The following is a 115,343-nucleotide window of genomic DNA, read 5'->3' as shown; positions in this document are numbered from 1 at the left end:
AAATTTTACCCGTATCTGTTTTATCTAATACTGGGATGGAACAACTAGAATTAAAAATCGCAGACTTATTTTTCGGCGGACAAACAGGGGAAAAAGATGCCACATACGTATCTAATACCCGCCATATCGCATTACTAGATCAGGCAGCTATAGCGCTGGATGAAGTGATTCGAGGAATCGAAGCTGGAATGCCGGTCGATCTCGTTCAAATGGATATGACACGCTGCTGGGATTTTTTAGGTGAAATCGTCGGTGACAGTGTCCAAGATGAACTGATCACTCAATTGTTCAGTCAATTTTGTTTAGGGAAATAGAGAGGAAGAGTCGATGAATCAATTTAAAGCAGAATCTTATGACGTAATTGTAGTCGGAGCAGGCCATGCCGGTTCAGAAGCAGCCTTAGCATCCGCTCGTATGGGCAGTAAAACACTGCTACTAACAATCAATTTAGATATGGTGGCCTTTATGCCATGTAATCCGTCTGTGGGAGGACCAGCAAAAGGCGTCGTTGTGCGAGAAATCGATGCGTTAGGCGGCGAAATGGGTCACAATATAGACAAAACATACATCCAAATGCGGATGCTAAACACTGGAAAAGGTCCGGCCGTTCGCGCGTTGCGCGCCCAAGCGGATAAACACGCTTACGCAACAGAAATGAAGCACACAATCGAGCGGACGGACAACTTATCATTACGTCAAGGAATCGTTGAACGCTTGATCGTAGAAGATGGTATTTGTAAAGGGGTTATCACAACAACAGGTGCACAATATCAAAGTAAAGCCGTGATTATTACAGCAGGAACAGCTCTTCGCGGAGAAATCATTATCGGTGAACTAAAATATTCTTCAGGACCCAACAATTCATTACCGTCAATTGGTTTAGCGGATCATCTTAAAGAACTTGGACTTGAAATGGATCGTTTCAAAACAGGAACACCACCACGTGTGAAATCTAGTACGATCGATTATTCTGTGACAGAAGAACAGCCTGGTGATGAACAACCAAATCACTTTAGTTTTAGTACACCGGATAGTGCTTATAATTTAGATCAACGTTCTTGTTGGTTGACTTACACAAATGAAGGAACGCATGAAATCATTCAAGACAATCTGCATCGTGCACCGATGTTTACAGGAATCGTCGAAGGAGTTGGCGCTCGTTATTGTCCTTCGATCGAAGATAAAATCGTTCGTTTTTCTGACAAGCCTCGCCATCAACTATTTTTGGAGCCAGAAGGATTGAACACAGAAGAAGTTTACGTTCAAGGACTGTCTACTTCATTACCAGAAGATGTCCAAACGGATATCTTACATTCAATTGCTGGTTTAGAAAAAGCTGAAATGATGCGTACTGGTTATGCGATCGAATATGATGTTGTCGTGCCGCATCAATTACGTCCAACCTTAGAAACTAAAGTTATCGATGGTTTATTTACGGCTGGACAAACAAATGGTACAAGCGGCTACGAAGAAGCAGCAGGACAAGGCCTAATTGCAGGAATCAATGCAGCTTTAAAAGTCCAAGATAAAGAACCTTTCGTGATGAAACGCAGCGATGGTTATATCGGTGTTATGATCGATGATTTAGTGACAAAAGGAACCAATGAACCGTATCGTTTACTAACATCAAGAGCAGAATATCGTTTGATTTTACGCCACGACAATGCAGATTTACGTTTAACAGAGCAAGGGTATGAAATTGGACTAGTCAAAGAAGACCAATACGCAGCTTATCTTGAAAAGAAAAAAGCGGTTGAAGCAGAAATTGCTCGCTTGAATTCAGTCAGAGTGAAGCCTACAGCGGACGTACAAGCGTTTTTAGAAGCGAAAGGTTCTGTTCCGCTGAAAGATGGGGTCCTAGCCGGAGACTTCTTAAAACGCCCAGAAATGAGCTATCATGAAGTGACACAATTTATCCCATCTTCTGAGGTAGAATTAGATGATAAAGTCATTGAGCAAGTTGAAATTCAACTAAAATATGAAGGTTATATAAAAAAAGCTTTGGAAAAAGTCGATAAATTAAAACGTATGGAAGCCAAACGAATTCCAGAAAATATCGATTATGCTGCAATCAATGGTTTGGCTACTGAAGCAAAACAAAAATTGCAAAAAATTCAACCAGAAACGATTGCCCAAGCAAGTCGAATCAGTGGTGTCAATCCAGCTGACGTATCGATTTTGATGGTTTATATCGAACAAGGTAAGATAGCAAAGGTAACTAAAACAAACTAAACAACAAAAAACCACCCTATAGCGAATAGGGTGGTTTCTCTGTTTACTGAGTATCGCTCTCAATACTATCTGTGTCAGCTTGTGTAATAACAAAGTTAATGACTTCTGATTTATCTGGATTGAGGAAAATCACTTGAATTTTAACATCTGGAACTACCGTTTTAGCTCCGTCTATTACGGGTTTTAATCCTTTAACCAATGTTGGTTTTAATGCTTCTGTATCAATATTTGCAACGGGTTCCTGTGCAAATGTGTAGGTGTAAACAATAGTACTGTCTTCACCTTCAGTTATAGAAATATCAGAATACATTCCCTCGTATTGTTTTTTCAAGCTCGGGATTTGTGACTGAGCAGCTTCTATCATAAGCTTCAAACCGCTTGAGTTGTTAGATTTAGACTCAGATGTTTTTTCTACACTCTCGTTAGTAGACAACTCTGAACTTTCTTCCTGACTATTAGTATCAGTACTTGCTGAATTTGACTTATTATTTGTCTGACCGCAACCACTAAGAACTAATACGCCCATAAATAAACAAACCATTCCCAATTTTAACTTTTTCATTCCCATTTCTCCTTTTAAAATAAATTATTTTATATAACACTAGTTAATTTTAACATAATATATATATTGTGCACTGTTTATATTAAATTTTTTCTTATTTTATGTAGGTTCGGCATGACTGTTTTTGTTCAACATAATGCTTCTTCTTTAAAAAGGCTTGATACCAAGCCTTTTTTGTTTCATGTGAAACATTTTTTATTTTTAGAATGTAGACGTAAACGATTTTTGGGAGACTTTTAAAAGTAAGTTAAAAGTTAACACGCTTGATTATAGAGTAAGATCAAAGCATAAATACAAACCAAAATAAAGGAGTAAAACCAATGTATACAATTAAAACAGTCGATGATTTCTGGAAAGTAATCGATGAAATCAGAATAAAAAAAGAACTAAATTGGTCAGATTTAGTTGGAGGAAAAGCAAAATTAGCTGCTAGTCAACGATGGAATCCTCCATTGACGTATATTCTTCAAATACAGAAAAAGCTAGATATAGATATCATGAACACGTTTGTCTATGAGTTAATTGAATCTGAACAATTAGTTGATAAAGATCCGGAGACGCCCAACAAAATGAAGTTGATTCTCCAATGGATTCAAGCTGATAATTGGATGGAGGATGAAGAAATCATTCAAAAGGTTCAAGAAGTTGCTAAGACGATTCTATAAAAAATAAATTAAGGGAGTAAAAAAATGGCTAATATAGAAAATATGATTAAATGGATGACGGACCGTAAAGGAAAAGTCACCTACTCGATGAATGCAAGACTAGGTCCGAACAGCTATGATTGTTCAAGCGCAGTTTATTTCGCTTTGATCAGCGGTGATTTTTTAACCAGTGGAGTGATGGGGAATACAGATACTCTTTTCGCACATTTAGAAAAGGCTGGCTGGACTCAGGTACAAGCAGATGCATCCGGTAATTATCCTGCTAAAAAAGGAGATATTTTTATTTGGGGAAATCGTGGAGCATCAGGAGGAGCAGCAGGTCATACAGGCATTTTTGCAGATGATCAAGACCAAATTATTCATTGTAATTATGGCTACAATGGTATCACAATCAATGATCACGACACGATTTGGAAATTAAATGGCTGTCCAGCAATAACGGTATATCGGTATGGAAAAAATGAAAGCAGTCAGCTGAAACCACAGCCAAATTCCCCAAAACCAAAACCCGTGCCGCAAGAACAACAATCTGGCTTGATTTCAATGTCAGGCACATTTTATCCTGATAGAAAATTAGCGGTTAGCCGTGATACGAATCCAGATGACAATAGTAGTCCAGCACTTGATTATTATTTACCTGGCATGGCCATCAATTATGATTATTATCTTCATAGTAACGGCTATGTTTGGATCAGTTATATCAGTCAAGGGGGCGCCCGTCGTTATATTGCTGTGGGACCAGATGATGGGCAGACAGGCACGACTTGGGGAACGGGTTTCTTTAATTAATCAATAAGATATAATCTGGTAAAGATTGCCTTTCTATAAAAATCAGTAGAATTTTGCTATAATGATGAAAAAGTAACGATAGGTGGAGTGACAAGTAATGAAGACTAATTTTGTAGAGAGTGAATTTGCTCCGTTAAAAAGAGTTGTTTTAGCGCAATCACAATTTTATTTACCAGAAGGGGAAGATGAGTTAGATACAAGCTTTCTATCAGAAGAGAACCTCACTCTTTTCAGTAATAAAGTTGGTGATGTAGGTGATCTTTACCCAGATATGCAAAAAAAATGGGAAAATGAAAAAGAGGAAATGTTTCAACTATTAACATCTTATGGCGTAGAAGTTATTAGACCGAGAATGTTAACAGAATATGAAAAGACGTTAGGCGAAGAGAGTGGACATGGATATGCTAATTTTTTTTCAAGAGATCCGTTTTTCACATTTGGTCATTTCATTATTGAAGGAAATCTGAGATTTGCTCATCGACGGTTGGAAATATTACCGATTCGAGATATTTTAACTGGAGAATCCAAACATTCAGAAGCAGTTTATTTAGCTGCGCCACAACCAGATATTTCCGAAGGATTAGAAAGTGAAGCAGGTCCTTTTCTAGAGGGTGGCGATGTTTTAGTTTATGGGAAAAAAATATTTGTGGGTTACTCTGGATTGGCGAGTAATCTAAATGGAATCAATTGGTTGAAGTCACTTTTAGCTCACTGGGATTATGATGTCATACCAGTACGTTTGCATCCAGACATACTACATTTAGATTGTGCACTGAGCATGGTCAAAGATGGTTTGATGATTTACTGTGAGGAAGCATTTTTAGATGGTTTACCGACAGAGTTAAACAATTGGGATAAGATAAATATTTCTTTAAAAGAAGCGTCCTTATTAATGGCTAATGGTCTCCCAATAAATGAATCTGTGTACGTTACCGATCAATCATTTACAGAATTGATTGCTGCGTTGCAAAGTTATGGGATGAAGGTGGAAACGTTAGATTATGAAATTTCAAGAATATTTGGCGGCTCTTTTCGATGTACGACACAAGCATTATTGAGAACAAGCAACTAACTTTTTGATAAAACCCAACCAAAGATTATAAAAATCTAAAATAAATTCAGATTTTCAACAAACAATCGTAGTAAAGAATCCAATTTTTCAACACAAAATAGTCACAATTTGGAGTTATTATATATTTATACCAAACAACCCTAACAAAACACTTTTTCATTTTTTAACTCCTTTTCCCGCTCTTTCCCCGAAGAGCGGGTATTTGTTGTGAATCACTGCGACTGCCTACAGAGCAGATGATGAACAATACTTGGCGACCAAAGGGAGAGAAGTTACCATACTAGTGAATCACAGTACAACGAATCAAGCCAATCAAATCCTAAAGAAAAAAGCATCAAGCTAGTCGTTGCCAAAGCAGATGATGAACAATACTTGGCGACCAAAGGGAGAGAAGTTACCATACTAGTGAATCACAGTACAACGAATCAAGCCAATCAAATCCTAAAGAAAAAAAGCACCAAGCTAGTCGTTGTCAAAGCAGATGATGAACAATACTTGGCGACCAAAGGGAGAGAAGTTTCCGTACTAGTGAATCACAGTACAACGAATCAAGCCCGTCAAATCCTAAGGAAAGAAGCATCAAGCTAGTCGTTGTCAAAGCAGATGATGAACAATACTTGGCGACCAAAGGGAGAGAAGTTTCCGTATTAGTGAATCCCAACGCAACGTTTTGATCAATCAATTTTTTAAGACAAAAGTACCAAAATAGACTTTACCAAAGTAGTAAATCTTTTAAAATAGAAAAACACCAAAAATCAATCATTCAACATTGAAGTGATTGATTCTTGGTGTTTTTTAATCATTATAGTAATTAAATTCAATTAACTAATATAGTACTAGATAAATAGAAAATCAAAATCTATTTACTATGTTTTCCTTTTTTTCTCTTCCAGAAAAGAAGTGATCCAGCTGCTCCTGTCACAAAGGCGCCCACTCCTTGTCCCATCAGAGACGTTTCGGTTCCGGTATTTGGCAGTTTTCTTCCAGAACGTGTATTGGGAAGTTTCGTTTTTGAAGAATCTGCGATGGTAGTTGTTTTAGTACTGGCAGTCATTGGTAAAACCTTTTCTTCAGCTTTCTTTTTAGGCCCTTCCAACGCTTCAGGAGTATTAGATAGTTTTACTGGCATAGGATTTTCTACTGTTTTAGGTTTTGTTGGCGTAGTAATCTCAATTGGTTTTTCTACTGGAGCTTCTGCAGGATCTGCCGATTCTGGCGCCGTAACTTCTGGAATAACTGGTTTTTCCACTTCAGGTACTTTTTCTAGTTCTTTAGGCTTTTCCAGTGGATCTACGTTAGTAATATCTTCTAGATCATTTAACTCCACAGGAGCGTCAGGTTGAATACTTTCTTCGGCTTCTTCACTATCTAATTCCACATCTGTGATGTCTTCAGAAGTACCTAATTCTATAATTGAATCAGGAGGAGTAGATGCGTGATCCTGTGTTAGTGTTGGTAGATCAATTCCAGTGATACCCGTGAAACTATTTGTTGAAGCTGCAGAAGGTGCAATTGCTGGATTCACTGGTTCTGCTACAGAATCTACTTTTTTAGGAGTGTTGATTCCCTCTGGCTCTACAGGATTTCCGGGCATATCGGGTACTGTTGGAATTACTGGAGCTGTGAGTTCAAGAACTTTCAAAGTACCTAAGGAAATGGTTAAATCTTTAGGTTTAAATCCTGGGATTTTTACTTCTGAGGGCCTGGACTGACCGCTAATGCGCCAATTCATTGCAGAACCGACACCTTGCCCACCTAACCACCCAAGAACTGTTTCTCCAGAATTTGCGTCATATGGATCGTTTTGAAGAGCTGAAAAACTGTTGTTGTAAACGCGATCAGCTTCATCAGCTACTCCAACAGCTCCCAATGCAAGCCTGTTGCTGGTAGTTGGCTTTGTAATAGATTCTCCTGTGATTTTTTCAAAATCATCTATAGCAGTAAGCATATCATCATGTGCTGCGGTCCATCTATCAGATACACCTAGTATATATTCTGCATATTTTTTTAAATGTTCTACAGCATCTGCACCTTGATTTTCGTATGCTGAAACGATTTCGTCCCATTCAGCTGTGGTGTTCATCGAATCTAAATCATCATCAGAATAACCTAGACCACTAAAATCAACATTGACTGTTGCATTTACAATAGATAACCACTTTTCTTGCTGTTTATTAGGATCTCCTATATTTCCAGGCTGCCAACCAGTTAAATATTCTTGAAATTCTTTTTTATAATCAATATTTGCTTGGATGACTGTTTTGAATGCATTAACATTAGTAACAGTTTGCTTCATTACTTTTTCAGCATCATCAATATATGCTATCAATACTTCTTTAAAATCTTCTGGATTATAAACAATTCCTAATCTATCAGTTAAATCTATAGGGGCAATTGAGCTTTGATTGTAGGCATCACTTTTTGCTTGATAGTCCTCAATAAACAACCATGATTCATTCAATGCCTTATCCAGTGCTTGTTTTGCTGTATCATACGTAGTCAGCCATACTGCTAAGTCAGCCGGAATATTATCAAGATTCGCTTCTGTGATTTTATCAGATGGAAAACCTTTAAATACTTGCTCCATACTAGTAACCGCAGCATTAATTTGCTCTTCGGCAGTAACAGCATTTTCATAAGCAGCAAGTGCATCTTCATAAGGTTTTGCAGCTGTACTGAAGCTTTCTTTAGCAAGATCATATTTAGTTTGTAGACTGTTAAAGAGTCTAAGAGCAGCATCATAGTCATCTTTAAGTGTTTTTAGTTTTCCATTTGCACCTTGATATGCAGCATCAGCTAATTTCCACGCATCATTCGCAGTTTTGTATGCTGTATTCACGTCATCGTACTCAGACTTAATTGCTGTAAAGGATTCTGTTAAGCTTTTATATTCTTGTGAAATGGTAATGAACTCAGCTTCATGTACCTTTTGTTCAGCTGTAACTTCAACTAACATGTCCGAAGTTGTGTTATAGGTTTCCAGAGTTTCTTCGTATTTAGTTTTAAGACGAGTATAGTAAGCAGCTAAATCAGCATATTCTTTTTCTCGTAATACAAAAGTTTCTTTTACTTTTGAAATTGCTTCTGCTGCAGCTGTATAAGCTGTTTTCGCAGTTGTGTAAACTACTCCTAGATCAGAAAACTGCTTTTTAACTTCTGCGAAATCAGCCATTGTTTCAGCATATTGTGTTTTTAAATTAGTGTATTGTTTTTGAGTTGTTTCTAATATTTTTCCTAAATCTACAAAAGTTGTTTCTGTCTGTGAAAGCTCTGACTTTAATTGTGCTAATTCATTTTTTAGTGCTTGATATTCTGGGAAAAGCCGATCATATTCTGCGCGAGCTAGTTCATATTTTTGGGTAACAGCTTCATATGTTTTATTTGCCTCAATGTAGTTAGTTTCGGTCGTGCTCAAAATTTCTGATCCAATTGTAAATTTATCTGAGATAGTATCATAGGATGATTTTACTTGATCAAATTGAGCTTTTACTTCATCAGACTCTTTAAGTGTAGTTTTATAAGCTGTTTCTGTTTCAGCATAGACACTCATTACGTGAGTATAGCTAGTACTGATGGTTTGATACTCTTTTTCTACTTGCTGATAATCAATTTTTGCTTGATCACATTGTTTTACAAGGGAATCGTATGTTTGTTTGATAGACTGGTAAGCGTTAGTAATGACTTGGAACGCACTTATTGCAGTCTCATAACTTGTTTTGACCTCTTTGAATAAAGCAGTTAGCGAGTCAGATTGTTCTTTTACTTGCTGATATTCTTTATTCACTTCATTGTAACGATTATTATTTTCAGTGTATGCCGCTAGTGCCGTTGAATATTCCACGGTACCTTCTTCATATTGTTTTAGAAGAGCTTCTGCTGCAGTTCGTTTTTCATTATAAATCTTCAAATCTGTGTCGTAAGCAGCAAGTTTCCCATCATATTCAGATTTTTGTTGATCATATGTGGTTTTAGCTGCTTCATATGTTTTCGTTTTTTGATCAAACGCTGTCTTTTTGGTTTCATAGGTTGTGCGTTCTGCTTCGTATTGACTCGCTAATTCTTTTAATTGCTGTGATAGAGTCTCATAATTAGTCTTTGTTTCTTCGTATTTTTGTTTCGTTGTTTGATAATCGTTTTTGATTTTATTATACTCAGCAAGTTTACTCTTGTAATTATTTATTGAGGTGTTCAATTCGGACAGCCGTTTTTCATAAGCTACTTTATCCGCTAGGTAACTTTCTTTAGCCTTGTTGTACTCTGTCAATAGTACGTTATATTCTTTGAGCACTTGATCATATTCTGTTTTGACTTCAGAGTAGTCATTTTTAGCAGTTTCAAGTTCTGTTTTTAATGTACTGTATGATATAGTTGCCTGATTAAATTCTTTAGCTTTAGCATCATAAGCTGTCTTTTTAGTAGTATAAGTGTTAAGTAGATTCTCATAAGATAGTTTTTGTATGTTATAGTCATTCAATTGGGTATTATAAGTATCTTTTGCCTTATTATAGGCAGTTCGAACTGTTGTGTAAGCTGCCGCGGCTTCGTTGTAGATTTCTTGTTTATTTTCATATGCGATACGTAGGGTTTCGTAGTCTGTTCTTTTTTTCTCCGCATCTTCGTTTAATTCTTCATATTTTGTTCGAGCATCGTGAAATTCATTTTGCATAGTCGTAAATGTTGATTCTGATTGTTCATAAAGTATTTTTTCTGTTTCGTAAGCATTTTTGGCTGTATTATAGTGTTCAATATGTGCTTCATAATTAGACTTGTTTGTTTCATATGTAGCCCTGCTTACTTCATAATTCTTACTAGCTTCTTCAAATTTTGTTAGCTGTGTTTGATAGGTTTCCTTTAATTCATCTAAAGCTGTCTTTAGTTCATCTGCAGTTTTGTAAGTTTTGTCTGCTTCACTTTTCGATGTATTATAATCTTTTAATGCAATGTCGTAACGTTCTTTTATTTGCTCATATTCCTCTTTTGCCTGGGTGTAGTCCTGTAATACAGTCTTATAATCTTTTTCTAAAATCGTTTGAACTGATGAGGATGGTGGTATCTGTTCCAGCGTTGCGGCCAATCCTTGTACAGAATTACTTGCTGCTATGACAAGCGTACTCGAATACAATAAAAATTTAAACGAACCTTTTCTACATGAATCATTCATTAAAGCACACGTACCTTCCTTTTTTTAATAATGTTCATATGGTAAAAATATAAAATCTTAAAGGAACTTATATTTACATAAATGTAATTATACAACAGGTAAAAGTAACTTATTTATCATATTTTTCTGTATCATTCTAATTTTTTGATAAATAACAACGAAGGAGATGCTTTTTTTATGGTAAATAACAAAAAAGAAGTGAATTCATTTAACAGATAAGCATAAGTTTTTTGATAGATAATAATTAAAATACGAATATAAAAACGATATAATATGTATTTACTGAGCTAAATCATTTAATAGATTGTTTCTTTGATTTATGTAATCATTTGAGTTATGGAAATAGGACATTTGCTGTTGAATTAGAGTGAGATATTCTTACTGTAGTTTTACAGTTTGTTATAAAAAGAGCGATAGCTGATAACACGACTAGAAATAGTACCTTCTTTAGTTAGTATCTCGTTTGTGTTTAAAATTCAGATTTTCGTCTAACAAACGTATCAAAGAAACCGCAAATTCAACACAAAATAGTCATAATTTCAAGTTAATATATATTCATACCAGACAAACAACCCTAACAAAACACTTTTTCATTTTTTAACTCCTTTTCCCACTCTTCCCCAAAGAGTGGGTCTTTTTTTTGCTATCAAAGAAGTCTTAATTCCTGCTATTCCCAAAATAAAAAATTGATGTTCATTTTTCGAAAGAACCTTCTTTTAATCCGCAGTAAACTAAAGAGACAAAATGAAGGGATGGGCGATCAATGAACGAAAATAAAATAGCTCAATTTAGAAATGCACACAAAAGAGATAAACCACTGGTTCTACTAAATATCTGGAATGTAGCAAGCGCAAATGAACTGACAAAGAAAAAAATCAACTTGATTCCAACGGGCAGTTACGCAATGTCTGATCATTATGGTTATCAAGATGGTGAAAATATGCCTTTTGATGAGATACTTTGCTATATTCAACACATGGATACGGGGAATAATTACATCACAGCAGATATTGAATCAGGATATGCCGAAAATTTAACAGATCTGGAAAAGAATACTGAAGCGCTCATAAACAGCGGTGTTATCGGGATCAATATTGAAGATAGAAAATCAAATACAGAGACACTTTATTCTACAGAAGAGCAAAGTGAGCGGTTGCTTTGCATCAAACAAAAACTCAACTTCATGAAAAAAGATTTGTTTATCAATGTGAGAACCGATAAGTATTTTATTGGAGATATTGCTAATAATAATCAAGATGAACAAGTACTAAACCAAACGATCGCGCGAATCAAAGCCTATGAAAAAACAGGAATCGATGGTATTTTTGTACCAGGCTTAAAAAATAAAGAACATATCAAGAAAATCACAGGTGAAACGAGTTTACCGATCAACATTATGCTGGATGTTAAAGAAGATTCAGTTGCAGAATATCTAAATATAGGAATTTCAAGAATCAGCTTTGGTCCGTCGATTTATATGCTTTATAATGAACATGAAAATAGTGACTTAGATACATTTTATACGTCGTTACTGGCAGAGATTGTTCAACATGAGAAACAAAATCTTATTGAATTATTCAAAATAAAGTAGATAGGGGAATGCCCAATGATCAGTGAAAAAGAACAAAAACAGTATTATCAAGCGCTGTTGGCGAAAGATTCTTCATATGACGGTATTTTCTTTGTTGGCATCAAATCGACAGGCGTTTTCTGCCATGCAACATGTCCTGCAAGAAAACCGAAGTACGAAAACTGTACATTTTATGAAACGGCAGAAGATGCACTTTTATCTGGCTACAGACCCTGCAAACGTTGTAAACCATTATCCTACCCAAGAGAAATCCCGCCTTTGGTTCAGCAAATAATCGAATTAGTAGAAAAAAATCCAGAAAAACGATGGAAAGATAAAGATTTTGCAGAGTTGGGCATTCACTCGATAACGGCTAGAAGACAATTTAAGAAGGTTTATGGCATGACATTTGTTCAATATGCACGTTCAAGAAGAATGGGAATGGCTTTGAAATCAATCAAAAATGGTGAAAAACGGATCGATACGCAATTGGATATGGGCTATGATTCTTCCAGTGGATTCTATGACGCTTTTTCAAAAATTATGGGTAGAAATCCTAAACATTCAAAAGACATCAAGAGCTTATCTGCTGATTGGATCGATACGATTCTTGGACCAATGATGAGTATTGCGGACGATGAATATTTATATTTACTGGAATTTGTTGATCGACGCGGCTTGGAAAGAGAAATCGAGCGGCTACGTAATCGAATGAATGCTTCAATCGTTCCGGGAAAAACAAAAATCAATAACCAAATCAAAGAGGAATTAGGTTTGTATTTTGAAAAGAAGCTGGGTAAATTTCAGACACCTTATTTGTGTCTAGGTTCTGATTTTCAGAAAAGTGTGTGGCAGGCTTTGACGAAAATCGAACGTGGCGAAACTTCTTCGTATAAAGAATTGGCGGCTGTAATTGGAAATCCTAATGGAATGCGAGCGGTTGGGAATGCTAATGGTGCGAATCAGTTAGCAATCATTATTCCGTGTCATCGTGTGATCCAATCAGATGGTAGTTTAGGTGGATATGGTGGCGGTATTGAGCGGAAAAAATGGTTATTGAAACATGAACGGGAGTACCGTTAAATATAAAATGAAAAGCATGTCTTTTTCCTTTGGCCAGAGGAAAAGGGCATTTTTCAGTAACGGTTGTTATTTTATGTTAATTCAAAAAAATACAAAAAAGCTACTATTCTGAGCTAAAAGATTTATAAAAACGTGTTATTGTAAAGGTGAAGTTAAAATGATATACAATAAAATGAAAGAAAGCGTGGTAATTATTTTGAAAAAAACGTTATTAAATGTATTATTCGTCTGTTTAGGCAGTGCAGCTTTATTTTCTATGGGTGTGCAAGCATCTGCTCAAGGTGTAAGAATCAATGAATCAAATAATCATGTTATGGGAAATAATTTAAAAAAAGCGGAATCTACTAGAAAAAAGAGACAAGTTTCGCTACCTTACACGCAGGAATCTCTTCCGAGAGCGGACTTTATCGATATCTCTTCTTGGAATGGTGAAATATCTGTAGATTCATATAAAAAAATGAATACACAAGGTGTTAAAGGTGTCGTCGTAAAATTGACAGAGTACACAACTTATAAAAATCCTTTTGCGAAGATTCAAATCGAAAATGCAAAAAAAGCAGGATTAACTGTTTCAACGTATCATTATTCTTGGTTTGTAGATGAGCAAAAGGCTGTTGAGGAAGCCAATTACTTTGCGGATTTTGCAGAAGAACTTGGGTTGAATCCTGATACAATAATGGTCAATGATGCAGAAGAAGGGGAAATGATCCCGGCAGACGTAACGATCACATCAACTGCTTTTAAAAATCAATTAAATAAGCGCGGATTCAAGAACGTGATTCATTATAGTATGGCAAGCTGGTTTACGAATAATTGGTTAGAGTTTCCAGTTTTAGGAAAAGAAAATAGTTGGGTTGCTGAGTGGCCGAAAACACCGTCGAATGAAAATTTATTGCATTCCGATACAGCTGCATGGCAATGGAGTTCACAAGTGGAATTTTCAGGTGTGACAGGAGTATTTGACGCGAATGTGGATTATCTTGGTCGATTTATAGATACACTTGAGTTTAAGATTGGGACGGATACGAAGCCTATCCAGTATTATCAAGGGGAAGAAGTTACGTATCAAGGGAAAAAATATACAGTGATTCAAACACATAAGAACTATGGTGATCCGTGTGGCGTACCAGGGATTGCGCAAGCGTTGTTTTCAGAGAAGCGTTAATTGGAATTATGAGTAAAAAGAGTGGACAAACGGCAGAGAAAATCTGAGTATTGTCTGCTCTTTTTATTTTTCCCCTCTGTGTTGGTAGAAGCAATAAATAGTTTAGTTAAAGGACTGACTATTAAATTTTCGCGTTCTGATCATACTTCTTTGAAATAAACATGGGAAAGAAGTTAGAACTGCGGAAACCTATATGTATAATTAGTTGTCTTTTTTTGATACACTAAAGGTAGTAATGGGGGGAAAATAAAATGAAAATAGGGACACAATACAATTCATACAACCAACCAATCAGTTACCCAGTAAACAACTGGTCTACAAGAGATTATCCAACAAAAACAATCCTCGAAGGAACCTATTGTCGATTAGAAAAAATAGATCCAAGCAGACATTTAGAAGACTTATACAATAATGTCTATGGACCAGAAACCAATCCCAAGAACTGGACATACATTCCAATAGTATCATTTGAAAATAAGCAGGATTTTTCAGTATATCTTACATCGATCAGCCATTTACAAGATCCATTTCATTATGCAATTATTGATAAAGCCAGCAAAAAAGCTGTAGGTACTTTGGCTTTGATGCGGATAAATAGAGAACAGGGAACAGTTGAAGTTGGTTTTGTGATTTATTCTGATCAGTTAAAGAAAACCAGAATAGCGACAGAAGCGCAGTACCTTTTGGCTTGTTATGCATTAGATGAGTTAGGTTATCGACGTTATGAATGGAAGTGTGATGCGTTAAATGAACCTTCCCGAAAAGCTGCGTTGCGTTTAGGATTTACTTTTGAAGGGGTTTTTCGGAACGCTATAGTTTATAAAGGGCGCAATCGTGATACTGCGTGGTTTTCTATCATTGAAAGTGAGTGGCCCAAAATAAAGTCTAAATTGGAATCATGGTTGTCTATCTCAAACTTTACTGCAGACGGAGAGCAAAAAAAATCACTGAATGAATGTTGAGCATAAAAATTAGCTTACTTGAAGGGAAAGTAATGAAATGAATAATTCGGAAATTCAATTAACAAACATTTGTAAACCAACGATCTTTATGGATGTGGCTCCAACTTTTTTAACAGATGAAACTATGGATGAGAGAAAGCAAAAAGTATTGGACAATATGAAATTAGAAGGGTTTGATGCACTAGTACTTTATGCAGATAAAGAGCATGGTGGAAATTTTGAGTATTTAACAGGTTTTATTCCACGCTTTGAAGAAGGATTGCTTATTTTAGATGTCAATGGTGATTGTACATTGATTTTGGGAAATGAAAACTTAAAAATGGCAAAAGTTGCTCGAATCGAAAATCAATTAATCCATTCTCCGTTGTTTTCATTACCAAATCAACCGATGGATAATGAAGCAAGACTGGAAGATATTTTTGAAACAATCAATTTATCTAAAAAAAGTAAAATCGGGGTCGTTGGCTGGAAAATGTTTACAACAAATGAATCAGACAACGATACTTATTTTGATCTTCCTTATTTTATTATTCAAGCACTATTAACAAGTAAAGATGAGCAAGCGGTGCTTAAAAATGCTGCGCACCTATTTATTCGAGGAGATAAAGGTGCACGCACGACGAATAATTCAAATGAGATCGCACATTATGAATATGGTGCTAATTTATCATCTAGTTGCATTTTGAATGCAATGGATGCCGTTGAAATCGGTGTAACTGAGGCTGTACTAGGTAATGAATTGACTGCTGAAGGTCAAACCAATACCGTTGTAACGATTGCCGCAACTGGACAGCGTTTTGAATATGGTAATGTGTATCCGACGCATAAACATGTGAAATTAGGCGATCCATTATCTTTAACGACCGCATTCAAAGGTGGTCTATCTAGCCGTACAGGTTTTGTGATAGAAAGTGAGACACAACTTCCAGTAAATCAGCATGATTACTTAGAGAGAGTCGCGAAACCATACTATCAAGCTGTTGTAACATGGCTGGAAACGATAAAAATTGGCATGGCTGGAAAGGAACTTTATCAAGCAATCGAGACTGCTTTTCCTAAAGCAGAGTATCATTGGCATTTAAATCCTGGACATTTAGTATCAGACGAAGAATGGATGTCTTCCCCAATCTACGCTGAGTCAGAAGAGAGATTAAAGAGTGGTATGATTTTACAAATCGATATTATTCCATCTGTAACGGGCTATACAGGAGTAAGTGCCGAGGAGTGTGTGGCTTTGGCTGATACGAATTTACAAAAAGAAATCAAAGAGAATTATCCAGAGCTATGGCAACGAATAACCATAAGAAAAAATTATATCAAAGAAGTATTGAATATTGATCTAAGTGAAGATATTATTCCATTGTCTAACACAGTTGGGTATTTACGACCGTTTTATTTGGCGAAAGACCAAGCATTTCGTCGTGTTTAATCATTATTAAAAATAAGGAACTACTCTTCAGATAGGAGAGTGGTTCCTTATTTTATTTTAAACATGTATTGTTACACGTGAAACATTTGTTCTGTTTCTTGTAAAATGATGTTATCTTTCAAAGCTGCCACCGTTTCAACGGATACATATCCTACAGCTTTTTCAAGAGCATTACTTATTCCACAAGCCATCCCATAACGCAATGTTTCTTCTATAGAAAGACCTAGATCTAAAGCAAATGCAATACCGCCAACTGTTGCGTCCCCGGATCCCGTTGGATTGATGATGTCGAGTGTAGGTATGATAACATCAAAGATCCGCTCGTTATATTTAGCCACTGCACCATCTCCACCACAAGAAACTAAAATAAACGGAATACCCTTCAACAATGGATGATTTAGATGTTCGATCACGTCATTTTTACCATGGATAGGAATATCCAATAACTCTGAAAACTCATGGATATTTGGTTTGATAAAATAAGGCTTGATTGTACCTTTAAGGACATGTTGCAGTTGTTTTCCAGAAAGGTCAGTTAATACTTTTATTTCCGATCCAAGTTGATGATTTAGTTGGTACAAATAATTCTGGTACAGTCGCTCATTTTTGGTGTTTGCAGATCCGCATAACGCAATAATCGGTAGTTCTTTTTGCTGAGATGAAAAATCAATCACAGTCGCTACAATTTTTTGAGCTGTTTCTTCTGTTATTTCAGGACCTAACTCTACAATTTCAGTTTGGTTTTTCTCTTGGTCCATAACCGTGACCGCATTTCTAGATTCACCATTGATTGAGAGGAAGGCGGTTTTAAATGGTTCTTGATCAAGTGCGGTTTGAATCGATTTTCCATTTGTTCCAGCCAAAACCCCCATTGCTATTACGTCTGCACCTAAAATTGCAGCAGTTCTTCCTGCATTGATGCCTTTTCCACCCACAGCTTTGACAGGGTTACTACAACGGTTCATTTCTCCTAAAACAAATGTCTCTGTAAAATAGATAGAATCCATTGATGGATTAAGTGTTACTGTTAAAATCATGGTTATTTCCTCTCTTTCAGATCCCTAGTTAATCTGGGTTCCTGAAAAGAGTAGATCAAACCCAGTTAACTTTTTTTGTTTAATAAATTGCCATAAGATTGATAAAAATTGAATGTTTGCTCGTCGATTTTATCATCGGTGATCACATAGTCTAAATCTGAAAGCTTATAAAAAGTATAGACATCGCTAACATTGAATTTTGTGCTGTCTGCTACAACAATTTTTTTCTTAGCGTTTTTAAAAGCAGCGCGCTGAACGCCACCTTCTAAATAATTTGAGGTCGTTACGTTATTGTTGTAAATACCATTCGTTGCAGCAAAGGCAATATCGATATTGATCGTTTCGAATGTTTGCTCCGCGTGCTCTCCAATAAATTCTTCTGTGATCGGTGTAAAATCCCCCCCCGTTAACAAGATCCGATAGTCAGTGTGCTCAATAATATAGTTGAACGCCAACAAACTATTTGTAACGATCATTAAATTTTGTTTTTTGATAAAAGGCAGTGCATATAGAATGGTCGTTCCTGCACCAACAAAAACAACTTGGTGATCTTGGATCAAAGAGTTCATGATTTTTCCAATATATTCTTTTTGCTCGATATGTAGATTGATTTTTTCATGAGTGGCTAGCTCTTTGTCTTTTCTATCAATTTTTTGTGCACCACCATATAAACGAACGAGTTGATTAGAATCGCTTAGTTCATTAATATCTCTACGAATCGTCATTTCAGAAACTTGTAGTTCTTTTGCTATATCGGATACAGTCATAAACGTACTTTTTTCCAATAATTCTAAAATATGTGCATGTCGCTCTCTTTTTAGCATAAAAGTTCTCCTTTTTGTTCGAAAATGTTCATCTCTTATATTTTATACGTAAAACGAACAAAAAACAATCGAAAGAAAGCGTTGACAAACCTTTGTACAAGATGTATTCTTTTTGTATAAACAAAGTTTAACATACATTTACAAAGTTGAACACAAAAAGTTTAAATATTTAAAAGGGATAGAGGAGGAAGTAAAGTGATGAAGGAGATGTTCCAACCGGACTTAATCGATTTAGATGTAGAAGTTCGTAACGAAGAAGAATTATTTGAACTGGTTGCAAAGCGGTTGCAAGCGGCTGGTTATGTGAAAAATGGATATTTGGAAGGGATTAAGTCTAGGGAAAAAAATTTTCCAACAGGATTGATCACTGAATATCTTAATATTGCATTACCTCATTCTGATACGGAATATATTGAAAGGCCTTTCATATATGTCGCTAGAACAACAAAGCCAATCAAGGTCAAACAAATGGGGGACAATCAAGAAATGGAGGTGAGAGATTTGTTTTTCTTAGGAATCAAAGAACCCTCAAAACAAGTAGGCTTATTGCAGGAATTAATGGTCTTATTCCAAAATGAAGCATTTGTGTCAACGTTAAATGCGACAACAGAAAATGAAGAGTTATTCAACTTATTTATGAAACAATGGGAGGAAGTTAAAAATGGCTAGAAAATTAATTGTAGCATGTGGTAGTGGTGTAGCAACAAGTACTACGGTAGCAGAAAAAATCAAAAGTAAATTTGATACAGATCATATTGATTACCCAGTAGAAGCTGTCGACTATAAGTCGATTTTACAAGAGTTACCAACTGCTAGTATTTATGTTTATATTGCTAAACCCGATGATGAAGTATTGCAAGAAGCTGAAAATTTAGGGGTTACTGTATATGCAGGGGTTCCATTTTTGACTGGCATGGGTGTTGACGAAATTTATGAAGGAATCGTTAACGATACGAGAAAATAAAAACGGGAGCTCAGATTATGACGAATCCGAACTCCACTTAAATAATAATACAAACTAATCATACCAAAAAAACAAATAGATAGGTAGGTAAAAGAGATGGGAATTTTTCAATCTGTGATTGATTATATATTAAATCTTGGTTCAGCAATTTTTGTTCCTTTGATTATCCTGATTATTGGCCTAATAGCTCGTATGCCATTGAAAAAAGCCTTTATGTCGGCGATTACGCTAGGGGTTGCATTTACTGGAATGAGTATGGTAATCGGGTTTATGTCTGATGCGGTCAGTCCAGCATCTGTTGCGATGGCTAAAAATACAGGAATCAGTTTACCAGCACTTGATTTAGGTTGGACAGGTGCAGCGAGTATTACCTGGTCTTGGTCTTATGCATTTGTTTTTTTCGCGGTCGTTTTAGGTGTTAATTTTATTATGCTGTTATTGAACTTAACGAAAACACTGAACGTTGATATGTGGAATGTCTGGGGCAAAGCGTTGACTGCTTATTTAGTTTATTTTATCAGTGGATCGCTCGTTGCTGGTTTTATCGCAGCAGTTGTTCAAGTGGTTTTAGAGTTGAAAATGGGAGATATGTTCCAACGCCATATTCAGGATTTAACAGGTATTCCGTTGGTAACTGTAACACATTTAATGAACATTTCTGCGGTATTGATGTTGCCAGTTAATATTGTGATGGATAAAATTCCATTCTTTAATAAAAAGGCAGATACATCAGCATTAAAAGCGAAAATCGGAATTTTTTCAGAAAATAGTGTGATGGGATTTATTATTGGTATGCTACTTGGTTTCGGCGCGGCATATGGTATTTCTGGTTCGCTGAACTTAGGGATTCAAGTTGCTACAGCAATGGCCTTGTTTCCAATGATTAGTAAGATGTTTATGCAATCACTCTCTCCTTTGGCTGATGCGATGTCAGAGATGATGAAAAAACGGTTTAAGGATCGTGAAGTCTATATAGGATTAGATTGGCCAATTTTAGCTGGACGCTCTGAAATCTGGGTGACGGCGATCATCTTAGTCCCGGTGTTCATTGGATATGCTATGATTTTACCGGGCAATCAAGTATTGCCACTTGCTGGAATCATCAACTATTCGATTGCAGTTGGAGGACTGTTACTGACTGGCGGAAACTTATATCGCATGATTACGTTAGGGATTATCTATACGCCGCTTTATTTGTATGGCGCAACGTATCTTGCACCAGTCTTAACTGGTTTAGCCAAAAAAACTGGCGCAGTCGATTTAAAGGGCGGAAGTATTACTTGGTCATCCATTGAAGGTCCAGAATTTAGAATTTTATTTGCTGAAGCAGCTAATTTGAATAGTATGGCAATTGTTGGATTCATTATCTTTATCGCAATGTTTGTCTGGTTATATAAGTATATGGCAAAAGAGCCTGTTCCAAGTGCACGTTATGATGAAGTGGAAAATTGATTAAAGCCTTGAAGGGACTGGATAAAATGAACCAAAAAGGAAAATGGATGACGCTACTATTTTTAGATAGTTTCCTTTTTATATTAGCGCTATCGATCAATATCGTCCCATTGTATTTACTAGTCATGCTCCTTTCTCTTTTCATTTATAAAAACGGAAATGCAGTGCTTTTTAAAGAATACGATGACAGAAAAAAACAAAAATATGAAGAGTATAAAGTAGTGCAAAATGCGGCCAAAGAAGCGATCCAAACAGGTAAATTATTAAAAAAGAAGAAGGAGCTGTAATAAATCATGGCAGATGGAAGAATTTTATTTGAACGTGAAAGAGAAGATATGGCGAAAATTGTACAACTGATTTTTGAGCGTAAAAACACTAACGTTGCAGGAGGGAATTTTTCATTCAAAACAACGGATGAAAAGGGGAAGGAATATATTATCATGACTCCTACCATGATGTCACAAGCATATCTAGGGCATGTTTCGCCTTCGCAGATTTTAGTGGTAGAACCTCATACGAGGAACGTTATTGCAGGAGAAGGCGGCTTGACCAGGGAGATCAATATGCATGAAGCAGTCTATGATGCCAATCCCTTAATCAAGTCTGTATTGCATGCCCATGCGCCAAACAGTATGTTTTGGGCGACTAGCGGTTTGGATATGCCCAATTTAACAGAAGCAACTCAGAAAGTAGAATATATAGAAGTGCTGGAATTTGAACCGAATTGTTCGGAAGAATTAGCAGAAATTGTCAGTAATCACATTAAAACGATGGAGAGAAAAACATTACCGCATGAATTCTTATTAGACAGTCACGGTGTATTGATCACAACAGGTGGAGAAACGGGAATGGAAGCAATCCATTCAGCTTTAGCAATTTTGGATACGGTGGAATGGAATGCAGAAATTGCCTATAAGCAAACTATTTTCCAAAAATTAGGTATCTTAGATGGATATTATTCTAAAGGAGTTAAAATTGGTACAATCGATGATCTGATCAACCGAGAACCAATCTACAATCAAAAAATTAAAATGACGGCTGACGGAGACTAAATAATGTATAAAATGAAGCAGCTAGTTTAAGACTCTTTTTGGGTTTTAAACTAGCTGTTTTTCTTTTTACTACAAGAAATAAGAGAGGGATTTTTTTCAACAATACTATAGAAAGAAACATTTTATTACAACTGCTATAAATCTTACTAAAAACATTGCAAGAAATCTCTATTTGCGTTAAAGTAAGAAAAGACAACTGTGAAACATTTTCTGTTTCACGCAAGGAAGGAAACATATGACACCAGAAGAATTTAAACAACTATTAAGCCAAAAAGAGATCCATTTATCGGATCATCAAATGGAACAATTTGCCCGTTATTTTGAATTGCTCGTTGAGTGGAATGAAAAAATGAACCTAACTGCGATCACAGAAAAAAAAGAGGTGTACCTAAAACATTTCTATGATTCTATTTCGTTGGCATTCTTTGAAGATTTTTCAACCAATAAATCAATTTGTGATGTAGGTGCAGGAGCTGGATTCCCAAGTATTCCGTTAAAAATCGTTTTTCCAACATTGCAAGTAACGATCGTTGATTCTTTAAATAAACGAATCACGTTTTTAACTGAATTAGTCAATGAGTTGAAGTTGGAAGATGTTTCTTTACATCATGATCGTGCGGAAACGTTTGGTCAAAAAGAAGAGTTTCGTGCTGTATTTGATTACGTTACAGCTCGTGCAGTTGCTCGTTTAAATGTTTTGAGCGAGTTATGTCTACCTTTAGTAAAGAAAGATGGATTTTTCTTAGCTTTAAAAGCTGCCAAAAGTGAAGAAGAAATTATTGGAGCTAAACCGGCAATTGCTATTTTAGGTGGTAAATTTCAAAAAGAAGTTTCATTTGAATTACCAATCACAGAAGACGAGCGACATATCGTTGTGATTCAAAAAAAGAAGGAAACACCTAAAAAATACCCGAGAAAACCTGGATTACCAAATAAACAGCCAATCAAATAAGATGGAGGGACACAAATGGCACGAATAATTTCTGTAGCGAATCAAAAAGGTGGCGTTGGTAAGACAACGACTACTGTGAATCTAGGTGCTTGCCTTGCCTATTACGGCAAAAAAGTGTTGCTGATCGATATTGATGCACAAGGAAACGCAACAAGTGGTATCGGCGTACGTAAACCAGATGTTGCAACAGATGTTTATGATGTATTAGTAAATGAAGAACCAATCAAAAATGTGATTCAACAAACTTCTAGAGAGAATTTAGATATTGTTCCAGCGACGATCCAGCTTGCTGGAGCAGAAATTGAATTGACTTCGATGATGGCCAGAGAATCTCGCTTAAAAGCTGCTATAGAAGAAATAAATGATATCTATGATTTTGTTTTGATTGATTGTCCACCTTCTTTAGGGCATTTAACAATCAACGCATTTACAGCGAGTGATTCGATTTTGATCCCTGTACAATGTGAATACTATGCATTAGAAGGACTAAGCCAACTGTTAAATACGATTCGTCTGGTTCAAAAACATTTTAACCCAGATTTACGTATTGAAGGTGTATTGCTGACAATGTATGATGCACGAACAAATTTAGGCGCTGAAGTCGTAGAAGAAGTTCGCAAATATTTCCGTGAAAAAGTGTATGACACGATCATTCCTAGAAATGTCCGTTTGTCTGAAGCGCCAAGTCATGGGTTGTCGATTATTGATTATGATCCTCGTTCACGTGGTGCCGAAGTGTACCAAGCACTAGCAAAGGAAGTGTTGGATAATGAGTAAAGGAAAAGGTTTAGGTAGAGGTATTGATGCATTGTTTCAAGATTTTGCTAGTTTGGAAGATGTAGATGTTCAAAAAGAAGAAGTACTTGAAATTCCTTTAAATGAACTTCGTCCGAATCCATATCAGCCAAGAAAAACATTTGATGAGGCATCACTTCAAGAATTGGCAAACTCGATTCAACAATCAGGTGTTTTTCAACCGATCATCGTTAGAAAATCGGCTGTCAAAGGCTACGAAATCATTGCAGGTGAAAGACGTTTTCGTGCTTCAAAATTAGCAGATAAAGAAACGATTCCAGCGATTGTCCGTGAATTTGATGAAGAAGCAATGATGCAGGTCGCAGTTTTAGAAAATCTACAGCGGGAAGATTTGAATCCGCTGGAAGAAGCTGAAGCTTATGACATGTTGATGAAAAATTTGAAGCTAACACAAGTAGAAGTTGCAGAACGTCTAGGCAAAAGCCGCCCATACATTGCCAACTACTTACGTTTACTAACATTGCCAACTCAAGTTAAAGAAATGGTGCAAGGCGAAATCTTATCAATGGGGCAAGCAAGAACATTACTTGGTTTAAAAGATAAAGACTTGATTTTAACATTGGCTAAACGAGTGGTAGAAGAGAATTTAACTGTTCGTCAGTTAGAACAAATCGTGAATGACTTAAATGAAAACCAAGGAAAAAAAGCACCGAAGAAAGAAAAGAAAGCAATCAAAGATAAACCATATTATATTCGTGAAAGCGAAGATCGCTTAATGGATAAATTCGGTACGACTGTTGCAATCCAAGAAAAAGAAGGCAAAGGGAAAATTGAGATTGAGTACCTTTCACAATCAGATTTAGCTAGAATTTTAGATATTTTAGAGATTCATTTTGATGAAGCATAATTCATTCGATAAAAAAAGAGTAGGCTTCAAAACTAATGTTTAGTTTTGAAGCCTACTCTTTTTTTATCGTTGAACTACGGGTAGTAATAAAGAAAATGTTATTTACCTAAATTTGTTTTTATAAAAATGATATATGTATAAATTAAATCTATTTTTCTTATTCTTATATAAAATAAGAAAAATCTATAATTGTTTAAATTAAACTATCTGAATAGTGTTAAATAGATACTTATTGTTAAATACCTATACATCAAGTATACAATAAATAATTTGGACATGTCAATGAGTAATAAGCAAAGTATAATATATTAATTTATGTATATTACAGCGTACGAGAGAAAGTATATTAGATATTTAAAAATAAAATGTTGATAAACAGCTATATTATTATATAAATTTTATATCGAAATACAATAGCTTTACTGTGGTTAATAATAAATAGTAATTTGGACTATATTTACTTATTCTTATACGCCGTCAAATGAACCGTCAAATAAATCACGTTAGATATATACGCAACAACGAACGATTCGTTAATATAGTCTCCAAGTGTATCTGTATCCTGAGTTAAAAATCTAAGTCTGTCTCTTTAAAAGTGTAACTAAATTAAAATAATTCTATTTTTACTCTTAACACACCAGCTATTTTTAGCTAAAAAGACTTCAACAAAATATTTGATGTGATCATACTTTTGTTAAAGCTCGTCGAAAAGAGCAACCGCTTTGATTCATTTATTTTGCTAAAATCATCTTTTTTTTGAATATTAAATTATGTATTTAAGTTTGATTCACCGTCATCTAACCGTCACTACTTTATTTAGAATGCTAATAAACAAACATTTTAAGTTCATTTTTCTTATTTTATATAAGAATAGGAAATTCCTATTATCTAATATTTACAGTTTTATGTAGTACATGTTTTAAAAAATATGTATCACTGACATCTATTTCAAAGGAATTTTATCGAATATAAATGGTTGGAATTACTATGTATAAAAAATTAAGAGGAGGATTTTCTATTATGAGGAAAAAAATAATTATATTGACCGACACATTAAGTGCAAATGGATTATTGCAAAATAGTTTGTTGAATATGGATTACGAAATAATGGTTTCAAAAGATATCTTAACTCAGCCGAAAGACAAAGAGTTTTATTTTCTGCAAAATTTTGATCTTATTATTTATCAACAATCAATGTACAGTGGATTGAAAGAATCGTTTTTAGATAATTTAGCATTACTGAATAAGCCGATCGTTGTTTTAACGTTTGAGGCAGAACAGGTCAACAAGTCTAAGTATTCGAACAATGGAAATGTGAGTTTTGTTCGCTATCCAATATCTGTCACTGATTTAGCAAGTAAATTAGCGTCTATTTTTGAGGAATCAGTGAATAGTCAAGGTAACGGTGGCCAAGAAAGAGCGATGAATTCTTCTATAAACAATGAAGGAGCTTCTCAAAATCCATTATCCCATTCAAACATAGCTAAAGTAAAAAAACAATATTCATTTCAATTAAAAGATCGTACATTAATCATTGACAATTGGTTGATTCCATTAACTAAAAAAGAACATCAGGTATTGGAACATTTTATTGAATCTGACCAACGAGTGTTTTCAAGTCAAGCATTATGTGAAGCAATTTGGACAAATGCCAAGCAAAAAAATAAACAAGCACTGTTGAGTAATCTGATTAATCGTATCAAACAAAAGATAATGGATAAAACGTCAATTTTTGAACCATTTATTTTAAATAAAAAAGGCATAGGTTACTATCTGAATCAAGAGTTTGTGGAATTAGATGAACAAAATAATGAAAAAACAAGAGAACTACTGGTAGGTAGCGTATAACTAAAAGGAAAAATCAGAAAGGGAGCGGGAAATTTGGCAATATTTAACAAAAAAAACAAAAAAAAAAAGAACTATGATGATGATTACGAGGAGTACTATGATGAGTATGATGAATACGACGAGTACGATGAATATGATGACGATGAATTCGAAGAAGAGGAGTATGAGCCCCCTAAAAAAAGCCGCCCAGAAACTTCAACTAAAAGAGAGCGTTCGGAAAACATTATGAGAAAACAAGAGAACGAATTACAACAAGAACAAGCAGCTGTAATTGAACATTTGAATAATGAAAATCAACAATTTCAAAAAGAAATGCAACGTCAAAAAACAATGGCTGAACGATTGAAGGCAGAAGTTGAGAATAAGCAACAAGAAATTGATCAACTGACCATGCGTTTGACGAGCTCTTCTAAGTCAAAAGAAAGAATTGTTTCGCTCGAAGAGCAAGTGCGGAATTTAGAAGAACTGAGAGTTCAGTTAGACGAGCAGTTACTAGAAGAGCGCAATAAGAGCGCAGAGACTGAAAAGCAACTACGCCAACAAGACTTAATGAAAAATCAAATTGCAGAAGTTTTGATGGAAGCTAAAGAAAAAGCACAGCAAATTATTGAACGTGCGACGATTGAAGCAGATCGTACAGTAGAAGCTGCCAGACATGAAACTAAAAAAGCAGTTTCAGAAGCCTCAATTGAGTTAAAAATGATCAATCAGGAAGCGGCAAATTATCATACACGTATACTTCGTTTGCAAAGTGAAACAAGTGTGTTGATGGAAGATTTATTAAGTAAATCTAGCCGACTAGCTGATCAGTCATTGGATTAAGGAAAGGGGATTAAGAAGTGGTTTATCAAAATATCATGGTTGACATCTATCAAGCCGCTTCTCCAGCTGTAGGTGAACGTCTTTTTGATGACGATATGTTGCGGGATATCTGTTATATATGCGAAGAGATTTTTCAAAAAAAAAATAAACAAATCCCTTATCCTCAAAAAGAAGTAGAAGAATATTTTGAAGAATTTCATACCATAATTTCTTTTTTTAAACATGTGGAGATTACCTTAGATTTTGTAGATCTTGATTGGTCTGCTTTATTGGATGAATTGATTCATACCTTTCCCCAAATCGCTTGGATAGGTGGTTCTAAAGAGAAAGAAGATAATCGAGTTGTTTACTATATAGATTTTGTTCCTATTGCTTATAGAGATACTGGATTTCCTTTCATGGTCAATTTACTGCAGTCATTAGATCAGCAGTTACTGGGTGATAGTGATGATTTGTTAGAATCGTTCATTTACGAGATCGAAAGGCTGGTAGCTAAGTTTATCAAACCATTTAAGGCAGCGACTTCTGCTCCAATAGAAAAAACTGAGGTTGTAGAATATAGTGATGATAATGAAAATTATTTACTGAAAATGGAAGAAGCTGTCAGTAGAGAAAGATATGCAAAAGAAAGAATGCGGCTTGCAAATAAAAAATTAGAAGTTGTAATCGATCAAATGGAAAGGCAAAATCTATCTCGGGCCATGAAGGAACTGAGTAAAACCAGCGATGATGACAATGAGAACTGGGATCATATACTAAAAGTTGATTTGAGAGAATATTCTCAACTACTACAAAAGGCTAAGTTTTTAGAGCAATCTTGGCTAATGAATAAAGAGTTAGTTACAAAATCAGAAAAGATGACGATTTCTGATAATCAATTGACTTATGAAAGAGAACAAGTAAGAAGCTTTAAAGATGCAGTTTCTACAAACGAAATTTATTTGATTTTAGATGAGTGTAAGTTAATTGAATCAAGAGTAAAGATTAAGAAAAAATCTTGGTTTCGTCAGCCCCATGTCCGAATCATGAAAATGGATTATGACAGTATACTGAATAAAGCAGCTTATTTTGATCTTATACAAGGAGAAAATTATTTACTTGAACAGATTGTGTTAAGCGAGGAGTCAATCGAGGTCGATTGAAATAGCTCTTTGCTTGAAAAATAAAAAGGATTGGGAATAGTCGGCTTTTCCCGTCCGCTATTACATAATGATTGAACTGCTTACAAGCGATATCGAAAATAGAACATTGTTAAAGTGGCAAAATAATCAATGATATAAGGAAAATAACTACCTGTATATTAAAAAGAAAATCAATTGAAGTACTGGGAAAAGAGAGCAATAGTTTGAAAATACTCATTTTTAGCTATTGTTCATTTGGTTTTCAAAGTTACTATACTTGATTCTTTTTTTAATATATACATATGATTTTACTATGCAAGGAGTTTAAAATTCAATGATTAATAAACGAAAACTATTGCACCAGGTTATTGTAATGATAGGATTTTTTCTTTTATCACTGATACTGATCGTTGGTAAATCGGAAATTGGTTGGGCTATTTCAGTAAATCCAATTTTACCGAAGAACCAGCATAATTCTGAAGCAACCTATTACGATCTGAGAGTGACACCAGATCAGGAACAAGATTTAGAATTGGAATTAGTCAATACTTCTGATAAAGAAAAAAAAGTTACTCTACAAATCAATGATGCTACAACAAATGACAGTGGAGATATAGATTATTCTGATCGATCAAAAATCGTCCCAAGAGAAAAAAGTCTAAAAGTCTCTTTAAAAGACATTGCTACGGCTGAGTCAGAGCTAATTATTCCAGCTAAAAAAACAGTAAAAACAATGATTCATTTAAAAATGCCTAAGAATCAGTTTGATGGAATGATATTAGGTGGAATCAAAGTTGTTTCATCAGAAAAAAATAACGAAGCACGCGATTCTAAAAGTAAAGATAAGCAGCATAAAAAGACATATATCGTAGCGGTAAAACTAACCGAAACAGACGCACCTGTTGCAGCAAAATTGAACTTATTGGATGTTGGTTTTTCAAAAGAGTCGAAAAAAAATATTATCAAAGCAGTTATTCAAAATGAACAAGCAGTTAACTTAGAAGATATTGAATTTGTAGGCAAAGCATACAAAGAAAACTCAGATGAAATATATTCTCAAACGAAAGTAACTGGCTATCGGATGGCACCTAATTCGAGCTTTACTTTTATACTTGATGGGGAGCAACAGGGATTTCTAGCTGGAAAATATCACATTGCGTTGACAGCTAAATCTAAAGCAACAAATCAGGAATGGAAATGGGATAAAGAGCTTGAAATCATAGAAGCTGAAGATAAAAAAGTAGGAACGTCTACGATTAAATCAACTAAAGAACATATAATGTTTTACACAATTATTTGCATGATTACATTTGTATTTTTGTTAATACTCCTTTTGTTTTTACTGATTTCAAGAAAGCGTAAAGAAAAGTGCTATGAAGAAGCATTGCATTACAGAAAGCAAAAACGCGACCGAGACAGTAAAAATACGCAACGAAACAGAAAACGTAAGAGAAACAAAATTGAAGGAGCAAAGAAAAAACGTCCTACAGATCAGAATCACTTAGAAAAATAAAATGACAGCAAACACATAGAGGGGATTTTCCCTTTTTTTAGAAATAGAAGAAAGGTTATGGAACTATCCACAACCTTATAAATTGATTCGTAGTTCTAAACAGAATTGTGCATAAAGTGGATTTTATAAGATTTTCGTTCTCTGACTTAAAAAATTTAAGTGTAGAGAAATTTGATAAGATCCTCGTATTAGAAAAGAATTCGGAGCTCTATTAAAAATATTTGCATAGAAAAGTTAGTGTGTTTCCTATCTACTAAAAATATGTACAGTTGGTCATTACGGTTTTTGATAATAAAGTTTATTGATCGGTATTTTTAAATCACAGAAAGTGAATTTATAGTATAGAGATTTTAGGAGTTGGAGAATTATGAATGAAGTAGAACAAAATTCTCAAAAACAGGGAAAAAGAATAATTAAAAAATATATACTCCATCAAAAAGTTAATCCAAGACTTTTAGGTGTAGAGTTGCTCAACAAACACTTAGCTACACCGCATGAAGCATACTTATCATGTAAATTGATTTTTAAAAAAGATGTTCAATCATTGATGGAACTAGAAGAAATTGCAAAAAAGATATATGAGACATGGACTGAAAAAAATAATGAATTACTTATAAAAAAAATCAATATTTTTACGTCGGCTGCGTATATTGTATTAACGTTCACCATAGGTTTTTATGAAGAAGCTCAGGTAAAGCATTTACGTAAATTAAAAGAGCATGCCAAAGAATTGATTGAATCATATGATACCTTAATCAAGCAAGAGAAAGAAGCTGAGTATAAACGAAAAGAAAAAGAGATCTATGAAGTGTTTGACCAGCTAACTAAGAAGATGGATGGTTTAGAAGAGAGACTTACAAAAAATGAAACAATTGTTTTAGATTCTGGTGAGTTACTGAAAACAGAGCTTACAAAAGTCAGCCAAACGATTAAAGAACAAATGGGTCAAGCTGAACAAAGTATAAAAGAAGTTTCAAGTGATTCCCCAAAAAAAGAACTAGGAACTACGAAAATAAAGCAAAAAAAAAGCGTGAGGAAAGAACAACCGCACATACGTAAGTACACTCTTGACCGATCAAAACAACTAAAATCAACTTTAAAAATAAAGAATTGGACATCAAACTATTTTCCCTTAAAAAATATAAATAGAAGAGAACCGATTAAAAAAAATGATTTTAAAGAATATGTTTCTAACCTTGAGCTGGAAGTGCTAACGTGTTTTACAGAAAACAAAGAATTAAAAAAAAAACGCATGGTACCAATAAAGCAATTCTTGATCTTAAAAGCGAAAGTAGAATTTATAGATTATTTATGGATGTTATTGGAACTTGAAGGAAGAGAAGAAATTATTATTGCTGGCAAGTTAAGCTGTAGAAAGCTGATTAAAGAATTAGGTCAGTTTATGGAAACTGTCGAAAAGGTTGCTGTTGGTCCTACAATTTTTAATTATTGGGTGTTTTGCTCACAAGAAATACTGATTAAAATGGAAGGCTATGCTGCATTAAAAGATTTTTTGAGCAGTTCTTTAAGATTAAGCAATAGTACTTTAGTAAAGGAAGCATGATAATCGACGGACTGAATTGAAAAAGGGGTGGTGTACTAGAGACTAGAACAGTTTCAGATGTACGAGACCTCTTTCTTTTTCTCTTTTATATTATACAAATAGTATTTCTATAACAAAAAAAGTGACATTATACTTCCAAAAATTTTCTTTTTTTCTGGAAAATTTGAAACTAAGTAAAAAAAATAATAATGCATAATTGGTTAAGAAAAGTAAACGTATTGTATGATCATAGTTGGTTTTGATTGGAAGTAAAATGAAAAAAGAATTATTTGCATCGGTTTCAAATAAATGGTTTTTAGTTGAAAAAAATAACATATATTATTTAGAAATTTGTAGTAATTCATTTTCTTAAAGCATTGAAAATTAAGTTTTAGAAAGGATCTTAATTATGGCAAGAAGAGGAGAAAATATCTATAAAAGAAAAGACGGTCGTTGGGAAGGCCGATACATAAAAGGTAGACAAAATAATGGGAGAATTCATTATGGTTATATCTATGGATATAAATATTCAGAGGTAAAGCATCAACTTATTTTGAAAAAATACGAAAAACAGACAAACGATAGTAAAAAGCTACTACCTTATGAAGGAAAGTTATTGGATTGGACGAATTATTGGTTAGAGACATTTGTTCGTCCAAAAGTAAAAAGCAGCACATTTGCTAGCTATAAAAATAAAATGGATGTCCATGTATTATCAAGAATTGGTTCAATAAAATTACAGAAGCTGAAGCAATCAGATCTGACTTCTTTACTTGAAAAAATGGATGAAACACTAAAGGCAAGCTCCATTCGGTCAATATTTTCAGTGTTAAAAAATTGTCTAGGTAAGGCAATATCGTTGAATTTATTGACAGAAAATCCTTGTATGGGAGTAGAGCTTCCAAAAACAAAGAAAAAAACAGTACAAGCTTTATCAATTAAAGACCAAGCCAAACTAGTCAAAGAAATCAATACAAATCAGAAATTCTTTTCCATCATGCTTGCTTTGCAAACTGGACTTAGAATTGGAGAAATTTGTGGATTAAAATGGGAAGATATTGATTTTGAAAATAATACGTTAGGTGTTAACAGAACGGTGCTTAGAATTCAAACGGAAGATACTGCTGGAAGAAAGACTGAGATCGTTGAGGTTACACCGAAGAGTAGTAATTCACAACGTAAAATTCCAATCACGAAGACTTTAAGGAAAAATTTATTAGAACTTAAAAAAGTATCAACTAGTGAGTATGTTATTTCAAACAAGCATAAAGCTTTAGAACCACGTACAATTGCGTATCGTTTTCAAATAATACGCAAAAAAATTGGATTAGAAAAATTTTCCTTCCATTCTTTAAGGCATACTTTTGCAACCCGTTGTTTAGAAGCTGGGGGAAACATCGCCACAATAAGTTCGCTATTAGGACATTCATCAACAAAGATGACACTTGATTGTTATACGAATTCATTCTTTACAGAAGAACGTCAACTTGTAGAAAAACTTGAATTTGTTTGATAAAAAAACGAACGATTATCTTTTAAGGGTGCTAATTGGAGACTGATCTTGAGGGAAAAACGTTTAACTCTGAGAATCAAGTAGGTATAGTGCAACATAAACTCATAGCTTGTTATGTTTTACAGCACTAAGAGGGAGTTTACCGTTTATTGGGATTCCTTAAAGTTGTATATGACTCACAGAGTTATAGTTATGCCTCAGACCTAATGTTTTCATAGAGGGTAAGCAGAATTTATCGATTAGAGGAATAAATATCATACAGTAAGTGATCTAGATCAGATACATCTTTTTTCTCGTTATAGTTACTCAAAAAGAAAAAATACTTCCCTCTTTTTTTCAGATAGGAGCAATCTACGTTACTAATAACTAGATCATAAAGCTGATTTGAAGTTAGGGGAGTGGCTTGGGCAAAGGTGGTTAATTCAATGTATTTAATCCACCAATCCATGGATTTTTGTTTACGGAGCAAATCACCTTCGATAAATACCCCAACAGAAATTTTAGTTTTGATGCATTCTTCATAAAAATTTATAGCATGAGCATATTTTGAAATGAGAATGGTATCATGAGTGTCATCCATAAAGAGCACTGGGTATCGTTCTTTTAAGTAATCAATAAAATAATGAATAGTTTCGGAGTGTATCGTATCCACTGACTCTATATAATTTCGTTCCCAGTAATAATCAATATGCCCTTTAAATATTAAATGACGGTAGCCAATAGAGTTTAAATAATAGTAGAGGATTGAACTTTGTGTATCCTTTAAAAAAGTATTTGGGAAGCATTTTTCCATTAAGTTCAGAAATTCCTTATTTAAAGTTCGAATAAAAAAATTACTATAACGTTCAATTAAATCAAGTTCCTTTAAACAGGGAGAATTAACAGAGATGATTTCTTCACCAAACATGAAGAGAAGCAATAAGATCGTTTCATTAGGAAGTAATTTAAAGGAGTAATAAACTAAAAAAGATCCAAGTATTTTATTTACTTTTTTGAATAAGTGGGATCTTTTAAGGGCGCTTATAAATAGTTTTTGGCTGTCAATATCTGTTTTATTACTGAAAAAAGTTTCCTGATCATAGTCGTTTTGTACGCACTTTTGTGCATTTCTCCTTTTTAATAGACTGAAATAGATAATAAGTTTTTTTCGAGCAAAAAAGGGCATTTTGCAGTCAATGATCTGCTGAATATTATTGACTGTTTCGTAAATTCTAGGATCAATATTCGGTACTTTTAATTGTTGTTTAGGATCTGTGACCATATAAAGAGAAACATAAAAAAAACGAATTTGTAATTCAGAACCTAGTAGAACGCCATTTTGGATGGTCAAATCAAATTCGCTTAATAAGCTGTTTAATTCATTGATTTTTCTAAAGTAAGTTGAATAGCTTAATCCAATTTTTTCACATAAACGAGAGCTATCAATCGACCCGTGTAGTAACAATTCTTCCAAAATTTTATATTTGGGTGCATAGACAATCATTTCATTATACAAAGTGTGAAGAGAGTAGTCGGGTTTAGTTTTGAAAGTGATTGTTTGTTTAGTTACTTCAATAGAAAAGCGACTATTTGCTTTTTTTTCGGAGACCATCAATCCTTCGATCAGTTTGGATAAAAAATAATCTCCGATATTTAAATGTTGCATGAGCTCTTTTTTTGTTGCGCTACCCCCAACGTTACTTAGATATATTAGTAAGTCAAGTTGATAAACTTCTACTTTTTCTAGTAAGTCAAATTTTTTCATAGTAAAACTCCTTTAAATATCAGTATAGATAATAGTATCTTGAACAGAAATGTAGATACTGTTTGTGTAGTGATATTTTCATTATTATCCAACATAAATATTACAAATACAATCTTAATTAAATTGAATTATTTTTGATTTTTTGAGAAATAACGGTTTGTATTCCTAGTGTTTCCTTACGAATCATATAAAAAAAGCCAATCAATAAAATAGCTTTGCTTGATTGCCCAAAAAATGGTATTGTATCCTTGTATGTTTATGTCTGATTTTCTGACTATTAACGACTATTGATAGAAGGGATATATCTATTATGTATGATCTTGGTGATATTGTAGAAATGAAAAAGCCCCATGCCTGTCAGGCAAATCGTTGGGAAATTATCCGAATGGGCGCTGATATTAAAATAAAATGTACAAACTGCGGTCATATCGTGATGTTGACACGCCGTGATTTTGAAAAAAAGATGAAGAAAATTTTGGAAAAAAAACTAATAAAGGATAGTGAATGATCAATGGCATTAACAGCTGGAATCGTAGGTTTACCTAACGTAGGGAAATCTACCCTTTTTAACGCAATTACAAAAGCAGGAGCAGAAGCGGCAAATTATCCGTTTGCAACAATTGATCCTAATGTAGGTATGGTTGAAGTACCAGATGAGCGCTTGCTGCGTTTAACAGAGTTAGTGAAACCTAAAAAAACAGTACCCACTACTTTTGAGTTTACAGATATCGCCGGAATCGTAAAAGGTGCAAGCAAAGGTGAAGGGTTAGGAAATCAATTTTTAAGCCATATTCGTCAAGTGGATGCTATTTGTCATGTAGTACGTTGTTTTGATGATGATAATATTACCCACGTTGAAGGACGTGTAGACCCGTTGGCAGATATTGACACGATCAATTTAGAATTAGTATTAGCTGACCTGGACTCTATCACGAAACGCTATACTCGTGTAGCTAAAATAGCTAAGACGAAAGATAAAGATGCGGTAGCTGAATTAGCAGTATTAGATAAACTTAAACCTGTTTTAGAAGAAGGGTTGTCTGCTCGTACGATCGAATTTACCGAAGATGAGCAAAAAATCGTTAAAAGCTTATTTTTACTAACAGCAAAACCTATTTTATATGTGGCAAATGTGTCAGAAGATGAAGTAGCGGATTCAGATAATAATCCATATGTTCAACAAGTTCGTACTTTCGCTGCAAATGAACAAGCAGAGGTAATCGTTGTTTGTGCTCGTGCCGAGGAAGAAATAGCTGAATTAGATGATGAAGATAAAGCCGACTTTTTAGAAGCGTTAGGTATTGAAGAGTCTGGTTTAGATCAATTGATACGTGCAGCATATGACCTTTTAGGCTTAGCAACATATTTTACTGCCGGCGAGCAAGAAGTACGTGCGTGGACTTTCCGTAAAGGGATCAAAGCGCCTCAAGCAGCCGGGATTATCCATACTGATTTTGAACGTGGATTTATTCGTGCAGAGACGGTTTCATTTGATGATTTGAATACGTACGGCAATATGCAAGCCGCAAAAGAAGCAGGAAAAGTTCGTTTAGAAGGAAAAGAATATGTTGTTCAAGATGGCGATGTTATGCTTTTCCGTTTCAACGTATAGGAAAAAATTTGCTAAAAACTGTTTTTCTCCCTAAAAAATGTGTTAGAATACTTTTTAGGTAAAGACTGCCCCGTTGGCCACGGGCGAGGAGGACGCAAAAATGGAATCAGAAGCACTTCGAGATATTGTTTCAGAAAATCGTGAACTTGAACAAAAATTGACAAAGAGAAACGAACAGTACATCTTTGACTTAAAAAAATCATTGGTTGCTGCTAATCTTTCAGAAGAAGCACAGACACTTGCTTTGCACGAAATTCTACCTCATTTAGTAGAAGGTCAAAAAAGTGGGAAAACTGCCCGTCAGCTTTTCGGAACAGTGGCTGAACGTACGGAGTCTATCTTAAATAAACCGGAAGAACTTCCAGAATCAACACCGATCTTGATGTGGTTAGATAATACATTGTTATTATTCGGTGTAATGACGATTATGTTTTCAGTTATGATGATGTGGTCCAAAGGAAAATCACAACCATTGGGATTATTGACATTAGTATTAGCGTCAATGGCTGGTGGATATGCATTCTATCTAATGTATAAATACGTATATCAATATGATCGACCTGGCGTGGACAAATCTAAACGCCCGGGTTGGATCAAAACAGGATTCATTTTAGTTGGTGCCATGCTTTTATGGCTAGTTGTATTTACGGGCTCAGCAATGTTACCAGCTGTTATTAACCCGGTTTTAGATCCAGTTGTAGTTATCATTATTGGTGGGATTGCGTTAGGTACTCGTTATTTGTTAAAGAAAAAGTATAATATGCGTAGTAGCTTGGCACGTTAAAGAATAAAAAAGAGAAAAGTCTTGGACAAAACTAAACGTCGTTTTGTCCAAGACTTTTCTCTTTTTTAGCTAAGTATTAAATTATGGCTAAATTTATTCATAGTTTTAATCTGAAAGGGTTCATGTTTGAAAGAAAAGCGTTGGCACGATACCATAGAGAATAAGAATGAAAGTTTCAATCAATTTTCATTATGAAGAGGTGGCTCAATGAAAACATGGATCAATCAACATAGTCGATTACTAATTTTTTTAAGTTTTTTTATATTAAGTGTACTGTCTTTATATATTGTTTATCTTCAAAATAATCATATCATGATAGGTGACGATTACCATTTTCATCAAAATAGGATCGAAGGATTGGCTTTATCTTTACGTCATGGCCTATTATTGCCAAAAGTAAGTTACTTTTTTATTGGTGGATATGGGTATGCCTCTAGTTTGTTCTATCCAGATTTTTATCTATACTTTCCAGCAATTTTGCGCGTTTTTGGTTTTTCGCTTGCAACCAGTTTTATTATCTTTGCTATTGGGATAAATTTAGGTACATTTATTTTAACCTATATATCAGGAAAGTACATGGGTTTATCCGAAATGAAAAGTTACTTGTTTTCATTATTATATACGCTATCGATTTACCGTCTGCAGGATTTTTTTAATCGTCAGGCTATTGGTGAGCTCTTGGCAATGAGCTTTTTTCCATTAGTTTTAGCAAGTCTCTATTTATTGAAACATGGTAAAGAGAAAAAATGGTTACTGTTGACCGTTGCGATGACAGGAATTGGCTTAGCACATTTTATTTCGATAGAAATTATCAGCATTTTTATCGGCATGTATATTCTTTTAAATCTGAGGAGCTTTTTAAAAAAAGAGGTAATCTTTGCGATTCTAAAAGCCGCTGGGGTGACTATTTTATTACTCGCTTTTTATTTAGTACCAGTTTTTGAACAGATGAAGCATACGACTTTTCAAGTTACATCCAACCCGCTAACGTTGATTTCAGATAGAAGTTATTCTTTTAGCGAATTGTTGGCAAATAGTTTTAAAAATACAGTTTTTCATGCGTCATCTGCGAATATTGGAATTATTTTATTGGCGGGGTTGATTATATATGGAGTAATGCTATTCAAACGAGACGCACAACATCGGGACTTAATCATTTTAGCCCTATTTTTTATGATTATAGTGACGGATCTTTTTCCATGGCACTTTTTTGATCAAACACCACTAAATACGATTCAGTTTCCATGGCGTTTTTTATCGATCGTGACCTTGTTGTTGGCTTATCTCATCGCAAATGATGACATCGGATTATTCAAAAAAATTCCAAGTAGCCAAATAATTCTAATTATGGTTATTTTAATTGGTGTCGGGTTGTATGAGAAGGAAAGTATTGATACCGAAGGAAAACGAATCTTATCACACCACTCATATGATCAAACAAATAGCTATTATATTGGTGCAGGACATGAGTATTTACCAAAAGAAGTTGATTATTCTACTATTAAAAAGAATAAAAAACGTAAAGTACTTTATGACTCAGACCAAATAAACATATCGAATACCGAAATGAACTTTGATTCAGTGGCTTTTGACTATCATACAAAGGGTACACAAGAAACGATGGTTACGATTCCGTTTATCTATTATTATGGTTATCAGGCTAAAATAGTAAGTAATGGAAACGTTAAAACAATACCAGCATCATTAAATAAAGAAAATGGATTAGTTGCTATTCGTTTAGCTGAAAAAGGTCGGGTATCTATTTTTTACCAAACAACTTGGGCGCAAAAAATTTCATTAAGCTTATCGATCATCACCCTCTTAATTTGTATAATTTGGAAATCTAGACCTTGTACTTCAACTGAGCTGAACTTAAAGAAATAACTATAGTTATTCTTTTAATTGGATAACAAAAAAATGAGAGAAAACTCATGTTTAGAGAAAGTGTAAGAAATTTTCTCTAAACAGGGAAATGCGGTTGACTTACCTTTTATTATCTGTTATTTTCTTATATAAAATTAAATAGAGGAGTGGTCTGAAAAATGTCTAACTGGGAAACAAAATTTGCGAAAAAGGGTCTTACATTTGATGATGTTTTATTGATTCCAGCAGAAAGTCATGTTTTGCCAAATGAGGTGGATATGAGTATCCAACTAGCAAAAAATATAAAGTTGAATATTCCTCTAATCAGTGCAAGTATGGATACAGTAACTGATAGTAAAATGGCTATTTCAATGGCTCGTCAAGGTGGCTTAGGCGTTATTCACAAAAATATGAGCATCGCGCAACAAGCAGATGAAGTTCGTAAAGTAAAACGTTCTGAAAGCGGCGTGATTATCGATCCATTTTTCTTAACCCCAACGAATTTAGTGGCAGATGCAGAAAATCTAATGAGCAAGTATCGTATCAGCGGTGTACCTATCGTAGAAACAATGGATAATCGTAAATTGGTTGGTATCATTACGAACCGTGATATGCGTTTTGTAACAGATTATCAAATGAAAATCGATGAAGTCATGACAAAAGACAACTTAGTCACAGCCCCAGTAGGTACTTCTCTAAAAGATGCTGAAAAGATTTTACAAAAGCATAAAATTGAAAAATTACCGATCGTAGATGAAAACAATCGTCTGAGCGGTCTGATTACAATCAAAGACATTGAAAAAGTAATCGAATTTCCCAATGCAGCGAAAGACGAACATGGTCGTTTACTAGCAGCGGCAGCAGTTGGCGTTACAAGTGATACTTTTGAACGTGCCGAAGCATTACTTGAGGCAGGTGTTGACGCAATCATTATCGATACTGCTCATGGTCATAGTGCTGGTGTGATTCGTAAAATCAAAGAAATTCGTGACACATTCCCAGAAGCTACATTAATTGCTGGAAATATCGCAACAGCTGAAGGGGCTAAAGCTCTTTATGACGTAGGTGTTGATGTCGTTAAAGTTGGGATCGGACCTGGTTCTATCTGTACGACACGTGTCGTTGCAGGTGTGGGTGTTCCTCAATTAACAGCGATTTATGATGCAGCTTCTGTTGCACGTAAATATGGTAAAGCTATTATCGCTGATGGTGGAATCAAGTATTCTGGAGATATCGTAAAAGCTTTAGCAGCTGGTGGACATGCTGTTATGTTAGGTAGTATGTTAGCCGGTACAGATGAATCACCTGGTGAATTTGAAATTTATCAAGGACGTCGTTTTAAAACGTATCGTGGAATGGGATCATTGGGTGCAATGGAAAAAGGCTCAAGTGATCGTTATTTCCAAGGCGGAGTTAACGAAGCAAATAAATTAGTTCCAGAAGGTATTGAAGGACGTGTTGCCTATAAGGGTAGCGTATCAGATATTGTTTTCCAAATGATCGGTGGGTTAAAATCTGGTATGGGCTATGTCGGTGCAGCAAATCTACAACAATTACGTGAAGAAGCACAATTTATTCAAATGAGTGGAAATGGATTGAAAGAATCTCATCCTCATGATGTACAAATTACGAAAGAAGCACCTAATTACTCTGTAGAACAATAAAAAAACTACCAATGTCATAATCGACATTGGTAGTTTTTTTGTTATTGGACAGGCCGTTCATCTTTAGAACCATAATACATATGAAGCGGCTTAGCTTTTTTTCCTAGTAATTCTTTAGAAGGTAAAATCTCGTAGCCTTCTCCACGCAAATGATCAATCACAGTTGCTACAGCGTCCACTGTTTCAGGATGGATGTCATGCATCAACACAATTGTGTCATTGTAGGCTGTATCATCGATACGTTTGATAATCGCTTGAGCATTATGACTTTGCCAATCTTGAGAGTCTACAGACCATTGAATAATCGGCTTACCAATGATTGCTGCTACATCTTTATTAACAGCACCATAAGGCGGTCTAAAATCAGTTGGTAGCTTGCCAATTGCGTGATAGATGGCTTTGTCTGTTTTTTGGACTTCATCTTTCACTCTTTGGGCATCGAGGCCAGTCAATTGTGGATGTGAGTAGGAATGGCTAGCTACCTCATGGCCTTCCTCGGCTACTCGTTGTACAAGTGATTCATGTTTTACCACATTTTGTCCTAACATAAAGAATGTAGCTTTGACACCTTTTTCTTTTAGAATATCTAGAAGGCGAGGTGTGGTTTCAGGATTTGGGCCATCATCAAACGTAAGTGAAATATATTTTTTGTTTGGATCTAAAGGTGCGGGTAATACGTCTTTAATAAAAGATGCATCTACAAATTCTGGGTTTACGTAACCAGCAATGTCTTTATAAGGTAATGTGATTTCATTTTTACCAGTCGAATTGTCAGGTAGGTTTAAGCTGATTTTATCAGAATAGTAAGTGAAAGTAGTCTTATCTAATGAGAGATTTGGCATATTGAGTACCGCATCAATGATAGCATTACCATCAGAGCTTTCATCTAGCAATTTTTGTTGAACAACTTGTTGGACAGCTAGAATATTTGCTTCACTTAAGAAAATATCTTGTAGCGTCAATGGCTGTTTCGTTTTTTTGTTGACGTAAGCTGTATTTTTACCCACTTCGGTTTTTTCAGACCAGTCTTCTTTTTCTTGATCCCATGTATAGGTGTCGACAGCGGGTAAATAGCCTATCACTTGTTCATTGATTTTATCTGCTTTTACGCGCCCAATAATTTTTATGGGGGTTTCTTTAGAACTATTTTTTTTAGTAGCTTCTATTAAAGCCGTTAATTCTGTTTTTATTTCTGGTAATTGAGGGATAATGTCTGTAGCAACGGGTTCATAGATTAATGTTTGGATATTACCATCTATTTTTTCTTGTTCAGAACTTTCGAGAACCTCTTGTTTTTGAGCTTTTCGGATTTTTTCTAATAAGGCGGTTTCTTTTTCTTCATACTGGTTATCTTCTTCAACTTCATTTACCTCATCGTGTTTGTGTTGCACGGCATAAGTTGCATAAACACCACCGCAGATTAAAATAAAAGAAACACCAAGTATAGATGCAAAAGCTATTTTTTTTGTGAAAATGTGTTTCTTTTTTTCGCGCCGGCTATTTCGAGTACTTCGTGGGTGATTTTTTCTGTCCATAACGTTTAATCCCTCTAATTTATAAATTTGACTGCTTATAGTAACTCAAATGTATCATGCTTGATTTATACTTTCAACAAACATAAGGTTAAATTAGCGATTCTTTTCATTTATTTAATTAATTTCAAGTTACCCATATAAGGAACTAAAACTTCTGGAATCGTGACAGATCCATCTTCGTTTTGGTAATTTTCTAAAATAGCAGCAACAGTTCGTCCAACAGCTAGACCAGATCCGTTTAAAGTATGGGCATATTGAACTTTATCATTTTCATCGCGGTAACGAATCATAGCGCGTCGAGCTTGGAAATCCTCGCAGTTTGAACAAGAACTGATTTCACGGTAGGCATTTTGCGCTGGAATCCATACTTCTAAATCATAAGTCTTAGCAGCAGAGAAGCCCATATCGCCTGTAGCTAGTGACATTACACGATAAGGTAGGTTCAGCTTTTGTAAAATATCTTCAGCGTTGGCTGTCATTTTTTCTAGTTCTTCATAAGAATTTTGCGCGTCACTAAATTTTACCATTTCTACTTTATTAAATTGATGTAGACGGATCAATCCGCGAGTATCACGGCCAGCACTTCCAGCTTCCGAACGGAAAGATGGGCTAAGAGCTGTAAAATAAATTGGTAAATCCTTACCATCCAAAATTTCATTATTATAATAGTTTGTTAGAGGAACTTCAGCTGTTGGGATCAACGTCATGTCAGTACCTTCTAACTGAAAGACATCTTCTTTGAATTTAGGAAATTGACCGGTACCGAACATAGAATTACTATTTACGATATAAGGTGTCATCATTTCTGTATAGCCGTGATCATAGACGTGCAAGTCTAACATGAAATTGTATAGGGCACGTTCTAGTCGAGCACCAAGTCCTTTATAGTAAACAAAACGGCTACCTGAAACTTTTGCTCCGCGCTCAAAATCAAGAATATCAAGATTTTCGGCTACATCCCAATGTGGTTTAGGTTCAAAAACGAAGCTTCTAGGCTCGCTCCAACGACGTACTTCAACATTATCGTCTTCATCTGCGCCGACAGGTACTGAATCATGTGGAAGATTTGGTAATGTTGTAGAAATTTCATGAAGTTTAGTATCGATGTCTTCAATTTCAGTATCCAAGGCTTTGATATTACCGCCTACTTCTTTCATTTCAGCAATCTTGACTGTAGCATCTTCTTTATTTCGTTTTAATTGTGCGATTTCTGCTGAAACATCGTTCCGATATTTTTTTAGTTCTTCTGATTTTACTAATAAATTACGTCGGCTTTCATCTAAACGCAAGAATTCTACTAATATCTCCTCTTTTACACCACGGCTTTTCAATTTTGCTTGAACCTCATCAAAATTTTGACGAATCATTTTTACATCTAACATAATTACTCCTCCTTCAATTTTAAAGCTACATGGGCTAGCACATATAGCTAAATAACAGTGTAAAAAAAGCCACTCCATCCCTAGAAAAAAATTCTTGGGACGAAATGACTTGAATTTCGCGGTACCACCCAAGTTCAGCTATAACGCTGCCCTTGTAATGCAGATAACGGCTGCGACCGGTCTGACTTATTTCGTCAAACGCATGTAATAGAGACGGACTTCTTTATAGTAGAATATTTGCTCTCACCACCGCAAACTCTCTTTAATTCAGCACTATAAATACTTTTTCTCTTTGCTTGTCATTAGGATACAAAACTTTCGTTTAGATGTCAACCTCAGTAAATCAATTTCTTTTTAAAGGTAAATGAATAATAAACGATGTCCAACGATTATCCGAAGTCGCATAGATATAGCCGCCATGCAGAGCTATAATGCTTTGTGCGATTGCTAAACCAAGACCTGTCCCGCCCGTTTCTTGTGAGCGAGACTCTTCGACACGATAGAAACGATCGAATAATTGATCAAGAGATTTCTTAGGAATCGGGGGGCCATCATTTCTAACGGCGATTACAGCCTCGGTTCCAACTTTTTCAACATCTATAACAATGTTTTTACCACCTTTACCATATTTAAGTGCATTTGATAGTAAATTATTGAAGACACGAACTAATTTTTCGGTATCTCCATCCATTTTTATTGATGTAGGGTTAGCGTTGACTTGAATGGTCATATTATTTTTATCAGCTTCTAGTTCGAAATCAGCGGCAAGCTGTTCAACCAGTTGAGTCATATCAAAGTTGATCGTATTAATAGGGACAGAAGGTTGGCGAACTTTCGTATATTCAAAGAGATCATCAACAAGTAACTTCATCTGTTTTGCTTTTACGTAAGCTGTATGGGTATATTTCAGCAAATCTTCTTCATTGTGAAATTGCCGATCTTCGATCAAACCTAAATATCCTATAATAGAAGTTAAAGGTGTTCTAATATCATGACTCACATTTGTGATAAGCTCATCTTTTGATTTTTCAATTTTACGTTCGTCTTCAATAGCTGCAACGGTGCTATCAACCAAACCGTTGATGCTAGTAACAACTTTTGCTAAATCACCGCTCAGCTCAAAAGGAATACGGTGGTCGTAATTACCATCAGCGATATAGTGCAGCTCACTGATAATATGCCGCAACTGCATTTGACGATAACGACGAATCAAACGCCAGTACAATACAGCGACGTCTACTATAAAAAAGATTGGGATAACAAATTTACTCAAACTCCAAAATAAATCTGTATTTAGCTCGGTTGCAAAAGCACCTTTAGTTGCCCAGATGATGCCTTGTAATGTTTGGTTACCACTAAGAATAACTGTAATTGAAACATTTAATAGAAGTAACAGGATGATCGTGACGATTCCTTCAGCAAGTAATTCGCTAATTTCCTTTGATGTTAGGGTGATTCTTTTTTGTTTTTCGATTTTCTTTTGTCTAACGAGCATCGATCTTATATCCAACTCCCCAAACTGTTTGAATGACTTTTTCTCCGCCAGTTGCTTCTTCTATCTTATCTCTCAAGTGACTTACATGAACCATAACCGTTTTTGCAGAAACAATGCTTTCTTGCTGCCATACACGTTCAAAAATTTCATCAGCACTAAAAACACGATTAGGGTGGCTAGCTAATAGATACAAAATACCAAACTCTAAAGCAGTTAATTGAATTTCTTTTCCTTCAACTGTTTTTACTTCGTGGGAATCTTTGTTGATGATTAATGATCCTATTTCGAGTACATCAGGTTCATCTGCTTTCAGTTGCATTTGACTACGTCTTAAAATAGATTTAACTCGAGCCATAACTTCTAATGGATTGAATGGTTTTGTAACATAATCATCAGCTCCAGCTACCAAACCTTTTATTTTATCCATATCAGTTGTTTTAGCAGTCAACATAATAATAGGAATTTGAGATTCCTTACGCAATTCTTTCACTACTTGCATACCGTCCATGATTGGCATCATGATATCTAAGATAAGTAAATCAATATCTGAAATTGTTCGAATCTTGGACAATGCCTCTTTTCCATCGTAAGCTTTAACCACCTCATACCCCTCATTGTGAATATAAATGCTCAGTAGTTCTACAATCTCTTTATCATCATCAGCAACTAAAATTTTCATATCATTCATTTCCTCCATATATATAGTAGAATTCTTCTTCTTCATTCTAACAAAAAAATAGAAAAATTGACAAAAACAAAGAGAAGTTACGGTAAATTTAGAATATGTTACCAAAAATTAAGAAATAGGGGGAAAAGAGCTGGTTTTTTGCTCAAAAACGAACAATAAAGAACAAAAGTAATAAAACAATCGGTAACGAAAAAAAGTTTAAAAAAAGTGCAAATTTTAGTTGACCTGAGCCCGTAAACTTGGTATATTATATCTTGTCGCAAGGCACTGATGTAACACGCCAAACGATCACATAACATAACAAACCAAGTTTGAAAAAAACTTTGGGAATCAGCGAGAAAGTTGTTGACAAACGACGAACGACCTGATAAACTAGTGAAGTTGTCGCAGAAACGAGTGACAATCAACTAAAATAGAATAACAATTCAAGTTTGAAAAAACTTGAAAAATCAGCGAGAAAGTTGTTGACAAACAACGAGTAACCTGATAAACTAATGAAGTTGTCACGAAACATTCGATAACATCAAGCAGAAAAAAACTTTGAAACTTTTTTTAAAAAAGTGTTGACATCGAATCGAAGATTTGATATGATATAAAAGTTGCTGCGAGGTAACACAGTAGACCTTTGAAAACTGAACAAAGTAAGACGAACCAAATGTGTAGGTTGTTTTTACAACGGTAAAAACAAACAACAATTTTTAACAAAGCGAAGCAATATGCTAGCAAACAAATGAGCTTAACAATCTTCGGATTGTGTTCAACTTTTATTATGAGAGTTTGATCCTGGCTCAGGACGAACGCTGGCGGCGTGCCTAATACATGCAAGTCGAACGCTTCTTTTCTACCGAGTGCTTGCACTCATTTGAAAAGAGGAGTGGCGGACGGGTGAGTAACACGTGGGTAACCTACCCATCAGAGGGGGATAACACTTGGAAACAGGTGCTAATACCGCATAATAGTCGACACCGCATGGTGTTGATTTGAAAGACGCTTTCGGGTGTCACTGATGGATGGACCCGCGGTGCATTAGCTAGTTGGTGAGGTAACGGCTCACCAAGGCCATGATGCATAGCCGACCTGAGAGGGTGATCGGCCACACTGGGACTGAGACACGGCCCAGACTCCTACGGGAGGCAGCAGTAGGGAATCTTCGGCAATGGACGAAAGTCTGACCGAGCAACGCCGCGTGAGTGAAGAAGGTTTTCGGATCGTAAAACTCTGTTGTTAGAGAAGAACAAGTAGGAGAGTAACTGCTCTTACCTTGACGGTATCTAACCAGAAAGCCACGGCTAACTACGTGCCAGCAGCCGCGGTAATACGTAGGTGGCAAGCGTTGTCCGGATTTATTGGGCGTAAAGCGAGCGCAGGCGGTTTCTTAAGTCTGATGTGAAAGCCCCCGGCTCAACCGGGGAGGGTCATTGGAAACTGGGAGACTTGAGTGCAGAAGAGGAGAGTGGAATTCCATGTGTAGCGGTGAAATGCGTAGATATATGGAGGAACACCAGTGGCGAAGGCGACTCTCTGGTCTGTAACTGACGCTGAGGCTCGAAAGCGTGGGGAGCAAACAGGATTAGATACCCTGGTAGTCCACGCCGTAAACGATGAGTGCTAAGTGTTGGAGGGTTTCCGCCCTTCAGTGCTGCAGCTAACGCATTAAGCACTCCGCCTGGGGAGTACGACCGCAAGGTTGAAACTCAAAGGAATTGACGGGGGCCCGCACAAGCGGTGGAGCATGTGGTTTAATTCGAAGCAACGCGAAGAACCTTACCAGGTCTTGACATCCTTTGACCACTCTAGAGATAGAGCTTTCCCTTCGGGGACGAAGTGACAGGTGGTGCATGGTTGTCGTCAGCTCGTGTCGTGAGATGTTGGGTTAAGTCCCGCAACGAGCGCAACCCTTATTGTTAGTTGCCATCATTCAGTTGGGCACTCTAGCGAGACTGCCGGTGACAAACCGGAGGAAGGTGGGGATGACGTCAAATCATCATGCCCCTTATGACCTGGGCTACACACGTGCTACAATGGGAAGTACAACGAGTCGCTAGGCCGCGAGGTCATGCAAATCTCTTAAAGCTTCTCTCAGTTCGGATTGTAGGCTGCAACTCGCCTACATGAAGCCGGAATCGCTAGTAATCGCGGATCAGCACGCCGCGGTGAATACGTTCCCGGGCCTTGTACACACCGCCCGTCACACCACGAAAGTTTGTAACACCCGAAGTCGGTGAGGTAACCCTTGTGGAGCCAGCCGCCTAAGGTGGGATAGATGATTGGGGTGAAGTCGTAACAAGGTAGCCGTATCGGAAGGTGCGGCTGGATCACCTCCTTTCTAAGGGATATTACGGAAACTTACACATTCGTCGACACTTTGTTCAGTTTTGAGAGGTTTACTCTTATAAGTGAAAGGAATCATCTGATTCTCTTTCTTATTTATATGATTCTCTCAAACGAATTGTTCATTGAAAACTGGATATTGAAGTAAAAAAGTAATCAAAACAAACCGAGAACACCGCGTTGAATGAGTTTTTTAATTAAAATAGTTCGAAGCTTATTTTATTGGTCACGCCTCTATCGCTAGAGAAACGAACCAAACAAAACCGATCGTAAGATCGTAAGGTTAAGTGAATAAGGGCGCACGGTGGATGCCTTGGCATTAGGAGCCGATGAAGGACGGGACTAACACCGATATGCTTTGGGGAGCTGTAAGTGAGCTATGATCCAGAGATTTCCGAATGGGGAAACCCAGCATCTTTTATAGGATGTTACTTTCCAGTGAATACATAGCTGGTTAGAGGTAGACGCAGAGAACTGAAACATCTAAGTACCTGCAGGAAGAGAAAGAAAATTCGATTCCCTGAGTAGCGGCGAGCGAAACGGGAAGAGCCCAAACCAACAAGCTTGCTTGTTGGGGTTGTAGGACTCCGTTGTGGTAGTCTGTCAAGATAGTCGAAGAACCTGGAAAGGTTCGCCAAAGTGGGTAATAGCCCCGTAGACGAAATGTTGGCAACACCTAGGAGGATCCTGAGTACGGCGGAACACGAGAAATTCCGTCGGAATCCGCGGGGACCATCCCGCAAGGCTAAATACTCCCTAATGACCGATAGTGAACCAGTACCGTGAGGGAAAGGTGAAAAGCACCCCGGAAGGGGAGTGAAATAGATCCTGAAACCGTGTGCCTACAACAAGTCAAAGCCCGTTAATGGGTAATGGCGTGCCTTTTGTAGAATGAACCGGCGAGTTACGATTGCATGCGAGGTTAAGGTGAAGAGCCGGAGCCGCAGCGAAAGCGAGTCTGAATAGGGCGAATGAGTATGTAGTCGTAGACCCGAAACCATGTGATCTACCCATGGCCAGGTTGAAGGTGTGGTAAAACGCACTGGAGGACCGAACCCACGTACGTTGAAAAGTGCGGGGATGAGCTGTGGGTAGCGGAGAAATTCCAAACGAACTTGGAGATAGCTGGTTCTCTCCGAAATAGCTTTAGGGCTAGCCTCGGAATTAAGAATGATGGAGGTAGAGCACTGTTTGGACTAGGGGCCCATCTCGGGTTACCGAATTCAGATAAACTCCGAATGCCATTCATTTATATCCGGGAGTCAGACTGCGAGTGATAAGATCCGTAGTCGAAAGGGAAACAGCCCAGACCACCAGCTAAGGTCCCAAAATATATGTTAAGTGGAAAAGGATGTGGGGTTGCACAGACAACTAGGATGTTGGCTCAGAAGCAGCCACCATTTAAAGAGTGCGTAATAGCTCACTAGTCGAGTGACCCTGCGCCGAAAATGTACCGGGGCTAAACATATTACCGAAGCTGTGGATTACACCTCTGGTGTAATGGTAGGAGAGCGTTCTAAGGGCGTTGAAGGTCGATCGTGAGGACGGCTGGAGCGCTTAGAAGTGAGAATGCCGGTATGAGTAGCGAAAGACGGGTGAGAATCCCGTCCACCGTATGACTAAGGTTTCCTGGGGAAGGCTCGTCCGCCCAGGGTTAGTCGGGACCTAAGCCGAGGCCGATAGGCGTAGGCGATGGACAACAGGTTGATATTCCTGTACCAGTTGTTTTTGTTTGAGCAATGGAGGGACGCAGGAGGCTAAGGAATGCATGCGACTGGAAGTGCATGTCCAAGCAGTAAGTCTTGAGTAGAGTCAAATGCTTTACTCTATACGGACAAGCTGTGATGGGGAGGGAAATAATAGTACCGAAGTTCCTGATGTCACACTGTCAAGAAAAGCTTCTAGTGAGAAAACAACTGCCCGTACCGTAAACCGACACAGGTAGTCGAGGAGAGTATCCTAAGGTGAGCGAGCGAACTCTCGTTAAGGAACTCGGCAAAATGACCCCGTAACTTCGGGAGAAGGGGTGCTGACTTCGGTCAGCCGCAGTGAATAGGCCCAAGCGACTGTTTATCAAAAACACAGGTCTCTGCAAAATCGAAAGATGAAGTATAGGGGCTGACGCCTGCCCGGTGCTGGAAGGTTAAGAGGATGGGTTAGCTTCGGCGAAGCTCAGAATTGAAGCCCCAGTAAACGGCGGCCGTAACTATAACGGTCCTAAGGTAGCGAAATTCCTTGTCGGGTAAGTTCCGACCCGCACGAAAGGCGTAACGATTTGGGCACTGTCTCAACGAGAGACTCGGTGAAATTTTAGTACCTGTGAAGATGCAGGTTACCCGCGACAGGACGGAAAGACCCCATGGAGCTTTACTGTAGCTTGATATTGAGTGTTTGTACCACATGTACAGGATAGGTAGGAGCCGATGAACCCGGAACGCTAGTTTCGGTGGAGGCGCTGGTGGGATACTACCCTTGTGTTATGAACCCTCTAACCCGCACCACTTATCGTGGTGGGAGACAGTGTCAGGTGGGCAGTTTGACTGGGGCGGTCGCCTCCTAAAGAGTAACGGAGGCGCCCAAAGGTTCCCTCAGAATGGTTGGAAATCATTCGCAGAGTGTAAAGGCAGAAGGGAGCTTGACTGCGAGACTTACAAGTCGAGCAGGGACGAAAGTCGGGCTTAGTGATCCGGTGGTTCCGCATGGAAGGGCCATCGCTCAACGGATAAAAGCTACCCTGGGGATAACAGGCTTATCTCCCCCAAGAGTCCACATCGACGGGGAGGTTTGGCACCTCGATGTCGGCTCGTCGCATCCTGGGGCTGTAGTCGGTCCCAAGGGTTGGGCTGTTCGCCCATTAAAGCGGCACGCGAGCTGGGTTCAGAACGTCGTGAGACAGTTCGGTCCCTATCCGTCGCGGGCGTTGGAAATTTGAGAGGAGCTGTCCTTAGTACGAGAGGACCGGGATGGACTTACCGCTGGTGTACCAGTTGTTCTGCCAAGGGCATTGCTGGGTAGCTATGTAGGGAAGGGATAAACGCTGAAAGCATCTAAGTGTGAAGCCCACCTCAAGATGAGATTTCCCATTTCTTTAAGAAAGTAAGACCCCTGAGAGATGATCAGGTAGATAGGTTGGAAGTGGAAGTGCAGTGATGTACGGAGCGGACCAATACTAATCGGTCGAGGACTTAACCAAAGAAACGAAATAAAAAAGTTTTTCGGACTGTTTGATTACATTACTTCAATCCAGTTTTGAGTGAATAATCACTCAATTGAATAGCAACAACACCCAGTGTGGTGGCGATAGCGAGAAGGATACACCTGTTCCCATGCCGAACACAGAAGTTAAGCTTCTTAGCGCCGATTGTAGTGAAGGGTTTCCCTTTGTGAGAGTAGGACGTCGCCACGCTAAAGTGTTGTCTTGGAGGTTTAGCTCAGCTGGGAGAGCACCTGCCTTACAAGCAGGGGGTCGGCGGTTCGATCCCGTCAACCTCCATTTTTTGAGCCGTTAGCTCAGTTGGTAGAGCATCTGACTTTTAATCAGAGGGTCGCAGGTTCGAGCCCTGCACGGCTCATAGGAATATTTTGCGGGTGTGGCGGAATTGGCAGACGCACTAGATTTAGGATCTAGCGCCTTACGGCGTGGGGGTTCAAGTCCCTTCACCCGCATTTTTAGTCTCGTTTTATTACTAGGCGATTATAACGCCGGCTTAGCTCAGTTGGTAGAGCATCTGATTTGTAATCAGAGGGTCGAGGGTTCAAATCCTTTAGCCGGCATCCAGACTGCGGAAATAGCTCAGTGGTAGAGCACCACCTTGCCAAGGTGGGGGTCGCGGGTTCGAACCCCGTTTTCCGCTTAGCTTGTTCTTTCGCCGGGGTGGCGGAACTGGCAGACGCACAGGACTTAAAATCCTGCGGTGAGTGATCACCGTACCGGTTCGATTCCGGTCCTCGGCATAAAAATGTAGCACCCATAGCTCAACTGGATAGAGTGCTTGACTACGAATCAAGAGGTTAGGGGTTCGACTCCCTTTGGGTGCATAGTTGAAATTTTTGACTACGATTTAGAAGGTAATGGGTCTTAGTTCCTTTTAAGTGATTAGTCTTTTTTTATTATTATAGCTACGGGAAGTAGCTCAGCTTGGTAGAGCACTTGGTTTGGGACCAAGGGGTCGCAGGTTCGAATCCTGTCTTCCCGATTTATTTAATTTTGTATAAACATCACTCATTTTTTGAGTGGTGTTTTTTTACTTTACGATAATTTAAAGAATTGGCTTGTTACGGCTGGTGTCTTTTAAATGATTTTATACATAAGAAATAGATTTACACATATATTGACTTTTATAATATATCATTTGGTATAATTAATTTACAGGAAATATTTTATAAGGAAAGATAACGGTGAGTAAAAATGAAAGTTGAAATTAAAGATTTAAAGAAAAGTTATGGTGATATAACTGTTTTAAAAGGAATTGATATGAATTTTGAAGAAGGAAAATTCTACGGTTTACTTGGCCCAAATGGTGCAGGAAAAACTACACTGTTTAATATTTTGATCAATGCTATCAAAAAAACAGACGGTGAAGTTCGTTGGCAGATTGGTGATGAAGTGATTGAGTCCAGTGAAGTATATCAGCATCTAGGTGTAGTGTTTCAACAAAATAATTTAGATGAATTTTTAACAGTTAAAGAAAACTTAATGGTTAGAGGGAAGCTATATGGCCTGAATAAAAATGAAGTCTTAGAAAGTTTAAAAGAAATCGACTGCTTTTTAGGTATAGAACCAATATTAAATAAAAGATACGGCCAGTTGTCTGGCGGTCAAAAAAGGAAATGTGACATTGCTCGTGCGTTAGTACATAATCCATCGATTTTACTATTGGATGAGCCTACAACAGCTTTGGATCCTAAAACGAGAACAGATTTATGGGAAGCAATCAAGTTTTTGAACAAAACAAAAGGTATGACGATTATCTTGATTACTCATTATTTAGATGAGATGGAGTCTTGTGACTTGTTAAATGTTTTAACGAATGGTCGAGTTAGTTATTTTGGGGATATTAATGAAGCAATGGGAACTACGACAGCAAATCAAGACGTTGTTGATATGGTCAATTACTGGTTGATTGCAGGTTTAGTAACGATTACTTCGATGACATCAACTTTAGGAGCATACGGCGTTATGATCTCTGATAAAGAAAAAGGAAAAGTTCTTGATTTTCATTTGACTGCTATTTCTAATGCGAAATTACAACTTACGTATATAATTGCAGCCGTTTTGATTGGGACAGTTACTTCATTTTTTGCCTATCTATTAGGAATTATTCTATTTGTAGGTGGTGGTGCATTGCTTTCTTCAGGAATCAACACGTTAGCTCTAGTATTAGGTAATATTTTTGCAGCAGCTCTACTATCAATTTTAATGATCTATCCAATTTGTAAATTAATCAAAGCAAGATCTGCTTTTGCTACTTTGAGTACGATCGTGGGGACTATAATTGGTTTTGTATCAGGGATTTATATCTCTATCGGTAGTGTCACACCATTTATGAGAACAGTGATGTCCTATTTTCCATTGACTCAAATGAATGCTTTTTTGAAAAAAGTTTTAATGAAGGACTCCCTCAATAATGTTTTTTCAGATGCACCAGACACAGTTGTGAATGCGTATAAACAAAACTATGGTATCGACTTATCTTTTAATACAGAAACAATTCTAACAGCTCAGCAGATGCTGATTTATCTATTCGCTTTTGCTGCAATTGCTCTAGTCTTTAATATCACATTTACTAAAGTAGTGAGTAAAGTTGAAGCACAATAAATATCAATTAAACAGATTAGAAGATAACGATATACCAAGTCATAAAAGGTGAAAAAGTGACAGTTGCAGATTTTCTATTGACTTGTGAGCTGAAAGAAATTTCTGATTTTTATGTAATGTTTTATTTTTAAGTTCAATTTTGGATGAACGTATATTTACAGAAGGTTCATATGATAATCACTATGTCACTGATAGATTAGAACAATCATTATCGATCGTATAAATATTTTAGTTAGCTATATCTTATGCAGTTAGCGTTATATTTTGATAGATACCTTAAGATATAGAAAAGTGTGTGGGAAAACTAGATTTTAGTTTTTTTCACACACTTTAAATTTTAATAAAAAAATAAATCGATATTTTTTGTTAAAGAACAATTTAATAGTCTAATATATTTATCTTTTCTTATCAAATTAGGCATTCTCCTTTATTAAACACTTGAAATTATGTATAATTAAGGTCAGTATTAGTCAAGGGAAAAGGATGAGAGTGATGAGTAATCAAAATACTTCGGATTTAATAGAGGCATATTTAAAGAAGATTCTTGAAGAAAGCAGTAAGATTGAGATTCGCAGAGCTGAAATGGCTCATTTATTCAATTGTGTTCCCTCCCAGATTAATTATGTTATTAACACACGTTTTACAATTCAACGTGGCTATTCTGTTGAGAGTAAACGTGGTGGTGGCGGCTATATTAGGATCGCCAAAGTTCAGATTTCTGATAGTGATCAATTGCTAAAACAAATTGCCAAATTTACGGGGGATGGACTTTCAGAAAAAGACGCACTGATTTTTGTCCAAAAGTTATATGAAGAAGACGTGATTACCAAAAGAGAAGGTAATCTGATGTTGTCTGTTCTTGGAAAATCAGTTTTAGGTAAAGCTGGATCAAATGAAGATTATTTACGTGCTCAATTGATGCATTCATTTTTAGAACGTTTGAGTTACGAGGAGGAATGATAGTATGGATGAATTATTTACAGAAAGTGCCAAGGCGGTATTAGCTATTGCACAAGAAGAAGCAAAATATTTTAGGCATCAATCTGTGGGCTCAGAACATTTGTTGTTGGCGTTAGTTTTAGAACCAAATGGAATTGCCGGGAAGTCATTACGTCAGTTGAACGCAGATAAAAACGATATTCGTGAAGAAATCGAACATTTAACTGGCTATGGGACCGTGAAAGGATATCCTAAAGGTGCTTATTTACCGTATTCTCCTCGTGCAAAACAAATTTTTGCTTATGCAGGCGATGAAGCGAAGCGTTTGGGTGCACCAAATATCGGAACGGAACATATTTTGCTAGGTTTATTAAGAGATGAAGATATCTTGGCTTCACGCATTTTATTGAATTTAGGTTTAAGTTTATCTAAAATGCGTCAGCTATTAATGAAGAAAATAGGTATTACTGATCCGCAAATGAGTGGGAATGTAGGACGCCGGCGCAATAATCAAGCTCAAAAAGCTGCGCCAAAAGGAACACCAACCTTGGATTCATTAGCGCGGGATTTAACGAAATTAGCACGTGAAAATGATTTAGATCCTGTTGTTGGACGTTCACAAGAGGTTAGACGTTTAATTCAAATTCTAAGTCGCCGTACAAAGAATAATCCTGTTTTAGTTGGCGAACCTGGTGTCGGTAAGACTGCGATTGCTGAAGGACTAGCGCAAAAAATTGTGAACGGTGAAGTTCCTGAAGATATGCTGGAAAAACGTTTGATGATGTTGGACATGGGTGCTTTAGTTGCAGGTACTAAGTATCGTGGTGAATTTGAAGATCGACTAAAAAAAGTGATCGATGAAATTTATCAAGATGGTGAAGTGATTTTGTTTATCGATGAATTGCATACCTTGATCGGTGCAGGTGGTGCTGAAGGTGCGATCGATGCATCAAATATTTTAAAACCAGCACTTGCAAGAGGAGAATTGCAAACGATCGGCGCAACAACACTAGATGAATACCAAAAATATATCGAAAAAGATTCAGCTTTGGAACGTCGTTTTGCTCGAGTACAAGTTGATGAACCAACACCGGAAGAAGCAGAAGAGATTTTAAAAGGTTTGCGTTCTCGCTATGAAGAACATCATGGTGTAGAAATCACAGATGACGCTTTACATGCGGCGGTTCAATTATCTGTACGCTACATTAATTCTCGCCAATTACCAGACAAAGCAATTGATCTGATGGATGAGTCATCAGCTAAAGTTCGTTTAGATTTGGCAGATGAACCTTCTGAAATCAATAATTTGCGCGTGGACATTGCTCGTTTAGTTCAAGAAAAAGAAGAAGCGATTCAGTCACAGTCTTTTGAAAGTGCAGCCAGACTACGCCAAAAAGAGAAAAAATTAGCCCGTAAATTAGAAAATATTCTACTATTAGAACAAAAAGAAGCTTCTGGTTATGCTAACCAAGTGACAGAGCAAGATGTTGCGAATGTTGTTTCACAATGGACAGGCGTGCCGTTACAACAGTTAGAGAAAAAAGAAAGTGAACGTTTACTTGAATTAGAAAGTATTTTACATCATCGAGTAGTCGGTCAGGATGAAGCTGTCCAAGCTGTGTCACGTGCAATCCGTCGAGCTCGCAGTGGGTTAAAAGATCCAGATAGACCAATTGGTTCATTTATGTTCTTAGGCCCAACAGGAGTGGGTAAAACAGAGCTTGCCAAAGCGTTAGCTGAAACGATGTTCGGTAGTGAAGATGCCCTTGTTCGAGTGGATATGTCTGAATTTATGGAGAAATACAGTACTAGTCGTTTGATCGGTTCTCCTCCAGGTTATGTGGGTTATGAAGAAGGCGGTCAGTTAACTGAAAAAATCCGTCAAAAACCTTATTCTGTCATTTTATTGGATGAAGTAGAAAAAGCGCATCCAGATGTCTTCAATATTCTCTTACAAGTATTAGATGATGGTCATTTGACCGATTCTAAAGGACGTAAAGTTGATTTTAGAAATACGATTTTGATCATGACATCAAATATTGGGGCAACAGCGATTCGTGAAGAAAAAAATGTCGGTTTCAACGTTAAAGACCTGACAAAAGATTATGATGCGATGCAAAAACGAATCATGGAAGAATTGAAAAAAGCGTTCCGTCCAGAGTTCTTGAACCGTGTGGATGAGACAGTTGTCTTCCGTTCATTGGATCAAGAAGAAATCCATGAAATCGTGAAAATTATGAGCAAATCCATCATTAAGCGTTTGAGAGAGCAAGATGTCAATGTGAAGATCACAGCAGCTGCCATCGAAGTGATTGGAAAAGTCGGCTTTGATCCAGAATATGGCGCACGGCCGATTAGACGAGCTTTACAAAAAGAGGTTGAGGATCGTTTAAGTGAGGCATTACTTTCCGGTCAAATCCATTTAGGTGATAAAGTAACGGTTGGTGCAAGTAAAGGCAAGATAACGTTGAATGTTAAATCACCTAAACCTAAACAAGTATTACAAACAATTTAATCAAAAAAATCAATAATTCGCTGTGCAAAACGAATCTGTTTTGTACAGCTTTTTTTCTTCATAAAAAAGAGAATGACGAATTAATTTTTATGAAAAATGAGCGTTAAAATAAAGAGATTCTATTGGAAAGTTTGTGAACCTGTGCTACTATAAAACAGTTGTCAGAAGAACGTTTGGAAGAGATAATAGCATTGTTTTTAATGGATCTTGTTGGAGACTGAACAAGCTCATTCAGCTTTTAAACTATCTAGCTTCACGAGCTTGCTCCTCAGGAAAATGATAAAAATAGATTGTGGTAGAAAGCGCCATCCTCAATTTTTTCTATTTTCAGACGGAGCAGAACAAGCTCATTCAGCTTTTAAAGGAGGATACAAAATGATTGAACTTATTGCGACTGCTGAGTCGATTGAACAAGCAGAGGCTTTGTTAGCAGTAGGGGTAAACACGTTATACATTGGAGAAGAGCTGTTCGGGTTACGCTTGCCGACGTCATTTTCTCGTGAGGAACAGCGGACTATTACTGAAAAAGCACACGAAGTCGGTAAAAAAGTAACGGTTGCATTGAATGGCATTATGCATCCTGAAAAAATGAAGAAGGTTCCGGAATATTTGGCATTTTTGCAGGAGATCAAAGTAGACCAAGTAACAGTTGGGGATCCAGGTGTTGTATTTGTGATGCAGCGTGATGGCATTGATATCCCATATATTTACGATGGCGAAACCTTAGTGACTAGCTCTCGCCAAATCAATTTTTGGGCGAAACGTGGAGCAATTGGTGCAGTATTGGCACGTGAAGTTCCTTTTGAAGAAATGAAAGCGATGAAGGATAACTTGATGGTTCCAGCTGAAGTTCTAGTGTATGGTGCTACATGCATCCACCAATCAAAACGGCCATTGCTGCAAAACTACTATAATTTTACTAAAAATGATGAAACAGCTGGCAAAGAACGTGGTTTGTTTATATCAGAACCTAAAAAAGAAGAGACACACTATTCAATTTATGAAGACAGTCACGGTACGCATATTTTTGCAGATAATGATGTGAATTTAATTGGTGAACTGGACAAGCTTCATGAACATAATTACACAAAATGGAAACTTGATGGGATTTACGCGCCAGGGGAGAACTTTGTAAAAGTAGCTAAACAATTCGTAGATGCAAAAGAAAAACTCGAATCAGGTCTTTGGTCACATGCTGAGGCACAAAAAGCAATTGATGAAATCGAAGCTTTGCATCCAGAAAATCGTGGTTTAGACATTGGATTTTTTGATTTAGATCCAGACGAGATAAAATAAGGAGAAAAAACACATGACAAAAGAACGAACACTGAAGCGTCCTGAGGTCTTAGCACCAGCAGGGACGCTAGAAAAACTAAAAACAGCAATTCATTACGGAGCAGATGCAGTATACATTGGCGGAAATGCTTATGGTTTACGTAGCCGTGCAGGCAATTTCACAAAAGAAGATATGATCGAAGGTGTAGCCTTCGCTAAAGAACACGGGGCCAAAGTTTATGTAGCAGCAAATATGGTCACGCATGAAGGGAATCAAGAAGGCGCAGGGGACTTTTTCAGAGAAATCCGCGATGTTGGTATTTCTGCAGTAATCGTTTCTGATCCAGCTTTGATTGAAATTTGTGCAGCAGAAGCGCCTGGTTTACCGATTCATTTGTCTACACAAGCTTCAGCTACCAATTATGAAACATTGGAATTCTGGAAAAACGAAGGGCTAGAACGTGTTGTTTTAGCACGTGAAGTGTCAATGGGTGAAGTAGCCGAAATTCGTAAAAATACGGATGTTGAGATCGAAGCGTTTATTCATGGCGCAATGTGTATATCGTATTCAGGTAGATGTACGCTGTCTAATCATATGTCTATGCGTGATGCTAACCGAGGCGGCTGTTCTCAATCTTGCCGTTGGAAATATGAGCTTTATGATATGCCTTTTGGCGGTGAACGTACAAGTTTGACTAATAAAGGTGAAGTCGAAGAAGAATTTTCAATGAGTGCGGTGGATATGGCGATGATCCAACATATTCCTGAATTAATTCAAAACGGTGTTGATAGTTTTAAAATAGAAGGACGCATGAAATCAATTCACTACGTTTCAACTGTGGCGAATGTATATAAAAAAGCTGTCGATACGTATATGGAAGATCCTGAAAATTATGAATGCAAACAAGAATGGATCGATGAACTCTGGAAAGTTGCGCAAAGAGAACTTTCAACGGGTTTTTATTATCATGTACCGACAGATGAAGAACAACTATTTGGAGAGCGTCGCAAGATTCCTCAATATAAATTTATTGGGGAAGTTATGGCTTATGATCCTGAGGCAAAAGTCGCAACGATTCGTCAAAGAAACCATTTTAGTGTAGGCGATGAAATTGAATTTTATGGTCCTGGGTTCAATCACTTCCATCAAACAGTAGAAGTTATGTATAATGAAGATGGCGAGTCGATCGATCGGGCACCAAATCCAATGATGATTTTAACGATGCCGGTTGAAGAACCAGTAGCGGTTGGTGATATGATTCGTAAGAAGAAATAAATAATTTGAGTGAGGGATTGGCTTTTAATAGCTTATCCCTTTCATTGCAGAAAGGATAAGTGAATAATGGTAAAACAATATGATTACATCGTAATCGGTGGCGGTAGTGGTGGAATTGCTTCTGCCAATCGTGCAGGAATGCATGGGGCCAGCGTTTTATTGATTGAAGCCGCAGATATTGGCGGAACGTGTGTCAATGTTGGGTGTGTGCCTAAAAAAGTAATGTGGCAAGCAAGTTCGATGATGGAAATGATGAGACGAGATACACAAGGATACGGATTTGACGTGGATGTAAAAGACTTCAGTTTTAAAAAACTTGTTCAAAATCGTGAAGCATATATCAATAATTTACATGCAGCGTATCATCGCGGATTAGATAGTAACAAAGTAGACGTTTTATCTGAGTATGCAACGTTTGTGGATGATCATACGATTGAAGCAGGTGGAGAAATGTATACAGCTCCCCATATTTTGATTGCTACTGGCGGACGTCCTAAAAAATTGGGCATTCCTGGTGAAGAATATGCAATAGATTCTAATGGCTTTTTTGCTTTAGAAGAGCTACCGAAACGAGTCGTATTTATTGGCGCAGGTTATATAGCAGCTGAACTTGCTGGAACACTTCACGGATTAGGTGCTGAAACACATTGGGCATTTCGTAAAGAGCGTCCGTTGCGAGAATTCGATGAAATGCTTTCTGAAAAAGTGGTTGAGCATTATAGCGAAGATGGTATGCATATTTATCCTCACTCAACTCCTCGTTCGATTGAGAAGTTTGAATCTGGAGAATTGATGATCACTTTTGAAAACGGGACTAAAATTATAGCTGACAGTATCGTATTCGGAACGGGTCGCCAACCAAACACGGATACTTTAGGTTTAGAAAATACCCATATTGAACTAACAGATAAAGGTTATGTAAAAGTTGACAAATTTCAAAATACAACACAATCTGGTGTGTATGCTGTTGGAGATGTGATTGGTAAAATCGATTTAACACCTGTTGCTATCGCAGCAGGGAGAAGACTTTCAGAACGTTTATTTAATGGAAAAGAACACGAATATTTAGACTATGAAACAATTCCGACGGTTGTCTTTACTCATCCGCCAGTTGCTACGGTTGGTCTAACTGAAAAAGAAGCAGAAGAAAAATACGGTGACGAGAATATCAAGATCTACCAATCAACGTTTACTCCAATGTATTTTGCACTAGGAGAGTACCGCCAAAAATGCGATATGAAATTAGTGTGTGTTGGCGAAGAGGAAAAAATTGTTGGACTACATGGTATTGGTCTTGGCGTTGATGAGATGTTGCAAGGCTTTGCAGTCGCTGTTAAAATGGGTGCTACGAAGAAGGATTTCGATAATACGGTAGCGATTCATCCGACAGGTTCTGAAGAATTTGTGACGATGAGATAAAAAATAAGGATAAAACGGCTGACGTTTTATCCTTATTTTTAATTTGTTCGTGCAAGAATCGCCTGTGTGATTGTTAACAATTCATTTTTAGCATCAGTAGATGTTTCAGGTAATTTATTAATCCCTTTTAATGCTTGTTGTGTATATTTTTCTGCCAGTTTCTGTGCTTTAGCAACACCGCCAAATGAATGGACGAGTTCGTAGATTTTATTTGTTTCAGAATCAGTTAGTTCTTCTCCTTTTTCAAGGTAAGGAAGTAACATTTCACGACCGTCTTCTAAAGCATATAAAAGTGGCAGTGAATAAATCCCTTGACGGACATCTTCTAGAACAGGTTTACCGATTTGTTCAGGACTTTGTGTATAATCTAAAACATCGTCAATGATTTGAAAAGCAATCCCAATATTTTCCCCGATTTTTCCGCAATTTTTAGCAAATCGATCTGATGTTCCACTTTCATAGGCACCCACAAAGCAACTTAATGAAAAAAGTTCTGCAGTTTTACCAGAAATATTTTCAAGGTACTGATCGATCGTCATGTCAAGATTATAGCGATTGTCCATTTGGCCCAATTCGCCACTCAATATTTTTTCCATGCTTCTGGAGTTCAGCTGGATACTCTTTAAAGAAGAGGAGTAATCGGCTAATAATTTAAAACAGCTGACAAATAAATAATCGCCAGCGTAAACCGCCGTGCTATTGCCGAATTGAGATCGTATAGTTGGTAAGCCGCGTCTGATATCTGCATCATCTACGATATCATCGTGGATCAGGGTTGCAGTGTGAAGTAACTCGATAGCCGCTGCCAAGGCAACAGCTTTTTTTCCTTCTCTTTTTTCACCAAATTGTGAAAATAAAAGTTGATAGGCTGGTCGCAACAATTTACCACCAGAATGGATCATAGACATGACCGCATTTTCGACCTCTTTGTTTTTTAAATTAACACTATTTTCCATTAGCTTTAGTGTGCTGTTTAAATCTTTTGCTAGTTCAGGATATTTTTTCCACATTGGATGAATGTTCATAAAATGGCTCCTTTGATTGTACTCGATCAGACTAAGATGTTACTGGAAATATTGACTCCATTTATGTTTGGTTGTTGATTCATAGTTTAACTGGAATTGCCGTAGTGTTTGAACATGGCGTAGCAAGTAGTTAGCCGCAATTCCTATCGCAATGCCAGATAATAAGCCGATAAACGAAAGAAATGGGAGATATAGCATAGGAGCCCACGATTGAGCAAAGAAACAAGTGGTCAATAATTGCCCAACGTTATGCAAAAAGCCACCAGCTGCACTGATTCCAATAATACTGACACGTTTTGGTCCTAGCTGCATGATGATGAGCATACCTAAATAACTAAGTAACGCACCACTAGCACTGTAAAAGAAGGTAGAAATCGTTCCTCCAAGTAAAGTAGTTAAAATCAAACGCATACAGACTAAAAAGAAACTGTCCCTTTTTCTCATGGTAAAAATGGCAATAATTGTAATCAAGTTAGCCAATCCTAATTTTGCACCTGGAGCAAAAGCAAAGGGATATGGAATCATGTTTTCAATTAAGCCAATGATCACACCTTGGGCAACTAACATGGAAATATAGATGTTTTTTTGTAATTTGCTCATAATATACTGGCAACGTTTAGTAAATCAAACTGCCATCCTCACTCCCGTCAGAAGCTTCAACTGTGATGAATAGATTATGTGGTAAACAAGCAATCGGTGTTTCTCCTGCTTTGGATATCCATCCTCGTTGTACGCAAATTTGATCTCCGCAGTTAGTTTCAACCATACGGATTCTGTCTCCGCTGACTTCGATCAAGTTGTAATCGCCATCAGCTGCTTCATATTTGTATGTATAAGTTGGGCCATCTTCTTTTAGCTCAAAAACTTTGATGACTTCACCATCTACTTTCAAGACGGCTTGTTTTGCAGCATCGTCTTGGGCGGTATTTTGTATGCCAAAAACAACAAGGGGCAAGAAAGAACTGATCGTTAAAAGTAAAATAATAACAATATCCCACGGACGTATATAACTTTTTTGAATAAATTCTTTAAAATTCAACTCTTTCCTCTCCTTTGTAGTTTTTAGTTGAATATATTCTATCATAATGAGAAAAGAAAGTTCTAGGAGTAAACCTAGAACTCTCTTAGATTTTTGCTATAAAAGTAATTATTTACTACCGTATCTAGATTTAGGTGTTCCATACCACCATTTACCTAGTGTACGTTGTACCCAAGGGATAACCCAGCGGTCTAAACCAAGTGCGCGCCCAGAACCATTCATCAAAGCAAATGCTACAAAGATAAACCAAATGTTTACCCAGTAGAACATACCTGATAGACAGAATGCAATCGTTAAACCAATTGTAGCGGCACTACTTAACCAAGTAAATAATCCAGCGATCAATGCTAAAGCGATCAACACTTCAACAATTGTCATGAATTTTTGCATGAACAAAGCAACTTCTTGGTTAGGCATCATAAATTTCATAACACTTTCAAACCATTTAGGCATATGATCAAATACTTGCATTGGCTCTTCACCATAGGCATAGCTTAAACCAAATTGAGCAGCTTTAGCTGTCGTTTCAGTTGCCTCAGCGCCACCACCTGCAGCAGATGCACCAGTTGTTACTTGTTCTTGTAACCAAGGGAATGGGAAGGCAACTTTATCAGTGAACCATGAACCCTCACCAAACCAAGTGCTTGGCTTCAAGTAATCGCCAGTCCCGACAATTTTCTTCATAGATTCGACTAACCAAACCATACCATAGAATACACGCAACGGAACGCTCCATAAAACATTACCATAACGAGATGAATGTCCACGTGTTACATTACGGTCGTCTTTAATATGGAAGAACTCGTGCATAATGTATTGGAACATGTAATAACCAGAACGGATATCAAAGAAATATTTCAAGTTAACGATGTGCTTCATAATGATTGCTAAGAAACCGCTAAGGTGAATTTTATCAAATAAGTTTGCCACACCCCATTTAGAGCCGACAGAAACCATGAACCCTTGATAATTTCCTTTGAATTTGTGTTTTTCGCTACCTTTGATGTCAGCTACGATATTTGCAGCGGCTGTATGACCAGTTTGTTCAGCAGCTTGAACGATTTGTGGTGTTGGCGTTTCAGGAAATTCTTCGTAATATACCAAGTCACCGACGATATAAATATTTTTGTCTTCGTAGCCTTTCGCTTGCATGTATTCATTTGCAATCAAACGATTACCACGAGCTGATTCTAAACCGAAGTCAGCAGCATCAGAAGTTGCTTTAACACCAGCAGTCCAGATCAATGTGTGAGTTGCAACAGAAGAACCATCTTTTAATTTGATATGGTCTGCAGCTACTTCAACGATTGGTGCGTTAAGCAACAATTTCACATTTTTCTTCTCTAAATAACGTTCAGCTTTTGCTGCATCATTACGAGAAAGCATGTTTAAGATTGTTGGCATTGCTTCAACGACCATTAATGTAAATTCATTAGGGTCAAGTTTAAATTCTTTTGCAAGACGATCTTTCCAGTCGATCAATTCGCCGACCATTTCGATACCAGTAAATCCTGAACCACAGACAACAAATGTCAGCATCGCTTTACGGACTTCTGGATCTGGCTCGATTGCAGCTTTTTCAACTGTTTCCAAGATATGTTCACGAATTTTCAGAGAGTTTTCAAAAGACCATAAAGTAAATCCATGTTCTTTAACTCCAGGAGTACCAAAATCATTTGGCTCGCCACCCATACCGATGATCAATTGGTCAAATTCATAAGAACCTAACTTCGTTTGAACGACTTTTTTGTCTTTATCGATACCAGTTACAGTGTCTGTTACAAGAGTAACATTCTTTTTACGTGAGAATAAACGTTGCAAGTCATATTGAATCGCAGAAGGCTCAACACGTCCTCCAGCTACTTCATGCAACTCAGTCATCATGGTGTGGTAAGAATGACGATCAATTAAAGTAATCTCAACGTCAGAATCTTTTTTCAATTTTTTGGCTAAAAATTTAGTAGCTGAAACTCCAGCATAACCAGCTCCCACAACGACAATTTTTTGCTTTGTCATTGATAATCCGCTCCTTAAAAAAATAAAATAGAAAATGATAATAATTACACAATCGAATTCATTATATAGCGATATTCAGGTTTTGTCTAATAACAATTCTTAAATATAGGAAATAAATTTTTATTATTAAAAAAGTGTGAAAAACGGGTAAAATTTTGTCTTTCTTTTATAACTTTAATTGACATAATTGAAATTTTCTATAGAATGTAAATTATATCACAAACTTAATTTGTGAACGTTTAAGAAAAGGAAAAGGTGAACAAAAATGAAAATGAACAAAATTGTAAAGGGCTTCACAGCTATCGCACTTTCATCTCTTTTATTAGCAGCATGTGGATCAGATCAAAAGAAAGATACAGCAAAATCATCTGATTCAAGTACTGCAACATCAAAAACAGCTGAATCTTCTAAAGCAACAGAAAAAGAAGCTGGTGCAGATTTACAAGATGGTACTTATAAATTAGAAGAAAAAAATGAATCAAATGGTTACCGTGCAACATTCGAAATGACTGTTAAAGATGGTAAAATCACTGAATCTAACTATGACAATATCAACGCTGAAGGTAAATCAAAGGCGGATGATAAAGACTACAACAAAAATATGAAAGACAAATCAGGCGTAGGCCCAGCTGAATATATTAAAGAATTGAACGATTCTTTTGTTAAAGCACAAAGCGCTGACGGTGTAGAAGTTGTAACTGGTGCGACTCACTCTAGTGAATCATTCCAAAACTATGCACAACAATTGATCCAAGCAGCTCAAGCTGGAGATACTAAAACAATCGAAATCGACAATGGGGCTGACCTTAAAGATGGTAAGTATTCATTGAAAGAAAAAAATAATTCAAACGGCTACCACACTGAATTTTCAATCGTTGTTAAAGATGGCAAAGTAACAGAATCTAACTACGATAACGTTAATGATGAAGGCAAATCTAAAAAAGATGATGCTGACTACAACAAAAACATGAAAGACAAATCAGGCGTAGGTCCAGCTGAATATATTAAAACTTTAAACGAAGAATTAGTTAAAGCGATGAACGAAAAAGACGGCTCAGCTGCAAACGTAGAAGTCGTAACTGGCGCAACTCACAGCTCACATTCATTTGTAACTTATGCAGAACAATTGATCAACGCTGCTGAGAAAGGCGATACTAACGAAATCGTTGTAGACAATATTGTAATGAAAAAATAATTTTTCATAGTGTAAATTGAAAGATAATGATGTGCAGAATTCAGATACTTATCTGGATTCTGCTTTTTGCTGTGAATCACCACGATTGGCTTTGCCAGAGTGGATGATGAACAGTACTTGGCGACCAAAGGGAGAGAAGTAACCATACTAGGAATCACCCAACGCCATAATCTCAAACACCCAAAGGTAATCTGGATTCAAAAAAAAGTGATTTTATAAATACAAAGAATCACCCTGACAAGCTTTGCCAGAGTGGATGATGAACAGTACTTGGCGACCAAAGGGAGAGAAGTAACCATACTAGGAATCACCCAACGCCATAATCTCAAACACCCAAAGGTAATCTGGGTTCAAAAAAAAGTGATTTTATAAATACAAAGAATCACCCTGACGAGCTTTGCCAGAGTGGATGATGAACAGTAAAAGGTTAGTTACTCCCATTTATTTAAAAACACAATCAACAAATAGAAAATCCTTTCCATTCAAGAGAAAAAGCGCTACTATAAATAAGATAATTTTTCTATTTAGAAAGAGGGATACGATGAAAAACAAAAAATCACTGATCATTTTAATAACAGCACTATTTTTAGTCATTCTAGCAGGATGTAACTCAAAAAATGAGGGATCAAAAATCAACAAAGAACCTTATTCAGATCAACAATCACTTCTAGGGACGTATGTACAAGTAAGAATCTATGATGATGGCAAAGAAGATGTCCTGAAAAAAGCCTTTGCTCGTGTCAAGGAACTAGGGGATAAAATCACTGTAAATGAAAAAGGTTCAGAAATCGATGAAATCAATGAACAAGCTGGTATAAAACCCGTCAAAGTTTCTGATGATATTTATCCATTGTTGAAACGTGCATATGAATACAGTGAAGATTCTTCCGGCGGTTTTGATATGGCAATCGGGCCAATCACCCAATTGTGGCATATTGGCTTTGACGATGCTCGTAAGCCTTCACAAGAAGAAATCGATCAAGCGCTAAAATTAGTTGATTATCATAAAGTAAAATTAAATGATGAAGAAAAAACAGTTTATCTCGAAGAAAAGGGCATGCAGCTTGATTTAGGTGCGATTGCAAAAGGATTTATTACAGATGAAGTTGTGAAAGTCTTAAAAGACAATGGTGTAACGACTGCAATCGTGGATTTAGGTGGAAATGTCTATGTACTTGGACATAGTCCTCGCGGTAAGGATATGGATTGGAATGTCGGAATTCAAGATCCTAACAAAGCACGTAATACCGTAATCGGAACGGTTCAAGAAAGTAATAAGACATTAGTAACTTCAGGTATCTATGAACGCTTTTTAGAAGTAGATGGGAAAAAATATCATCACTTATTTGATCCTAAAACAGGTTATCCTTTTGATAATGATATTGCTGGTGTGACAGTGATTACAAATGAATCGATCGATGGTGATGGATTATCAACCGCTGTATTTTCTATGGGAGTCAAAAAAGGCTTGGAGTATGCTGAAGGTCTGAAAGATGTCGATGTGATTTTTGTTACAAAAGAGGATAAAGTATTTGTAAGTAAAGATATCGAAAAGATTTTTGAATTAGGAAAAGATTCAGGTTATACAATGGGTGATCGTAAAGACCTGAAATAAGGAGAACGGATATGTCTTTGAAAGTGTTTTTGCAAGTTGTGGAAATTCAGACGAAATTAGCAAGTCTATTTCCCTTTGCAATTGGGGTGCTATTTTCGATAGCTTATTTTAATCAGTTTCACGCAGGGTATACCCTGTTATTTTTCATTGGAATGGTTGTATTCGATATGGCGACGACCGCAATCAATAATTATATGGATTTTAAGAAAGCAAAATCGCAAGTATACAAATATGAAGAGAATATTATTGGCAGTTCAGGGATTGCGCCAGTTCTAGTTAGAAATATGATCTTTGGAATGATCGCTTTTGCAGCAGTTATCGGAATTTTTTTGACTGCTAAAACAGGTTGGTTATGTTTGGTAATAGGTGGAGTGTGCTGTTTTATTGGTATTTTTTACACATTTGGTCCGATTCCGCTCTCTCGTATGCCCTTAGGTGAAGTATTTAGCGGATTTACTATGGGACTTGGGATTTTTGCGCTGACGATTTATTTGAATGTACAAGTGAGTCCTCCGTTTTATCTAATGCTTGATTGGAGTCGTGGAATATTCGCTTTGACCGGCAATCTGTGGGCAGTATTAGCGATCATTTGGGCCTCTTTACCGATGGTGTTTACGATTGCGAATATCATGCTGGCAAATAATTTGAGAGATTTAGATACAGATATTGAGAATCACCGATATACATTGGTTTATTATATTGGTAGAAAGCAAGGTTTGATTTTATTTCAACTATTGATGTTGGCGTGTTATGTGGTTGTTTTGATTGGCTTGCCATTTGGCGTGTATCGCTGGCCGATTTTAACTGTATTTTTATCTTTGCCAGTTATTTGGAACAATCTTCAGCTGTTCAAAAAGGAATTGCCGCATCCTAAAAGCTTTGGTTATTCGATAAAAAATTTGATGGTATTTAATGGAAGTTATTTATTAGGTCTATTACTGACGATCATTTTAGAAAAAATTTAAATAAAAAAGAAGGAAGCAGTAACCAACAACGACTCTGCTTCCTTCTTTTTTTACGCTCTATTTTAACAACCCTTTTTCAAACACTACTTTTTATTTTTTTTACTCTTAATGAATAGAAATAGTATAGCTAGTAAAATAATGGCAATACCGACAATTGAAACGTAAACTGTTTTCTTTTCCCCTGTATTTGGAAATAGATCTTTTTTCTTTTCTTCTTTTTTCTCAGAAGAGGACTGTGTACTTTCCACAGGGTTAGATGTGTCTGTAGTTGCAGAGACACCAGCGAAGGTTTTATCGTTCAATGTGTAGACAGGTGAATAGTCGTTAGTTTCACTGTTAAAAGCAAAGAAACTGTAATTGTCTTGGTAAGAAAGTGTAAAGTAACCTTCAGCATCTGTTGAAACAGGATTATTTAGATCAACAAATGGATAAAATAATGTTATGTTTGCAGGTGCTGAATCATAGTTAGCAGTATTGTCTCCGTATATATGAACGTTACTTGCTGCTACGCCATCTACTGATGATACTTTTCCTTTAACTTGTTTGTTGTCAGAATCATAGGAGATAAACTGTATATTGTAAGTTGGGGCAGTTTTTACTACTGTATACGCCATATTTAGGATAACTTCTTGTTTTTCTCCTTGATCCTCTTCCCAAGGATAAAGCATGAAGCTAACGTTGACTAAATTTTTTCCTAGTTTATCTGTTGGAGCTTCGTCTAAAAGTTTAAGATCTCTAAATGCAGCACCATGAAAACCTCCATCTTGGTAGAGCATTTCAGCCGTCACTTTTTCTCCTTGAAAGACAACGAGTGTTGTGTGGATAATGTCACCGTACAGATTTCCAATAGTGTTGGATGTTTCGGAGGAACTTGAATCTAATGTGGAAGAAGAACTGTTCTCCACAATTTTCTCATCATTTTTTTCTGTGTCTTGTGTTGAGGCTGAAGAGCTTTCAACTTTTGAATCCTCAGTGGTAGATAATATCTCCTCTGCAAAACTTGTGATTGGAAGAGCAAGCGATAATGCAACCAAACAAAAAACAATTCTTTTCATAACTATTCTCCTTTTTGTAATATTTGTATCATTTGCAATACAAATGTAACATAACGGAAATATATAGCAAATAGAGGTAAGAAAACTTTCGCGTTTCTTAAGGGAATCTTAAGGTTTATGTTTAGTTATGAATCCTAAAGTGTTGGATTTATACTGTTCAGGCTAATTTCTCCAGAAGAAAGTACTTTTTCTTTTTTATCTTGAAGTTGGACAACTAATTCACCATGATCGTTGATTGCTGTTGCGATCCCTTTATAGTCAATGCCACTTTGCGTGAAAGAGACGGTCTTCCCAAGGACAAACGATTTTTGGCGATATTCTTCTAAAAAACTTTGTTCCGGTAGTTGATTTAGTATGGCATAAAATTGATTCCAAATTTCTCCAATCAATTCGTTTCTTGTAATGATTGGTTCATCTTCTGGAAATAGAGAGGTTGCTTTTTCTCTTAATTCTTTTGGAAACTCATTTTGTTTTAAAGAAAAATTGATTCCCATACCGATAATGACGTTTGAAATTTGTCCTGATTCTACATCACTCATGGCTTCTGATAAAATCCCACAGACTTTTTTGCCATTGATATAAATATCGTTGACCCACTTGATTTTAGTTTGTACAGGTGTCAGATTGTCCATTGCTCGAGCAATCGCTACCGCCATGATCACAGTATATTGCGCCATTTCTTCAAAGTTTTGATTCGGTCTTAATAACATGCTCATGTAAATACCACTGCCTGCTTTTGAGAAGAACGGTCGGCCAAACCGTCCTTTTGGAGCTTCTTGGATATCCGCTACAATCAATGTATTATCTGGTTCTCCGTTTATTGCGGCCAGTTTAGCATCTTTCATTGTGGACTCTGAAGAGTTTAGAACCGTTATTGCCAGGTTAGGAGTTGCAGAACCTAAAGCTAAACGAATTCCCTCCGCGGATAAAACGTCTGATTTATCATAGCAATAGCCCTTATTGCGGCTACTTGAAATAATATGACCTTCTTTTTTCAGTTCATTGATGGCTTTCCAAATCGCTGTACGTGATAAAGAAAGTTGTTGCGCCATTTCTTCTCCTGAAATAAACGCTGGCGCTTGTTTCATTAATAAAGTTAACACCTGACTTTTTGTAGACATAGACCTCGCTCCTTTATAGTAGTTTCATTGTATCTGATGTGAGGAAGAGCGGTCAACTGCAATACGTCTGAAAGAGGAGAGGAAAATCCTTCTAAAGATGTATGATTTCACCTTGAAAAATTGTTATAATCAAATGGTAGGAATGAGAAGCAAAGTATTGAACTAGAAAGTTAATAGAGAGATGGAGTTGGGAAAATGGAAAAGCAACAATATATTTGTGATAAGTGTGGAAATGAGCACTATGTTTCCGATCAGTTTCAAGCAACAGGAGGAAACTTCGCAAAAATATTTGACGTACAAAATAAAAAATTTATCACAGTCAGCTGTACGAGATGCGGCTTTACGGAATTATACCGTGGACAAACATCAGATGGTTGGAATGTTTTAGACTTTTTAATAGGTGGCTAATCGCCAACTAAATAAATGAAAAAGGAAGTTCGAGTGTACGATCACTTGAACTTCCTTTTTGTTTAAACTAATAATAACTGATCGTCTTTTAATTCAGTACCGCTATTTTTATGGAACATCTCCATCAATTCATTGACAGTTAAATCCTTTTTCTGCTCAGCAGGTACATCTACTACGACTTGACCTTGATGTAGCATGATCAAACGGTTGCCGTAACGAATCGCATCTTCCATATCGTGCGTCACCATAAATGCCGTTAGATTTTGCTCTTGGATCAATTTTTCTGTCAACTCCATGACAGTGATCGATGTTTTAGGATCAAGTGCTGCTGTGTGTTCATCTAGTAAAATCAATTCTGGGCGAATCAAGGTAGCCATTAGCAAGGTAATCGCCTGACGTTGTCCGCCAGATAGTAAACCAATTTCTGTACCTAAACGATTTTCCAATCCTAAATTCAAACTAGCTAATTGTTCTTTGAAGAAATTTCGGTCATTTTTGCGAACGCCATTGCCTAAACCACGTTTTTTTCCACGTTTCATAGCAAGTGCCATATTTTCTTCCACAGTTAAACGAACAGCCGTCCCCATCTTAGGGTCTTGAAAAACACGGCTGATTTGTTTTGAGCGGGCAACGACACGTTGTTTTGTGATGTCTTTACCGTTTAAAGCTAACTGACCTTCTTCGATCGGCAATGTGCCAGCGATACTATTTAGTAAAGTAGATTTACCAGCGCCGTTTCCACCGATGATTGTAATGAACTCCCCTTGGTTGATGGTCAAATCAATTCCTTTTAATACGTGATTTTCATTAACTGTTCCGCGTTCAAAATATTGGTGTAAGTTTTTGATTGTTAATACAGGCTCCATTAATTTGCTCCTCCTTTACGTTTTCCAAGCTTAGAAAATCCTAATTTTTTTTGAATCAGAGGTGAAGAGAGACAGATGACCAAAATGATTGCTGAGAATAATTTCAAATCCGCGGGATCAACGCGTAGCTCTAAAACACAAGCGAGGATAAAACGGTACAAGATGGCACCAATCACAATTGTAATCAAACGCAGACCAAGTGATTTATTTTTAAAGAGAACCTCAGCAATGATGATTGAAGCAAGCCCGATAACGATCGTTCCAATGCCAGAATTCAAATCAGCAAAGTTATTATTTTGTACAAGTAAAGCACCTGATAGTGCAATACAACCATTAGATAGCATATATCCGATGATCTTCATATTGTCTGTTTTGATCCCATTGGCTTCACTCATGTCGATGTTGTCACCAGTAGCTCGTGTGGCTAAGCCGATTTCAGTTTTAAAGAATAAGACAAGTAAGACAATAACCAAAAGTACAATGATCGAACCGACAACTATCGCGCTGTTGACTTTAGTGAAACCTAATGACTGAGCGTGAGAGAAAATCGAATCTGTCCCAATCAAAGAAATATTTGGAGCGCCCATGATCCGTGAGTTGATACTGTAAAGACCTGTCATTGTGATGATTCCTGCTAATAAAGCAGGGATTTTTAATTTTGTATGCAGTAGTCCCGAAACAAGACCTGCTAACATGCCAGCAATAAAAGCAAAAAGCAATGCCACGATTGGCGCTATCATATAATGGATATCAAATAAAGACTGGATAGGCGCCGGCCAAGTGGTCGGATCTTTTGCTAAAATAACTGCGGCTACAGCGCCGCCTAAAGGAAAACTTCCTTCTGTCGTCAAATCAGCAATGTCTAAAATACGGTAAGTTAGAAAGACTCCAATGGCAAGTAACGACCAAAGAAGACCTTGAGAGGTTGAGGATAGTAGTATGTCTAACAATAAAATCAGCTTCTTTCAATAATTAGTATGTAACAGTTGAGAAAAAGCTAGTCGCTTATTTTCTCAACAATTGTTTAGATGTTAAGGTGCTTTTATCGTATCAGGATCGATGTCTAAGGCTTTCGCCATGTCTTTATTTACAAAAAGTTCTAAGTCTTTCGCTTTTTCAACAGGCATGCCCTCAGGTTTTGCTTCACCTTTTAGAATTTTTGCAGCCATAACACCTGTTTGTTTACCTAGTGATTTATAATCGATTCCGACAGTTGCTAAGCCACCTTCTTCAACTTGTTCGATTGAACCTGCAATAACCGGGATCTTATGTTCTTTCGCTACTTCACCGATAACAGCAGCTGCTGAGGCGAAAGTATTATCTGTTGGGATATAAATGGCATCAACATCTTTTGCTAAGCTTGTCGTTACTTGCTGTACGTCATTCGTTGAATTTGCCGTTAAAATTTTTGCTTTGATTCCAGCTTCTTTTAAGGCTTTTTCAGCCATATCAGCTTGAATTTTAGAATTCGCTTCCCCTGCGTTGTACATAATCCCCACAGTTTTAGCATCAGGCACAATGTTCAATAATAGGGCAATTTGTTTGTCGATTGGGACGATATCGGTAGTTCCTGTAACATTGCCGCCAGGTTTTTCATCGGATTTGACTAATTTAGCGCTGACTAAGTCAGTAACTGCTGTGACTAGAATCGGTATGTCTGTTGTTTCGTTCAATAAAGACTGAGCGGCAGGTGTTGCGATTCCTAAAAGTAGGTCTGGTTTTTCTTTGACTAGTTTTTCACTCATACTTTTTAATTGGGCTTGATCATTTTGTGCATTGCTGTATTCAATCGTCAGATTTTCGCCATCCTTAAATCCGTTATCAGCTAAGCCTTCTTTGAATCCTTCAAATGCAGCATCTAGTGAGCCATGTTCAACAGGTTGTAACACACCGATTTTTTTACTGTCACTATTTGTTCCGTTAGCTGCTTTTTTGCCATCGCCACATGCGCCAAGAGCCAATAATGCTACTGCCGACATGATGCTTAGTCCTACTAGTTTCTTTTTCATCTTGATTCCTCCAATTATGATTGATGTTGATAAAACAAAAAATCCATTTAGACAATATGCCTAAATGGATTGATAAAAGTCGTAGGTAAACACTTCTTTATTCGCCACTTAGGAATGTCTAGGTGGCTGTTTGTTCAATACAAAGCGCTCTAGCCATCATAGATACAAAAACAGGTTTTTGCTGTTTGTACCCACGATTGCATGAATACAAAACTATCTAAAGTAGCTAAAGTAAGCTTTATTCAGTTGTGCGTTGATTGAGTATGTCATAAAAGATCCCTCCGCAAATTGAATTGTGTTTAGTATAAAGGAAAAGGAGGTCTACTGTCAACTCATTTTTTAAATTTTCTGAACATTCATGTAATGAACATGAATTTGTGAAATTTTTAAATTAATTGTAATAAACCAAATGAAAATGGATATCTTTGTGAATTTAAACGATTTCATGCTACTATTTAACTGAATAAATAGTAAATTATTAGGAGGATGTATATGATTTCGAAAAAATTAATCACATTAGGAACATTAGCAGCAACTGTATTAGTATTGGGTGCATGTAACAGTGACAATAAAGCTTCTAAAGATAGTTCCTCTGATAGCAAAACAGAAACATCAATGAGTTCAAGTGTTGATGCAGTGAGTGGTGCTTCAATAAGTGACAAACCAGAAGTAATTGAAAAAGCGTTGAGTAAAGATGGTAACTGGATTGTTGCGGCAACAGCTGATCTGACTTTTGATAAAGATGTTACAGTTGCTGGGGAGTTCCATGATAAAGGAGAAGCTTCAGGCGATATTTATAGAAAATTAGCATTATATGCACAAGACTCAGATAAAAAAGTGACAGCTGAGTATACAGTTACTGTTCCTAAACTAGTTGTTGAAACAGAAAACTTCAATATTGTGAATGGAACTGTTAAAGGGGATATCTTAGTTAAAGCCAATGGTTTTGTCTTAAATGGCACAAAAGTTGATGGGAACGTAACCTTCGAAAAAGAAGAATACAAAACTTCTGCTACTCTAGATAAAGAAGGCGCTGAAATTACTGGAGAAACTACAGTTCAATAAGAAAAAATAGTAGAATATGTAAGAAGGCATTCGGTGTTTTTCGAGTGTCTTTTTTTGTAGAAAGCAGGGCACTAGAAGCTTGCGAAAAACCTTGACTTTTATTATAGAAGGAAGTACAATGTATAGATGCAAAAACTATCTGAAAAATGACAAAGCAGGAGCGAAATATTGTCCGTTCCGGTTTTTAATAGGGAAACAAAAGTAGAGACGCACGAGAAATTTTCAAGAGCACATTCTATTTTTGGTTTTTTTTTGCCTAAAAACTGCAAAAAATGCTCAATATTACAGATATTTAATATTTGTAATATTAAAGAAATATTTTCGGTTAGTGTTTTGATAGACTTTTAATTAGAGGAGTGAAGAGCTTGGCTGGACACGTAGTAAAATACGGAAAACACCGCGAACGTAGAAGTTTCGCCCGGATCAGTGAAGTGTTGGAATTACCCAACTTGATCGAGATTCAAACAGACTCTTACCAATGGTTTTTAGATGAAGGACTAAGAGAAATGTTTGAGGACATTTTACCGATCGATGATTTTCAAGGAAACCTATCTTTGGAATTTGTGGATTATGAATTAAAAGAACCTAAGTATACGGTAGAAGAAGCGCGTGCACATGACGCAAACTATTCTGCACCGTTACACGTTACTCTACGATTGACAAACCGTGAATCTGGAGAAATCAAATCACAAGAAGTATTCTTCGGTGATTTCCCTCTAATGACTGAAATGGGAACATTTATCATCAATGGTGCAGAACGTGTTATCGTTTCTCAATTGGTACGTTCACCAGGTGTTTATTTCCATGGAAAAGTAGATAAAAATGGTAAAGAAGGCTTTGGGTCAACAGTGATCCCTAACCGTGGTGCATGGTTAGAAATGGAAACTGACGCAAAAGATATTTCTTACGTACGTATTGACCGTACACGTAAAATTCCTTTGACTGTATTAGTTCGTGCCTTAGGTTTTGGCTCTGATGATACAATTTTTGAAATTTTCGGTGAAACATTAAGCTTACGTAATACAATCGAAAAAGATTTACACAAAAACGCAAGCGACTCTCGTACTGAAGAAGGGTTAAAAGATATTTATGAGCGTCTTCGACCTGGTGAGCCGAAAACGGCTGACAGTTCTCGTAACTTACTGAACGCTCGTTTCTTCGATCCAAAACGTTATGACTTAGCGAACGTTGGTCGTTACAAAGTCAACAAAAAATTAGATTTAAAAACACGTCTATTGAACCTAACTTTAGGAGAAACATTGATCGATGCTGAAACTGGCGAAATCATCGTTGAAAAAGGAACAGTATTAACTCACCAAGTAATGGAAACATTAGGTGAACATATCGATAACGGCTTAAACAGTGTAACGTATTACCCAAGTGAAGATGGTGTAGTTACTGAACCAATGACAGTTCAAGTAATCAAAGTTCTTTCTCCAAAAGATCCAGAACGCATCGTGAACGTCATCGGTAATGGGTATCCTGATACAAGTGTGAAGACTGTTCGTCCAGCAGATATCGTGGCTTCAATGAGTTATTTCTTTAACTTACAAGAAGACATCGGCAATGTAGATGATATCGATCACTTAGGAAACCGTCGTATTCGTTCAGTTGGTGAATTACTACAAAACCAATTCCGTATTGGTTTAGCTCGTATGGAGCGTGTGGTTCGTGAAAGAATGTCTATTCAAGACACTGAAACACTAACACCACAACAATTGATCAATATTCGTCCAGTTGTTGCAAGTATCAAAGAATTCTTTGGTTCTTCTCAATTATCACAATTCATGGATCAAACAAATCCTCTAGGTGAGTTGACACACAAACGTCGTCTATCTGCCTTAGGACCTGGTGGTTTGACTCGTGACCGTGCTGGTTATGAAGTTCGAGACGTTCACTATTCCCACTATGGCCGTATGTGTCCGATCGAAACACCTGAGGGACCAAATATTGGGTTGATCAACAGCTTGTCAAGTTATGCCAAAGTGAACAAATTTGGTTTTATTGAAACACCTTATCGTCGTGTTGATCGTGCCACTGGCAGAGTAACAGATAAAGTAGATTACCTAACTGCTGACACAGAGGATCACTACATTGTAGCGCAAGCAAACTCACGCTTAAATGAAGATGGAACATTCGCTGAAGAATTAGTAATGGCTCGTCTGCAAAGTGAAAACTTGGAAGTGACGATCGATAGAGTCGATTACATGGACGTTTCACCTAAACAGGTAGTTGCTGTTGCGACGGCTTGTATTCCTTTCTTGGAAAACGATGACTCCAACCGTGCCTTGATGGGTGCCAACATGCAACGTCAAGCAGTGCCATTGATCCAACCTCGTTCACCACTTGTGGGAACTGGTATGGAATACAAATCAGCCCATGACTCGGGTGCTGCTCTACTATGTAAACATGATGGTGTCGTTGAATATGTGGATGCATCAGAAGTACGCGTTCGCCGTGACAATGGCGCATTAGATAAATATATGGTCACAAAATTCCGTCGTTCAAATTCAGGAACAAGTTACAACCAACGTCCAATCGTTCTTTTAGGCGAAAAAGTTGAAAAAGGCGATACATTAGCAGATGGACCTTCTATGGAAGAAGGCGAAATGGCTTTAGGGCAAAACGTACTTGTCGGATTCATGACTTGGGAAGGATACAACTACGAGGATGCAATCATCATGAGCCGTCGTTTGGTAAAAGATGATGTTTATACTTCTATTCATATTGAAGAATACGAATCAGAAGCTCGTGATACAAAATTAGGACCTGAAGAAATCACGCGTGAAATTCCAAACGTCGGAGAAGATGCTTTGAAAGATCTTGACGAAATGGGCATTATCCGTATCGGTGCTGAAGTTAAAGATGGTGACCTATTAGTAGGTAAAGTAACGCCTAAAGGGGTAACTGAGTTATCTGCTGAAGAACGTTTACTACATGCAATCTTTGGTGAAAAAGCCCGTGAAGTTCGTGATACATCTCTACGTGTGCCTCACGGTGGCGGCGGGATTGTTCATGATGTGAAAATCTTTACTCGTGAAGCCGGAGACGAATTATCTCCAGGCGTAAACATGTTAGTTCGTGTGTATATCGTGCAAAAACGTAAAATCAACGAAGGCGATAAAATGGCCGGACGTCACGGTAATAAAGGGGTTGTATCCCGTATTATGCCGGAAGAGGATATGCCATTCTTACCAGACGGCACACCAATCGATGTCATGTTGAACCCGCTTGGGGTACCATCACGTATGAATATTGGACAAGTACTAGAATTGCACTTGGGTATGGCTGCTCGTCAGTTAGGTATCCACATTGCAACACCAGTATTCGATGGCGCCAATGATGATGACGTTTGGGAAACAGTTCGTGAAGCGGGTATGGCTCGTGATGCGAAAACTGTTCTCTATGACGGACGTACTGGTGAACCATTTGATAACCGTATCTCTGTTGGTGTGATGTACATGATCAAATTGGCCCACATGGTCGATGATAAATTACATGCTCGCTCTATTGGACCATACTCACTTGTTACCCAACAACCACTTGGAGGTAAAGCTCAATTTGGTGGACAACGTTTTGGGGAAATGGAAGTATGGGCACTGGAAGCATACGGTGCAGCTTACACATTACAAGAAATCTTAACGTACAAATCTGATGACGTAGTTGGTCGTGTGAAAACATACGAAGCGATCGTTAAGGGTGAACCAATTCCAAAACCAGGCGTGCCAGAATCATTCCGCGTATTGGTAAAAGAATTACAATCACTTGGATTAGATATGCGCGTATTGGACATTGAAGAACAAGAAATCGAATTACGTGATATGGATGACGATGATGATGACTTGATCACAGTTGATGCCCTAACAAAATTTGCCGAACAACAATCAGCGAAACAATTAGAAAAAGAAGCAGCTGAAGCGAAAGAAGCTGCAGATGCAGTTCTTGAACAAGAAATAGAAACTGCTGAAGATACAAAAGACTAATTGTTTGAAGTCTTATTAAAATTGTCAAGTTAGTTTTGTTTCAATCTCTCTTTGTAGAAAGAGAGTTGATACAGTTGGTGGAAGAAAATGAGTGTTTAAAAGTACTGTATTTTTCTTTCCACCCTAACTTTTCCTATCAAGAAATGGAGGGAATCCCTTTTGATCGATGTAAATAAATTCGAAAGTATGCAAATAGGTTTAGCTTCTCCAGAAAAGATCAGAAGCTGGTCTTACGGTGAAGTAAAGAAACCCGAAACGATTAACTACCGTACGTTAAAACCTGAACGTGAAGGTTTGTTCTGTGAACGCATTTTCGGCCCAACTAAAGACTGGGAATGTGCCTGTGGAAAATATAAACGTATTCGTTATAAAGGTATCGTTTGTGACCGTTGTGGTGTAGAAGTAACTCGCTCTAAAGTTCGTCGTGAACGTATGGGACATATCGAGTTAGCAGCACCCGTTTCACATATCTGGTATTTCAAAGGTATTCCATCTCGTATGGGTCTTGTTTTAGATATGAGTCCTCGTGCCTTAGAAGAGATCATTTACTTTGCATCTTATGTAGTAATTGATGCCGGAGATACATCTTTAGAGAAAAAACAATTATTAACAGAGCGCGAATACCGTGATAAACGTGATCAATATGGTCAAGGTTTTACAGCGGCAATGGGTGCAGAAGCTGTTAAACAATTATTGGATAACGTTGATTTAGATGGCGAAGTTGCTGGCTTAAAAGAAGACTTAAAATCAGCTCAAGGTCAAAAAAGAACACGTGCAATCCGTCGTTTAGATATTTTAGAAGCATTCCGTGCTTCTGGAAACTTACCAAGCTGGATGGTTATGGATGTTATTCCTGTAATCCCACCTGATTTGCGCCCGATGGTTCAACTAGAAGGTGGACGTTTTGCAACAAGTGATTTGAATGACTTATACCGTCGTGTAATCAACCGTAACAATCGTTTGAAACGTTTATTAGATTTAAACGCACCAAACATCATTGTTCAAAATGAAAAACGTATGCTGCAAGAAGCGGTTGATGCGTTGATCGATAATGGTCGTCGTGGCCGTCCTGTTACAGGACCAGGTAACCGTCCATTGAAATCTCTTTCTCATATGTTAAAAGGGAAACAAGGTCGTTTCCGTCAAAACTTATTAGGTAAACGTGTGGATTACTCTGGTCGTTCAGTTATCGTCGTAGGACCTAACCTTAAAATGTACCAATGTGGGTTGCCAAAAGAAATGGCAATTGAATTATTCAAACCATTTGTAATGCGTGAATTAGTTCAACGCGAAATCGCAACAAACATCAAAAATGCAAAACGTAAAATCGAACGCGGAGAAGATGAAGTTTGGGATATTCTAGAAGAAGTTATTCAAGAGCATCCAGTATTGCTTAACCGAGCACCTACACTTCACAGACTTGGTATCCAAGCCTTTGAACCAGTGTTAGTTGAAGGTCGTGCAATCCGTCTTCACCCATTAGTGTGTGAAGCCTACAATGCCGATTTCGATGGAGACCAAATGGCTGTTCACGTTCCATTGAACGAAGAAGCACAAGCAGAAGCACGTATGCTAATGCTAGCTGCTCAAAACATTTTGAATCCAAAAGATGGTAAACCAGTTGTAACGCCTTCTCAAGATATGGTCTTAGGTAACTACTACCTAACTATGGAAGAAGAAGGACGTGAAGGGGAAGGCATGATCTTCCGCGACATGAATGAAGCTGTTTTAGCATGGCGTAATGGATACGTGCATTTACACTCACGTATTGGTGTTCAAACAACATTGCTTGGTGACAAACCGTTTACGGATTGGCAAAAAGAACGTATTTTGATCACAACTGTAGGTAAGATCATCTTTAACGAAATCATGCCTGTAGAGTTCCCTTACTTGAATGAACCAACAGATTACAACTTAACGGTACAAACACCTGACAAGTATTTTGTAGAAGCTGGTACAGATATTCCTGCGCACATTAAAGAGCAAGAATTAGTTTTACCATTCAAAAAGAAAAACTTAGGGAATATTATCGCTGAAGTCTTCAAGAGATTCCATATCACTGAAACTTCTAAGATGCTTGATAGAATGAAAGACTTAGGCTATAAACATTCGACTCATGCTGGGATGACCGTTGGTATCGCTGATATCATGGTCTTGCATGAGAAACAAGAAATCATCGATGATGCCCATAAACAAGTCGAAAATATTACGAAACAATTCCGTCGTGGTCTGATTACAGATGACGAACGTTATGAACGTGTTATTGCTGTTTGGAATAAAGCCAAAGATGAAATTCAACAAAAACTGATCGAAAGTATGGACGCTAAAAATCCAATCTTCATGATGTCAGATTCTGGAGCCCGTGGTAACATCTCCAACTTTACTCAGCTTGCTGGTATGCGTGGACTTATGGCCGCTCCAAACGGACGTATCATGGAATTGCCGATCATCTCGAACTTCCGTGAAGGACTTTCTGTCTTGGAAATGTTTATCTCTACCCATGGAGCTCGTAAAGGGATGACCGATACAGCCTTGAAGACAGCCGATTCAGGTTACTTGACTCGTCGTTTAGTTGACGTAGCACAAGATGTTATTATTCGTGAAGACGATTGTGGAACTGACCGCGGTCTAGTAATCCAATCAATTCGTGAAGGAAATGAAATCATTGAACCGTTAGAAGAACGTCTACTTGGACGTTATACGCGTAAATCAGTGATGCATCCTGAAACTGGCAAAATGATTATTGGTGAAGATCAACTGATTTCAGAAGATCTTGCAAGAGAAATCGTTGACGCTGGTGTTGAAACTGTAACGATTCGTTCCGTATTTACATGTAACACGAAACATGGTGTATGTAAACACTGTTACGGCCGTAACTTAGCAACTGGTTCTGGTGTTGAAGTTGGGGAGGCAGTTGGTACAATTGCTGCTCAATCAATCGGAGAACCTGGTACTCAATTAACAATGCGTACGTTCCATACAGGTGGGGTTGCCGGAGATGATATTACTCAAGGTCTACCTCGTGTTCAAGAAATTTTTGAAGCACGTAATCCTAAAGGACAAGCAGTCATTACAGAAGTAACAGGTGAAGTAATCGATATTTCTGAAGATCCTGCAACACGCCAAAAAGAAGTAACGATCAAAGGGAAAACTGATACACGTACGTATACAGTTCCTTATACTGCTCGTATGAAAGTCGCTGAAGGCGATACGATCCGTCGTGGTGAGCCGTTGACAGAAGGTTCGATCGATCCTAAGCAACTGCTACAAGTTCGCGATGTTTTATCTGTTGAAAACTACCTATTACGTGAAGTACAACGTGTTTACCGTATGCAAGGGGTGGAAATTGGCGATAAACATATCGAGGTAATGGTTCGTCAAATGCTTCGTAAAGTTCGTGTCATGGATCCAGGTGATACTGAAATCTTACCAGGTACATTACTAGATATCGCTGAATTTAAAGATCGTAACTATGACACATTAGTAGCTGGTGGCGTTCCTGCAACAAGCCGTCCAGTCTTACTAGGAATCACAAAAGCATCATTAGAAACAAACAGTTTCTTATCTGCTGCGTCATTCCAAGAAACAACTCGTGTGTTAACAGATGCTGCAATCCGCGGTAAAAAAGACCCATTACTTGGTTTGAAAGAAAATGTTATCATCGGTAAGATCATCCCAGCTGGTACTGGTATGGCTCGTTACCGTAACATGGAACCAAAAGAAGTTGGCGTAGCGAGCGAAAATGTGTACAGTATCTCTGATATTGAAGCACAAATGGCTGCTGAAGATGCTTTGAATGAGTTGAATAAATAATAGTAAACAAAAAGGCTTGAAATCATATGATTTCAAGCCTTTTTTATTTAATAAAGTTCTGATGCAGCTTCTTGATCTAAAATAATTGTTAAATTAGGATGGGTTTGTAATAAGGAGGCGGGGACATCATTTGTGACAGGGCCGAAAAATGCCTGTTTGATGATCGCAGCTTTTTTCTTTCCTGTGGCAAACAGCACAATTTCTTTTGCTTGCATCACACTTTTTGGTCCCATAGTGACGTAAAAGTCTGGACGCTCATTTTCATCGCCGCCGACCTCGCTTAATAAAATATCTTTCATATGTTCAGTAGCGTCTTCTCCAACATAAGAAGTTAAATTTTCAAATTTTGTTGTTCCTGGTAGGTTCCCACAATAATGTCCATCTGCTCCAATGCCTAGTAAAATCAAATCTAATCCACCATCTTGTTCAATTCTCTTGTCCTGATTCTTATAGTTGTTTTCGTCCAAGGGATGTATGTGGCTTTCTGGAATTTCTGCTGGTTTAAAGAATAGGTTATTAAGATTTGTCATCGTTACACCATATCCTTTTTTCTGTTTGAATGGAATCTCATCAAAATTGTAATAATGAACATTGTCAAAATAATGTTTGTTTTTTACATCAGAAACTAAGTATTCATACATTTTAACTGGTGTCGATCCAGCGGTTATGGCTAAATTCACTCGTTTATTTTGATACATTTTACCTAATAGAATATTTGCAGCGACCCGGCTCATTTTTTCGTAGTTTTCTTCAATGATGATTTTCATTTTTTTTAACAGCTCCTTCTTTTTATTTAACTTATCATGTGGGAACCATCCCATGTCAATAGAGTTTGTATAAGCAAATCAATGTCATTATTTTTTTGTTGGGCTTATGATAAGGAAAAAGATGAGGTGAAGTAAATATGGAACATCATTATTACGAAAAAGCGATTTTTGCTGGCGGTTGTTTTTGGTGCATGGTTAAACCTTTTGATACTCAACCAGGTATTATTTCCGTGGTGTCAGGATATACAGGAGGGCATGTTGAATATCCAACCTATGAGCAAGTCACAACAGGCGCAACTGGTCATACAGAAGCAGTTGAAATAACGTATGATCCTGCAATCATTCCATACGAAAAATTAGTAGAAACTTATTGGCAGCAAACAGATCCAACAGATGCCTTAGGTCAATTTGCAGATCGTGGTGATTCCTATCGTCCTGTTATTTTTTATAGTAATGAATCGCAAAAAAAGATCGCTGAAAAGTCAAAAGATGTATTACAAAAGAGTGGTCGTTTTACTCAACCAATTGTGACTAAAATTGAACCAGCTCAACCGTTCTATCCAGCGGAAGACTATCATCAAGAGTATTATAAGAAACATAGTATACATTATAATCTCTATCGAGAAGGATCAGGCAGAGCTAGTTTTATTCGGAAAAATTGGAAAGAAGATAAATAAAAAAGTGAGTTGACATTACCAGCTATTTGAATAGTAGGTAATATCAACTCTTCTTTTAAGAGCATATAACTCGAGTTTGAAGATATCAAAGGCAGCAGGAGGAATGATAATGTTATCAGTAGAATGTTGTAATTTCAATATTATTAATATATAATTAACATGATGATTGATATAATTTTTATGCAGGACGGTGAAAAATGGATATAAAATTAGAATTAGGAAAAAAAATACGCTTACTTCGTGAGCAAAAAGAAATGAGTAGAGAAGCTTTTTGTGATGACGAGTTAGAATTAACAGTCAGACAGCTTTCAAGAATTGAGTCAGGAGAATCTTTACCTACGTTACCCAAACTTACATACATATCTCAACGATTATTTGTTCCAATTTCACATTTGATAGATGAAAGTCAAATGACCTTACCTAAGAGGTATTTAGAATTAAAAATGAGTTTGTTTAGGCGGCCGCCTCAGTATAATAAAGAGATGGAAGATAAAGTAGAATCTATTTTTAACGAAATCTATGAACAATTTTATGATATTTTACCTGAAGAGGAACAATTGTTAGTTGATGTTGATCAAGCAATCATTGATGTTCATCATTCAGAAAAAATAGACTTTGGTGAAGGGATTTTAAGTGATTACTTTTTTCAAGTAAAGAATAAAACAAAATATACAGACAATGATTTGATCATTGCTAACCTTTACTTTCATTGCAGTAGGTATTCAGATGTGGATAGTAAGGAATTTGAACAGTTAGTTGAGAAGTGTCTTGATCAAGTTAATTATGCTTCAGATGTCGGTGTCTTGATTCTGGGTCAAATTTTAATCATTGTCATGGGGGTATATATCAGTATAGATGAGTACGGGAAAGTTATGAATGTAATCAAGATTTTTAATACTATCATGAAGTCAACGCAAGATTTCCACAAAAAACCAATTGTAGATATGCTAGAAGGAAAATGTTGGTTACAAAAGGGTGAAATTGAAAAAGCAAAACAAAAATATCAGGATGCTAGTTTATTAGCGAGGCTTCATCAAGAAGAGTTATTATCAAAAAAGATAGAAGAAGAATGGAAAGCGGATTTAAAAGAAAGTATATTTGAAGACTAGACAGGAAGAATTAATCAAGGTGCTTTATATATAATAACGTTCCTATACTTCATCATATACATAATTTAGATACTATTAATAGCATTTCAAATTTCTATAAACAGGTGAAACAATAGTGCTAAATGTAGGATCAAGAACAAATCCGATTACTAGCAAACCAAAATGGATTACTACACAGTATCTGATAGGTGCAGCTCTCGTAAACAATAGATTGGCAATGGGAAGAAGAGTTTGTAAATAATTAAGTCATAAACTATTAAAGCATGAGTATGTTTTAATAGTTTATTTTTGTGCATAAAAATAGGCTATATAAGAATATATGAAACCAACAACAGATGCTGGACAAGAATGTCCTGTTGAAAAAATTGATCAAGCAGTAAAGTGAGGCATGTAAACAAGAGGAAAAAAACTTATAAGAATCGAAAGAAAGCAGGTGAGCGAAATGTTTAAATTGCTAGTGCTATGGTGGGAAATCTAAAAGGATGACAAGAATGTCCTGTTGAAAAAATTGATCAAGCAGTAAAGTAAGACATGTAAACAAGAGGAAAAAAACTTATAAGAATCGAAAGAAAGCGGGTGAGTGAAATGTTTGAATTGCTAGGGCTATGGTGGGAAATCTAAAAGGATGACAAGAATGTCCTGTTGAAAAAATTGATCAAGCAGTAAAGTAAGACATGTAAACAAGAGGAAAAAAATCTTATAAGAATCGAAAGAAAGCGGGTGAGTAAAATGTTTGGATTGCTAGGATTATGGTGGGAAATCTAAAAAGATAAAAATATCCTGTAAAGAAGACATATTAAGAAAAACAGAAAACAGGATCAATACATAAGCAAGTCAAAAGAAAGGAAGGAAAGGAAATGTCTAATATAGAATATTTTATTGAAGATCAAACAGTTGTGCATAGAAAATTAATCATTGTGAATAGTAGCAAAGAAGACAAATTGTTGAAGGTATTAAATCAAGGCGAATTATTAAAGATTGTGATGATTCCCAAAAAGACAGAGAAGGAATTGATTTTTGAACATTTAAAGGTAGAAGACCTCGAAATTTTAGAAATAAAATGACAAATCCAAATAACGGGAGTGCTGAAAATGGAATTAATTGAAAAAAATAACTATCTATTAAAAACAAATGACTTGGTGAAGAAATATAAAGAGTATCAGGCTGTGAATGAAGTTTCAATGACTATCAATAAAGGGGATATTTACGGGTTTATCGGGAAAAATGGTGCTGGAAAAACAACCTTTATTCGCTTAGCAACAAGATTGATTGAAAAAAGCTCAGGGTCATTGTCTTTCAACTCAGAAAATGTGCTGAAGATGGGAGCGGTTATTGAAGGGCCGGCTTGTTATCCATATTTATCCGCCAAAGATAATTTAAATTATTATGCAATTCAAAAAAATATTAAAGACAAAAAGCGTATTGACGAGGTACTAGCATTTGTAGGACTCGATAAAGTCGACAATAAGAAACTTTTTAAGGATTATTCGTTGGGAATGAAACAACGGCTTGGAATCGGCTTAGCTATTTTGGATCAACCAGAGTTTCTGATTTTAGATGAACCCATCAATGGGTTAGATCCTCAAGGAATCGTTGAGATTAGGGAAATTATTCATCGATTGAATCAAGAGTATAGCACGACAATTTTGATCTCAAGTCATATTTTAACAGAGCTTTCATTGGTTGCCACTAGATACGGCATTATAAATGAAGGAAAGTTAGTCAAAGAATTGACGAAAGAAGAATTGGAAAATGAGTGTGGTCAAAATATTGTGCTAACAAGCTCAGATAATCATCAAGCAAATAAGATTTTAGCTAGTCATGATTATTATGTAGAAGTTCATCAAAATGAACTGTATATCAAGGAAAAGAAGGAAAATATGGAAACAATCGCTCAACTCTTATTTGACCATGGTATTTATTTAACAAATTATTATTACAAAGAAGAAAACTTAGAAGAGTACTTCTTAAATTTAATTGAAGGAGGAGTTTAAAATGATGCATTTACTAAAATCAGATATTTACAGAATTATCAAAAGTTCACTATGCTTTTACTCCATGGCAGGCTTGATTCTTTTAGGAGTATTCTTCGGATTTTTAGGCGCCTCAAGCACAGATACTGCTGAGGAGTTAATACAATCAGGGCTGTCAAATGGTTCTATGCTGATACCAGTATTTTTGACCAATGTTTTCATGGTTGCTTGGGGACATGAATTTAATTACCGAGTAGTCAACAATTCTTTAATTGCAGGAATGAGTAGAAAAACATTCTTTTTTAGTAAAACAGTCTTAACTTTTCTGCTAACTATTTTGTTTGTGACTGTTTACGCAGCAAGCTTAATCAGCGTAGCATTTATTTTAAAAGGAAGCTTTCCTTTGACTGTAGCTCTTAAGCCTGTACTTGTTCAGCTACCTTTGTATTTAGCAGCGAGTTGTGTGGGAATTTTATTATTCAATGTGTTACAAGCTTCGTATACTTCTGTTGCAGCATTTATTGCCATTGCATTTATTGGAGATACTATTTTATCTAATATCATTTCAAATTATCTTGAAAAGTTCGACTTTCTGTTGGATACATTGTTCTTTTCAAATTTACGCAACATTACAGATTTAGCAGTGATAACTAACGACCAGCTGCAGACAGCGTTAATCAGTAGTGTCATTTATGGAGTCATTGCATTACTTATTAGTTTTAACGTATTTCGTAATAGAGAATTTAAATAATGAGGTGGGAAATATGAAGAAAAAAGTTATTTACGGACTTCTTTTACTTGTCCTGTGTGCAAGCAGTTTATTCTCAGCTACAAAGGCATATTCATTAAATAATGAGATGGAGAAAAAAGAAGAAGAGTTAATCATTTCAAAAAATAACTATCCAGAAGTTTATGATTTTATCGATGCTATGACTGTGGAATCTTTTAAGAATAAAATTGAGAAACAAGAGGATTTCTATGTCTACGTTGGTCGCCCGACTTGTGGAGACTGTAATGCCTTTGAGCCAGAGTTGATCGAGTTGATTGAAAAATATGAAATTGAAAATCAACTCAAATATTTAAATGTTGCAAAGTTGAGGACACAGGAAAATGAGTGGGAAACGTTCAAAAAAAACTATGATTTACTTTATACTCCTACTTTAGCAAAATTTGAACAAGGAAAGCTTGTTAGCAAAGTTGAGTGGTCACCAGAGTCAGGCATTTCAATCAAGCAAGTAAAAAAATGGATTGAAAACAACATGGAAAAAGTTACTAATTAAATACATCTGAAAATGGAGGAAAAACAAATGAAAAAAAAGATAGCTATTCTTGTGATAGGTGTAGTCATTGCAGGTATTTTTTACCTGAATTACGTGAATGAAGAAAATACCAAGGTAAATAAAGAATGGGCATTGACGGATGAACAAGTATCTAATGTAGTGTTAAAAGGAATCAGTCAAGATTTAAATGTTATTTTGAAAAAAGGGGATACAAATACGGTGCAAGTTGCTGGGGAAATGCCTGTCTCTTTTGCAGATAAACTAAAAGAGATCCAACCAGAGAAAGATAAAATGTTGATTTCATTTGCAACAGAGATAGGTGTCAGTATTGCTAAAAATAGTAAGGAGAAATTAACAGTAACTATTCAGACTACAGACACTAAGCTGTTAAAAGAACTGAATATCAAGATGAACAAAGGAAATGTAGTTGTTCAAGTTCCTAATGAGTTTGAACGAAGATATGAACTGGAAACGAATAAAGGAGAGGTAACAAATCCGAAATCAATTAAAAATAATGCCGATGAGTTGATCAAAGTCGAATTAGGATTTGGCAATATCGATATTGTCGAGTAAGAAAGTGAGAGGGGAAACTATGTACGCACATACTATGCAAAATATGGTCAATGATTGTGGTCTTGCTACAATTCAAACGCTATTCAAGCAGCTAAAAATAAAAAATGTTGCGATGGAAGTAGAACAACAAGTAGATACTATTGAACAAGGGTTATCTTTATTAGAAATCCAACAGATATTAGAAAACAATGGTGTGATCAGCGAGGCTTATCAGGTAACAAATATTCGAGAATTATTAACACAACAATTTCCGTTGATTTGTGTTATACATCGAGATGGCTTGCCTCATTATATTGTTGTTCATGCAATCAAAAATAATGCAATCACATTTTCTGATCCAGCAGAGCCCAAAATTTTGATAGAAGATATTGAAGATTTTACGGAACGATTTATGGGCTATGCGATTTGCGTTGAGGAAATAAAAACTATAGATCGGGAAAAAAGTAATGGAGTCAAAGAGCTGTATAAAGAAATTATTGGCAATGTCAAAGTGAAAGATCGATGTGAATTGTTTATCCTGACTGTTTTAAAATATATTTTACCGCTTAGTGTGACATTTTTTATGCAATATATTATGATTTTTCAAATGGAAAATATGACGTTACCTTACTTTTTCGCATCGGTTGTCTTTTTCCTGACATTAATGGGCGGATACTACTATGTGAACCAAAAAGATATCCAGTTGAAAACAGCGCTGGAAAATCAATTTCAACAGAAAGTATTGTTTGATTATTACCAGCAAAAAAACAATAATTTTGTCGAAAAGAGAAATATGGATAATATCATGGGGCACTTCTGGAATTTGCTTTTATCGGTGACAGGAATTCTTCATAAACTATATTTGAAATTTGATAGTGTATTCATCGTTTTCTTATATGGGATTTTGTTCAATATTAATGGATTCTTAGCAGTGATGATGATGTTTTGGTCAGTTGTTTACATGGTTCTAGTGATGAGAGAAGCAGAGAAAATCCAGAATTTTGAAAAAGCTTTAGTGACGAGTTCAAATAGTTTATCATCCACAATTGAAGAGCAAGTTAGTCACTCTTTAGATATCCGTTTATTTACGAAAGATGAAGTCGCAGAAGAGAAAGTATTAGATAAAATGTCTGATTATTTCGATAAGAAATTGATCAGCTATGAATTGTCGGCTAGGATAGATTCTTTATTTGAATTGATTAGTTCGTGTATGATGCTTAGTACATTCGGTTTATTTATCTATTCCTATATTTTTGGTGAAGATCAATCGATGTCAGAATTAATTCTCAGTGTATTTATTATTTCCATTGTGATATCGAAATTAAAGCCAATTGTGCAAACGTGGTTAAAAGTTCAGAAAAGTGAAATGGCTGTATCCTATATTCAAAATAATATTGAGCGTAGTGAAGTTGATCAAGAAACGAAACAGCTTGGGGTATCTAAAGATATTGAGAAAATTGAGTTGAAGAATATCTCATTTTCATATAACGAAGACACTTCGGTTTTGTCTAATTTAAATTTGCGTTTCCGCAAGGGACATGTGACAGGAATATCAGGAGGAAATGGTTCAGGAAAAACAACGTTAACGAAGATATTATTAGGAATTTTAGAACCGGACAGCGGTGAAGTAAGCATAGATGATCATAGCTTTACTTCGCTATCACATACAAACATTGCCAAGTACACTAACGCTTATTTTCCCGAAATGTCTGTATTCAAAAACTCAATCGGAAATAATATTCAATTTAATTTGAATGAAAAAATGGCTCATTCTAATAAAATGATTGAAAGTTATAAAAAACGTCTTAACTTTGATTTGCCAGACAATCATGTTGTTTTTTCTCAAGGCGGAAATCTATCTCAGGGGCAAATTCAAAAGATACTACTACTTCGAGCTTTAGAAGTAGAAAAATCAATTTATATCTTTGATGAACCTACTACAAATTTGGATAAAGAATCGGCGAAAGAGTTTCTTCAAATCATCAAAGAATTGTCAAAAAATAAGATAGTTATTTTAATTACACACGATCAACAGTTGTTAAATCAATGTGATGAAATTATTTTATTAGAAGAGGGAGGTGCGGCATGAGAAAAAAAATATTGGGCATATTAATCATACTAGCAATGTTTGCAGCAGGAAGTTTCTGTTTTTCTCAACTTTCTTTTTCAAAAGGGAAAGAAGCGTTCATAAGTGTCAACGAGCAGGAGGTTGTGAAAGCAATCAAAGACAAACAGGATATGATTGTTTATTATGGGCAAGACTCGTGTGGTGCTTGCCGAGTATTTCAACCTACATTAACAGAAGCGATTAAAACAACGAAGAAGAAAGTATACTTTTTAGATGGGGATAACTTCTCAACAAAAAAATTTAGTGAAAAGTATAATATCACCGGAACACCTACAATGATCGTTATTAAAAAAGGAGAGGTATTGCGTTTTGAGGGGGTGATGGAACTAGCAGAAACAATCGAAACCTTAGAATCGATTTAAATAACTAACCAAAGAAAAAAAACTTTAATACTATTGTGAAAAGAATTGGAAATATAAAAAATAACTATACCAGAGGAGAGAATGAATATGAAAAAATTAACGATGAAAGAAAAAAACGAAGTAAAAGCAGGCTGGGTTTGCGTATTATGGGGAGCCGTATGCTGGGGTTAAATAAAAAAGGAGGAATAACCATGAAAAAAATGACAAAACAAGAGAAGAATGAAGTAAAAGCAGGCTGGGTCTGTGTATTATGGGGAGCCGTATGCTGGGGTTAAATAAAGAAGGAGGAACGACTATGAAAAAAATGACAAAACAAGAGAAAAATGAAGTAAAAGCGGGCTGGGTTTGCGTATTATGGGGAGCCGTATGCTGGGGTTAAATAAAGAAGGAGGAACGACTATGAAAAAAATGACAAAACAAGAGAAAAATGAAGTAAAAGCGGGCTGGGTTTGCGTATTATGGGGAGCCGTATGCTGGGGTTAAATAAAGAAGGAGGAACGACTATGAAAAAAATGACAAAACAAGAGAAAAATGAAGTAAAAGCGGGCTGGGTTTGCGTATTATGGGGAGCCGTATGCTGGGGTTAAATAAAGAAGGAGGAACGACTATGAAAAAAATGACAAAACAAGAGAAAAATGAAGTAAAAGCAGGCTGGGTTTGTGTATTATGGGGAGCCGTATGCTGGGGCTAAATAAAGAAGGAGGAACGACTATGAAAAAAATGACAAAACAAGAGAAAAATGAAGTAAAAGCGGGCTGGGTTTGCGTATTATGGGGAGCCGTATGCTGGGGTTAAATAAAGAAGGAGGAACGACTATGAAAAAAATGACAAAACAAGAGAAAAACGAAGTAAAAGCAGGCTGGGTTTGTGTATTATGGGGAGCCGTATGTTGGGGATAGACTAAAAATAGTTTAAAATGCGTCATCAAATTTTGATGACGCATTTACTTTGTAGTAATCAAGGAAGGACAAGTCTTTATGAAATAGTTTACATAATCCACACAAAAAACAAACCAAAACTAAGAAAAGGGACAAATGGAATCTCGTAAATTTCTTTCTTTAGTATATAGTTCGAGAAAATATAAAAAATCAGTCCGCTGCTGCTGGCAATACAAAGCATGAGTAATTGTGAATGGAGACCTAATAAAGTTCCCCAAATACTAATGAGTAAAACATCTCCACCGCCTAAACAGAATGTGTCTAATCGATTTAGGAGTGAGAGGCTCATAAAAGTAAGTAAACCCAATTGCCAATGAAAGATTTGAGCTAAATATAAATGGTTAATACATAGAAACAGGGAAAAGCTATAAAAAAGTTTCGGGTCAACAACAAAGTAGTAAATGTCAGTTAGCGAGAGAGAAAATGCCATCAGCAAAAAAAGCAAACGATAAATAGTGAAACTAGAGACTCCTTCAGAGAAATTATAGACAAATAATAACCCACAGATTCCCTCACTAAAGAGATAAAGACAAGACAACTGTTGTTTACAATGACGACAGCGAAATTGTAGAAATAAAATAGAAATGATCGGGATCAACTCAAAGTTCTTTAATTTAGTCTGGCAAAATGAACAGCGTGAGGCTGGGAAAAATATTGATCGGTTAATCGGCACACGTTCTGCGACTAAACAAAGAAATGAACCGACTACACACCCAAGGATAAAATAAATAATCAGCATATAAAAACTCCTTTCATAAAAAAATACGCAAATAAATGGCTTTTTAACTAGACAATTCTTTTTTTATTCGGAATAATGAAAGTGAGAATTGAGGCGAGAAGATGGAAAAAATAGCAATTGGTGTAGATATTGGAACGACGCAAACAAAGGCTGTTGCTTTTAGGGAAGATGGAGTAGTTCAAGCATCTGCTTATATTCGTTATCCACTTATTCAAGAAGTAGAAGGAATGGCAGAACAAGATGTAGATCAGATTTTCCAAGCAGTGGTGACATGTATCAAACAAGTAGTGACTAAAGTGCGACCCTTAGACATTTCGGTGGTATCTTTTTCTACTGCGATGCATGGGTTGATTGTCATGGATAAAAATAATCAGCCTGTGACAAGAGTCATTACGTGGGCTGATAATCGTGCGGAAAAATATGTAGAAGAACTAAGAGATACTGCTCTTGGAAAAACTATTTATCAAAATACAGGATTGCCAATGCATCCGATGACGCCGTTTCATAAAATTCGTTGGCTAAAAGAAGAATTTCCTGATATTTATGAGCAAGCAGACAAGTTTATTGGAATGAAAGAGTATATTTTTTACCAGTTATTTGATCGATATATTACAGATATCAGTACTGCTTCGGGGACGGGATTTTTGAATATCTATGACTTGACTTGGGATCAGCTTGCTTTGGAAGAGATGGGTATTTCTGTGGAGCAGTTGCCGTTTCTAGTACCCCCTACTTATCAAGTATCTGATTTAAAAGATAAGTGGGTAGAGCATCTGGGTTTGCCGGCTGAAACGATTTTTGTGTTAGGAGGAGCGGATGGTCCATTATCTAATTTAGGTTTAGGCGCTGTGACAAAAGGAACGGCTACACTGACTGTTGGTACGAGTGGTGCTTTAAGGTATATCGTGGATCAACCTCAAGTCCATCCGCAAGCGGAGACTTTTTGCTGCGTGCTAGATGAGACGCATTGGGTGATTGGAGGAGCAACGAGTAATGGTGCTGGGATTTTTGATTGGGCTTGTGAAAACTTATTGACGGAAGTTCAGAGTGAAGCTCGTTCGGCTGAAAAAAATCCATATAATGCTGTGATGAATCTTGTAAAAGAAACGCCTGTTGGTGCTAAAGGATTATTGTTTCAGCCGTATTTGTTAGGAGAGCGCGCACCTTTATGGAATGCAGAAGCAACTGGCAGTTTTGTTGGATTGAAGCGAAACCACGATAGTAAGTTGATGATGCGTGCAGTTGTTGAGGGGATTTGTTTGAACCTGAAGCGGATTTTGACCGAATTGGAAGACTTGGGCGGAGCAGTGAAAGAAATTCGCGCTACAGGTGGTTTTGCTGATTCAGAAGTCTTTAAAAAGGTGATGGCAGATGTTTTAGGTCAGCGCCTTTCATTAACAGAAAGTGTTGAAGCTTCGGCGTTAGGTGCTGTTTTATTAGGCTGGCAAAGTATAGGAAAAATTGCAGATTTAAATACAGCTAGTGAACAAGTAGAAATTTATAAAACAATCGAGCCAGATTTTAAAAATAATCAAATTTACCAACAGGTTTATCCTTTGTTTATAACAACGCAACAGCAATTATCTGCCAGTTATCATCAGTTAGCTAAACTAAGAGCAGATTTAGAATAAATTTTTTTGACAAATAAGGCTGAACTTGCTTTACTAGTAGTAAGAGAACGGAGGAAAGGGAATGAAAAAGTTATGGATTATCTCTTTGCTTTTAGCAGGAGTTTTTCTGACAAGTTGTGGATCTAAAGGGATCTCGGCGGAGGATGCGGGTGCGTTGTTTGTCGATCGTTTGGTTTATCAAAAAGAAGAAAATAAATTTGCTAAAGAATTTCGCGATGGTGAGCAAGTCGGTAAAGAGCTAGATGAAAATAGCAAAACTTTCGAAGAAAATTTTGCCAAAGGCTTATCCTCTACAGGAGCAAAAGTTCCAAAAAAAGAGGCAGATCAGTTGACCAACGAACTTTTACAGCAAGCAAGACAAAAAACAACTTATAAAATCGTTCAAATAGATGAAACAAAAAGCGGAGCAACAATCACTTATTATGTTACTGGACTTGATCTTGTAAGTGCAATGCAGGAAATGACGAGGCAGCTAGTGAAAGAAACCTTGGCTGATCCAGAAATAGCGAAGGACGAACAAAAAACACTAGAAGCAACTTTTTCTATCTTAGAAGAACGTGTCAAAGCAATCAAAATCAAAACAGACCCAGTTAAAATGACATTGCACTTGGAGAAAGAAAAAGGGAAATGGTTTGTGCCAGATAATCAAAAAAAAGCAGTATCTAATTTGTTTATGGCATTCATTTCAGGTTCAAAAGATATAGATACGATGAATAAAGAATTAGAGGAAGCATTGAATGAGGTTGCCAAAGAAATTATCAACTCATTGGATACTATAGCGATACCTGATAGTGACTAAGGAGTTAGTTTATAATTATTATTAAATGAGAAATAATATAAAAATGAAGATTTTAGTGTACTTTTCCATGATTTCGTACTACAATTGTATATAGATAAAAATTTAGGAGGATGATGTATAATGAAATTTGAACAAACTAAAGAAGTATTGAACCAACTAGTTGCAGATCTAAGCCAGTTTTCAGTGGTAATCCACCAAACTCACTGGTATATGCGTGGCCCAGAATTCTTGACATTACACCCTAAAATGGACGAATACATGGACCAAATCAATGATCAGTTAGATGTTATTTCTGAACGCTTGATCACATTAGATGGCGCTCCTTACTCAACATTACAAGAATTTGCTGATCATACTGGTATTTCAGATGAAATCGGCACATATGAACGTACAATTCCTGAACGTATGGAAAAATTAGTTGAAGGCTACCGTTATTTAGCTGACTTATACCAAAAAGGAATTGAAGTGTCTGGTGAAGAAGGCGACGATTCTACACAAGATATTTTTATTGCAAACAAAACAGATATCGAGAAAAATATTTGGATGTTGCAAGCAAAATTAGGTAAAGCACCTGGTATTGATGCAGATTCACGTGCAAAAACTCGTTAATCAAAAAAGTTAAATCTTCTGAAAGATAGCATACTATCTTTCAGAAGATTTTTTAGTTTTCTTCGCTTTCTAATTTGCGCTTACTGCGTTCAATTGCGGATTTGACTTGATCGAACCCAGTTCCGCCATACGAATGTCGACGCTCAATGGCGGTTTTTGACGATAGGGTTTGGTAGATATCAGATTGGATCAAAGGAGTAATTTTTTGGTATTGTTCTAATGGAACATCTTGTAAATAAATGCCTTGTTTTGTACAATCTAAAACTAATTTTCCAACCACTTCATGAGCTTGTCTAAAGGGCATTCCTTTGCTTGCTAGATAATCTGCTAGTTCTGTTGCATTTGAAAAATCTTTTTCAGTGGATTGTTCCATGATCTCTTGGTTCAGTTTCATCGTCTCTACCATCCCAGCCATGATCTCTAAACTAGTCAAAATCGTGTGAGACGTATCAAACATGCCCTCTTTGTCTTCTTGCAGGTCTTTGTTATAAGCTAGCGGTAATCCTTTTAAAACCGTTAGAAGGCTGAATAAATTGCCATATACGCGACCTGACTTTCCCCGAATCAATTCTGCCATATCTGGATTCTTTTTTTGTGGCATGATCGAGCTGCCTGTAGAAAAAGTATCTGTTAGTTCAACAAATTGAAACTCATGACTGCACCATAAAATGAGTTCTTCGCAAAATCTGGAAAGATGCATCATTAGAATGGAACTATTGCTAAGGAATTCTAAAATGAAATCCCGATCACTTACGCCGTCTAGACTATTTTCGTAAATGGAAGAAAAACCTAGTAATTCAGCTGAATAAGCACGATCGATTGGAAAAGTCGTGCCGGCAAGTGCTGCACAGCCTAAGGGGGAAATATCGATTCGCTTCAGACTTTCAGAAAAACGTTCTTGATCACGTGTCAACATACCGTAATAAGCCATCATATGGTGAGCAAACGAGATCGGTTGTGCATGTTGTAAATGGGTGTAGCCAGGCATAATGGTCTCAATATTGTCTTCGGCTTTGTGGACTAAAACTTGGCGGAATAAGTGGATCTTGCTAATGACTTCTTGAACGATTTCTTTTAAATAAAGATGCATGTCTGTAGCGACTTGATCATTTCTACTACGGCCTGTATGCAATTTTCCTGCAACTGGACCGATTTCATCATGGAGCAGTTTTTCAATATTTAAATGGATATCTTCATTTTCTATACTGAATGTCAGTTCACCGGCAAACAGTTTTTCTTGAATCGTCGTAAGTCCTGAACTGATTTGTTCGGCTTCATCTGCCGTTAAAATCCCTGTCTTAGCTAACATTTTTACATGGGCTAAACTTCCGATGATATCTTGTTTAGCTAATTTTTGATCAAAAGGAATCGATGCACCGAACGCATCGATCCATGCTTCGCTTTTTCCTTCAAAGCGTCCACCCCATAATTTTTCCATGCTGTACACCTCATTTATGTATTATTATTCATTATGATAAGAAATAAGGTTGGACAGAAGTGTTTTACTCCGAGAAAATAAGAAGTAGTGGTTTCTGTGCCAACCGTTTGTTCTGTTTTCTTGAGACTAAAATGAAGACGTATCGATTCCCTTATTTCGATCCGCAGACCAAAAAGAAATTCTCCTCGGATAAGTCATTTAAGATAGGTGAATCGGATAACCTTATTTACAACACTGTAAAAGTTAACTCACGTATAGATTCAACCTAGAAAAAATAAGCGTATCAGTGATTATTTTTTGTGTAGCGATGCTTGGACTTCTGCGTTGACTTTGGTTGGAAGCCCCCATAGTTTGATAAATCCGACAGCAGCGTCTTGGTCAAAGGTATCGGCAGAAGTATAAGTCGCTAAGTTTTCGTTGTATAAACTGTTTTCAGACTTACGCCCTTCAACGATAGCATGTCCTTTGAATAGTTTTACCCGTACTATGCCATTTACGTATTTTTGGGTAGATTTTAAGAAAGCAATCAAAGCGTCGGTTAATGGGTTAAACCATAATCCGTCATAAATGATTTGTGATAATTGGTTTTCGATGATTGGTTTGAAATGGGCTACTTCACGAACAAAGGTCAAGTCCTCCAACTCTTTATGCGCAGTCATTAGTGTGATCGCTGCTGGACATTCATAGACTTCACGTGATTTGATCCCAACCAAACGATTTTCCACATGATCGATCCGACCAATGCCGTGTTTACCAGCTAAATCATTCAAGTCTAAAATTAAATCGGATAACAGCATTTCTTTTCCGTTGATTGCTGTAGGAACGCCCTCAACAAAAGTTAATTCGATAATATCAGCTTCATCAGGCGCATTTTCTAAGCTAGCAGTTAGCTCATATGCACCTTCAGGAGGTGTTGCCCAAGGATCTTCTAAAATGCCACATTCATTGGCACGGCCCCAAAGGTTTTGGTCGACAGAATAAGGATTGTCCAAGTCCGCAGGGACAGGTACACCTTTTTCTTTGGCATAATTGATTTCTTCTTCTCGTGACCATTTCCATTCACGAACTGGTGCAATCACATTTAACTCAGGTGCAAGGGCGTTGATCGCGACTTCAAAACGGACTTGATCATTCCCTTTTCCTGTACAGCCATGAGCGATTGTGGTTGCGCCAGTTTCGTGAGCTAATTCTACTAATTTCTTAGCAATCAGCGGGCGGGATAAAGCCGATACTAGTGGGTAAGATTGTTCATAAAAGGTATGACCTTGTAATGCAATCAAAGCGAATTCCTGTGCAAATTCTTCCTTAGCATCAATCGTATAAGAAGCAGAAGCACCAACTTCTAAAGCTTTATTTTTGATAAAATCTAAATCTTTCTTTTCACCGACGTCTAAACAGCAAGCAATCACATCGTATCCTTCATCCACTAACCATTTAACAGCAACAGAGGTATCTAGTCCTCCAGAATAGGCTAAAACAACTTTTTCTTTCATGAGTAACACTCCTTATTTTCTAATTGTCTTTTTTGATTGTTCTCATCATATCACTTAAAAATACAAAAATCAACACTTTTTATAAATAAATATACATAAAATTAAATATTTTGGGAATAATATACATTTTTATTTTTGGGAGGCGCGTAATATACATTACGCATAATTAGGTGTTTTCTATTTTGAAATTAGAAGTAAAACTTTTTAATCGTAAAAAATTAGAAGAAAAATAGTGGAAAACCTTAGAAATTCATTGACTTTACTAGTGATAGAAGGTATCATATTAAATGGTATTGTTTGCCCCACAATGAGCCCCGGAAACTCAAGTGAATGTCAAACATCGAATAGAAAATTGGAGGAAAGAATCGTGCGTACAACATATATGGCCAAATCTGGCGAAGTAGAACGTAAATGGTATGTAGTAGATGCAACAGATATCCCAATGGGACGTCTTTCAACTGTAGTTGCTTCTATCTTACGTGGAAAAAATAAACCAACATTCACACCACATGTGGATACTGGAGATTTCGTAATTGTAATTAATGCTGATAAAATCAAATTAACTGGTAACAAAGCAAGTGATAAAATTTACTACCGTCACAGCCAATACCCAGGTGGGTTGAAATCTGTTACTGCTGGTGAATTACGCGATAAAAACTCTCGTCGTTTAATCGAAACTTCTGTAAAAGGTATGCTTCCTAAAAACACTTTAGGCCGTAAACAATTTACTAAGTTAAACGTATACGGTGGAGCTGAGCATCCACATGCTGCACAACAACCAGAAGTATTAGATATTACTAACCTAATTTAAGGAGGGAAATTCATTGGCTCAAGTACAATATATCGGCACTGGCCGTCGTAAAAATGCAGTTGCCCGCGTACGTTTAGTACCTGGTACTGGTAAAATTACTGTAAACAAAAAAGATGTTGAAGAATATATTCCACACGCTGACTTGCGTGAAGTTATCAACCAACCATTTGGCGTAACTGAAACTAAAGGCGCTTATGATGTAATGGTAAACGTTAATGGTGGAGGCTACTCTGGTCAATCAGGTGCGATCCGTCACGGAATCGCTCGTGCATTATTAGAAGTAGATCCTGATTTCCGTGCTGCTTTAAAACGCGCTGGACTTCTTACTCGTGATGCCCGTATGGTAGAACGTAAAAAACCAGGTCTTAAAAAAGCCCGTAAAGCTTCACAATTCTCAAAACGTTAATTATTGGAATCGTTGCGAATTTATTCGCTTACGAATACACTATGGGACGGAGATTTCGCAAGGAATTGAGTACCAGTCAATTAGAATGTTTCAAGACACTTTCCAGTTTTTGGAAGGTGTCTTTTTTGTAGTACTAATAGTATAATATGGATGTATACAAGTAAAGTATTGGGAAATGTAATAGTCAATATTATTAACTGAGAATTGTACTGGTAAAAAAAGAAAGTGAACGTTGCCTTTAATTTATATTTTACAAGGTTGATTGGAGTGTATTATATGAAACACTTTTCGAAAAACTATTTAGCTATGCAGTATCCATTAGCTAATGAGAAAAATGAAGAACTACTTACGTTGTCTTATAATTATGTTTTGGAAATGTCTAAATCCAAACCTTTTAACATTCAATGTATAGCTATAAAAAATTTTTTTAAGAATAGTGAAAATGAGCCATTAAAAGATCATTCGTATCATAGTAACTATCAGGTGTTTTGTGATAAACATCCAATTAATTGTGCAAGAGATTTTATTTACAAAAAAGATTATTACACTACTAGAGAGATGTATTTGATTGCTCCTTCTCATTATTTGTATTACACGTATAATGTTTTTAAATATTTCTATAAAACCTTTGGTAGAATTAAATTAGATTTTTCAACTATAAATCTTCAAATAAATTATTCTGGGATCATTTCTTTTACAAAAGAAGAGCCGATTAAAGAGCTAAGTAAATTTAACCACTCCTATGAACTATTTCAAGATAAAAAAAATGAATTTATTGGTAATAAAGTTTTAACTATTGATATTCAGGATTTTTTTAAAAATATTAGTTCAAAAAAATTAATTGACAAGCTTAGGAGAAAAAATCCATCAAAAATATGTGAAAATGATATAAACAATCTAGAACAGTTTTTTAATGCTAACTATTATACTCACTTACCTCAATTTCACTATTCAATTGCCTCGTCTTCATTGTCACAGTTCTATTTAACCGATTTCTCTAATGAAGTGGATAGAATTTTATTGAAAGAAAATTGTGAAGGAGTAAGATTTGTTGATGATATGTTTATTAGGTTACCCAAAGGTAAGTGGACTAAAACAATAAACAATATGTTAAATGAATTTACGTACCATTTATGGTGTGATGGTTTAAATTTGAATACATCGAAAACTAAAATTTTTGATAAAAATGAATATGAAAAAAGTGTAGAATTAGAAGAGGGTTCATATTTCGATGAACAAGTCAGCAGGCAAAATAATAAAAGTAAATCAAGGTTTCCTACAGAAAAGCTAATTGCTGATAAAGTTGATAAACTATTAACAAATGATGCTGAATTATTAGAAACATTTCTAATAAAGTTAAAAAAACTGGATAATACTAAGGGAATTGATTTGACTGAGTACCATAAGTTAGTAGATCAATATATTGCAATTGATGGAGAACATGTTTCTAAAGTTATAAATAATCTAATGTATGGATACAAATGGAAAGCTCTAAGTCCGAGTACTTTGAATAAATTAATTTCAAACAATAGATTCATTTTTTTTAATCCATCTCAGTTTACAACATTTTTTATACTGATTTATGAACACTTGAAATTGTTAAACAAGTTAGAAAATGATTTCTTATCAATATTAATTAATTTACTCAAACATCAAAATAGCTATACATTAAGAGAGTGTATAATTACAATACAGCATTTTGTTCAGATAAAATCTCTTGATCTTGAGTTAGAAAAAAAGATTATTGATGTCAATGCTGAATTTATAAATTTTGTTCGTGAGTATATAATTAAGTAATTGAAAACTTTGGAGAGGATTGTTGCATGTGTATGATTGTTCTAAAGATTTTGATAAATTTTACCGCACAAAAGTAATATTATCAGCGAATGAAAAAAATGAATTAAGGAAGAAAAGAAAATTAAATATCAAGCGATTAAAAGATGGATTACTAGAATATAATGAAGAAAAGAAGACAACTTATAAGATTTCAGAAGAAAGAATTCAAGGAAGTATGGCAATGCACACCATTGTACAAAATGATGAAAATGATTATGATATCGATATTGGAATAGTTTTTGATGCAGAAAATCTTGCTGATCTAGGACCTCTTGCAACTAGAAATATGGTGGCTAACGCTCTTGAAAGAAAAACCAAACAGTTTGCTGAAGCTCCCAATGTAAAAACTAGCTGTGTTCGTTTGAAGTATATATCTACAGGCTATCATGTTGACCTTGCGGTATTTAAAAGAAATAAGGAAAATGTTTTGGAAGATAAATATACCTATGAACATGCTGGTGTTAATTGGTCTGTTAGACATATTAAGGCATTAGAAGAGTGGTTTAATGAAGAAGCAAAAATTAAAGGTGTTAATTTTAGAAAAGTAGTCAGGTTATCTAAAATGTTTTGTAAATCGAGGAGTTCTTGGAAGTATATGCCCAGTGGATTAGTACAAACTATCTTATGTGATGAAAAGTTTGCTACAGATTATTCACGTTTAGATGAAATATTTTATTACACTATGGATGCCATTATGAATCGACTTGAAGTTTATTTAGAGGTGAAAGCTCCTGTTGATAACGGAAGGTTATTAACAAATCGTGAAGAAGATTATGTACGAATGAAAAATTGGAAAAATAGACTCAAATCTAGCTTAAAAGAATTAGATATATTGTTTGAAAAAGAATGTACTTATAATGATGCGATAACTGCTTGGTTTAATTTTTTTAATCATGAATATTGGGAAAAATTGGGAGAACATAACTTAGTAGAGAATATTAATTACAATCGATTAATAGAATTTGATGATACAGAGGAGTTTATTGATGATTTATTTCCAATCTATGAACTGTATGAAGTAGAAATTGATTGCAAAGTATCTGGTAATGGCTTCTCAATGATGCCGATTTCTGTTTACCTAGAAAAATATGCACCCTTAGTTCAAAAATTTATACCATATAAGTTTTCAATTACATGTAAGATAAAAAAAACTAACTGTCCTTCTTACGAAAAAATTTTATGGAAAGTGTTAAACATAGGTGAGGAAGCCCAGCGTCGTAATAATATTCGTGGACAAATTAAGGATAGAGGAAAAGAAATAAAAGAAACTTCAAATTTTAGAGGATCCCATTATATCGAATGCTACTTAATAAGAAATGGAATTTGTGTGGGAATAGGTCACGTTGATGTTCCTATTGGACAAGGTTGAAATGTAGAGGAGAAAAGCATAAATGAAAATAGTAAAAACTGGTGGTATTTTTCTTATAACAGCAACTTGCATAATTGGTGCGATATTTTGTGAGAAAAATGCTATCCCTATAGGATCTATGATAGGTAATTTAATTGCTGGGGCGTTAATTCAGCCTCTTTTTAACAGTTTTGTTGATTTAACTGATAATGAGAATTGGAAAACGTCACAAAGGAAATTGAAAAGGGCTGGTATATTACAAAAAGAAACTATTATAAGAATTTCTTTTGCGTATCTTTTTAGAATTAAAGTTGATGGGAAATACTTTTTAGTAAAAAATTCTCGTTCAGGTAAGTATCAACCAGTGGGAGGTGCATACAAATTCTATAAAGAGGAAGCTGATTATCTAAGAGATAGTATTCCCGTCGAAAATGACGATCGAATACCAGTAGACAAAATTACAAAGCGAGATTATAGGCTACTTGTCAAAAATAAACTATTAAGAAAGTTTGTTAGAAGATTTAATAAAACTTCATACCGAGAACAAATTACTGATCTTAGTCGAGAGTTTGTTGAGGAAATATTTTTTACTGGAATTTTAACTAAAGAAACTTTTGGAAAATTATCATACAATTATTGTGGACGTCATATGACTAATGTAGGGTTCGGAAATGTTTTTAAAATCTATGAGTTGCTTTTAGCTGATGTTGTTGAAGTCCAACTCTCAGATGAACAGGAAGAACTATTTAGAAAACTTATGGATAAAGATTCTGATGAGTATCATTTTGCAACTGCTTCTGAAATAGAAGCTCTTGGTGTGGAGTATGGTACTAATAATCTAGCAGATACCATTGCTAATCATACGCCTAAGATTTTGAGTGAAAATACTGGGGAGTTAATAAATCGAAATAAATACAAGCAAATAATTGAAATTGACTCTAAAAATATGTACTCAAAAAAATAAACAAGAAGTTAAAAGATAAATGGGTGAGCTGGTAAGAAATAGTTGTATTCAACTAATAATCTATTCTAGTTCAAATTGGTTCAAGTACTATCAATAAACATCCGATTTTATCCATCTCAATCCATCCCGTAAACTGCTAAGTTATTGATATAAAAGGATTTATCTGGATTGAGGTTCTTAATTGATAGTGAGCTTTTCTTTCAAAAATTTGAAAAATAGAAAGGGTGATTCGATGTTTTTTTTCTTCTTTGATCCATTAGAATCCGACCTAGCTCTAAATAGTAACATACTAAAAAAATGCTATTTAGATATTTTTTTTGAAAAGCTATATAGGGATAAATATGTCAATATTAAACAAGTTACTGACAACATGATAAAGAGCAGGTTGAGAGGAAAATATCTGGATTTAACTTATGAAAATTCAAAAAGAGGATCCATTTCAATAATACTGCGAAAACTATTAAATGCTAAAAGTGAAGATGTTCCATCGTTATTGTTTTCACTGGATAATGATTTTGAGAAAAGTGAGATCACTTTTGAAGATTTAAATGATGATGACAAAAAATCATTAATATTGACACATTTGTTATATGTTAATAAAGAAAAGGATCAGGAATCAAAGTCTAGATATGTTTTTTCAGTACTCAAGCATGAAGAGAATCACAGGATACTGATTGATGATTACATTATGAAACAAAGCAAAAAACATGGATGTTCTAATTTGAATTCAGAGAATCCACTAAATTTTTCTGATTTAGACAAAATAGAGTATAATAACGGCTATTTGTATTACCCGAAGTATATTCAAATTCAAGAATGCTCCACAATTAATGATATAGAAAATGTTTTAAATCACTTAAAATTGAATGATAGTAATAAATTTTTTTTTAGAGGACATTCAGATATTAATTATCAACTAATTCCGTCTATTTATAGGACTGAAAAAGGTTATTCTAATGAGAATATTTTTTGTGAGGAGTCGTTAATCAGAAATCCTGAAGAATATCAACTATGTGGAAATGAACATTTGAATATTTTAAAAAAAATGCAACATTACGGATTACCAACAAGATTAATAGATATATCAGATAGTTTACTAGTTGCGCTTTATTTTGCTGTGGAAACAAATTTTGATTCTGATGGAGAATTAATAGTATTCAATACAGAGTCTATCAAATACACCCGTAGTGATAGTATATCGGTCTTATGTTCGTTGGCTTTTTTTAGTTTATCTGATAAAGAAAAAATTATTGAGGCTGCAAATGATGAAACTAAGAGCTTAGATGAATTCAATAATGTAAAAGAAGTGAAAAGGTTAAAACATGAAGTTTGTTTGGAAAAACCAGCATTTTTACCGGAAATTCAACAAGATACATTCAAATCAGATTATGTGGTGATCTCCACGAGGGATAACCGGCGAATTTCACAGCAATCCGGAGCATTTATAGTACCCTCCCTAAATATTCATCATAAGAATAATGTTGATAATTTCAGAATTCTAAATAAGAACGAAAAAAAATTCGTGCTTAAAATCCAAAAAAAAAACAAGATTAAATTATTGAAAGAGTTAGAACTTTTTGGAATCACTAAAAGTTTTATCTATCCAGAGATTGAAGAAGTTGCAAAATTTTTAAAAAGTAAATATTACTAAAATGAAGATAAAGGCGAGTGTTTTTTGATCATACATCTGACCCTCTTGACCAAGTTTTACTAACAATTATTAAGATTTTACTTTTGTTTAAAATATTGATTTAAAGTGATTTGTGTTAAACCAGAGGATACCAAATATTTATGAATCACATAATATGATTTCAAAGAAATAAAAGGAATTTGAAATGACTACAAAAAATGAACTGATAAACTAGCAAGAAAATTGTATTCAACTAACATCTATCTGGTTCAAATTGGTTTAAGTACTATCAATAAACATCAGGTTTTATCTATTTCGATCCATATCACAAATTAGTAAAATATTGATATAAAAGGATTTTTCTGTATTGAAATTCCTAATTGATAGTAAATTCTGTTTTCAAAACGTTAATTCTGTTATCATTCAAAATCAAGCATCTCTCGTTTTTTTCGGGAGATGCTTATTTGATGAGATGTATTTGTAGAACTTAGTAAGAAATTACCTTGAACTCAGAAATAATGATACAAAAGTATTTCTAAATCCTAACTTTACTTTTAGCTTTCAACTCTTCAATCTGTTTTTCCAAAGTAGTTGAACGCACTAAAAAATCTTCATAAAATGCTGTGAAAATATAAGAACTAGCATGGAACTCTTTGATAATTTTTTTCTTATTTAAAGGAATACCTCTATTCGCAAAAAAATTGTTTAGAACAGAGAGAGTTTCTTTCCATGAGTCAATCTGATTAATAGTATCATTTAAACGATACATATCTTGATACGAAATTTCCTTAATTGGTTGCTTATTTTTTGTAGTAATGACTTCTTTTTTCGTTGCTTCATTCATTTTGTTTTCCTCCTATAGTTGTTTTTATGGATTGCTGTACACATTTATAATGTTCCTTTATACAATTATACCCTTTTAAAAAATTAATTACAAGAGAAATAGATGTTTTAAACTCGTATTTTTGGCATTTTATGTTGTAAAATTATGTACGAAGGGAGAGAGGTATATGCACGAAACAGATTTACGAATCTTTATATCAAAAAAATTAAATTACTTTCGACTGAAAAAGAACGTTAGTGCACGAGAGATGAGTTTAGCAATAGGACAAAGTGACAACTACATTAATTCGATTGAAAACAAGCGTGTAACTCCTTCTATCCAAATGCTGTATATTATTTGTGAATATTTAGACGTTCCAGTAAATGAGTTTCTTAATGAAACAAAGACGAAAGATTATTACTTAAAAGAAATTAATAAAAAATTAGTATCGTTAGAAAGCGAACAGTTAGAAAATATTTTGGCTATGTTGAAATCATTTTAATAGTATGCTCGATCAAAGATTAATAGTGTTATGCATTTGCTTTTTTTAATAAAACACAAAAACCACTCTGCGGCGAATAGAGTGGTTTTCTTGCACTTCTGTTGCAACTATGAATGAGTGGGGATAGAGGAAACTTGCTTTTAGTTATTGCCTTTCTCACCTAACCAGTGAGAAAAACTGTAATCACGATACCTAAGTAAGCTGAAATTCGCTAAAAATTGTTTCCGCCTTTTCTTTCGCAGTGAATGCTACTATTTCATCTTCCTCGTTATTCCGCCACATTCCCACTACTCAAATAATTTCCTTTTTCATCCAAAGGTAACCAATCCAAGAAATTTTTCACATATTTATCCCAAAAATCCCACTCATGTCCACCCTCATCTTCAATATAAGTAAGTGGAATTTCTTTCTCATCCGCAAATGATTTAAAGCCTCGAACACTTTCAAGTAAGAAATCTTCTGTGCCGATTGGAAGATATATCTTAGGAATGTCTTGTTTGTTTTCGATCAATTGATTGATTAAATAGTAATAATCTTTATCACTATCCTTGATCGTATCGATCCCGCCAAAGGCATTGTCATAAAAATCTAAACTCCAACCTGTGACGGATAATAATTCAGAACGTGCAATAATTTGATCGATCATCAAACCTGGTGAAAAAGCACCGATATGGCTAAAGGTTTCATGGTATTTCAATCCGTTGATCATAGCACCGTAGCCACCCATTGAAAGTCCTGCGATGAAAGTATCTTCTTTTTTATGAGACAAAGGAAACATGTTTCTCGTAAATTCAACGAGTTCATCTGCCACGTAGGCACCGTAGTTTTCACCACGATTTGGTTTATCGACATAAAATTGATTTTCACCGGATGGCATGATAACAGCTAGGTTATGCTCTTCAGCCCAGCGTTGGATTCGGGTGCCAGATAAATAATCTGTATAATTGCCAAAGGCGCCGTGTAATAAATACAATGTTTTTAGTGGTTTTTGTTGGAGCACTTCTTCTTTTCCAAATGAGATATGATCTAAAGGAATAATTGCGTTAAAGGTTACCGTGCGTGATAACATTTTCGAGATAAAGTTTACTTGTACTAAAGCCATTATGCATCCTCTTTTCTAATTTTTATCGTATCTTCTTGTATAGCAGTTTGTGCATTCTTTTTCTTTTGAACACTTAACAGAATAAAAGAGCATGCACTTAATAGAATAAGACCTATTCCACTCATTAAAAAGCTATCGGAAGCGGTTGTCATTCCAAAGGTTTTACTTAAAAAACTATTGATTGTGGGAGATAAAAAGACGCCTAAGTTGATCCCGACTAATAACACACCTGTCGCTAAGTTAGCGGAATTCTTCGGTGCAATTTGCCCAACTAACATAAACATGAAGGGAGCCGCTAAACTAAAGGCTAAACCTGAAACGATAGCACCAAGGGTTACAATCGCAACTGAGTTGGCGGATAAAATAATGATAAAGCCAAGACCGATACCTAATAGTCCAATTGGCAATACCAGCTGTTTTAACCACTTGAAAATCTTGCCATAGAAAACACCGACAACAATTCCGACAATTGTAACGGAGCCTAAAATACTTGCGGCAGTTTCTGGTTTGCCAATGCCAGTTTCCACCAGTAAAGTAGCTGTTTTTAACATGATCACAAAAAATAAAGCGTATACAATTAAAGCGAAAAGCATTAAGCCGATGGTCGCTCCGTTGATACTTTCTTTTTCTTTTTTAGTGTTAGCGGTTGGACCGTCTAGTTTTTCCGCTGCAGGTAAGGTCACAAAAAGAGCGAATAATGCTAATGGTAAAACGGTAATTGCGTAAACTAAAAAAGAATTCTGCCAACCAAATTTAGTAAAGTAGCCAACTAATAAGGTCATCACAGTGCTGCCAATCGACCCCATTGCTCCTTGAAGCCCCATTAAACTGGCCTGCTCATCCCCAGAATAAAGTTCAGTAATTAAACTTACGGCAAGGGCATTAAATAAACCGACTCCTGCTCCAAACATAAAGCGTGAGGCTAAGATAACTGTATAATTTTCTATAAAAACAGGAATAAGGCCAGAGATCAACGCAAGGATGAGCCCTAATAAAACCGTCTTTTTCTTGCCTAGAAATTTAACAAAAATATTGCTTAACAAAACAAAAATTAAAATCCCAAAGTTAGGAATCGTGGCAATGAGTTCAATTGACGAGGTACTTTTATCTGGAAAAGACTGCTGCATCAAAGGGATAAGTGATGAAACAGCGGGTCCCGCTACTAAAACTAATGAGATAGACAGTAATGATGCTTTAAATAAAAAGCTGTTTTTATTCATGATAGCTCCTCCGAAAGGTTATTGTAATCGATTACAAGGAAAGGATATCACGAATTTACTCATTAAAAAGGGCGGAAGCTATCGGAAAAAAGGTCATTTTCTGCCATTTTGTTTTTTTCGATAGTCCAATTGATATTTTTTTGGTGTTTGATGAAAAACATCTTCGAAGGTTCTTCTGAATGATTTCTCATTGGGGAACCCAACGATATCAGAAATCACATGAATTGGTTTGTCACTATGAAGTAATAGTTCTTGTCCTCGATTGATTCGAACCAACTGGACGTATTTCATAACACTTAATCCAAGACTTTTCTTAAAAAGTTTACTTAAGTAATTTGTCGATACGTGAAAATGATCAGCTAGGCTCCCGACAGATAATTCTTGCTGATAATTTTTTTGAATGAAAGAGATGATTGGCTGTATTTGACCTAAATGTTGCTGATAGACATTAGAATTGATCGGCATTTTTTCGCGGTGCATCCAATCTTTTGCCATTAAATAGATTAATTCGTAAGTTAAACGGATCAATTGCAGCTCTAAAAACGCTTCCGGTTCCCGTCTGACCAGATGATAAAATTGACTGAGAACTTCCCGTAATTGATTGAGTTGTGCAAGTTTTCCTGAAGGTAGATGATCAAAACGCATATACTCAAAGTTAGGAATCAGCTTACTTAAAAACTCATAAGGAATCTGGATCGTCAATGCTTCTAGATCAGCGCAATAACTGGAAACAGCACCGTGAACCTCTGCTGAATTAATGAATAAAATGGTGCCAGGTTCTGTTTGATATGTCACATTATTGATCGTATAGTTTTCGATTTTTCCAGAATAAGTGTAGGAGATTTCAAAAGAAGTATGCCAATGAGGTAACACCGTTCCTGCTGAATGATCCGCGCCATGAATAATCCAATTGACGGGGATCAATTCGTGTGTATATTCAATAAATTCATGCTCAAAAACCATAATTGCACCTCTTTAATTTTTTTCATGCCAATAGCTCTTTGGAGTCATATGTTCATATTTTTTGAATACTTTGATAAAATAACTTGCATCATTAAATTGAAGCAAGGAACTGATCATATTTAAATCGTACTGTTTAAATTCCAATAGTCGTTTGCTTTCTTCTATTTTTTGTTTCATCACGTATTGATTGAGTGAAAGTCCTACTTCTTTTTTAAACAATTTAGATAAATGAGGGACAGAGTAATTGGTGTAAGCCGCAATCATTGGGACAGATAAATTCGAGTAGATATTTTTATGGATGAACTCACATGTTTTTTTGACAGTGGTAGAGTACTTGATATAGTTGTATTTACGTACCTCTTTACAAAATAATAGGAGTATTTCTAATACGGGCGGTTGGGCTCCATGAAAGTGATTTTTTCGTTCAATGTCTTGAATCAAGTTGTCGCTTAAAGTATACGCTCGTTCATACGGAACGCCGCCTTTAATCGCATATCTTGTGGAAACCGCTACGGCTACAATTAGGATGTTTTTTTGATTCCTCAATTCTGATTCAGTTGAAAGTATGCCAGTCTGGCTATTTTTTTGAAAAGCGTAATAGTATCTTTTTAATCCTTCTTCATTGCCGTTCATGACTTCGATAAACATAGCCTCTTCGCTTTCGAAGTCGTGATGATAAAGTTGTTGTTCGATTTGCTCGCTTAGCACTTTGTCAATAATCGTTTCTCTTAGGTAGAGAATATTTTGATTGAGAGACTGAACTTCTTTAGCTGTGAATTCTTTTTCCTTCATAAATAGATGAATGGTTTCAGAAATCTTCAATAATCGATCGTTATGAGAAATAAAATTGCCGACTTCATCATCAATGAATAGACAGACCAATTGATTTAATTCATCGGTATCGTAAGCGAATAATAGCAACTTTTGTTCTTTGAAATAGTAATTATGAATGATACTTGTTTGCGTGATCATTCGTTGAATTTGTTTATCTGTCAACTGATGATTCGTAAGATTCTTCTGATGACTGATCTGTCCATTTGCTTTATCCACAACAATATAAGAAAAAATAGCGATATCGGATAGATGATTCAAAAATTTTATAAGCGCTATCATTTTTTCAGCTCCTTTGATATAAAAATACCATTAATCATAAAATTATACTATTATTTCTCTCTGAAATGAGTAGAATACAATTGAAAGCGCTGTTAAAATTTTTTCAAGAGATAATAGGAGGAAAGCCGTATGACTGAATTAACCACTCACTTTTTAAGTATTGATATTGGAGGCACCTACATTAAGCACGCCTTAATTAATCGTAGTGGCCAAATTATTTTTGTGAAAAAGGAAGAGACACCAAAGAATATTGAAGAGTTCAAAAGCTGTTTAACTGGTATTCTTGATCAATACAAAGGACAAGTTAAAGCGGTAGCTGTTAGCTGTCCAGGTAAAATCGATTCAAAAGAAGGGGTTGTTTATCATGGGGGAGCGTTGGTTTACTTACATCAGTTCCATTTGAAAGAATTTATTGAATCTTATATGAACCTAAGATGCGCCATAATGAACGACGGTAAATCAGCAGCACTTGCTGAATTGTGGTTAGGACAATTAAAAGACATCGAAAATGGCGGTGTGATGACACTTGGTACAGGTATTGGTGGCGGTCTTGTTTTAAATAAAGCACTTCACTCAGGCAGTCATTTCCAAGCAGGGGAGTTAAGTTTCATGCTTCTTTCAACGAATGTTCCAATCAGTTTGGAGACTGTGGCGGGAGCGAAAGGTTCGGCAGTAAATTTCATTCGACAAGCGTCAAACTTATTGAAGTTAGAGGACCCTTTAGATGGTAAAAAAGTATTCGAAGAATTAGAAAAGAAAAATGAATTAATTTATCCATTATTTGAAGAATTCTGTCGCAATGTGGTGATTGTCATCATGAATGTTCAATCAGTCGTTGATTTACAACGAATCGCTATTGGTGGCGGTATCAGCGAACAACCCATTCTTGTGGAAGAAATAAAGCAACAATATCAACAATTACTTGCCTCTGCTCCATTGTTAGAGACGATGTTGACGCCAGTAGAAATTGTTCCATGTCATTTTAGAAATGAAGCTGGATTGTTGGGAGCCTTGTATCATTTACTTGAGGAATTAGAAGGAAATTAATCATTTCACTTTTGGGAGGAATCATAATGGCACGGGAATACGATCTAAAATTAGTAGAAGCGATCCAAACTAAACAATATACAGAAACACGTCGTGATGTGTCGGTCATCATAAAACCAATTCCAGATTGTGATATCGAGGGTGCAATGGATCCGCGGGTGTATAAAGGGGCTAAAAAAATGAGTCTACTGATGAAATTTATCCCCAAAAGTATGCTGAAAATGGATGCTAGCCCAAAATCGATCAAACGTTTGCGAAAAATGTTTAATAGCGTAGATTCAACACCAATGGTTGAAGAGGACATTAAAGAAATGACTTTTACGATTAAAGCGGAAGATGGTTTTGATATTCCCATGACTCGTTTTCAATCGGAAAAACCGATGGCTCATTCACCTGTGCTCTATTTTATTCATGGCGGTGGCTTTTTTGCTGGTAGTACGGATGTTGTGAGAGAAGCCTTGAGGTTATTTGTTAGTCAAACCAATATGATTGCGGTCAGTATTGACTATCGTTTAGCACCTGAAAATCCTTTCCCGATCGGGCATAAGGATTGTTACACTGGCTTAAGATGGTTAGCTGACCATGTGGAAGAATGGGGAGCTGATAAGCGGAGTATTTTCGTCGCGGGAGATAGCGCTGGTGGGAACTTAACAGCGTATTGTAGTAACCGAAATATTGAAGAAAATCGTGACGATGTATGTGGTCAAATTTTACTTTACCCAACGCTTAATATGGGTGGGATCAAGGATGAATATACTGAATTTGATATCGATCAGGATGTAGCGATTTACGCGAAACAAGCCAATGTTATTCGTCCCGGTATTGAGATTTTTGGTGAAATGACGACCAGTTTATCCGATATTTTAGGGACAAAAGATATTTTAAATAAATACTTAACACCCTATATGTCAGTCAGTGAAAAAATGCCAACAACGATGATCACTTCAGGAGAGCATGATTTCTTAACCTTTGAAAGTTTAGCATATGCTAAAAAATTGGTTGATTTAGGAGTGGATACGACTTTTACTTTATACAAAGGTATGGGGCATGCATACATTGATCACGTAGGAAATTATCCACAGGCAGAAGATTGCATGCAAGATATTAGTGAATTTATTAAGAAAAATAGGCGTTAAACCGAGTAAAACCTTTCCTTGAAGCATGTAGAAAGGTTATGCTAGTATAATTAGCTATCATTTAAAGATAGACGAGGCGTATAATGTATATTATTATAACAGGGATAAGTATAGTTTAAAGGTTATACAAAAGACTTGGAGGATTTGGTGTGAAAAAAATAAAGAGCACTATTTTGTTAGGTTTGAGCCTGGTGTTTCTGGGGGTTTTAGTAGGGTGTAACAATTCTGGTAAATCAAGCGTAGATACGGTTACAATATCATCTAGCAGTAGAGAAACTACAGAGTTGACTACTAATATGAAAGAAACCAAAGAAACTAAAGAAACCACCGAACAAACAACTACGCAATCTAGCATAGTTCAGGAGACAAAAGAAACAGATGCATCACAGGAACAAGCAAGAGAAGAGCAAGCAAACGAAGCCATTGAATCGATGAATC

General features: G+C 36.1%; 92 protein-coding genes, 8 tRNA genes, 3 rRNA genes and 1 other annotated feature (2 of these 104 cut by a window edge). Of the genes, 76 read left to right on the top strand and 27 right to left on the bottom strand.

Going from position 1 to position 115,343, the window contains the following annotated elements; all coding sequences use genetic code 11:
* A protein-coding gene (gene mnmE, locus IGJ02_RS16260; protein WP_010762145.1) for a tRNA uridine-5-carboxymethylaminomethyl(34) synthesis GTPase MnmE crosses the window boundary here: on the top strand, positions 1-314 show its 3' end. 1,084 nt of this gene lie to the left of the window's left edge; only the last 314 of its 1,398 coding nucleotides appear in the window; its start codon lies off the left edge, out of view; its stop codon occupies positions 312-314.
* A gap of 13 nt (positions 315-327) precedes the next feature.
* Positions 328-2,232 carry a tRNA uridine-5-carboxymethylaminomethyl(34) synthesis enzyme MnmG gene (gene mnmG, locus IGJ02_RS16255; protein ID WP_010762146.1) on the top strand — a complete coding sequence of 635 codons (1,905 nt, stop codon included), beginning with the start codon at positions 328-330 and terminating at the stop codon, positions 2,230-2,232.
* Positions 2,233-2,275: 43 nt separating this feature from the next.
* Here the strand turns inward: mnmG and IGJ02_RS16250 are convergent, their stop codons facing one another.
* Positions 2,276-2,794 carry a hypothetical protein gene (locus IGJ02_RS16250; protein WP_430602724.1) on the bottom strand — a complete coding sequence of 173 codons (519 nt, stop codon included), beginning with the start codon at positions 2,792-2,794 and terminating at the stop codon, positions 2,276-2,278.
* A 320-nt stretch (positions 2,795-3,114) separates the two neighbouring features.
* Between IGJ02_RS16250 and IGJ02_RS16245 the strand changes: the two genes are divergently transcribed.
* From IGJ02_RS16245 to IGJ02_RS16230, 4 genes are all read left to right on the top strand, one after another.
* Positions 3,115-3,459 carry a hypothetical protein gene (locus IGJ02_RS16245; RefSeq protein ID WP_430602723.1) on the top strand — a complete coding sequence of 115 codons (345 nt, stop codon included), beginning with the start codon at positions 3,115-3,117 and terminating at the stop codon, positions 3,457-3,459.
* A 24-nt stretch (positions 3,460-3,483) separates the two neighbouring features.
* The gene (locus IGJ02_RS16240; protein ID WP_010762149.1) at positions 3,484-4,248 is read left to right on the top strand and encodes a peptidoglycan amidohydrolase family protein; all 765 of its coding nucleotides are present in this window, start codon (positions 3,484-3,486) and stop codon (positions 4,246-4,248) included.
* Positions 4,249-4,345: 97 nt separating this feature from the next.
* Positions 4,346-5,320 carry a dimethylarginine dimethylaminohydrolase family protein gene (locus IGJ02_RS16235; RefSeq protein ID WP_430602722.1) on the top strand — a complete coding sequence of 325 codons (975 nt, stop codon included), beginning with the start codon at positions 4,346-4,348 and terminating at the stop codon, positions 5,318-5,320.
* Between the two features lie 405 nt (positions 5,321-5,725).
* Positions 5,726-5,908, top strand: coding sequence for a hypothetical protein (locus tag IGJ02_RS16230; protein ID WP_430602721.1), 183 nt, complete (start codon positions 5,726-5,728; stop codon positions 5,906-5,908).
* Positions 5,909-6,179: 271 nt separating this feature from the next.
* On the opposite strand, the gene IGJ02_RS16225 is transcribed toward IGJ02_RS16230, so the two are convergent.
* Complete coding sequence (locus IGJ02_RS16225; RefSeq protein ID WP_430602720.1) at positions 6,180-10,481, bottom strand: LPXTG cell wall anchor domain-containing protein; 4,302 nt, start codon at positions 10,479-10,481, stop codon at positions 6,180-6,182.
* 763 nt (positions 10,482-11,244) lie between these two features.
* Between IGJ02_RS16225 and IGJ02_RS16220 the strand changes: the two genes are divergently transcribed.
* From IGJ02_RS16220 to IGJ02_RS16200, 5 genes are all read left to right on the top strand, one after another.
* Positions 11,245-12,072: an isocitrate lyase/PEP mutase family protein gene (locus tag IGJ02_RS16220; RefSeq protein ID WP_430602719.1), complete on the top strand. Its 828-nt coding sequence runs from the start codon at positions 11,245-11,247 to the stop codon at positions 12,070-12,072.
* A gap of 15 nt (positions 12,073-12,087) precedes the next feature.
* Positions 12,088-13,134 carry a bifunctional transcriptional activator/DNA repair enzyme AdaA gene (locus IGJ02_RS16215; protein ID WP_010762154.1) on the top strand — a complete coding sequence of 349 codons (1,047 nt, stop codon included), beginning with the start codon at positions 12,088-12,090 and terminating at the stop codon, positions 13,132-13,134.
* A 157-nt stretch (positions 13,135-13,291) separates the two neighbouring features.
* Positions 13,292-14,299, top strand: a complete 1,008-nt coding sequence (locus tag IGJ02_RS16210; RefSeq protein ID WP_430602718.1) for a GH25 family lysozyme — start codon at positions 13,292-13,294, stop codon at positions 14,297-14,299.
* A gap of 251 nt (positions 14,300-14,550) precedes the next feature.
* On the top strand, positions 14,551-15,261 hold the full coding sequence (locus IGJ02_RS16205) for a GNAT family N-acetyltransferase (RefSeq protein WP_010762156.1): 711 nt from the start codon (positions 14,551-14,553) through the stop codon (positions 15,259-15,261).
* Positions 15,262-15,298: 37 nt separating this feature from the next.
* Positions 15,299-16,690, top strand: coding sequence for a M24 family metallopeptidase (locus IGJ02_RS16200; protein WP_430602717.1), 1,392 nt, complete (start codon positions 15,299-15,301; stop codon positions 16,688-16,690).
* Between the two features lie 71 nt (positions 16,691-16,761).
* Here the strand turns inward: IGJ02_RS16200 and IGJ02_RS16195 are convergent, their stop codons facing one another.
* Positions 16,762-17,727, bottom strand: a complete 966-nt coding sequence (locus tag IGJ02_RS16195; RefSeq protein WP_010762158.1) for a 1-phosphofructokinase family hexose kinase — start codon at positions 17,725-17,727, stop codon at positions 16,762-16,764.
* Positions 17,728-17,792: 65 nt separating this feature from the next.
* Positions 17,793-18,551 carry a DeoR/GlpR family DNA-binding transcription regulator gene (locus IGJ02_RS16190; RefSeq protein WP_010762159.1) on the bottom strand — a complete coding sequence of 253 codons (759 nt, stop codon included), beginning with the start codon at positions 18,549-18,551 and terminating at the stop codon, positions 17,793-17,795.
* Between the two features lie 198 nt (positions 18,552-18,749).
* Here IGJ02_RS16190 and IGJ02_RS16185 point away from each other — a divergent pair, with 198 nt between their 5' ends.
* The 14 genes from IGJ02_RS16185 to IGJ02_RS16120 all read left to right on the top strand — a co-directional run bounded on the left by IGJ02_RS16185 (position 18,750) and on the right by IGJ02_RS16120 (position 32,994).
* Positions 18,750-19,220 carry a PTS sugar transporter subunit IIA gene (locus IGJ02_RS16185; RefSeq protein WP_010762160.1) on the top strand — a complete coding sequence of 157 codons (471 nt, stop codon included), beginning with the start codon at positions 18,750-18,752 and terminating at the stop codon, positions 19,218-19,220.
* Complete coding sequence (locus IGJ02_RS16180) at positions 19,213-19,515, top strand: PTS sugar transporter subunit IIB (RefSeq protein WP_010762161.1); 303 nt, start codon at positions 19,213-19,215, stop codon at positions 19,513-19,515. The genes IGJ02_RS16185 and IGJ02_RS16180 overlap by 8 nt, the downstream gene beginning before the upstream one ends.
* A 96-nt stretch (positions 19,516-19,611) precedes the next feature.
* Positions 19,612-20,967 (top strand): PTS galactitol transporter subunit IIC, encoded by a 1,356-nt coding sequence (locus tag IGJ02_RS16175; protein ID WP_430602716.1) that lies wholly within the window; start codon positions 19,612-19,614, stop codon positions 20,965-20,967.
* A gap of 26 nt (positions 20,968-20,993) precedes the next feature.
* The gene (locus tag IGJ02_RS16170; RefSeq protein WP_430602715.1) at positions 20,994-21,254 is read left to right on the top strand and encodes a hypothetical protein; all 261 of its coding nucleotides are present in this window, start codon (positions 20,994-20,996) and stop codon (positions 21,252-21,254) included.
* Between the two features lie 6 nt (positions 21,255-21,260).
* Positions 21,261-22,019, top strand: coding sequence for a class II aldolase/adducin family protein (locus tag IGJ02_RS16165; RefSeq protein ID WP_430602713.1), 759 nt, complete (start codon positions 21,261-21,263; stop codon positions 22,017-22,019).
* A 235-nt stretch (positions 22,020-22,254) separates the two neighbouring features.
* A complete protein-coding gene (gene rsmG, locus IGJ02_RS16160) occupies positions 22,255-22,971 on the top strand; it encodes a 16S rRNA (guanine(527)-N(7))-methyltransferase RsmG (protein WP_430602712.1) in 717 nt (238 codons plus the stop codon).
* 15 nt (positions 22,972-22,986) lie between these two features.
* A complete protein-coding gene (locus tag IGJ02_RS16155) occupies positions 22,987-23,748 on the top strand; it encodes a ParA family protein (RefSeq protein WP_010766686.1) in 762 nt (253 codons plus the stop codon).
* Positions 23,741-24,634 (top strand): ParB/RepB/Spo0J family partition protein, encoded by an 894-nt coding sequence (locus tag IGJ02_RS16150; RefSeq protein ID WP_430602711.1) that lies wholly within the window; start codon positions 23,741-23,743, stop codon positions 24,632-24,634. Before IGJ02_RS16155 ends, IGJ02_RS16150 begins: the two co-directional genes overlap by 8 nt.
* Before the next feature lie 1,020 nt (positions 24,635-25,654).
* Positions 25,655-26,482: a helix-turn-helix domain-containing protein gene (locus IGJ02_RS16145; RefSeq protein WP_010762168.1), complete on the top strand. Its 828-nt coding sequence runs from the start codon at positions 25,655-25,657 to the stop codon at positions 26,480-26,482.
* A gap of 33 nt (positions 26,483-26,515) precedes the next feature.
* Positions 26,516-27,304, top strand: coding sequence for a hypothetical protein (locus IGJ02_RS16140; protein ID WP_430602710.1), 789 nt, complete (start codon positions 26,516-26,518; stop codon positions 27,302-27,304).
* A gap of 17 nt (positions 27,305-27,321) precedes the next feature.
* On the top strand, positions 27,322-28,446 hold the full coding sequence (locus IGJ02_RS16135; RefSeq protein WP_010762170.1) for a hypothetical protein: 1,125 nt from the start codon (positions 27,322-27,324) through the stop codon (positions 28,444-28,446).
* Positions 28,447-28,759: 313 nt separating this feature from the next.
* Positions 28,760-29,938 (top strand): DUF916 and DUF3324 domain-containing protein, encoded by a 1,179-nt coding sequence (locus tag IGJ02_RS16130; RefSeq protein ID WP_430602709.1) that lies wholly within the window; start codon positions 28,760-28,762, stop codon positions 29,936-29,938.
* 367 nt (positions 29,939-30,305) lie between these two features.
* A complete protein-coding gene (locus tag IGJ02_RS16125; protein WP_430602708.1) occupies positions 30,306-31,502 on the top strand; it encodes a hypothetical protein in 1,197 nt (398 codons plus the stop codon).
* Between the two features lie 388 nt (positions 31,503-31,890).
* Positions 31,891-32,994, top strand: a complete 1,104-nt coding sequence (locus IGJ02_RS16120) for a tyrosine-type recombinase/integrase (RefSeq protein WP_010762173.1) — start codon at positions 31,891-31,893, stop codon at positions 32,992-32,994.
* 232 nt (positions 32,995-33,226) lie between these two features.
* Here the strand turns inward: IGJ02_RS16120 and IGJ02_RS16115 are convergent, their stop codons facing one another.
* On the bottom strand, positions 33,227-34,738 hold the full coding sequence (locus IGJ02_RS16115) for a helix-turn-helix domain-containing protein (protein WP_010762174.1): 1,512 nt from the start codon (positions 34,736-34,738) through the stop codon (positions 33,227-33,229).
* Positions 34,739-35,048: 310 nt separating this feature from the next.
* Here IGJ02_RS16115 and IGJ02_RS16110 point away from each other — a divergent pair, with 310 nt between their 5' ends.
* The 5 genes from IGJ02_RS16110 (at position 35,049) to guaB (ending at position 40,661) form a co-directional block, all read left to right on the top strand.
* The gene (locus IGJ02_RS16110; RefSeq protein ID WP_010762175.1) at positions 35,049-35,246 is read left to right on the top strand and encodes a DUF951 domain-containing protein; all 198 of its coding nucleotides are present in this window, start codon (positions 35,049-35,051) and stop codon (positions 35,244-35,246) included.
* 3 nt (positions 35,247-35,249) lie between these two features.
* Entirely contained in the window at positions 35,250-36,350 is a 1,101-nt protein-coding gene (ychF, locus tag IGJ02_RS16105; protein WP_010762176.1) for a redox-regulated ATPase YchF, read from the top strand.
* 100 nt (positions 36,351-36,450) lie between these two features.
* A complete protein-coding gene (locus IGJ02_RS16100; RefSeq protein ID WP_430602707.1) occupies positions 36,451-37,134 on the top strand; it encodes a DUF1129 domain-containing protein in 684 nt (227 codons plus the stop codon).
* Between the two features lie 207 nt (positions 37,135-37,341).
* Positions 37,342-39,018, top strand: coding sequence for a 6-pyruvoyl-tetrahydropterin synthase-related protein (locus IGJ02_RS16095; protein WP_430602706.1), 1,677 nt, complete (start codon positions 37,342-37,344; stop codon positions 39,016-39,018).
* A gap of 158 nt (positions 39,019-39,176) precedes the next feature.
* Positions 39,177-40,661: an IMP dehydrogenase gene (guaB, locus tag IGJ02_RS16090; RefSeq protein ID WP_010762179.1), complete on the top strand. Its 1,485-nt coding sequence runs from the start codon at positions 39,177-39,179 to the stop codon at positions 40,659-40,661.
* A 41-nt stretch (positions 40,662-40,702) separates the two neighbouring features.
* Here guaB and IGJ02_RS16085 read toward each other — a convergent pair whose 3' ends face one another.
* The 4 genes from IGJ02_RS16085 to IGJ02_RS16070 form a co-directional block, all read right to left on the bottom strand.
* Positions 40,703-42,196 (bottom strand): polysaccharide deacetylase family protein, encoded by a 1,494-nt coding sequence (locus IGJ02_RS16085; RefSeq protein ID WP_430602705.1) that lies wholly within the window; start codon positions 42,194-42,196, stop codon positions 40,703-40,705.
* A 110-nt stretch (positions 42,197-42,306) separates the two neighbouring features.
* Complete coding sequence (gene serS / locus IGJ02_RS16080) at positions 42,307-43,578, bottom strand: serine--tRNA ligase (protein ID WP_430602704.1); 1,272 nt, start codon at positions 43,576-43,578, stop codon at positions 42,307-42,309.
* Between the two features lie 92 nt (positions 43,579-43,670).
* Positions 43,671-43,883 (bottom strand) — a binding site (T-box leader).
* A 38-nt stretch (positions 43,884-43,921) separates the two neighbouring features.
* A complete protein-coding gene (locus tag IGJ02_RS16075; protein ID WP_010762182.1) occupies positions 43,922-45,073 on the bottom strand; it encodes a sensor histidine kinase in 1,152 nt (383 codons plus the stop codon).
* Entirely contained in the window at positions 45,063-45,761 is a 699-nt protein-coding gene (locus tag IGJ02_RS16070; protein WP_069647139.1) for a response regulator transcription factor, read from the bottom strand. Before IGJ02_RS16070 ends, IGJ02_RS16075 begins: the two co-directional genes overlap by 11 nt.
* Before the next feature lie 765 nt (positions 45,762-46,526).
* Between IGJ02_RS16070 and IGJ02_RS16065 the strand changes: the two genes are divergently transcribed.
* The 17 genes from IGJ02_RS16065 to gor all read left to right on the top strand — a co-directional run bounded on the left by IGJ02_RS16065 (position 46,527) and on the right by gor (position 61,334).
* Positions 46,527-48,087 (top strand): 16S ribosomal RNA (locus tag IGJ02_RS16065).
* A gap of 286 nt (positions 48,088-48,373) precedes the next feature.
* Positions 48,374-51,285: ribosomal RNA gene (locus tag IGJ02_RS16060) — 23S ribosomal RNA — on the top strand.
* A 97-nt stretch (positions 51,286-51,382) separates the two neighbouring features.
* A 5S ribosomal RNA gene (gene rrf, locus IGJ02_RS16055) occupies positions 51,383-51,498 on the top strand.
* Together the 16S, 23S and 5S rRNA genes with 8 tRNA genes alongside form the textbook arrangement of a ribosomal RNA operon.
* A gap of 14 nt (positions 51,499-51,512) precedes the next feature.
* Positions 51,513-51,585: transfer RNA gene (locus IGJ02_RS16050), tRNA-Val, on the top strand.
* A 6-nt stretch (positions 51,586-51,591) separates the two neighbouring features.
* Positions 51,592-51,664, top strand: a tRNA-Lys gene (locus IGJ02_RS16045).
* A 12-nt stretch (positions 51,665-51,676) separates the two neighbouring features.
* A tRNA-Leu gene (locus IGJ02_RS16040) sits at positions 51,677-51,758 on the top strand.
* A gap of 35 nt (positions 51,759-51,793) precedes the next feature.
* A tRNA-Thr gene (locus tag IGJ02_RS16035) sits at positions 51,794-51,866 on the top strand.
* Between the two features lie 8 nt (positions 51,867-51,874).
* Positions 51,875-51,946 (top strand) — tRNA-Gly (locus IGJ02_RS16030).
* A gap of 14 nt (positions 51,947-51,960) precedes the next feature.
* Positions 51,961-52,046: transfer RNA gene (locus IGJ02_RS16025), tRNA-Leu, on the top strand.
* 10 nt (positions 52,047-52,056) lie between these two features.
* A tRNA-Arg gene (locus tag IGJ02_RS16020) sits at positions 52,057-52,130 on the top strand.
* Between the two features lie 84 nt (positions 52,131-52,214).
* A tRNA-Pro gene (locus IGJ02_RS16015) sits at positions 52,215-52,288 on the top strand.
* 212 nt (positions 52,289-52,500) lie between these two features.
* On the top strand, positions 52,501-53,910 hold the full coding sequence (locus IGJ02_RS16010; RefSeq protein ID WP_430602703.1) for an ABC transporter ATP-binding protein/permease: 1,410 nt from the start codon (positions 52,501-52,503) through the stop codon (positions 53,908-53,910).
* 492 nt (positions 53,911-54,402) lie between these two features.
* Positions 54,403-54,870 carry a CtsR family transcriptional regulator gene (locus IGJ02_RS16005; protein WP_010762185.1) on the top strand — a complete coding sequence of 156 codons (468 nt, stop codon included), beginning with the start codon at positions 54,403-54,405 and terminating at the stop codon, positions 54,868-54,870.
* Positions 54,871-54,874: 4 nt separating this feature from the next.
* Positions 54,875-57,364 (top strand): ATP-dependent Clp protease ATP-binding subunit, encoded by a 2,490-nt coding sequence (locus IGJ02_RS16000; protein ID WP_010762186.1) that lies wholly within the window; start codon positions 54,875-54,877, stop codon positions 57,362-57,364.
* A 375-nt stretch (positions 57,365-57,739) separates the two neighbouring features.
* The gene (locus IGJ02_RS15995) at positions 57,740-58,660 is read left to right on the top strand and encodes a peptidase U32 family protein (protein ID WP_430602702.1); all 921 of its coding nucleotides are present in this window, start codon (positions 57,740-57,742) and stop codon (positions 58,658-58,660) included.
* 13 nt (positions 58,661-58,673) lie between these two features.
* On the top strand, positions 58,674-59,915 hold the full coding sequence (locus IGJ02_RS15990) for a peptidase U32 family protein (RefSeq protein WP_430602701.1): 1,242 nt from the start codon (positions 58,674-58,676) through the stop codon (positions 59,913-59,915).
* 66 nt (positions 59,916-59,981) lie between these two features.
* Entirely contained in the window at positions 59,982-61,334 is a 1,353-nt protein-coding gene (gene gor / locus IGJ02_RS15985) for a glutathione-disulfide reductase (protein ID WP_010762189.1), read from the top strand.
* 38 nt (positions 61,335-61,372) lie between these two features.
* Here the strand turns inward: gor and IGJ02_RS15980 are convergent, their stop codons facing one another.
* The 4 genes from IGJ02_RS15980 to IGJ02_RS15965 all read right to left on the bottom strand — a co-directional run bounded on the left by IGJ02_RS15980 (position 61,373) and on the right by IGJ02_RS15965 (position 65,414).
* Complete coding sequence (locus IGJ02_RS15980) at positions 61,373-62,359, bottom strand: polyprenyl synthetase family protein (RefSeq protein WP_430602700.1); 987 nt, start codon at positions 62,357-62,359, stop codon at positions 61,373-61,375.
* A gap of 39 nt (positions 62,360-62,398) precedes the next feature.
* Positions 62,399-62,959: a Gx transporter family protein gene (locus tag IGJ02_RS15975; protein ID WP_034683622.1), complete on the bottom strand. Its 561-nt coding sequence runs from the start codon at positions 62,957-62,959 to the stop codon at positions 62,399-62,401.
* Positions 62,960-62,975: 16 nt separating this feature from the next.
* Positions 62,976-63,398: a NusG domain II-containing protein gene (locus IGJ02_RS15970; protein WP_010762192.1), complete on the bottom strand. Its 423-nt coding sequence runs from the start codon at positions 63,396-63,398 to the stop codon at positions 62,976-62,978.
* Between the two features lie 108 nt (positions 63,399-63,506).
* Positions 63,507-65,414, bottom strand: a complete 1,908-nt coding sequence (locus IGJ02_RS15965) for an NAD(P)/FAD-dependent oxidoreductase (RefSeq protein WP_010762193.1) — start codon at positions 65,412-65,414, stop codon at positions 63,507-63,509.
* 265 nt (positions 65,415-65,679) lie between these two features.
* On the opposite strand from IGJ02_RS15965, the gene pplA reads away from it, so the two are divergent.
* From pplA to menA, 3 genes are all read left to right on the top strand, one after another.
* Positions 65,680-66,609 (top strand): extracellular electron transfer flavoprotein PplA, encoded by a 930-nt coding sequence (gene pplA / locus IGJ02_RS15960; RefSeq protein WP_010762194.1) that lies wholly within the window; start codon positions 65,680-65,682, stop codon positions 66,607-66,609.
* 541 nt (positions 66,610-67,150) lie between these two features.
* Positions 67,151-68,224: an FAD:protein FMN transferase gene (locus IGJ02_RS15955; RefSeq protein WP_010762195.1), complete on the top strand. Its 1,074-nt coding sequence runs from the start codon at positions 67,151-67,153 to the stop codon at positions 68,222-68,224.
* A gap of 11 nt (positions 68,225-68,235) precedes the next feature.
* Positions 68,236-69,189, top strand: a complete 954-nt coding sequence (gene menA / locus IGJ02_RS15950) for a 1,4-dihydroxy-2-naphthoate polyprenyltransferase (protein WP_430602699.1) — start codon at positions 68,236-68,238, stop codon at positions 69,187-69,189.
* 83 nt (positions 69,190-69,272) lie between these two features.
* Here the strand turns inward: menA and IGJ02_RS15945 are convergent, their stop codons facing one another.
* Both IGJ02_RS15945 and IGJ02_RS15940 read right to left on the bottom strand, forming a co-directional pair.
* Positions 69,273-70,244, bottom strand: coding sequence for an LPXTG cell wall anchor domain-containing protein (locus tag IGJ02_RS15945; RefSeq protein WP_010762197.1), 972 nt, complete (start codon positions 70,242-70,244; stop codon positions 69,273-69,275).
* Positions 70,245-70,378: 134 nt separating this feature from the next.
* Entirely contained in the window at positions 70,379-71,365 is a 987-nt protein-coding gene (locus IGJ02_RS15940; RefSeq protein ID WP_430602698.1) for a biotin--[acetyl-CoA-carboxylase] ligase, read from the bottom strand.
* Between the two features lie 195 nt (positions 71,366-71,560).
* On the opposite strand from IGJ02_RS15940, the gene IGJ02_RS15935 reads away from it, so the two are divergent.
* Entirely contained in the window at positions 71,561-71,773 is a 213-nt protein-coding gene (locus IGJ02_RS15935; protein ID WP_010762199.1) for a zinc ribbon domain-containing protein, read from the top strand.
* Between the two features lie 62 nt (positions 71,774-71,835).
* On the opposite strand, the gene IGJ02_RS15930 is transcribed toward IGJ02_RS15935, so the two are convergent.
* The 3 genes from IGJ02_RS15930 to IGJ02_RS15920 form a co-directional block, all read right to left on the bottom strand.
* The gene (locus IGJ02_RS15930; protein WP_010762200.1) at positions 71,836-72,639 is read right to left on the bottom strand and encodes an ABC transporter ATP-binding protein; all 804 of its coding nucleotides are present in this window, start codon (positions 72,637-72,639) and stop codon (positions 71,836-71,838) included.
* A complete protein-coding gene (locus tag IGJ02_RS15925) occupies positions 72,639-73,589 on the bottom strand; it encodes an ABC transporter permease (RefSeq protein ID WP_010762201.1) in 951 nt (316 codons plus the stop codon). Before IGJ02_RS15925 ends, IGJ02_RS15930 begins: the two co-directional genes overlap by 1 nt.
* 81 nt (positions 73,590-73,670) lie before the next feature.
* Complete coding sequence (locus IGJ02_RS15920) at positions 73,671-74,648, bottom strand: ABC transporter substrate-binding protein (protein ID WP_430602697.1); 978 nt, start codon at positions 74,646-74,648, stop codon at positions 73,671-73,673.
* Between the two features lie 492 nt (positions 74,649-75,140).
* Between IGJ02_RS15920 and IGJ02_RS15915 the strand changes: the two genes are divergently transcribed.
* From IGJ02_RS15915 to rpoC, 3 genes are all read left to right on the top strand, one after another.
* Complete coding sequence (locus IGJ02_RS15915) at positions 75,141-75,713, top strand: polymer-forming cytoskeletal protein (protein WP_430602696.1); 573 nt, start codon at positions 75,141-75,143, stop codon at positions 75,711-75,713.
* Positions 75,714-76,078: 365 nt separating this feature from the next.
* Positions 76,079-79,696, top strand: a complete 3,618-nt coding sequence (rpoB, locus tag IGJ02_RS15910) for a DNA-directed RNA polymerase subunit beta (protein ID WP_010762204.1) — start codon at positions 76,079-76,081, stop codon at positions 79,694-79,696.
* A 159-nt stretch (positions 79,697-79,855) separates the two neighbouring features.
* Positions 79,856-83,509 (top strand): DNA-directed RNA polymerase subunit beta', encoded by a 3,654-nt coding sequence (rpoC, locus tag IGJ02_RS15905; protein ID WP_010762205.1) that lies wholly within the window; start codon positions 79,856-79,858, stop codon positions 83,507-83,509.
* 47 nt (positions 83,510-83,556) lie between these two features.
* On the opposite strand, the gene IGJ02_RS15900 is transcribed toward rpoC, so the two are convergent.
* A complete protein-coding gene (locus tag IGJ02_RS15900; RefSeq protein ID WP_430602695.1) occupies positions 83,557-84,276 on the bottom strand; it encodes a glucosamine-6-phosphate deaminase in 720 nt (239 codons plus the stop codon).
* A 137-nt stretch (positions 84,277-84,413) separates the two neighbouring features.
* Here IGJ02_RS15900 and msrA point away from each other — a divergent pair, with 137 nt between their 5' ends.
* The 9 genes from msrA (at position 84,414) to IGJ02_RS15855 (ending at position 92,357) form a co-directional block, all read left to right on the top strand.
* Entirely contained in the window at positions 84,414-84,953 is a 540-nt protein-coding gene (msrA, locus tag IGJ02_RS15895) for a peptide-methionine (S)-S-oxide reductase MsrA (protein ID WP_010762208.1), read from the top strand.
* Between the two features lie 197 nt (positions 84,954-85,150).
* Positions 85,151-86,062, top strand: coding sequence for a helix-turn-helix domain-containing protein (locus IGJ02_RS15890; protein WP_430602694.1), 912 nt, complete (start codon positions 85,151-85,153; stop codon positions 86,060-86,062).
* A gap of 857 nt (positions 86,063-86,919) precedes the next feature.
* Entirely contained in the window at positions 86,920-87,126 is a 207-nt protein-coding gene (locus tag IGJ02_RS15885; RefSeq protein WP_010762210.1) for a hypothetical protein, read from the top strand.
* A 27-nt stretch (positions 87,127-87,153) separates the two neighbouring features.
* A complete protein-coding gene (locus IGJ02_RS15880; RefSeq protein WP_010762211.1) occupies positions 87,154-88,056 on the top strand; it encodes an ATP-binding cassette domain-containing protein in 903 nt (300 codons plus the stop codon).
* 1 nt (position 88,057) lies between these two features.
* Positions 88,058-88,786 (top strand): ABC transporter permease, encoded by a 729-nt coding sequence (locus IGJ02_RS15875; protein WP_010762212.1) that lies wholly within the window; start codon positions 88,058-88,060, stop codon positions 88,784-88,786.
* A 13-nt stretch (positions 88,787-88,799) separates the two neighbouring features.
* A complete protein-coding gene (locus IGJ02_RS15870) occupies positions 88,800-89,315 on the top strand; it encodes a thioredoxin family protein (protein WP_010762213.1) in 516 nt (171 codons plus the stop codon).
* A 27-nt stretch (positions 89,316-89,342) separates the two neighbouring features.
* A complete protein-coding gene (locus IGJ02_RS15865) occupies positions 89,343-89,888 on the top strand; it encodes a hypothetical protein (RefSeq protein ID WP_430602693.1) in 546 nt (181 codons plus the stop codon).
* Between the two features lie 19 nt (positions 89,889-89,907).
* Positions 89,908-91,956, top strand: a complete 2,049-nt coding sequence (locus IGJ02_RS15860; RefSeq protein ID WP_430602692.1) for an ATP-binding cassette domain-containing protein — start codon at positions 89,908-89,910, stop codon at positions 91,954-91,956.
* Positions 91,953-92,357 carry a thioredoxin family protein gene (locus tag IGJ02_RS15855; protein WP_430602691.1) on the top strand — a complete coding sequence of 135 codons (405 nt, stop codon included), beginning with the start codon at positions 91,953-91,955 and terminating at the stop codon, positions 92,355-92,357. The genes IGJ02_RS15860 and IGJ02_RS15855 overlap by 4 nt, the downstream gene beginning before the upstream one ends.
* A 987-nt stretch (positions 92,358-93,344) precedes the next feature.
* On the opposite strand, the gene IGJ02_RS15850 is transcribed toward IGJ02_RS15855, so the two are convergent.
* The gene (locus tag IGJ02_RS15850; protein WP_430602690.1) at positions 93,345-94,034 is read right to left on the bottom strand and encodes a prepilin peptidase; all 690 of its coding nucleotides are present in this window, start codon (positions 94,032-94,034) and stop codon (positions 93,345-93,347) included.
* A 101-nt stretch (positions 94,035-94,135) separates the two neighbouring features.
* On the opposite strand from IGJ02_RS15850, the gene IGJ02_RS15845 reads away from it, so the two are divergent.
* The 3 genes from IGJ02_RS15845 to IGJ02_RS15835 all read left to right on the top strand — a co-directional run bounded on the left by IGJ02_RS15845 (position 94,136) and on the right by IGJ02_RS15835 (position 97,073).
* Positions 94,136-95,665 (top strand): gluconokinase, encoded by a 1,530-nt coding sequence (locus IGJ02_RS15845; protein WP_430602689.1) that lies wholly within the window; start codon positions 94,136-94,138, stop codon positions 95,663-95,665.
* Between the two features lie 61 nt (positions 95,666-95,726).
* Positions 95,727-96,464, top strand: a complete 738-nt coding sequence (locus IGJ02_RS15840; RefSeq protein ID WP_430602688.1) for a DUF5105 domain-containing protein — start codon at positions 95,727-95,729, stop codon at positions 96,462-96,464.
* Between the two features lie 120 nt (positions 96,465-96,584).
* Positions 96,585-97,073: a Dps family protein gene (locus IGJ02_RS15835; RefSeq protein ID WP_010762221.1), complete on the top strand. Its 489-nt coding sequence runs from the start codon at positions 96,585-96,587 to the stop codon at positions 97,071-97,073.
* 52 nt (positions 97,074-97,125) lie between these two features.
* Here the strand turns inward: IGJ02_RS15835 and argH are convergent, their stop codons facing one another.
* Together argH and IGJ02_RS15825 are read right to left on the bottom strand one after the other, a co-directional pair.
* Positions 97,126-98,511, bottom strand: coding sequence for an argininosuccinate lyase (gene argH / locus IGJ02_RS15830; RefSeq protein ID WP_430602687.1), 1,386 nt, complete (start codon positions 98,509-98,511; stop codon positions 97,126-97,128).
* 290 nt (positions 98,512-98,801) lie between these two features.
* Positions 98,802-100,004 (bottom strand): argininosuccinate synthase, encoded by a 1,203-nt coding sequence (locus tag IGJ02_RS15825; protein ID WP_430602686.1) that lies wholly within the window; start codon positions 100,002-100,004, stop codon positions 98,802-98,804.
* A gap of 364 nt (positions 100,005-100,368) precedes the next feature.
* Between IGJ02_RS15825 and rplM the strand changes: the two genes are divergently transcribed.
* The 6 genes from rplM (at position 100,369) to IGJ02_RS15795 (ending at position 107,020) form a co-directional block, all read left to right on the top strand.
* Positions 100,369-100,815, top strand: coding sequence for a 50S ribosomal protein L13 (gene rplM, locus IGJ02_RS15820; protein ID WP_303393681.1), 447 nt, complete (start codon positions 100,369-100,371; stop codon positions 100,813-100,815).
* 13 nt (positions 100,816-100,828) lie between these two features.
* Positions 100,829-101,221 carry a 30S ribosomal protein S9 gene (gene rpsI, locus IGJ02_RS15815; protein WP_010762225.1) on the top strand — a complete coding sequence of 131 codons (393 nt, stop codon included), beginning with the start codon at positions 100,829-100,831 and terminating at the stop codon, positions 101,219-101,221.
* A gap of 276 nt (positions 101,222-101,497) precedes the next feature.
* Entirely contained in the window at positions 101,498-103,018 is a 1,521-nt protein-coding gene (locus IGJ02_RS15810) for a reverse transcriptase domain-containing protein (protein ID WP_430602685.1), read from the top strand.
* A gap of 28 nt (positions 103,019-103,046) precedes the next feature.
* Positions 103,047-104,426 carry a nucleotide-binding domain-containing protein gene (locus IGJ02_RS15805; protein WP_430604138.1) on the top strand — a complete coding sequence of 460 codons (1,380 nt, stop codon included), beginning with the start codon at positions 103,047-103,049 and terminating at the stop codon, positions 104,424-104,426.
* 22 nt (positions 104,427-104,448) lie between these two features.
* Positions 104,449-105,369 carry a hypothetical protein gene (locus tag IGJ02_RS15800; protein ID WP_430602684.1) on the top strand — a complete coding sequence of 307 codons (921 nt, stop codon included), beginning with the start codon at positions 104,449-104,451 and terminating at the stop codon, positions 105,367-105,369.
* Between the two features lie 187 nt (positions 105,370-105,556).
* A complete protein-coding gene (locus IGJ02_RS15795) occupies positions 105,557-107,020 on the top strand; it encodes an FRG domain-containing protein (protein ID WP_430604137.1) in 1,464 nt (487 codons plus the stop codon).
* A gap of 514 nt (positions 107,021-107,534) precedes the next feature.
* On the opposite strand, the gene IGJ02_RS15790 is transcribed toward IGJ02_RS15795, so the two are convergent.
* Positions 107,535-107,843 carry a hypothetical protein gene (locus IGJ02_RS15790; protein ID WP_430602683.1) on the bottom strand — a complete coding sequence of 103 codons (309 nt, stop codon included), beginning with the start codon at positions 107,841-107,843 and terminating at the stop codon, positions 107,535-107,537.
* Positions 107,844-108,009: 166 nt separating this feature from the next.
* Here IGJ02_RS15790 and IGJ02_RS15785 point away from each other — a divergent pair, with 166 nt between their 5' ends.
* The gene (locus IGJ02_RS15785) at positions 108,010-108,324 is read left to right on the top strand and encodes a helix-turn-helix domain-containing protein (protein WP_010763472.1); all 315 of its coding nucleotides are present in this window, start codon (positions 108,010-108,012) and stop codon (positions 108,322-108,324) included.
* A 268-nt stretch (positions 108,325-108,592) separates the two neighbouring features.
* Here IGJ02_RS15785 and IGJ02_RS15780 read toward each other — a convergent pair whose 3' ends face one another.
* The 4 genes from IGJ02_RS15780 to IGJ02_RS15765 form a co-directional block, all read right to left on the bottom strand.
* Positions 108,593-109,426 carry an alpha/beta hydrolase gene (locus IGJ02_RS15780; protein WP_430602682.1) on the bottom strand — a complete coding sequence of 278 codons (834 nt, stop codon included), beginning with the start codon at positions 109,424-109,426 and terminating at the stop codon, positions 108,593-108,595.
* A complete protein-coding gene (locus tag IGJ02_RS15775) occupies positions 109,426-110,646 on the bottom strand; it encodes an MFS transporter (protein ID WP_430602681.1) in 1,221 nt (406 codons plus the stop codon). Before IGJ02_RS15775 ends, IGJ02_RS15780 begins: the two co-directional genes overlap by 1 nt.
* A gap of 93 nt (positions 110,647-110,739) precedes the next feature.
* On the bottom strand, positions 110,740-111,609 hold the full coding sequence (locus IGJ02_RS15770) for a helix-turn-helix domain-containing protein (protein WP_430602680.1): 870 nt from the start codon (positions 111,607-111,609) through the stop codon (positions 110,740-110,742).
* Positions 111,610-111,621: 12 nt separating this feature from the next.
* The gene (locus IGJ02_RS15765; RefSeq protein ID WP_430602679.1) at positions 111,622-112,722 is read right to left on the bottom strand and encodes a helix-turn-helix domain-containing protein; all 1,101 of its coding nucleotides are present in this window, start codon (positions 112,720-112,722) and stop codon (positions 111,622-111,624) included.
* A gap of 129 nt (positions 112,723-112,851) precedes the next feature.
* On the opposite strand from IGJ02_RS15765, the gene IGJ02_RS15760 reads away from it, so the two are divergent.
* From IGJ02_RS15760 to IGJ02_RS15750, 3 genes are all read left to right on the top strand, one after another.
* Entirely contained in the window at positions 112,852-113,769 is a 918-nt protein-coding gene (locus IGJ02_RS15760) for an ROK family protein (RefSeq protein ID WP_430602678.1), read from the top strand.
* 26 nt (positions 113,770-113,795) lie between these two features.
* On the top strand, positions 113,796-114,905 hold the full coding sequence (locus IGJ02_RS15755; RefSeq protein WP_430602677.1) for an alpha/beta hydrolase: 1,110 nt from the start codon (positions 113,796-113,798) through the stop codon (positions 114,903-114,905).
* 149 nt (positions 114,906-115,054) lie between these two features.
* Positions 115,055-115,343 carry the beginning of a DUF6287 domain-containing protein gene (locus IGJ02_RS15750; protein ID WP_430602676.1) on the top strand. The gene runs 440 nt beyond the window's last position, so only the first 289 of its 729 coding nucleotides appear in the window; its start codon is at positions 115,055-115,057; the stop codon falls past the right edge of the window.

This window comes from Enterococcus sp. DIV0724b (genome assembly GCF_050531475.1).
In the GTDB taxonomy this organism is placed as follows: Bacteria; Bacillota; Bacilli; order Lactobacillales; family Enterococcaceae; genus Enterococcus_L; species Enterococcus_L haemoperoxidus.
Note: the sequence above shows the minus strand (reverse complement) of the source record. Positions and strands in the feature narration are given on the sequence as shown.

What these genes read in the sequence shown, in the direction of transcription:
- gor (WP_010762189.1), top strand. Translation starts at nt 59,982, where the DNA reads ATGGTAAAACAATATGATTACATCGTAATCGGTGGCGGTAGTGGTGGA.
- IGJ02_RS15760 (WP_430602678.1), top strand. Translation starts at nt 112,852, where the DNA reads ATGACTGAATTAACCACTCACTTTTTAAGTATTGATATTGGAGGCACC.
- IGJ02_RS16100 (WP_430602707.1), top strand. Translation starts at nt 36,451, where the DNA reads ATGGAATCAGAAGCACTTCGAGATATTGTTTCAGAAAATCGTGAACTT.
- IGJ02_RS16180 (WP_010762161.1), top strand. Translation starts at nt 19,213, where the DNA reads ATGGCTAGAAAATTAATTGTAGCATGTGGTAGTGGTGTAGCAACAAGT.
- guaB (WP_010762179.1), top strand. Translation starts at nt 39,177, where the DNA reads ATGTCTAACTGGGAAACAAAATTTGCGAAAAAGGGTCTTACATTTGAT.
- IGJ02_RS15770 (WP_430602680.1), bottom strand. Translation starts at nt 111,609, where the DNA reads ATGGTTTTTGAGCATGAATTTATTGAATATACACACGAATTGATCCCC.
- IGJ02_RS16070 (WP_069647139.1), bottom strand. Translation starts at nt 45,761, where the DNA reads ATGAATGATATGAAAATTTTAGTTGCTGATGATGATAAAGAGATTGTA.
- IGJ02_RS16075 (WP_010762182.1), bottom strand. Translation starts at nt 45,073, where the DNA reads ATGCTCGTTAGACAAAAGAAAATCGAAAAACAAAAAAGAATCACCCTA.
- IGJ02_RS15780 (WP_430602682.1), bottom strand. Translation starts at nt 109,426, where the DNA reads ATGGCTTTAGTACAAGTAAACTTTATCTCGAAAATGTTATCACGCACG.
- IGJ02_RS16115 (WP_010762174.1), bottom strand. Translation starts at nt 34,738, where the DNA reads ATGAAAAAATTTGACTTACTAGAAAAAGTAGAAGTTTATCAACTTGAC.
- IGJ02_RS15755 (WP_430602677.1), top strand. Translation starts at nt 113,796, where the DNA reads ATGGCACGGGAATACGATCTAAAATTAGTAGAAGCGATCCAAACTAAA.
- IGJ02_RS16185 (WP_010762160.1), top strand. Translation starts at nt 18,750, where the DNA reads ATGAAGGAGATGTTCCAACCGGACTTAATCGATTTAGATGTAGAAGTT.
- pplA (WP_010762194.1), top strand. Translation starts at nt 65,680, where the DNA reads ATGAAAATGAACAAAATTGTAAAGGGCTTCACAGCTATCGCACTTTCA.
- IGJ02_RS15865 (WP_430602693.1), top strand. Translation starts at nt 89,343, where the DNA reads ATGAAAAAAAAGATAGCTATTCTTGTGATAGGTGTAGTCATTGCAGGT.
- IGJ02_RS15930 (WP_010762200.1), bottom strand. Translation starts at nt 72,639, where the DNA reads ATGGAGCCTGTATTAACAATCAAAAACTTACACCAATATTTTGAACGC.
- IGJ02_RS16120 (WP_010762173.1), top strand. Translation starts at nt 31,891, where the DNA reads ATGGCAAGAAGAGGAGAAAATATCTATAAAAGAAAAGACGGTCGTTGG.
- IGJ02_RS16125 (WP_430602708.1), top strand. Translation starts at nt 30,306, where the DNA reads ATGAATGAAGTAGAACAAAATTCTCAAAAACAGGGAAAAAGAATAATT.
- IGJ02_RS15850 (WP_430602690.1), bottom strand. Translation starts at nt 94,034, where the DNA reads ATGCTGATTATTTATTTTATCCTTGGGTGTGTAGTCGGTTCATTTCTT.
- IGJ02_RS15765 (WP_430602679.1), bottom strand. Translation starts at nt 112,722, where the DNA reads ATGATAGCGCTTATAAAATTTTTGAATCATCTATCCGATATCGCTATT.
- IGJ02_RS16225 (WP_430602720.1), bottom strand. Translation starts at nt 10,481, where the DNA reads ATGAATGATTCATGTAGAAAAGGTTCGTTTAAATTTTTATTGTATTCG.
- IGJ02_RS16220 (WP_430602719.1), top strand. Translation starts at nt 11,245, where the DNA reads ATGAACGAAAATAAAATAGCTCAATTTAGAAATGCACACAAAAGAGAT.
- IGJ02_RS16235 (WP_430602722.1), top strand. Translation starts at nt 4,346, where the DNA reads ATGAAGACTAATTTTGTAGAGAGTGAATTTGCTCCGTTAAAAAGAGTT.
- IGJ02_RS16150 (WP_430602711.1), top strand. Translation starts at nt 23,741, where the DNA reads ATGAGTAAAGGAAAAGGTTTAGGTAGAGGTATTGATGCATTGTTTCAA.
- IGJ02_RS15790 (WP_430602683.1), bottom strand. Translation starts at nt 107,843, where the DNA reads ATGAATGAAGCAACGAAAAAAGAAGTCATTACTACAAAAAATAAGCAA.
- serS (WP_430602704.1), bottom strand. Translation starts at nt 43,578, where the DNA reads ATGTTAGATGTAAAAATGATTCGTCAAAATTTTGATGAGGTTCAAGCA.
- msrA (WP_010762208.1), top strand. Translation starts at nt 84,414, where the DNA reads ATGGAACATCATTATTACGAAAAAGCGATTTTTGCTGGCGGTTGTTTT.
- IGJ02_RS16210 (WP_430602718.1), top strand. Translation starts at nt 13,292, where the DNA reads ATGATATACAATAAAATGAAAGAAAGCGTGGTAATTATTTTGAAAAAA.
- IGJ02_RS15840 (WP_430602688.1), top strand. Translation starts at nt 95,727, where the DNA reads ATGAAAAAGTTATGGATTATCTCTTTGCTTTTAGCAGGAGTTTTTCTG.
- IGJ02_RS15955 (WP_010762195.1), top strand. Translation starts at nt 67,151, where the DNA reads ATGAAAAACAAAAAATCACTGATCATTTTAATAACAGCACTATTTTTA.
- IGJ02_RS16240 (WP_010762149.1), top strand. Translation starts at nt 3,484, where the DNA reads ATGGCTAATATAGAAAATATGATTAAATGGATGACGGACCGTAAAGGA.
- IGJ02_RS15915 (WP_430602696.1), top strand. Translation starts at nt 75,141, where the DNA reads ATGATTTCGAAAAAATTAATCACATTAGGAACATTAGCAGCAACTGTA.
- IGJ02_RS16170 (WP_430602715.1), top strand. Translation starts at nt 20,994, where the DNA reads ATGAACCAAAAAGGAAAATGGATGACGCTACTATTTTTAGATAGTTTC.
- IGJ02_RS16005 (WP_010762185.1), top strand. Translation starts at nt 54,403, where the DNA reads ATGAGTAATCAAAATACTTCGGATTTAATAGAGGCATATTTAAAGAAG.
- IGJ02_RS16200 (WP_430602717.1), top strand. Translation starts at nt 15,299, where the DNA reads ATGAATAATTCGGAAATTCAATTAACAAACATTTGTAAACCAACGATC.
- IGJ02_RS16250 (WP_430602724.1), bottom strand. Translation starts at nt 2,794, where the DNA reads ATGAAAAAGTTAAAATTGGGAATGGTTTGTTTATTTATGGGCGTATTA.
- IGJ02_RS15775 (WP_430602681.1), bottom strand. Translation starts at nt 110,646, where the DNA reads ATGAATAAAAACAGCTTTTTATTTAAAGCATCATTACTGTCTATCTCA.
- IGJ02_RS15995 (WP_430602702.1), top strand. Translation starts at nt 57,740, where the DNA reads ATGATTGAACTTATTGCGACTGCTGAGTCGATTGAACAAGCAGAGGCT.
- IGJ02_RS16205 (WP_010762156.1), top strand. Translation starts at nt 14,551, where the DNA reads ATGAAAATAGGGACACAATACAATTCATACAACCAACCAATCAGTTAC.
- rsmG (WP_430602712.1), top strand. Translation starts at nt 22,255, where the DNA reads ATGACACCAGAAGAATTTAAACAACTATTAAGCCAAAAAGAGATCCAT.
- IGJ02_RS15845 (WP_430602689.1), top strand. Translation starts at nt 94,136, where the DNA reads ATGGAAAAAATAGCAATTGGTGTAGATATTGGAACGACGCAAACAAAG.
- IGJ02_RS16095 (WP_430602706.1), top strand. Translation starts at nt 37,342, where the DNA reads ATGAAAACATGGATCAATCAACATAGTCGATTACTAATTTTTTTAAGT.
- IGJ02_RS15945 (WP_010762197.1), bottom strand. Translation starts at nt 70,244, where the DNA reads ATGAAAAGAATTGTTTTTTGTTTGGTTGCATTATCGCTTGCTCTTCCA.
- IGJ02_RS15870 (WP_010762213.1), top strand. Translation starts at nt 88,800, where the DNA reads ATGAAGAAAAAAGTTATTTACGGACTTCTTTTACTTGTCCTGTGTGCA.
- argH (WP_430602687.1), bottom strand. Translation starts at nt 98,511, where the DNA reads ATGGAAAAATTATGGGGTGGACGCTTTGAAGGAAAAAGCGAAGCATGG.
- mnmG (WP_010762146.1), top strand. Translation starts at nt 328, where the DNA reads ATGAATCAATTTAAAGCAGAATCTTATGACGTAATTGTAGTCGGAGCA.
- IGJ02_RS15980 (WP_430602700.1), bottom strand. Translation starts at nt 62,359, where the DNA reads ATGAACATTCATCCAATGTGGAAAAAATATCCTGAACTAGCAAAAGAT.
- IGJ02_RS15890 (WP_430602694.1), top strand. Translation starts at nt 85,151, where the DNA reads ATGGATATAAAATTAGAATTAGGAAAAAAAATACGCTTACTTCGTGAG.
- IGJ02_RS15965 (WP_010762193.1), bottom strand. Translation starts at nt 65,414, where the DNA reads ATGACAAAGCAAAAAATTGTCGTTGTGGGAGCTGGTTATGCTGGAGTT.
- IGJ02_RS15825 (WP_430602686.1), bottom strand. Translation starts at nt 100,004, where the DNA reads ATGAAAGAAAAAGTTGTTTTAGCCTATTCTGGAGGACTAGATACCTCT.
- IGJ02_RS16165 (WP_430602713.1), top strand. Translation starts at nt 21,261, where the DNA reads ATGGCAGATGGAAGAATTTTATTTGAACGTGAAAGAGAAGATATGGCG.
- IGJ02_RS16155 (WP_010766686.1), top strand. Translation starts at nt 22,987, where the DNA reads ATGGCACGAATAATTTCTGTAGCGAATCAAAAAGGTGGCGTTGGTAAG.
- IGJ02_RS16175 (WP_430602716.1), top strand. Translation starts at nt 19,612, where the DNA reads ATGGGAATTTTTCAATCTGTGATTGATTATATATTAAATCTTGGTTCA.
- IGJ02_RS16145 (WP_010762168.1), top strand. Translation starts at nt 25,655, where the DNA reads ATGAGGAAAAAAATAATTATATTGACCGACACATTAAGTGCAAATGGA.
- IGJ02_RS15875 (WP_010762212.1), top strand. Translation starts at nt 88,058, where the DNA reads ATGATGCATTTACTAAAATCAGATATTTACAGAATTATCAAAAGTTCA.
- IGJ02_RS15940 (WP_430602698.1), bottom strand. Translation starts at nt 71,365, where the DNA reads ATGTCTACAAAAAGTCAGGTGTTAACTTTATTAATGAAACAAGCGCCA.
- IGJ02_RS16195 (WP_010762158.1), bottom strand. Translation starts at nt 17,727, where the DNA reads ATGATTTTAACAGTAACACTTAATCCATCAATGGATTCTATCTATTTT.
- IGJ02_RS16215 (WP_010762154.1), top strand. Translation starts at nt 12,088, where the DNA reads ATGATCAGTGAAAAAGAACAAAAACAGTATTATCAAGCGCTGTTGGCG.
- IGJ02_RS16130 (WP_430602709.1), top strand. Translation starts at nt 28,760, where the DNA reads ATGATTAATAAACGAAAACTATTGCACCAGGTTATTGTAATGATAGGA.
- menA (WP_430602699.1), top strand. Translation starts at nt 68,236, where the DNA reads ATGTCTTTGAAAGTGTTTTTGCAAGTTGTGGAAATTCAGACGAAATTA.
- IGJ02_RS15810 (WP_430602685.1), top strand. Translation starts at nt 101,498, where the DNA reads ATGAAACACTTTTCGAAAAACTATTTAGCTATGCAGTATCCATTAGCT.
- IGJ02_RS15885 (WP_010762210.1), top strand. Translation starts at nt 86,920, where the DNA reads ATGTCTAATATAGAATATTTTATTGAAGATCAAACAGTTGTGCATAGA.
- IGJ02_RS16085 (WP_430602705.1), bottom strand. Translation starts at nt 42,196, where the DNA reads ATGGACAGAAAAAATCACCCACGAAGTACTCGAAATAGCCGGCGCGAA.
- IGJ02_RS16190 (WP_010762159.1), bottom strand. Translation starts at nt 18,551, where the DNA reads ATGCTAAAAAGAGAGCGACATGCACATATTTTAGAATTATTGGAAAAA.
- IGJ02_RS15935 (WP_010762199.1), top strand. Translation starts at nt 71,561, where the DNA reads ATGGAAAAGCAACAATATATTTGTGATAAGTGTGGAAATGAGCACTAT.
- IGJ02_RS15900 (WP_430602695.1), bottom strand. Translation starts at nt 84,276, where the DNA reads ATGAAAATCATCATTGAAGAAAACTACGAAAAAATGAGCCGGGTCGCT.
- IGJ02_RS15835 (WP_010762221.1), top strand. Translation starts at nt 96,585, where the DNA reads ATGAAATTTGAACAAACTAAAGAAGTATTGAACCAACTAGTTGCAGAT.
- IGJ02_RS15785 (WP_010763472.1), top strand. Translation starts at nt 108,010, where the DNA reads ATGCACGAAACAGATTTACGAATCTTTATATCAAAAAAATTAAATTAC.
- IGJ02_RS15800 (WP_430602684.1), top strand. Translation starts at nt 104,449, where the DNA reads ATGAAAATAGTAAAAACTGGTGGTATTTTTCTTATAACAGCAACTTGC.
- IGJ02_RS15855 (WP_430602691.1), top strand. Translation starts at nt 91,953, where the DNA reads ATGAGAAAAAAAATATTGGGCATATTAATCATACTAGCAATGTTTGCA.
- IGJ02_RS16110 (WP_010762175.1), top strand. Translation starts at nt 35,049, where the DNA reads ATGTATGATCTTGGTGATATTGTAGAAATGAAAAAGCCCCATGCCTGT.
- IGJ02_RS16000 (WP_010762186.1), top strand. Translation starts at nt 54,875, where the DNA reads ATGGATGAATTATTTACAGAAAGTGCCAAGGCGGTATTAGCTATTGCA.
- IGJ02_RS16010 (WP_430602703.1), top strand. Translation starts at nt 52,501, where the DNA reads ATGAAAGTTGAAATTAAAGATTTAAAGAAAAGTTATGGTGATATAACT.
- IGJ02_RS15975 (WP_034683622.1), bottom strand. Translation starts at nt 62,959, where the DNA reads ATGAGCAAATTACAAAAAAACATCTATATTTCCATGTTAGTTGCCCAA.
- IGJ02_RS15920 (WP_430602697.1), bottom strand. Translation starts at nt 74,648, where the DNA reads ATGAAAAAGAAACTAGTAGGACTAAGCATCATGTCGGCAGTAGCATTA.
- IGJ02_RS15990 (WP_430602701.1), top strand. Translation starts at nt 58,674, where the DNA reads ATGACAAAAGAACGAACACTGAAGCGTCCTGAGGTCTTAGCACCAGCA.
- ychF (WP_010762176.1), top strand. Translation starts at nt 35,250, where the DNA reads ATGGCATTAACAGCTGGAATCGTAGGTTTACCTAACGTAGGGAAATCT.
- IGJ02_RS16245 (WP_430602723.1), top strand. Translation starts at nt 3,115, where the DNA reads ATGTATACAATTAAAACAGTCGATGATTTCTGGAAAGTAATCGATGAA.
- IGJ02_RS15880 (WP_010762211.1), top strand. Translation starts at nt 87,154, where the DNA reads ATGGAATTAATTGAAAAAAATAACTATCTATTAAAAACAAATGACTTG.
- IGJ02_RS15860 (WP_430602692.1), top strand. Translation starts at nt 89,908, where the DNA reads ATGTACGCACATACTATGCAAAATATGGTCAATGATTGTGGTCTTGCT.